The following is a 112,083-nucleotide window of genomic DNA, read 5'->3' as shown; positions in this document are numbered from 1 at the left end:
GATATGCGACGCCCGCGACCGCCAGTCGGTGATCCAGGTACTGCTGGCCCTGGTCAAGCAGGCCCTCGTCGCCCAGCCGGAGTAGCAGTCTTCCGGCGGAGTCGTGGGGACGCCCGCCGGACGCATCCCAGCCGCACCGTACGAGAGAGCATGCCGCCTTGCGCAAGATACTGATCGTGGGAGCCGGCCAGTCCGGGCTCCAACTGGCCCTGGGCCTGCAGTCCCGGGGATACGAGGTCACCGTCATGTCCAACCGCACGGCGGACGAGATACGCCAGGGGCGTGTCATGTCCACCCAGTGCATGTTCGGCACGGCGCTGGGCCACGAGCGCGACCTCGGCCTCGGCTTCTGGGAGGACCAGACCCCCCGGATCGAAGGCCTGGGGGTCTCCGTCGCCGCCCCCGACGGATCACGGCCCATCGACTGGGTGGGACGGCTCGACGCGTACGCGCAGTCCGTCGACCAGCGGGTGAAGATGGCCGGCTGGCTGGAGACCTTCGTCGAGCGCGGCGGCAAGCTGGTCGTGCACGGCGTGACCGTCGGCGACCTGGACTACTTCTCCCGCGCCTACGACCTGGTGATGGTCGCGGCCGGCAAGGGCGAGCTGGTCTCCATGTTCGGCCGGGACGCCGAGCGTTCCCCGTACGACAGCCCGCAGCGTGCGCTGGCCGTCGCCTATGTGCACGGCCTCGGCCCGCGCCCGGAGCACCCCGACTTCCACGCGGTGCGGCTCAACATGGTGCCCGGCGCCGGCGAACTGATCGTGATCCCGGCGTTCACCACCTCCGGCCCCTGCGACATCCTCTTCTGGGAGGGGCTCCCGGGCGGTCCGCTCGACGTCTTCGGCGGTGTCAAGGACCCGCAGGAACACCTGCGCATCACCCTTGAACTGATGGAGCGTCATCTGCCGTGGGAGTACGACCGCGCCCGTGACGTGGAGCTGACGGACGCCGGCGGCACCCTGGCCGGGCGTTTCGCGCCGGTGGTCCGGCGCCCCGTCGCGGAACTGCCCTCCGGCGGGCTGGTGCTGGGCGTCGCCGACGTCGTCGTGGCCAACGACCCGATCACCGGGCAGGGCTCCAACAGCGCCTCCAAGTGCGCGGCCGCCTACCTCGACGCCATCGTCGAGCAGGGCGACAAGCCCTTCGACCGGGACTGGATGGAGTCCGCCTTCGCCCGCTTCTGGGCCACCGCCGAGCCGGTGACCAAGTGGACCAACGCCCTCCTCGGCCCGCCGCCGGAGCACATCCTGGGCCTGATCGGTGCCGCCGGGCAGTTGCCGTCGGTCGCCGACCGCTTCGCCAACGGCTTCGACGACCCGTCGGACTACGAGTCGTACTTCTACGACCCCGGGGCGACCTCCGCCTACCTGGCCTCGGCCGCCGGGGCCTGACGGCCCCGCGGCGCCGGCGGTGCACGCCGCCGGCGCCGGACGGCCCGCCGCCCTCAGCCGCGCAGGCGCGTCCGCTGCATCGCGGCGAGCCGCAGCACCACGGCGATGCACAGCGCCCCCGCCAGGACGTAGAGCGCGGCACCGGCCGTCTCCGCCGCAGGCGGGCCCGTGGTGGCGGAGGGGGAGGCGAGGAGCTGCGCCGCCACGAAGAGCAGCCACCACGAGGTCAGCAGCACACTGGTGCGCCGTGGGCGTCCGGGCGGCGAGCTGGCGGCCCAGATGTCGTTGATGATCCGCTTGGGCAGGACGAAGCCGGCCAGCGGTATCAGCCACGCGCCCGTGGTCCAGCCGCGCCGCATCCGGTGGCCGCCGGGCGCCAGCGCCTCGGCGTTCACCCGCATCTGCCACAGCCAGCGCAGGAACACGACCCCGGTGAGCACGAAGGCGAGATGGCTCAGACCGGTGAGGGTGACGACCTCGTCGCCGCGCGCGAGGGCGGCGGCCGAGCCGCCGGCGGCGCGGTCGAGGAAGAGCCGGGCGACGAGCAGCGCGGCGTTCACCAGCACGCAGACCCCGAGCGCGGCCACGACGAGGACGGTCGTCGCCTTGGGGACGAAGACCGGCTCGCCCTCGGCCGGCCGCACGGGCGGGGACATGACGCCGGCGTCGTCGTGGATCACGAAGCCGCAACCTAGCGCCGGCCCCGCCATCCGGTCCAGTGCCGCCCGCGTCCCGGCAACCGGGTCCGGCGCGGGGCGGGCCGTCCGGGCGCCCGGGGTCCCGCCTTGGCACCTCCCCGGGGCTGTGAAACGCTCGTCGTACGGGACATCTGTCCGGCGTCCGCACACAGATCCCGCACGGCCGGGCCCGGTCGTCCGCCGCAAGGCCCCTGGTCCGGGCTCCCGTACGGGAGAGGGAACAGCCATGACGACGACCGAGCACGACCGCGACGGCCACCGTGACCCCACCCTGTACCGCACCCCGGCGGACGCCGTCGCCGCGCCCGCCGAGAAGCTCGCCTACGTCGTCGGGTTCGACCCGGCCGGAGAGCGCCCGGACGCACTGTTCACCGTCGTCACCGATCCGGGATCCCCGTTGAACGGCCAGGTGGCCGCCCGTGCCGAGATGCCCGACCGGGGCAACGAACTGCACCACTTCGGCTGGAACGCCTGCTCGAGCGCGCTGGCCCACGCCGGCCACCACCACGCCGCGCGGCGCTACCTCATCGTCCCGGGCCTGCGTTCCTCCCGGCTGCACGTCCTCGACACCGGCCCCGATCCCACCCGTCCGAGCCTGGTCAAGGTGGTCGAGGCCGGGGAGCTCGCCGCCAGGGCCGGTTACTCGCGGCCGCACACCCTCCACTGCGGCCCCGACGGGGTGTTCCTGTCCTGCCTCGGCGGCGCGGACGGCGCGGACGGGCCCGGCGGCGTCGCGCTGCTGGACCACGAGACCTTCGACGTGCTGCGGGCCTGGGAGAGCGAGCGCGGACCGCAGTCGCTCGCCTACGACGTCTGGTGGCACTTGCGCCAGAACATCGCCGTGACCAGCGAGTGGGGCAGCCCCTCGATGATCGAGGACGGGCTCGTGCCCGAACTGCTGCTGGACCGCCGCTACGGGCACGCGGTGCACTTCTGGGACCTGGACACGGGCCGGCACCTGCAGCGCGTCGACCTGGGGGACGAGAACCAGATGGTGCTGGAGCTGCGTCCCTCGCACGACCCCGAGGCCACCTGGGGGTTCGTGAACACCGTCGTCGACGTCGAGGACCTGTCGGCGTCGGTGTGGCTGTGGACCCGGGAGGGCGGCGACTTCACGGTCCGCAAGGTGATCACCCTGCCCGCCGAGCCCGCCCGGGCGGAGGACCTGCCCCCCGCGCTGCGGCCGTTCGGCGCCGTGCCCCCGTTGATCACCGACATCGACCTGTCGGTGGACGACCGGTGGCTGTACGTCTCCGCGTGGGGGACCGGTGACCTCCACCAGTACGACGTGGGCGACCCGCTCCGGCCGAGGCGGACCGCGTCCGTGCGGCTGGGCGGCATCACCGGCCGGCAGACGCACCCCGCGGAGCCGGACGTCCCGCTGACCGGCGGAGCGCAGATGGTCGAGCTCAGCCGCGACGGACGGCGGGTGTACGTGACGAACTCCCTGTACGCCGCCTGGGACGCGCAGTTCTACCCCGAGGGCATCGACCCGTGGATGGTCAAGCTCGACGCCGACACCTCACGCGGCGGGCTCCGCGTCGACAGCGGCTTCTTCCCGCACGGCCCGGACTTCCGGGGACTGCGGGTGCACCAGACGCGCCTGGAAGGCGGCGACGCCTCCTCGGACTCGTACTGCTACCGCCGCTGACCACCGGGCACCGTCACCCGGCGACGTCCACGACGACCTTGCCCCGGCCCTCGCCGCGCTCGACCACGCCGTGCGCCTCGGCGGCCGTGGCCAGGGTGAAGCGGCGCGGGTCGACCAGCGGCCGCAGCGCGCCGGCCTGCGCGAGGGCGGCGGCCTCGCGCAGGATCGCGCCGTGGTGCTCGCGCCCGCGGCCGGTGAGCATCGGCAGCAGTGTGAAGACCCCGGAGTAGCTGGCACCGCGGAAGGACAGCGGCGCGAGGCTGTGGCTGCCCCAGCCGAGGGCGCTCACCACATGGCCGGTGTAGGTGCGCACCGCGGTGAAGGAGGCGTCGAGCGTCTCCCCGCCGACGGTGTCGACGACGACGTCGAAGCCCTCGCCGCCGGTGTGCTCGGCGACGTAGGCGTCGACCGGGGTGGCGGTGCGGTCGATCGGGGTCGCCCCGAGAGCGGCGATGGTCTCCAGGCTGCGCGGCGAGCCGGTGGCGAAGACCTCGGCACCGCGGGCCCGGGCGAGCTGGACGGCCACGTGCCCGATGCCGCCGGCACCGCCGTGGACGAGCACCTTCTGCCCCCCGTGCACGCCCGCCCGGTCCACCAGGCCCTCCCAGGCGGTGATGAAGACCAGCGGGAGCGCCGCCGCCTGACGCATCGTCAGCGCGGCGGGCTTGCGGGCCAGCAGCCGGGCGTCCACGGCCGCGTACTCGGCCAGCGACCCCTGGAGGTTGCCGACCCCGCCGGTCATGCCGAAGACCTCGTCCCCGGGTGCGAAGCCGGTGACGTCCGCCCCGACCTCCTCGACGACGCCGGCCAGGTCGAGGCCGAGCACGGCGGGCGGCCGGGTGCGGGCGTGGGTGGCCTTCCCGGCGCTGATCTTGGTGTCCAGGGGGTTCACCCCGGAGGCCGCGATCCGGACCAGCACCTGGCCGGGGCCGGGTACGGGGGTGCGGATCGTGCCGAGGACGAGGGGGCTGCCGAACTCTTCCAGCAGGACCGCGCGCATGGTGGTGGCCACCGGGGGGCGGGAGGAGGTCATCGGATGTCCTTTCGAACAGACAGGTCTGTTTGATTCGGGTCGAAGGAACGCCCTCGTCCCCATGGCGCGGACGAGGGCGCGGCCGGGATCAGACGGCGGGCGGGCAGGCCCGCTCGACCGCGGCCCGCGCCGCGGCCTTGGCGGCGGCCGGCATCGCCGGGTCCTGTTCGAGCTTGCCCGCGGCCAGGGTGCCGTCGACGAGCAGGGTCAGCTGCAGTGCCAGCTCGTCGGGGTCCGCGGCGCCGGCCGCCTCGGCCAGCCCGCGCACCCATGCCCGCACGGCCCGCTTGTGCGCCAGGGTCACCTCGTGCGGCAGGCTGCCCGGCTCGCTCTCCGCGGCGGCGTTGATGAAGGGGCAGCCGTGGAAGCCGTGGCGCGCGTACGAGGCCGAGACGGCGTCGAACAGGCCCACCAGCTGCTCGCGGGGATCGTCCCCGGCCGCCAGTGCGGCGGCGCGCAGCCTGCCCCGCCAGGAGTCGTCGACCCTGCGCAGGTACGCGGCGGCCAGTTCGTCCTTGGAGGGGAAGTGGACGTAGAGCGTGGACTTGGCCACGCCCGACTCGGCGATGATCCGGTCGACCCCCACGCCGCGCAGGCCGTGCGCGGCGAACAGCGCCTCGGCCGTGGTCAGTATGCGCTCGCGCGCCGGGGGCCGCTTCGCGGTCGTGGGCATGGTGCTCACCGTGGTCCTCGCCGGGGCCCGGCGGGCCCCTCACGGCAAAACTAACAGACAGGTCTGTCCGATGCCGGTGAGTCCCCGGTCACACCGCGGCCTCAGGAGTTCGAGGTGCCGCCGAGCGGGGTCGGGTCGTGGGCCGACTTGGGGGCGACGGGGGAGACGTAGTGCTTCATCGACGGGTCGTCGGAGTCCGCCCGGACGGCGCCGAGGACCGGGTTGGCGGCGATCGGGGAGATCTTGACGACGCCGCCCGGGCGCGGGGCCTGGATGACCATGCCGTTGCCGATGTACATCGCCACGTGGGTGGCGCCGGGGAAGTAGACCACCAGGTCGCCGGGGCGCAGCAGGTTCAGCGGGACGTGCGGCAGCTGCTTCCACTGCTCCTGGCTGGTGCGCGGGATGGTGGTGCCCGCGTGCTCCCAGGCCTGTGAGGTCAGGCCCGAGCAGTCGTACGCCTTCGGGCCCTCGGCACCCCAGACGTAGGGCTTGCCGAGCTGGGCGTAGGCGAAGCTCAGCGCCCTGTTGCCGGCCTTCGACGGCGCGAGTGCCGTGCTGCCGAGCCGGCCGGACCGCAGGAAGGCCGCCTGCGCCTGGTCGATGCCCTGCTGCTCCAGTTCCTGGAGGTCCTCGATCTGGGTGCCGGTCAGTCCGGCGAGGATCCGTTCGACGTCGGCCAGCTGCCGCTCGATGTCCTCCTTGGCCTCGCGCTGCTTCTTCTCCAGCTGCTCCGAGCCGTCCAGCGCGTGCTGCTGGGCCTGGTTGAGCGCGGCGATCCGCTTCTCGCCGTTCTCCAGCTGGGCGACGAGCTCGGCCTGGCTGCCGGCGGCGCGGTCGAGCATGTGCCCCTGGGTGAAGGCGTCCTGCGGGTCGTTGCTGAGCAGCAGGTTGAGGTACGGGGAGACGCCACCGGACTTGTACTGTTCCCGCGCCAGCTGCCCGGCCAGGGCGCGGGCGTCACTGAGCGCGGTGCGCTCCTCGGCGAGCTGGTGGTCGAGGCGGTCGGCCTTGCTCTGGTTCTCATCGAGCTCGACCTTGGCCTGGTCGTAGGTCTCGGTGGCCTGCTCGGCCTTGTGGTAGAGGTCCTGCAGCTGCTCCAGCAGCACGACGAGCGTCCGGTTGTCCGGCGCCGGATCGTCGGGAGCGGCGTAGGCCTGGGCGGGGATCCCGAGCGCCGCGGCGGCCAGCAGCGTCCCGCAGACGAGTGCCCTGCGCACCCACTCCTTGGGCCGGTGTGCTGCTGACATCCCGTCACCTCCGCCTGTTCCACCGATACGTGCGGGTAGATCCTTACATGATCGGGTCGGCTAGGACAGAGGGACGGGCCGGAACGGGCGGCTCCGCCGGTCGCTGAGCCACCCGTTCGTCCGGCGTCATCCGAAATAGGTGTCGAAGTTCCGCTGGAATTCCCAGTTGCTGTACTTGTCCCAGTTCACCGACCAGGTCATCAGACCGCGCAGCGCGGGCCAGGTGCCGTGGGTGGCGTAGCCGCCGCAGTTGACCTTCCGGGTAAGGCAGTCGAGCGCCTTGTCCACCTCGGCCGGGGTGGTCCAGCCGTTGCCCGCGTTGCTGCTGGCGGGCAGGCCGACGGCCACCTGCGACGGGGAGAGCGGGGGGAACACCCGGGAGGTGTTGCCCGCGACCGGGAAGCCGGTGAGCAGCATGTCGGTCATGGCGATGTGGAAGTCGGCGCCGCCCATCTGGTGGTACTGGTTGTCCAGTCCCATGATCGGCCCGGAGTTGTAGTCCTGGACGTGAAGGAGCGTCAGATCCCCGCGCAGGGCGTGGATCACCGGCAGGTACGCGCCCGCCCGCGGGTCCTGGGCGCCGTTCGGGCCCGGGCCGTAGAACTGGTACCCGAGCTGGACGAAGAAGGTCTCGGGGGCCATGGTCAGCACGAAGGCGGCACCGTACCTGGCCTTGAGGGTCTTCAGTGCGGAGATCAGGTTGACCACGACCGGGGTGGTCGGGTTCCGGAAGTCGGTGTCACCGGCGCTGAGGGAGAGCGAGTGGCCCTCGAAGTCGATGTCGAGGCCGTCCAGTCCCCAGGTGTCGATGATCTTGCCGACGGAGCTGACGAAGGCGTCGCGGGCGGCGGTGGTGGTGAGCTGGACCTGGCCGTTCTGGCCGCCGATGGAGATCAGCACCTTCTTGCCCTGCGCCTGCTTGGCCTTGATCGCGGCCTTGAACTCCGCGTCGGACTCCACGTTCGGGCACTCGGCGACCGGGCAGCGGTTGAAGCGGATGTCGCCGGAGGTGGTGGAGGTGGGCTCGCCGAAGGCGAGGTCGATGTAGTCCCAGCTCGCGGGGACGTCGGCCATGCGGACGTAGCCGGAGCCGTTGGCGAAGCTGGAGTGCAGGTAGCCCACGAGGGCGTGGGAGGACGGCGCCGGATCGGTCGGTGTGGGGGTCGGCGTGGGGGTGGGAGTGGGGGTCGGTGTCGGCGTCGGGTCGGTGGGGGTCGGGCTGGGCGTCGGGCCGCCGGGCCCGGTCAGCGACAGGTCGTCGGCGTAGTACGTGGGCTGCGCGTACCAGCCGTGGACGTAGACCGTCGCGCTGGTCTGGTTCGGGCCGGTCGTGAAGCTGACGTTCAGCTGCTGGTAGGCGCCGCCGGTGCCCGGGGTCCAGGTGCTGGTGCCGCCGTCCACGCCGATGTAGACGTAACTCCCCTTGACCTGCGCCGAGAAGGTGTACGCCGTGTTGGGGGCGACGCCCACCGTCTGCCGGCACTGCGCGGTCGCGGTGCCGCTCGGGGTGCCGGCGAGGGCGCGACTGCCGCTCTTCGCCTGCCCGGTCACCACCTGGGTGGTGCCGGAGTCGCAGCTCCAGCCGGACAGGTTGCCCGACTCGAAGCCTCCGTTGACCAGGAACTCACCGGCGTGCGCCGTGGGGGCGAGGGCGACCAGCCCGCCGAGGACGGCGGTGCAGGCGAGGGTCGCCGTCGCGGCGACGAGGTGTCTCATGGGGGCCGCTCCTTCGGGGGCGAGAAGAAGTGTGCATGACAACTCGCAGCAAACAGGTCTGGACCAATCCTGTCAATGGTCCGGACCATTCCCGTGGCCGGTCACCCGGATCACCCGTCCGGCGGCGGTCCGCCCGCGCGACCGCCCCGGCGGCTCACGTCCGCGGTTTCGACCAGGGCCAGCGCGGCTTCTCCGGCCGGTTCCCCTCCGGGTCGTAGACGAAGACCCAGCGCGTACGGCGCTGCGCGCGCGGCCCGGGACTGGGCTCGCGATGATAGACGTGCACGACGGGCGGTGCGCCGTCCTCCTGCGGCACCGGTACCTCGTACACCTTCGGGGGCTGCCCGGTGATGCCGGTCAGCACCCCCAGCACCCGGCCGTCCAGCGGCCCTCCGACGAATTCCGTGTCCTCATGCCTCACGGGGTCAGGGTAGGCCCTGCGGCGGGGGCCACGTTCAGGAAACGGCAGGTGGGAGCAGATGTGCGACTGCCTGGGCCAGCGGGGTCACCCGGCGGGCCAGGTCGCCGGCGGGGCTGCCCGCGGTCTCCCGTTCCAGGGCGGCCAGCGCGACCGCGGCGGTCTCCTGGTCGGTGGTGGAGCTGACCAGCAGCAGCGCGATGAAGTGGTCCACCAGCCACCGCCGCAGCTCCTGGGCGGGGGGCTGCTTGCCCTCGTCCAGCCAGGTCAGCGAGACGGCTTCGACGCTGGCGATCCAGGAGCGCACCATCATCGCCAGCCGCGGTCCGGGGTGCGGCGCTCCCAGGTGCATCAGGATCTGCTCGGCCGCGCCCCGCCGCACGCCGTCCACGATGGCGTCGGTCCGGCTGGTCTCCGCGACGCTGCCGCCGCGCAGCAGGGCGGAGTACGCCGCGTCGTGCTCGTCCACGTAGGAGAGGTAGCGGTCCAGCGCGTTGGACAGGCGCTGGGTCATCTCGCCCTCCGCGGGCTCCACGAAGCAGGCCCGCAGCTCCTCGGCGGCGTTGCGCATGGCGGCCTCGTACAGCTGCTGCTTCCCGCCGGGGAAGTAGCGGTAGACCAGGGGGCGCGAGACCCCGGCGGCCGCGGCCACGTCGTCGACCGAGACGTCCTCGGGCCTGCGGTGCCCGAACAGGTCCACGGCGGCGGCGAGCAACTGGGTACGGCGCTGCTCGACGCTCAGCCGGCGGTAGGCGGGAGCGGCGGCGGGCGCCGGCGTCGAACTGCCGTTCATGGACGCCAGCGTATCCGCCCGCGCGCCGTGCTACCCGAGAAGTCCCGAGCTGCGCCACATGCGCCGTACGCCCGGACCCTCGAACATGCCGATCTCCTCCAGGAAGTCCATCAGCTTCCGCGCCGCCTGCCGCATCACGTCGCGGCGGTGCGGGCTGGTGCGGGCCAGCTCGGCGGCGTACCGGGGGTCGAGCCCGACCGATGCGTACACCTGGGGGCTGATCAGCGACCGGGCGATCACTCGTGCGGCCTCGGCGGAGGAGATCCGGGTGAAGGCGATCTCCCAGCGCGGAGCCGAGCTCATCTGGCGGCGCAGCTCCTCGCGGGCGTAGCGGATGTGCCGGGCCTCCTCGACCACGTGGATGCGGGTGACGCCACGGGTCAGCGGCTGCACGCGCTCGTCCGGGAAGGTCAGCCGCTGCATCCAGTCGAGGATCTCCTCTGCGAGCAGGGTGCCGGTGAAGGAACCGGGTGTGGTGGAGACGGTCTTCAGCACCCGGCCGAGGTTGTGGTCCGTGCGCGACGGCTTGTAGACGGGCGTGCCGAGCCGGGTCACCAGCCGCGCGAACATCTTCGAGTGGCGGCACTCGTCGGCGATCTCGGTGAGCGCGTAGCGGACGTGCCCGCTGGTGGGGTCCAGGTCGTAGGAGTGCCGCAGCAGCAGCTGCATGAGGATGATCTCGAACCAGATGCCGATCGAGGCCAGCGACGCCGCCTCGTGCCGGCTCAGCTCGATCCGCTGTTCCTGCGACATGTGCTTCCACAGCGGGGTGTCGTACAGGGAGCACAGCTCCGGCGGCCAGAACCACGCGCCGTCCTCGAACGGGGCCTCCCAGTCCAGCTCGGTGTCGGGGTCGAAGGAGTGCTTCGCGGAGGCGTCGAGCAGCCGCTCCGCCACTTTTTCACGCGTTGCAAGAGGGGTGCCAGCGGTCATGCTCTTATGAGACTGTGTGTCAGCAAGCTCGTCAAGAGTCGAGGAGACGCCAATGCCGTCGCAGGACAACCTGTGGGAGATCCCGGCTTCCGGAGCCGCCCGCTTCTCCTGGGAGTACGACGACGGGCGCGACCGGCTGCTCGCCCTCTACCAGAAGGGCAAGGACAAGCAGTGGGACGCGGTCACCCGCATCGACTGGGACATCGAGGTCGACCCGTACGACCCGCTCGGCGTGCCGGACCAGAACATGACCGTCTACGGCACCCCCTACTGGGACAAGATGTCCGAGCGGAACAAGCGCGACATGCGCCGCGCCTACGCGTCCTGGCAGTTCAGCCAGTTCCTCCACGGGGAGCAGGGCGCCATGGTCTGCGCCGCCCGCATCGTGGAGTCGGTGCCCGACCTCGACGCCAAGTTCTACTCCGCGACCCAGACCATGGACGAGGCCCGGCACGCCGAGATCTACTCCCGCTTCCTGCGCGAGAAGGTCGGCATGGTCTACCCGATCAACGACTCGCTGCAGGCCCTGCTCGGCGACACCCTGCGCGACTCCCGCTGGGACATGCCGTACCTGGGGATGCAGGTGCTCATCGAGGGGCTGGCGCTGGCCGCCTTCGGCATGCTGCGCGACACCACCGACAAGCCGCTGCCCAAGCAGATCCTCGCCTACGTCATGCAGGACGAGGCCCGGCACGTCGCCTTCGGGCGGATGGCGCTGCGCGACCACTACAAGCAGCTGTCCGACGCCGAACTGCGCGAGCGCGAGGAGTTCGTCATCGAGGGCTGCTACCTCATGCGCGACCGGCTGCGCGGCGCCGAGGTGCTGGAGGACTTCGGCATACCGCGGCAGGAGGCCGAGGAGCTGAGCGAGCGCTCGGAGTACCTGCAGCTCTTCCGCAAGCTGCTGTTCAGCCGCATCGTGCCGTGCGTGAAGGACATCGGGCTGTGGGGCGAGCGGCTGCAGCGCGCCTACGTCGACATGGGCGTCCTGGAGATGGGCGACTCCAACCTCGACCTGCTGATGGCGCAGGACGAGGAGATCGCCGAGAAGCTCGACGCCGAGCGCTTCGCCCAGGAGGAGACCGAGCGGGCCGCCGAGGTCCATCAGGCCATCGCGCTGGGCGCCCAGGACTGACCGCGACCGGGCAAGCGGTCAGCGTTCCAGCGCCGCCCGCATCACGGCGCGGGCGACCGGGGCCGCCTTGCCGCCGCCGCTGATGTCGGCGCGGTCGGCGGCGGCGTCCTCCACGACGACGGCGACGGCGACCTTCGCCGGGGCTCCCCGGCTCTGTTTCGCCCAGGCGATGAACCAGGCGAACGGGTTCCCGCGGTTGTCCTCACCGTGCTGCGCCGTGCCCGTCTTGCCGCCCACCACCACGCCGGGCAGGGCGGCGTTGCGGCCGGTGCCCTGCCGCACCACGGCGACCATCATGTCCTGCATCACGAAGGCCACGGTCGCGTCCATCACCTGCCGGTAGGCCCGCTCACCGGTGATCTCCAGCGGGAGGCCGGCGCCGTCGGTGATCCGGTCCACCAGGTGCGGGTACATCAGCGTGCCGTCGTTGGCCACGGCCGCCGCGACCATCGCCATCTGCAGCGGGGTGGCCCGGGTGTCGTACTGCCCGATGGACGACAGCGCCAGCTGCGCACGGTCCATGCGGCGGTCGAAGACGCTGACCGCGGGGTGCGAGGGGACCCCGATGGAGGGGTCGTTGAAGCCGAAGGCCTCCGCCGTCTCGCGCATCGCCCGCAGCCCCACGTCGTCGCCGAGCTTGCCGAAGACGGTGTTGCAGGAGACGACGTACGCGTAGAACAGCGGCGCGTCCTCACAGCCCGCGGACGCCGACTCGTTGCCCAGCGTCGTCATCGTGCCCGGCAGGCGATAGGGGTCCGGGGAGTCGGTGGGCTTCCCGACGTCGGTGACCACCCCGGAGGCGAGCGCCGCGACCGCCGTCACCGTCTTGAAGGTCGAACCCGGCGGGTACGTCTGGCGCAGCGCCCGGTTGAGCATCGGCTGGTCCTCGGCGGTGACGAGCCGGTGCCAGGCGCCGAGCGCCTCCGGGCCGGTGCCGGCGATCGTCGCAGGGTCGTAGGAGGGCGTGCTGACCAGCGCCAGGATCCGGCCGGTCGCCGGGTCGAGGGCGGCGACCGCGCCCTTCTTGCCGCCCAGCGCCTTGTACGCGGCCTGCTGGGCGGCCGGGTCGATGGTGGTGCGGACGTCGCCCGGGCGCTGCGGCGCCCTGCTGACCGCGTTCCACAGCGGGAGCGCCGACAGCCCGGGGGAGGAACCGGACAGGACGTCGTCCGCGGCGGCCTCCAGCAGGGCCGTGCCGTAGGTCTGGGAGGAGAAGCCGGTCACGGGCGCGTAGAGCGGGCCGTCGGCGTAGGTGCGGACCCAGTCCAGCTGGGCGCCGGTGGACCGGGAGCCGGTCACGGGCCGGCTGCCGACGAGGATGTCGCCGCGCGGCTGCGCGTAACGGTCGATCGGCACCCGCCGGTTGGCGGGGTTGGCGTCGTACGCGGGGGCCCGCACCACCTGGACCCGGATGGCGTTCACCAGCAGGGCGACGAGGAGCAGCAGGCACAGCGCCGCGGCCCGGCGGGCGTACGGGGTCACGCCGCGGCCGCCCCGCCGCCGGTGGCCCGCCCGGCCCGGCCGGTGTCCGGGCCGGGCGGCGGGCGGCGGGCGGTGTCGCTGAGCAGGATCAGCAGCGCGACGATCACCCAGTTGGTGACGACCGACGAACCGCCCTGCGCCAGGAACGGCATCGCCATCCCGGTCAGCGGGATCAGGTCCGTCACCCCGCCGGCGATCACGAAGACCTGCAGCGCGACGATCGACGCCAGCCCTACGGCCAGCAGCCTGCCGAACGGCTCGCGGATCGACAGCCCCGCCCGGTAGCCCCGGGCCACCAGCAGTCCGTACAGCAGGAACAGCGCGGTCAGCCCCGTCAGTCCCAGCTCCTCGCCCGCCGTGGCCAGGATGAAGTCGGACTTGGCCGCGAAGCCGATCAGGATCGAGTGCCCCTCGCCCAGGCCCGTGCCCAGCAGCCCTCCGGCGGAGAACGCGAACAGCGACTGCGCCAGCTGGCCCGGCCCCTGCCCGGCCTCGATGCTGGCGAAGGGATGCAGCCAGTCCGCCACCCGGGAGTGCACGTGCGGTTCGAGCGTGCCGACGAGGAAGGCGCCGGCCGCCGACAGAAGCAGCCCGATCGCGATCCAGCCGGTGCGTCCGGAGGCGACGTAGAGCAGGATCACGAAGAGGCCGAAGAACAACAGCGAGGTCCCCAGGTCGCGTTCCACCACCAGCACGCCAAGGCTGATCGTCCAGACCGCCAGCACCGGGCCCAGCACCCGGCCGGTCGGCAGCTGCAGCCGGCGGAACCGCCGGACCTGCCGGCCGGCGTACGCGAGCGCGGCGCGGTTGTCCGCGAGGTACGCCGCGAAGAAGACCGCCAGCAGCACCTTCGCGAACTCGCCGGGCTGGAAGGAGAAGCCCGCGACCCGGATCCAGATCCTGGCGCCGTTCACGGCGGGGAAGAGGCTCGGCACGATCATCAGCACCAGGGCCGCCACGACGCCCAGGTACGCGTACCCGGCCAGGGCACGGTAGTCGCGCAGCAGCAGGACGACCGCGATGAACAGGGCGACGCCCAGCCCGGACCAGATCAGCTGCGCCGGGGCGGCGGCGTCGGGGGTCTCCAGGTCGAGGCGGTAGATCAGGACCAGGCCGAGGCCGTTGAGCAGCACCCCGATCGGCAGCAGCAGCGGGTCCGCGTACGGGGCGCGCAGGCGCACCGCCAGATGGGCCACCAGCGCCAGGCCGCCGAGCGCCGCGCCGTAGCCGGCCGCCCCCTGCGGTACGGCGCCGTCGTGCGCGAGGCCCACGGCGCAGTAGCCGTACACCGGGATCAGCACCGCGCCGACCAGCAGCGCCAGCTCGACGCCCCGGCGCCGGGGCAGCCGGACGGCGGGCACGGCGAGGGCCGGTGGCGAGGTCCCGGGGGCGGGGGCGGTCATGGGACGCAACGTAGCAAGACATCCCGGACAAATCGCTCATATTCATGGAGGGTGGTGTTGTCACAGGGGGCCACTAGCGTGGCGCCATGACCTTCAAGGCACCGCAGTCCCTGTCCGAGCTGCCGTACGCGGAGGCGCTGGAGCCGTTCGACGAGCCCGGACTGGGCGTCGAGGAGCGGTACGACACCGTCCACTTCGACGGACTCACCTTCGGCGAACAGGACGCCGGCGGCGCCGTCTTCCTGGAGTGTGCGGTCACCGACACCGTCTTCGAGGGCGGCAGCCTGCGCCGGGCGCGCTTCAACGAGGTCTGGCTGCAGGGCGACCGCTTCGTCGGCACCTCGGCGGCCGAGACGAACTGGATGGACGCCACCGCCGACTCCTGCGTGCTCGCCGGGGTCGAGGCCTTCGGCGCGGTGCTGCGGCGGGTGGCCTTCCGGCGCTGCAAGTTCGACTCCGTCAACCTGCGCTCGGCCCGGCTGCACGAGGTCGTCTTCGAGGACTGCGTGCTGCGCGACGTCGACCTCGGCGGCGCCCGCCTGAAGGACGTCTCCTTCCCCGGCACCGCCCTGGAACGCCTGCGGCTCGGCCGTGCCGAACTCGACGCCACGGACCTGCGCGGCGCCACCCGCCTCGACCTCGCCGACGGGCACGACTCGCTGCGCGGCGCCGTCATCGGCAGCGCCCAGCTGCTCGACCTGGCCCCGGCCCTGGCCGCCGCGCTGGGCATCGTCGTCCGGGACGGAGCGGACGACGGCCCCCGCCGTCCCCGGCGGCGCTGACCCGCCCACCGCCGAAAAGGTGCGGCGGAAGCCGGGCCGCCGCCGCAGAATCACAGGCATGGGAAAGACGTACGAACACATCGACGGGCGCCTGCGCGCGTTCATCGAGGAGCAGAAGGTCTTCTTCACCGCCACCGCGCCCCTGTCCGGCGACGGGCACGTCAACGTGTCGCCCAAGGGTCTCGACGGTTCCTTCGCCCTCCTCGACGACCGCACCTTCGCCTACGCCGACCTCGGCGGCAGTGGCGCCGAGACCATCGCCCACCTGCGGGAGAACGGACGCATCACGCTGATGTGGTGCGCCTTCACCGGGCCGCCGACCATCGTGCGGGTGCACGGACGCGGCGAGCCCGTCTTCCGCGACGACCCGCGCTGGGACGAACTGCTCCCGCACTTCTCCGAGGACATCCGGGCGCGCACCGACCTGCGCGCCGTCATCGTCGTCACCGCCGAACGCATCAGCGACAGCTGCGGATTCGCCGTCCCCTTCCTGGACTTCCGGGAGGAACGGCCCCTGCACACCCAGCGCTTCTCCCGCGAGACCGAGGAGTCCTTCAGCGACTACTGCGTGGGCAAGCCGCACGTCGCGGTCAGCCTCGACGGCCTGCCGGGCCTGCCGCTCCCGCTGCCGCCCCGCACGTCCTGACGGGGGAGCCACCGCGCCAACCCGGTTCCGGGCCGCACGGTTTGGGACGACAGAGTCTCAAAAGCACCCTTGCGGCGACAAGATCCCTCTGTCGTACTTGTACGGCCGTGTGTCCGGAGCCGAGAGGTGGTCCCCCCATGCCCGTACGGCCCGTGCGCGGTCGGCACCGCAGACCCCAGCCGCCGAGCCGGCTCTCGCCGGTGTCGGTCGCCGTCACCGCCGCCTCCGGCGCGGGACTCGCGCTGCCGCTGGTCGCGGCCACGGGCGCGGGCGCGGCCACGACCGGCACGTGGGACAAGGTCGCCGAGTGCGAGAGCAGCGGCCGTTGGCACATCAACACAGGCAACGGCTACTACGGCGGGCTGCAGTTCGCCCAGTCGACGTGGAAGGCCTACGGCGGTGGGAAGTTCGCCGCCCGGGCCGACCTGGCGACCAGGTCGGAGCAGATGGCGATAGCCGAACGGGTCCTGGACGGGCAGGGTCCCGGGGCGTGGCCCGTCTGCTCGCGGCGCGCCGGGCTCTCCGGGGGCGGACCGCAGGCGCAGGACCCGCCGCGACGTGCGGCGGCCCCGGCGAAGAAGACCGAACGCAAGGAGAAGTCCGGGACGGACCGTCACCCCGCGGCGCGGGACGACTCCTACACGGTCGTCAGCGGGGACACGCTCTCCGGGATCGCCGACGAGCAGGACGTCCACGGCGGCTGGCAGCGGCTCTACGCCGTGAACCGCCGGGTCGTCGGAGCCGACCCCGACCTCATCCTCCCCGGACAGGAACTGTCCGTGCCGGGAGCGGAGCCCGCGAAGGACCCCAAGCCGGCGAAGGCCTCCAAGCCCGCCAAGTCCGGCAAGCCGGCCACGTCGGCCAAGCCCGCGAAGACCTCTAGGACCTCTAAGACCGCGAGGACCGCCGAGCGGCAGGCCGCACCGGCCTCCGCCGCGCAGACGTTCGTCGCGCCGGTCGGTGGAGCGCTCGGCACCCCGTACCACCGCAGCGGATCCCACTGGGCCGGCGGCTACCACACCGGCCAGGACTTCGCCGTGCCCACCGGCACCTCCGTCAAGGCCGTCGCCGCGGGCACCGTCGTCGAGGCCGGCTGGGGCGGCGCCTACGGCTACCAGGTCGTGATCCGGCACCACGACGGCATGTACACCCAGTACGGCCACCTGTCCTCGCTGACCGTACGGACCGGCCAGACCGTGGCCGCGGGCCGCCAGGTCGGGCGCTCGGGCTCCACGGGCAACACCACCGGCCCGCACCTGCACTTCGAGGTGCGCACGGGCGAGGGCTACGGCTCCGACGTCGACCCTGTCGCCTACCTGCGGCGGCACGGGGTCCGGCTCTAGCGGCACGCCCCCGTCGCGGTCCGTGCGAACCGCACGGACCGCGCGAAGTGCCGGCTAGTGCTCGCGCTCGACGAGGTCCTTGAAGCGCTCGAGGTCGTCACGGACCGTGCGCTCGATCGCGCTGACCTGGGCGAAGCCCTTGGGGCCGCCGAAGGCGTCGCGGATCTCGGCGGGGTCGTACTCCATGCGTACCTGGACGCGGCTGTGCTGCTCGTCGATCGGGAGGACCGAGCACGTCCCGGTGATCTCGGCACCACCGCTGGTGCGCCAGGTCATCTCCCGGGTGTCGCTCCGGGCCTTGGTGCGGTCGGAGAACTCCGCGTCGAGCAAGCCGCCACCGGTCCCCGACACGCCGAGCCGGGCCTTGCCGTCCCCGGTGGCGCCGGCCTCCCGGACACCCGCGACGAACTGCGGGTACTCCTCCAGGCGGTGCAGGTGCTGCCACGCCACCTCGGTCGGCACGTTCAGGTCGATCTGCTCTTCGAGTCTGCTCATGAACTGCCACCTGCCTTCCTCCCTCCAGCGTGCCCCCCGGCCCCGGCTCACGCCACGTTGACCTCCGGGACGTCAGGGAGGCGTGGGACGTCCGGGACCTCGGTGACCGCTTCCGTCACGGCGACGCGGCCGCCGAGGCGGGGGGCGGTGCGGAGCCCGGCGTCACCCTGGGTGAGCAGGCGCACGGCGGCCCAGGGCAGGTTCACGCCGGTGAAGGCGGTCTGGAAGATCCCGGCGGAGGGGCGCGGGTTCGCCTCCAGGAGCACGGGGGCGCCCTTGCGGTGGCGCAGCTGCACATTGGAGAGGTAGGCGAGACCGAAGTGCCCGACGAGGCGGCGGGCGATCTCCGTGATGGCGGGGTCGTCCAGCAGGAGCCGGTAGCGGCCCTCCTTGGCCCTGGGGATCGCGGCGAGCAGTTCCCCGCCCGGGGCGGACAGGCAGTCGACGCTGACCTCGGGGCCTTCCAGGTACGGCATGACGATCATGCTGGGCACGTGCTCGCCCTCGTCGGCGGCCCGCTTCATCGCCTGGGCGACCGCATCGACCGAGGCCATCGGCCTGGCGGGGGCGAGCAGGTCACGGATGTCCATCGGCCGGTCTTCCAGGATGCGGAAGCCGAAGGCCGAGTACTCGCCGGCGGGCTTGATGCAGAGGGTCTCGCCGGTCGCGGCGAGCTCGTCCACCGCGTCCCGCAAGCCGTCGGCGTCCCGCACCACCCGCCACGGCGGCACGGGGATGCCGGCGGCGAGCGCCTCCTGGTACGTACGGCTCTTGCTGGTCAGCACCTTGATCGAGGCCGGTGGCGAGCACATCAGCCGGGTCCCCGCGGCGGCGAAGTCGCCGGCCCGCCCGGCGAGCGCGGTCAGCCGGCGCGGCGGGACGAGGACGTCGATGCCGTGCCTGCGGCAGAAGTCGAGGGCGAATTCCGCGTACGCGTCGTCGCCGACGTGGCGGGGCTCCACCTCGGCCACGTCGCAGGCGGCCAGGGCGGGTGCCGAGGGATCGACATTGCTCCCGTAGACGCGGACGTCCACGGAGTCGGGGTTGCCGCGCAGCATCCGCATCACCTGGGTGGTGGCCACCCCCGCGCTGCTGAGCCATATTCGGAGGGCTATCGGACGCTCCCCTCATGCATGCGGCGCGGCAGGAAGGCATGCGGGAGCGCACTGTTTCCGGCCGTCCGGGATCTTGTGTGAGGCGGATCATATCCGTGTTCGATGACGCCGGTGTTTCACGTCCGCGGAGCGCACGCGAAGAGCGGACGACCCGCCGTCACTCGTCCGTCCCCCGGGAACGAGCGGGACGGCGGCGGCGGGCCAAGGCTGGGAGGCGACAGCAGCCCCTCCGGCCGGAAGAGAGAACAGCATGGCTGGGCCGTCCTCCCCCGCTCCGCTGAACCGACGTCGCATAGCCCGCGCGGGAGCGCTCGTCGCGGCGCTCGCCTCGACGGCGCTCGCCGCCGCCCCCGCCCTCGCCTCGTCGGCCGCCGACGGCGCCTCCGCGGGCGGCGGGGGCCGGCCGACTGTGGTGCTGGTGCACGGCGCCTTCGCCGACGCGTCGAGCTGGACCCCGGTCGTCGAGCGCCTCGAGAACGCCGGCTACACGGTCGTCGCCCCCGCCAACCCGCTGCGGGGGCTGGCCGGCGACTCCACCTACGTGGCCAGCGTGCTGAAGAGCATCGACGGCCCGATCGTGCTCGCGGGCCACTCCTACGGCGGCGCGGTGATCAGCGGCGCCGCGGCGGGGAACCCGAACGTCAAGGCACTGGTCTACGTCTCGGCGTTCATGCCGGACGCGGGGGAGACCCTGGGCGCGCTCTCGGCCAGGTTCGCGCCGAGCGACCTCGCCTCGGCGCAGCGCACCGTGCCGTACCGGGACGGGTCGGGCAGCGGCACGGACATCTACATCCGCGACTCCGTCTTCCGCAAGGTCTTCGCCGCGGACCTGCCCGTGGCGGCGACCCGGCTGATGTCCGCCGAGCAACGGCCGATCGCACTGCGGGCGTTCACCGACAAGGCGCCCGGCGCGGCGTGGCGGACCATCCCCTCGTGGGCGCTGGTCGCCTCCGCCGACCACGCCATCAACCCGGCGCTGGAACGCTTCGAGGCCAAGCGGGCGGGCTCGCACACCGTCGAGGTCGACTCCTCGCACGTGGCGATGCTCTCCCACCCCGACGCCGTCGTGCGGATGATCCGCGAGGCCGCAGACAGCACCGCGTCCGGATCCGAAGGCGGTCCCGCGCTCGCCGACACCGGCCCCCGGGACGAGGTCCTCACCAGCGTGGGCGGCGTCGCGAGCGTCGCCCTCGTGTCCGGCGCGGTCCTCGTCGCGGCGGTGCGGCGCTTCCGCCGCTGAGCGTGTGCGGCGGGGGTCGCCGCCCCCACCGCGCCGCGGTGTCGTCCCGGGGGCCCACGTCCGCGCTGCGCCGCGGCCGGCCTGCGGGCCGGGAACACCGCGGCCGGCACGGCCGTCGCGAAGGACACCCCGGCGACGACCCACAGGCCGGTGCGGATGCCGACCGTGAAGGACGCGCCGATCGCATCCGTCACCGCGGGTGCGGCGCGGCCGCAGGTGTGGAGCGGCCGCTGCCGTTTGGACGGCGCCGAGCACCGAGGTCGCCGGCACCGAACCGATCTGCCGGAACGCGGTCACGGCCTTCGACCAGACCATGCGCTTCCTCGCCGAGGAGCACGCACACCAGGTCCGGTCGTCGAGGACGAGGACGAGGCTGGGAGCGGGGCGGGGCGGGCGGCGCCTCAGCCCAGGCGTACGGCGACGGCCGCGCGGTGGCCCTCCCCGACGGCGACGTCGGAGAGCGACCAGCCCTCGGGGCCCGCGGCGGGGGCGGGTCCGGAGCCCACGTAGTCCTCGGACGGGTCCCTGGCCAGGCCCGTCCCCAGGCCCTTCAGGTACGCCTCCTTGCGTGCCCACGCCCGCGCGAAGGCCTCGCGGCGCTCCACCGCCGGCAGCCCGCCCAGCTCGTCCACCTCCGCCGGGTGCAGCGAGCGCCACACGCCGTCGACGGCCTCCTGGCCGGGCAGCGCCTCCACGTCCACCCCCACCGGGGTCGCGGCGAAGGCGAGCAGCGTCAGCTCCCGGGAGTGCGAGAGCGAGAAGTGCGGCGCGCCGCCCTCGACCGCGGGCCGGCCGTGCGGGCCGCCGCAGGCCGGGCAGGTCTCCCGGGTCAGCGGCACCCTGCCGGGCGGGGTCCCCAGGTACGCCGCCAGCAGCAGGCGCAGCGCCACGTGCGCGGTGACGTAGCTGGTGCGGTCGCGGTCGAAGTGGAAGGCCGTGGCCCGCTCGCGCTCCTCCCGGTCCAGCAGCCCGGGCGCGAGGTGGACGGCGGCGGCCGCGTTCGCCGCCGTGTCCACCAGGCACAGCCGCGGCGGTTCGCCGGGCCCCGGCGGGGGCAGGCGCCGGGCCGCCGCCGCCACGCTGAACCGCTCCGGGACCAGCGTCACGGCCGGGCCGCCGGGGCGGTGGACGCGGCCGGGATGATCGCGAACGCCTCGACCTCCAGCAGCAGTTCGGGCCGGATGAGCGCGGCCACCTGCACCGCCGAGCTGGCCGGGGGCCGCTCGGTGTCGACGTACGCGTCGCGCGCCTCGCGGACCGCGGGCAGGAAGGCGACGTCGGTGACGAAGAAGGTCAGCTTGACCACGTCCCCCCAGCCCGCCCCCGCGGCCGTGAGGCAGCGGTCGAGGTTGCCGAAGACCTGGCGCGCCTGCGCCGCCGGGTCGCCCGGCCCGACGAGCTCACCCCGCTCGTCCACCGCGATCTGGCCCGAGACGGCGACGAACCGGCCCTCGCCCCACACGACGTGGCTGTAACCGGTGCCCGGCGGGACACCCTCCGGAGCGGTGACGTGGGTGAGGTGCGCCATGCGTTCCCCCTTGATGATCGACACCGCTCCATGCTCTCCCAGGGGGTCGACCCGGCGCCACAGCGGACGTCATGACCGGTGTCATTGGCCAGGGATTCTCTGGGCATAAATCGTCATATGGGCGGAGACAGGAGGTTCCCCTCATGAGTCATGCCGAAACCTACGATCTGACCTTCCCCGTCTCCGGCGACACCGTGGTCGTCAAGCGCACCGAGCGCAAGGGTGCCGGGGGGCACCCGGTGTACAGCGACGACACCGGCATCGTCCAGGCGGAGATCAGCGACCGGGGGGAGGTCCGCATGCTCGCGACGGGCGGGCACCAGCACCACGACGTCCCCTCGCGGGCGACGCCGCACTGAACACCGCGTCGCCACCGACGTCCCGGAACGGGCAACGTGACCGCCGCCGGACGCCGCTGTGGGCCACCCACCCCTGGTCGCCGTCCGTGACCGTGCGGACCGCCCCCGTCACACCGTCGGGATTCCTGTGGAGTTGATTTGAATATCCAACTCACTGGATTATCGTGGACCGGACAGCGAACCCACATTCCCAGGGGGACGTCATGCCCGCCTCGATCACGGACACGGACACGGACGCGGACACCGAGGACACCACCGGCACCGTCCGCATCGACCGCTCCTGGTGGTCCTGGAACGGGGCGCAGGGAGGCTACGTCGCCGCCCTCGCGCTGACCGCCATGCGCGACGACCTGGCCGCGCGGACGGGGGAGCGCCTCCCGGTCCGCACGCTGGGCGCGCACTTCCTGGCCCCCGTCGACGAGCGCCCGCTGCGCCTGGCGGCGACCACCTTGCGCGAGGGGCGCCGTACGTCCGTGTCCTCGGTCACCGCCCTGCAGGACGGTGCCGCCGCGCTCACCGGGACCGCCGTGTTCGGACGGAGCGAACCCGGCCCCGCCCACACCGGCACGCCCGCGCCCGACGTCCCCGCGCCCGGCGCCTGCCCGCCGCTCACCCTGCCGCGCTCGCTGGCGGCGTTCGCCGCCCACCTGGAGATCCGCCCGGCCGGCGACGCGCGCCCCCTGGCCGGCGGGGAGCGCGCCGAACTCCTCGCCTGGATGCGGTTCGCCGACGGGCGGCCGCTGGACCCGCAGGCGCTGGTCGTCCTCGCCGACGCCCTGCCCCCCGCGCTGTTCGCGGTGTGGACCGAGCCCCGCCCCGTGCCGACGGCCGAACTGACCGTGCACTTCACCGACGTCCTGGACACCGCGCCCGCGCAGGGCTGGGTCCTGGTCCGCAGCCGCACCGAACACGCGGGCGGCGGCTGGGCCGTGGAGGACAGCGCCGTGTGGAACGAGGGCGGCCTGCTGCTCGCGCTCGCCCGTCAGGCGCGCGCCGTACGCGAGTTCCGCCCCGGCCGGCAGGGCTGACCGGCCCGTTCCCGCCCCGTTCCCGCCCGTCCCCACGCGGACGGCGGCGGCGCCGGACCCCCTCCCGGTCCCGGGGAGGGGTGTCCGGCGCCGCCGCCGCGCCGTGGCGCCGCGAGGGGTCAGCCGATCTCGGCCCCGTACACCTCGAGCGCGTCCGTCACCGGCTGGAAGAACGTCTCCCCGCCGCCGGTGCAGTCGCCGCTGCCGCCGGAGGTCAGGCCGAGCGCGGTGCTGCCGGAGAACAGGGCCCCGCCGCTGTCGCCGGGCTCGGCGCAGACGTCGGTCTGGATCAGCCCGGAGACCGAGCCCTCCCGGTAGTTGACGGTCGCGTCGAGCCCGGTGACCGTGCCGTCGTGCACCTGGGTGGTGCTGCCGCTGCGCCGCACGGCCTGGCCGACGTTCGGCGTGGCCGCCGAGGTGATCTCCTGCGTCGAGCCGTTGTAGAGGTCGACCGCGCTGGGGTGGTCGACACCCGTACCGGTGTACTTCACCAGCGCGTAGTCGTGGCCGGGGAACGTCGCGGCCTCGACCGAGCCGATCTCCTGTCCGCCGGAGCTGTCCGACCAGCTCTTGATGTCCACGCCGCAGTGACCCGCGGTGAGGAAGTACGGCTGCCCGTCCTTGACGACGTTGAAGCCGAGCGAACAGCGCGCGCCGGAGCCGAAGATGGCGTCGCCGCCGGCGATGAAGGGCTTGAACGCGCCCTTCGACTTGTGAATCCGGGCGGTGCCGGCGCCGAGTCCGTCCACCGCCTTGCCGAGTCGTGCCATCCCGGCCGCCGACACGGTCCGGTCGGCCGTCACGACCACCTGGTTGGTCCGCGGGTCGACGGACCAGGCCGTGCCGGGGATGCGGGCCTCCAGGCCCAAGGTGCGCGTGGCGGAGCGTAGTTCGGCCATGGTGTTGGCGACCGTCTTCGGCACGGCGCCCGCCGCGCGGACGGTGCCGGCGGCCGCGGCGTCGAGCACGTTGACGACGAGCCGGTCGCTCGCGGCGTCGTAGTACGACCCCGCGGTGTCCTCGGTGCCGAGCTGCGAGGTGAGGTGCGCGGCGAGGGTCACCGCGGCCGCGGGCGTGAGGCTCTTGGGGGCGGGCGCCGGGCTCGGCGCCGCGTTGGCCTGCGGCAGCACGATCAGTGCCGCCAGCACGGCCGTGGCCCCGCCGCCCGCGAGCACGGCCTTCCGCCCGGATATTCGACGATGCTTCAAGTCCTGTACCTCCACGTGGGGGGATGGGTCGGCTCAACTGCCGCCAACCCGGAGGAATTTTCGGTCCAAGGCGTCACATCCCGAAAAGAATGCGTGTCCACGCCAAGCAACGCCGTCGAGTATTCCGAGGCCGTTCCGTGACCGGCAAGGCGGCATTCCGGTCTCCACAGCCGTCTCACAAGACATCCCGATCCCCGGTGTGGAACCTTTCATTCCGCTGTGCGGGAGGGCTCCCACCGCGCTGCGCGACGGGCCGGGCACGTCCGGTGAGGACTACACCTGTCCGGTAACCGCCCCCGCGAACGCCGACAGGCGCCCCCGCGGGGGCGCCTGCCGTGCCGTCGGTTCCGGTCCGCTACGTGCCCGGCGGGACGGCGGGGATCGCCTCCTGCGGCGTACGCGTCGTCGACTGCGTCCCCGCGGCGGTGGCCGCCGGGTTGAGGTCCCGGTGGACGACGCGGGCGACCGCCTCGATCGTGGCGACCCCGGTGTTCATGGTGCGGTTGTCCTGCGTCAGCACCGTGAGGGAGTAGTCGTGCCCCGAGCCGGTGAACGCGCCGAGGCTGTGCACCCGCCAGCCGTGGGTGGCGCGCGGCAGCCAGCCGTTCTTCACATGGACCGTCACCCCGCGCGGGGCGCCGGCGGGGGTGCCCCAGCGCTGCGTGCCGACCACCTTGTTCATCAGCTTCAGGATGTACGCCCGGGAGTTGTCGCTCAGCACCGCGTTCTTCGCCGTCACCAGGTCGAGCAGCCGCTGCTCGTCCTTCGCCGTGATCTGCGTGAGCCCCCAGTAGCCGTTGCTCCCCGGCACGGTGCGGGTCATCCCCGCGGCCTTCAGGAAGCCCTTCACCTTGGCCACCCCCAGCTGCCGCCACAGCTGCGTGGTCGCGGCGTTGTCCGACTTGGTGATCATCGCCGTGGCCAGCTTCACCTCACGCGCCGTCAGGTAGCGGTTGTGCTTCTTGTTGTCCCACAGCAGGGTGGCCAGCACCGTCACCTTCACGGTGCTCGCCGAGTCGAACCGCTGGTCCGCGCGGAGCGTGCACACCGTCTTCGTCTTACGGTCCCGCAGCGACAGGGCCACCGTCGCCGTCCTGCCGCGCAGCGCGCCGGTGATGTCGGTGCGCAGCTTCGCCGCGAGCCCCGCCTTGCCCGAGGTGCACACCACCGCCGGTGCCGCTGCTGCTGCGCTCCCCGCACCCGTCCCCACGACGGCCGTCGGCACGACCGCGCCCATCACGACCGCGGTTGCCACCGCTCTCCCGGCGCGCCGCGCCGTCCGTCCCCGCCCCATGGCCCCTCCCCGTCATCCCCCGGACCCGCTCCCGGGCCTCGCAGACGTTGACTCACGGCCGTGGGCGAAAGGTTGTACGGATACGGCACCGGGTGCGGCGGGGGTCAGCGGACGCCGCGCGTGCGGAACTGGACGCTGATCCGCGGCCCCATGGCGCGCGTGCTCTTGGGGATCGCGTGCTCCCACGTCCGCTGGCAGGAGCCGCCCATCACCACGAGGTCGCCGTGCCCGAGCGGCAGCCGCATCGAGGCCGCGCCCCCGCCGCGGGGCCGCAGCGCCAGGTCGCGCGGGTCGCCGACGGACAGGATCGCCACCATCGTGTCCTGGGTCGCCGACCGTCCGGTCCGGTCCCCGTGCCAGGCGACGCTGTCCCGGCCGTCCCGGTAGAAGCAGAGCCCCGCCGTGACGAAGGGCTCGCCGAGCTCGTCGGCGTAATGGGCGTCGAGCGCGGCCTGGGCCTCGTCGAGGACGGGGTGCGGCAGGCGCTCGCCCTCCCCGTAGAAGGCCAGCAGCCGGGGTACGTCGACCTCCCGCTCGTACATCTGCCGCCGTTCGGCCCGCCACGGGACCGAGCCGGCCAGCTCCTCGAACAGGGCGTCGGCCCCCTGCAGCCACCCGGGCAGCAGGTCGAGCCACGCGCCGCTGCCGAGCCCGGTCCGCCGGAGGCCGTCCAGCGGACCGAGCAGCAACTCGTCGGTCTGGTCGAAGAGCGATCCCTGGAGCGGTGCGGTCATGCGTCCAGGGTAACCCCTCAATCGAACAAATGAGCTATTCGCCGAACGCGGCCAGGTCGAGCCCGGCCAGCCGCTCGGGATCGGCCAGGATGTCCAGCTCGACGACGAGCCCGTCCACGATCGTGAAGCCCATGACCGACACCACCCGGCCCTGAAGGGAGGTGACCACCCCGGGCGCCCCGTTGACCAGTGCCGGCCGTGCGTGGAGGGCCGTCCGCCGGAAGGAGAGCGCCTGGCTCGCGACCGTCCGCGCGCCGCGCACCTCCCGGGTCGCCCCCGGGAAGGCGGCGCCGGTGTCCGCGCGCAGCACGACGTCCGGGTGCAGCACCGCCACCAGGGCCTCGAAGTCACCCGCGCGCGACGCCGTCAGGAACGCGCCGACCACCTCCCGCTGCCGGCCCAGGTCGGCGTCCGGCACCGGCGCGGCCCCCTGCACCCGGCGCCGTGCCCGGCTGGCCAGCTGCCGCGCCGCCGCCGGCGTGCGCCCGACCATCGGGGCGATCTCCTCGAAGGGCACCGCGAACATGTCGTGCAGCACGAAGGCGAGCCGCTCGGCGGGCGACAGCGTCTCCAGCACGACCAGCAGCGCCAGCCCCACCGAGTCCGCCAGCAGCGCCGCCTGCTCCGGGTCGCCGGCCGCGTCCTCCCGGCTCACCACCGGATCGGGCACCCGTACGTCGTCCAGCGACGACTCGCCCCGGGAGGTCCGCGAGCGCAGCATGTCCAGGCACACCCGGCCCACCACGGTCGTCAGCCAGCCGCCCAGGTTCCCGATCCCGTCCGCCCCGGCCCGGTTCAGCCGCAGCCACGCCTCCTGCACGGCGTCGTCCGCCTCGGCCAGCGACCCCAGCATGCGGTACGCCACCGACCGCAGGTGCGCCCGGTTCTCCTCGAACCGCTCCGCCAGGAACTCCTTGTCGTCCATCGGTCCCATTCCCTCGTCGCGTTCCCCCGGCTTCCCTCGGCGCACTGACGAACCGGTCACGTCCAATGTGACAGAGGGGTGTGACAGGGGGCCGGGGCCACGGAGGGGCGGCGTCCGCGGCCCTGGTCACCAGCCGGCGAACAGCCGTCCCCGGTGCGACGCGCGGCGGGCGCTGTTGAGCAGCGCCTGGATCTGGCTCCCCGCCTGGTCCGCGTTCTCCAGGCGGGACGGGAAGGGCAGCCGGGCGTCGGTGTGGCCGTTCGCGTACTCCACGCGCAGCGTGATCCCGTAACGGTCCACGGCCACGGGCAGGACCTGCCGCGCGCCGGGGGCGGGGGCCGGCTGCACCAGCCGCAGGAGCAGCGGCACCAGCTCCGCGTGGTCGTCCACCAGGTGCGTCAGCATCCCCGCCTCGGCCGTCGCCAGCGGGTCGGCCTCCGCCGTCGTCAGCTCGGCCAGGCCCACGGAGGCGGTGCCCTCCGCCGTCTCCAGCCTCGCGTGCACGAACTGCACGCACTGGCTGTCCGGGGCGTCCGCCCGGTACGGCGCGGCCGTCCAGCCGGTGACCGTCACGCGGGCCCGCACCCGGTCCCGTACCGGGGTGGGGGCGACGTCGGTGAACTCCAGCGAGATCGGGGTGCTCTCGGGGCCGAAGGCCGTCTCGAGGGGGTGCAGATGGACGTGACCGGCGAGCGCCTGCGCGGTCAGCCGGGTCACCTCCGTGCGCTCCCGGTCGGTGACCACGGTCATGGAGTGGGCCGAGGCGAGGACGGACCGGATGCGTTCGGCGTGCGTCGGCCGGGCCGGAGCGAGGGGGGCGGTGGTCTTGCTGCGCATCCGGATCTCCGCGGGAGTTGAGTTAGGTTTGCCTAACCTAACCATATGTGTCCGGGCGCCGCCATCCCCCGGGGGGGCCGCGGGCCCGCACGTTCGCGGGGCGGCACGCGGGCGCGCTCGTCGCGGACCACGGCGCGGCCGACCGGGCGGCCGGGCGTGAGACCGCCCCGCTCCCACGCACAGCGCCACGAGGCCCGGCAACACCGGTGTGGTCAGCCGCCCTCACGGGCCTGGCCGGGTGGTCGCGGGCGCGGGGGACGGCGCCGAGCCCGTGGTCGACGCGGCCGAAGCCGAGCCCCGACAGCGGTGCCGCACCCGGCGCGAAGGCGCCGACGCCAACCGCCACCAGCGCGTACGGCAACGCCGGCGGCCTGCGGCTGCTCAGCCCAGCCCTCGTACCGCGTCCCGCACCTTCGCGGCGAGTGCCGCCGGCAGCCGGGCGTGGCCCTGGCGCTCGGCGGCGGTCTGCCCCGGACCGCTGACCGCGTACAGCAGGAACGCCTTCAGCGTCAGCAAGGAGGCGGCGGGCTCGTTCCCCTTGTCGCAGACCACGGCGTAGCCGACCCGGGTGATCGGGTAGGCGCCGGGGGCCGCGTCCGTGCCGTCCAGGTCCAGTGCCAGGCCGCCGCCGCTCCCCGCCGTCCGCGCGGTGGCCAGGGCGCGCGTGGCGGTGGTGACGGCGGCCGCCACCGGCTCGGCCGCCCCGGTGTCCAGCCGCACCGCGTCGAGCCCTCCGACCGAGGCGAAGTCCAGATAGGCGATCGCCCCCGGTTCCTGCGCGACCCGCGCGGCCACAGCGTCCGCGCGGGCCACGCCCTCCCCGCCGCTCCCCGGCCAGTCGGACGTCGCCTCGTACGGCCACGCGTCCGGCGCCGCCTCCCGCAGGTACCCGGCGAACGTCCTCGTGCTGGTGGTGGCGTCGGCCCGGTGGACGGCCGTGATCGCCCGGGACGGCAGGGCGACGTCCGGGTTGAGCGCGGCGATCGCGGGGTCGTTCCAGCGGGTGATCCGCCCGTCGAAGACCTTCGCCAGCGTCGGCGGGTCCAGCACCAGCCCGTCCACCCGCGGCAGGTGGTAGACGACCGCCACGGGCGTGGCCAGCAGCGGCAGGTCGACGGCCCGGCCGCCGCCCGTGCAGCGCTTCCCGGACCGCAGGACCTCCCCGGTCGCCAGCGGCGCGTCGGAGAGCGCGAAGTCCGCCGTTCCCTGCAGGAACGCCATCGTTCCCGCGCCCGAGCCCGTCGGCCGGTACGAGACCGTGGAGCCGGGGCAGGCCGCCTGGAAGCCGGCGGTCCACGCGTCCACGGCCTCCCTCACGGCGCTCGCCCCGCCGCCCACGAGGGCGCCCCGGGCCACCGGGCAGGAGAAGGACGCCTCCGCGGAGGACGCTCCCCGCTTCCCCGAGGGGCCCTGCGCCGCCGCGCCGTCCCCGTCCTTCCCGCCCGAGCCGTCGCGGTCGACGAGGAGGGGGATGCCCACCGCGAGCGACGCGGCGACCAGCACGGCGCCGGCCGCCAGGGCCACCCGTCTGCCGCGGGCCCGCCCGCGCCGTGCCGGAACCGCACCGGTGGGCCCCGCCCGGTCCACCGGCGGCGGCCCGGATGCCCCGGGGCGCGGGACCGGGCGGATGACCCGTGTGACGGTGTCCCGGGGGCGGTCGGCCAGGGTGGGGGAGTGCTCCTGTCCGGCCCCGGACCCGGGTTCTTCGGCCTCCGGCTCCTCGGGCTCCGGCTCCTCCGGCTCCGGCGGGGCGGGTTCGGGGTCCGGCGCGGATCCCCCGGCGCGCGCCAGCGTCAGGAAGGCCAGCAGCTCCTCCACCGAGGGGCGCTCCTGCGCGTCCTTGGCCAGACACGGCGCCACGAACGCGTGCAGTTCCTCCGGCAGCCCGGCCAGGTCCGGCTCCTCGTACACCACACGGAACCCGATCGCGTGCGAGCTGTCGCCGTCGAACGGGCCGTGGCCGGTCGCCGCGTACACCAGGACGGAACCCAGCGCGAAGACGTCGCACGCCGGGCCGACGGCGCCCGCGCGGAACTGCTCGGGGGCCATGAAGGCGGGCGTGCCGACCACCGTCCCGGTCCTGGTCAGCCGCTCGGTGCCGGCGGCCCGGGCGATCCCGAAGTCGATGACGCGCGGCCCGTCCGCCGCCAGCAGCACATTGCCCGGCTTCAGGTCGCGGTGGACCAGCCCGGCCCGGTGGATGTCGCGCAGCGCCTCGACCAGACCCGCGCTCAGCCGCAGGACCTCCTCCGCCGGCAGCGGCCCCCGCTCCGCGACCCGCCGGGACAGCGCCGGCCCCGGTACGAACAGCGTGGCCAGCCACGGCTGTTCCGCGTCGGCGTCGGCGTCGACCACGGGCGCCGTGAACGCCCCGCTGACCCGCCGCGCGGCCGCCACCTCGCGCCGGAACCGGTCCCGGAAGCCGGCGTCCTCGGCGAACTCGGGACGGATCACCTTGACCGCCAGCGCCCTCCCCGACACCGACCTGGCCAGGTAGACGACCCCCATCCCGCCCGTGCCCAGCCTGCCCTCCAGCAGGTACCCGCCGACGGACCGCGGATCCCCCTCCACCAGCGTCACCCGGTCGCTCCCTCCCCCGCGCCCAGCAGCAGCACACAGCATAGGGAGCGGTCCCTCACCAGGGGCCCGCACCGGGCAGCCCGGACCTCACCGTCCGGCCGCCCACCGCCGCAGCCGTGCGACCGCGAACTCCTTGCGCCCCCGCGCGATCACCCGCGTGCGTACGTACCCGCGGATCGTCACGCGCCCGGGGAGCCCGTACCCCCGTACCGCGAGGACCGCCGGGACGACGGCGAGGACGCAGGCGACGAGGCGGGCGGACGGCGCCCCCGCCTGCGCGGCGTACGCGACGCGGCCGCCCGCGGGCAGGGCGCCGGGGCAGCCGTTCGCGAGGCGGTCCGGCCCCGTCGGCGACGGCTCCATGATCCTTCGAGCCTGTCCACGGGCCGCGGGCTGCGGCAGGATGTGCGCGGTTCCCAGGAGGAAGGCGAGACCCAAGTGGACGCTGCGGAGGGCACATTGACGGAACAGAGCGACATCGTGGCACGGACGGTCCTGGACAGCGTCATACCGATGTTCCCGGCCCTCTCCCCGGACGGCCGCACGGTCGTCCACACGGCGCGGCCCCTCGCCGTCGCGGACCGCCTGGCCAGTGCCCTGTGGGCGGTGCCCGCCGACGGCGGCGCCCCGGCGCGGCAGCTGACCGACGGCACGACCTGGATCGGCGCCCCGCGCTGGACCCCGGACTCGGCGGCGGTCCTGTTCACCACCGGCGGTCAACTGCACCGCGTACGCCTCGCCGCCGATGGCGGACCGGACGGCCCCGCCGAGGCCCTCACCGCCTGGCCCGGCGGCATCGCGAACCACCTGCCGCTCGCCGACGGCCGCACCGTCGCCCTGATCGCCGCCGACGAACCCGACGAGGCCGAGGACGACGACGTGATGGTGTGGACCGAGCGGACGGGCCCCGAGCCCTCCGGCCGCCTGCGCCTCCTCGACCTCGACAGCGGCGCCGTCCGCACCGTCGGCACCCTCGGCGACCGGCACGTCGTCGAGGTGGCCGAGCGCCCCGACGGCGGCATGCTGGCCGTGCTCACCTGGGAGTGCGCGGAGGAGGACCCCGGCTCGCTCACCGCGGAGCTCCACCTCGTCGACACCGCCACCTTCACCGTCCACGACCTCGGCCCGGCCGGGCACGCGGCGCAGCGCCCCGTCTGGTGGCGGGCCGAGGACGGCTGGCACCTCGCCCACCTGGCCACCACCCCGCCCGGCCTGGTCGGCTCCCCGGCCGTCCTGGACCGTACGGTGCCGGCCGACCCGGAGCGGCGGCCCCGGCCGGAGGCACGCGACCTGACCGCCGGCATGACCGTCTGCCCCACCGAACTCCTCCAGGTCGCCGACGGCCCGCCCCTGGCCGTCTTCGCCGACGGCCTGGACACCGCGCTGTTCCGGCTGGACCCCGCCGAGCGGCGCTTCCGCCGTCTGCACACCCGCCCGGGCATCGTCCACGCGCTCACCGCGAGCCGTACGGGCGGCACGGTCGCCGTGCTCGCGGGCACCGCGTACGAGCCCAAGGACGTCCACGCCGGACCGCCCGACGGCCCGCTCACCCGGATCAGCGACACCCGCCCCGAGATCCGCGACATCCCGTGGGGCAGCCAGGAACGCCTCTCCTACAAGGCCTCCGACGGGCTCGCCCTCGACGGCCTGCTCCTCCTGCCGCCCGGCCGCACCCGCGAGGACGGCCCCTTCCCGTTGATCACCCTCGCGCACGGCGGCCCGTACGGGCGCTACAGCGACTCATGGCAGTTCCACATCGACCTGCCCCCGGGCCAGCTCCTCGCCACCGCCGGCTACGCCGTCTTCCTCCCCAACCCCCGCGGCGGCGAGGGCCACGGCCACGCCTTCGCGGCCACCGCGACGGACGGCGCCGTCGGCGGTGCGGAATGGACCGACATCACCGAGGGCATCGACCTCCTCGTCGCCCAGGGCGTCGCCGACCCCGACCGCCTCGGCATCGGCGGCTGGAGCCACGGCGGCTACCTGGCCGCGTGGGCCGTCACGCAGACCGACCGCTTCAAGGCCGCGATCGTGGGCGCCGGCATCAGCGACTGGGGCATGCTGGCCGCGACCGGCGAACAGGGCGCCGTCCGTGAGTCGGCGGGCAGCGGAAGCATCGGCTGGGAGGGCCCCGGCCCCCACCGCCACGACCGCGTCAGCCCCGTCTCGTACGTCTCCCGCGTCCGCACCCCGGTCCTGATCCTCCACGGCGAGGACGACACCAATGTGCCGGTCAGCCAGGGCCTCTTCCTCCACCGCGCCCTGCGCCACCACGGCGTCCCCCACGAGTTCGTCGTCTACCCCGGCGAGGGCCACATGATCGGCGGACGCGGCCACCTGCTGGACCTGCTGCGCCGCAGCGTGGCCTGGTACGACCGCTGGCTCACCACCCCGCGGCAGACCTGACCCGCACCCGCGCCGCTACCGCCCTGCCCCGTACTCCTCGGGGCAGGGCGGCAGCACGTCGAGGAACTCCTCCGTGGTGAGGATGGCGTGCGCGTAGACCGGCGCGTTCACCTCGAAGGTCGCCTCCATCTCCGCCGGGCTGAAGGCGGCGATCGCGTCCCGCACCAGGGTGACGTGGTAGCCCAGCTCCTGACCGAAGCGTGCCGTGGTGTCGACGCAGGTGTTGGCCCGCATCCCGATCAGCACGATGCGCGACAGCCGGTGCTGCTTCAGCTGGAAGTCCAGGTCCGTGTTGGCGAAGCCGCTCGACGACCAGTGCTCGTGCACCCGGATCTCACCGTCGACGGGCTGGAAGTCGTGGTGGAACTCGCCGCCCCAGGAGCCCTGGGCGAAGACCTGCCCCTTGACGGTCGCCTCCTGGGCGGGGGAGAGGTGCTCCCACTCCTGGTAGTCCCCGGGGGTGGTGCGGCGGTGCGCGACGAAGAACGTCCGGATTCCGCGGGCCCGGGTGGCCGCGAGCACCTCACGCATGTGGTCGAGCAGCCCCACCTGCTCGGCCACCGCCTTCGCGCGGGGCCACAGTTTCCCGCCGTCGGACAGGAAGTCGTTGTACGGGTCGATCAGCAAGAGACCGGTGTTCGCGCTGGTGTATCCCACTGCTTCCATGTACCGATTCTCGTCCCCGGCCCGCAGGGCCACCTGCGCAGCAGGTCACGCCACGGAAGCCGGTGCATCGGGAACCGCTTCGCGGATGCCCCACTGCCGAAATTCCCGTGAAACGTCACGCTTTCCGGAAGGGCGCACATAATGGAATTGGAGGGCGCACGGGAATCGACCTCAATTCCCGACGCCCCACGTCTGGGGAGAGTGCCGTGAGTTCCATACCTCCTCCGCCCGAACGCCCCACCGGCCCTCCGTCCGGACCGCTGTCCGGCCGGCCGTCGGGTGAGCACCCACCGGTGACACCGGGCCCCCCGCCCCCACCGGCGGCGCCACCCCCCGGCCCGCCGCCACCCCCCGGCCCGCCGCCACCACCGGGACCACCGGGCCCACCGGGTCCACCGGGTCCACCGGGCGGAGAACCCGGCCGCCACCGCGGACCCCCCGCCCCGTGGTGGCGGGCCCGCCGGACCCTCGTCACCGCGGGCACCGCGATGGTCGTGGCGGTCGCGGTGATCTTCGCCTTCTCGTTCCTGGGCGGCACCAAGGGCGGCGGCGAGATCTTCCTCCAGAACGCCTCCGCGGCCGGCCCGGACCCCTTCACCCCCTCCACGGCGGGCGAATCGGGGACCGCGGTCACCCCCACCATCACCCCCAACGAGTCCTCGGCCCCGGGCGGCACCCTCAAGGTCAGCGGCGCCCACCCGGGGCTTTACAGCGGCAAGCAGAACGAGGCCGCCTGCGACGTCGAGAAGCAGATCACGTACCTCACCAAGGACCCGGCCCGCACCGCGGCCTTCGCCGACACCCTCAAGGTCGAGCCGCAGGACCTCCCCTCCCATCTGCGCGCGCTGACGCCCGTTCAGCTCAACTGGGACACCCGCGTCACCAGCCACGGCTTCAAGGACGGCAAGGCCACCGACTACCAGGCGATCCTCCAGGCCGGCACCCCGGTCATGGTCGACGACCACGGCGTGCCGGTGGTCCGCTGCACCTGCGGCAACCCGCTGAGTTCGCCCGACGCCGTCAACGGCACGCCGACGTACAGCGGCCGCCAGTGGGACACCTTCCGCGCGGCCGGCCTGGTGGCGGTCGTCCCGTCCGACAAGCCGATGAAGACGCTCACGCTCTACGACCAGGACAGCAAGCGCTGGTTCGAGCGCCCCAGCGGCAAGGTCGAGGGCAAGAAGGACCACAAGGTCGAACCCCCCAAGGGCCAGCCGTCCGACTCCCCGGTGCCGGTCCTGCCGTCGCCGTCCACGGGCTCGCAGCTGGAACCGCCGGGGAAGACGGCGCCGCCGCCGAGCGAGGAGAAGAAGCAGGAGGAGCCCAAGTCGCCCGGCACGGAGGAGCAGTCGCCGGAGAAGGGCAAGGAGGAGTCGCCCAAGGAAGAGTCGCCCAAGCAGGAGTCCCCGAAGGGCGAGGAACAGAAGAAGGAGGAAGGGGAATCCCCGAAGAAGGAAGAATCCCCGAAGAGCGAGGAGCAGTCGCCGAAGGAGGAGCCGAAGTCCCCGGAGTCCCCGGGCACGCAGGAGCAACCCAAGCCCCCGGCCACGCCCAACACCCCGGAACAGCCCCAGAAGCCCCCCTCCGAGCCCCAGCAGCCCGAACAGCCCCCGGCCCCGCCCAAGTCCTCCGGCGGAGGCGGCGGCACGGGCGACCAACCCCGGCAACACCAACCCCCCACCCAGCCCAAGTCCCCCGTCGAACCCAGCTGACGCATCGGCGCATCGAGGACCGATGGGGTCGCGGTCATGCTGCTCCGCGCGCAGACGAGCACCGCACGGGTCACTGGCTCGCGGACGCAGTGACGTGAACGCCGTCGACCGGCTCGACGCATGACCGATGCCCCTCGTATGGCGATGCCCGACGGTCAGGCCCCCACAAGCGGACGTACCAGCCCGAGGCGTTCTCGGTCGCGGTGGGCCAGAAGGGGTAATACGCTCACAAAGTGAGGCCGCACCGGAGCCGGGAACCGTCGCACGGAGGCGTTCGCACCTCGCACACCCTGCGTACCGCGTATGCCTTGATCAGCGCGCTGGCAATGCTGTGCTGGCTGGTCCTGCCCGCCGCAAGCGCCCGCGCTGACGATCCGATCGTGCTGTCGAGGACCGGCCAGATCACCGACAAGGTGGACGCGCTCGGCGACCGCAAGGGCGCCGTCGGGACGGCACTGAGGAATCTCGACGACGTGCACCGCGTCCAGCTCTACGTCGCCTACGTACGTGACTTCTCCGGCCGCTCCGCCCAGAACTGGGCCGACGCGACCGCCGAGCGCAACGGCCTCGGCCTGAACGACGTACTGCTGGCCGTCGCCACGCACGACCGGCAGTACGCGTATTCCGTGGACCAGGACTCGCAGCTGACCGACGCCCAGCTGCGAGACGTCGCGCAGACCGCGGTCGAACCGGCGCTGCGGCAGAACGACTGGGCGGGGGCGGCCATCGGCGCGGCGGACGGCATCGGCGCGGTCCTCGCGGGCATGCCCGTGCCCACTCCGGCGATCACCCCGGGCGAGGCCGACCCCGGTGGCGCCGGCGGCCCCAGCGGCGCGGGTGATCTCGTTCTGCCGGTCGTGGTGCTCGGAGCCGCGCTCGCCTTCGCCTGGTACGTGTACGCCCGGCGCAGGAAGCGCTCCGGGCCCCGTACCACCCAGGGCTGGGGGTCCCCCGGCCCGAGCGGAACCGGGAGCGTGCCCCTGCCCCTGCCCGAACTCGACCAGCGGGCCAGGGAGCTGCTCGTCGAGACGGACGACGCGGTACGCACCAGCACCGAGGAACTCGGTTTCGCCACCGCCCAGTTCGGCGAAGAGGCGGCCGCACCCTATAGCGAGGCGCTCGGGTCTGCGCAGTCGCAGCTCACGGCGGCCTTTCGGCTGCGGCAGCAGCTCGACGACGCGATGCCGGAGGACGATGCGGCCAGGCGCCGCATGCTGGACGAGATCATCGCGCGCTGTACCGAGGCCAATCGCCGGCTCGACGCGGAGGCCGAGGGCTTCGACCGGCTGCGCGCCCTGGAGCAGAACGCGCCCCAGGCGCTGGAGCACGCCGAGGCGAAGCTGCGGGACATCACCGGCCGCACCGACACCGCGCAGGCCACGCTCACCGCGCTCGGCACGCGGTACGCACCCACCGCGGTCCAGCCCGTCACGGGCCACGTCGAGCAGGCCAGGGACCGGCTCGCGTTCGCCGCGACCCAGCTCGGCCAGGCTCGCGAGGCCATCGCGGCAGGCGCGGGCGGCACGGCCGCGGTGCATCTGCGGGCCGCCGAGGGCGCCATCGACCAGGCGGGCACGTTCGCGGACGCCGTCGGCCGACTGGCGAAGGAGCTCGCGGAGGCGGCGGGCAAGCTGCCCGGCGCGCTGACGGAGACCGAGACCGACCTCGCGGAGGCGCGGGGCATGCTCGCCGGCACTCCCGAGGGCACCTCCACAGCCGACCTGCACGGTCGCATCGCCCGCGCCGAATCGGTCGTCGGCGAGGTTCGGACGCGGATCGCCGCGGGATCGTACGACCCGATCGACGTGCTGCGCCGCGTGGAGGAGGCCGACGCGGCCCTCGAGGAGGCCCTTACGGGAGCGCGCACACACGAGGCCGGCAACCGAAGGGCCCGCTCCCTGCTCGACCAGGCCCTGCTCACCGCGCGCAGCGCCGTGGGCGCCGCTTCGGACTTCATCACGACCCACCGTGCAGCGGTGGGCAGCGAGGCCAGGACGCGTCTCGCCGAGGCACAGCGGCACCTCGAACTGGCACAGGACTCCGCAGCCGGGGCGCCCACCGATCCCGCCGCCGCGCTCGCCGAGGCCCAGCGGGCGGATGCGCTGGCCCGCGCGGCGCAGCAGCGGGCCGAGGGGGACGTGCGCATGTACGGCAGTCCGTACGGCGATGCCATGGGCGGCCGCCGCGGGGGCGGCGGCATGGGCGGCGCGGTGCTCGGCGGCATCCTGCTCGGGGAGATCTTCGGCGGCATGGGCCGGGGGACCGGCGGGGGCATGTTCGGCGGCGGGTTCGGTGGGGGCGGCCCCGGCAGCTTCGGCGGCGGAGGGACGCGCGGGCGGAGGGGCGGTGGCGGCAGGTTCTGAGCCAAGGCGTACGCAGACGGCAACCCAAGGAAGGCTCGGTCCCATGACCAAGCAGACGATCTTCGGCCGCGTCGCACAGCTGGCGAAGGCGAACATCAACGCCCTGCTGGACCAGGCGGAAGACCCGCAGAAGATGCTCGACCAGCTGATCCGCGACTACGGCAACAACATCGACGAGGCCAAGCAGGCGGTCGCCACCACCATCGGCAATCTGCGCCTTTTGGAGCAGGACCACCAGGAAGACGTGGAGGCGGCCACCGAGTGGGGCACCAAGGCGCTGGCCGCCAGCCGAAAGGCGGACGAGCTGCGGGCCGCCGGGTCCGAAGCCGAGGCCGACGCGTTCGACCGCCTCGCCAAGGTGGCGCTGCAGCGGCAGCTCCAAGCCGGACGCGAGGCGAAGGACGCCGAGCCGACGATCGCCATGCAGCGGGAGGTCGTCGACAAACTGAAGTCCGGCCTCGCCCAAATGGAGGTCAAGCTGACGGAGCTCCACTCCAAGCGCGACCAGTTGGTGGCCCGCGCCAAGACCGCCCACGCGCAGAGCCAGATGCTGGACGCCGCCGAGAACATCAATGTGCTTGATCCCACCTCCGAGTTGAGCCGCTTCGAGGAGATAGTCCGCCGCGAAGAGGCGAGGGCACTCGGCCAGCAGGAACTCGCCGACTCCTCTCTGGACGCCCAGTTCGAGCGCCTCGACAGCATGGGCGACGCAGCGGAGATCGAGGCCCGCCTGGCCGCCCTCAAATCCCACGCCTGACCGCGCGGCCCAGGTTCGGTCACCTATAGGTGGTGGCAGCCGTTGCCCGAAACGTCGCCCCGGGGCTGCCGTGGGGCCCATCGTGCCGAAGGCGCTTCTTCAAACGTGAACGGTGTGGCGTAATTGTTATGTCGGACCTATGGGGCGGATGTGACGTAGCCCGACTAATGAGGTCAACCATTCCTTGACGTGCAGGTCGGCGAGGTGAAACCTGGCCGCCTCCCCCCGCACTCCGTTTCACACCCCACAGGTGGTACGCCCATGCGCGCCCTTTCTACGGCAGGCGCGGCGACGGCGGCCCTGGCAGCATCCCTGCTGTTTGCGCCCGCCGCCCTCGCCCACAACGCCCCCGGCGACAACGGCAATGTGAAGATCCACGACGCGAAGACCGGCGAGGAACTGCACAACAACGAGCCGCACGTCTGCACCTTCTACCTCGACGGCTTCCAGTTCGACGGTGCCCAGAAGGCCGACTGGTCCATCGAGCGGTGGTCGCCGACCGACGGTCAGAAGGGCGAGACGGTGAAGTCCGGCTCGCTCACCCTCGACGGCTCAGGCCACGAGCGCACCGAAAACCTCGCGCTCGCGGACGGCCACTACAAGCTCTTCTGGAACTTCGACGGAGAGCACGGCCGCGCCAAGCACAAGGTCTTCTGGGTCGACTGCAAGGACGAGGGCAACGGCGGCGGGACGCCCTCCGGCTCCGCGTCGCCGTCCGCCTCCGCTCCGGAAGGCGGTGAGCAGCCGAGCGGCTCGCCCTCGGGCTCCGCGTCGCCGTCGGACTCCGGCCCGGCGGGCGGTGAGCAGCCGAACGGCTCGCCCTCCGCGACCGTCGCCCCGTCCGCTTCCGACTCCTCCGGCACGGAAAGCGGCGGGCTCGCCGAGACCGGCGCCCAGGTCGGTGGCATCGCCTTCGCCGCGCTGCTGCTGCTGGGTGCGGGTGCCGCGCTGGTGCTGCGCCGCCGCAAGGGCGCCGCACAGCACTGATCGACCGCACATTGCCGTCACGCGGCGCCGGCCCCGGGTAGGGTCCGGCGCCGCCGTCGTCTCAGGATGCCTTGGGCTCTTGGAACTTGAGGTGGTTGCCGAAGGGGTACTCGGGTAGAACCGGCGGTCCTGGCTGCCGACGGCAATCTCTAGCCGAATTCGCCGTCACGCACGCCCAGTCGAAACGCGGCCCACTCCTCTGCGGTGAATCGGAGCGGCGGCAGCTCCCTGTTCTGCGAATCGCGGACCGCAACCGCGCCGCCGCCGAGGTCTGCGACCTCCACACACGTCTTGTCCCACCTGTTGCTGTAGCTGCTCGTAACCCACGCCGCATCAGTCAGGTCTATTGCGTACAGCTCAGTCTTGGCTGCGTCCATCATGGGATCTCCTGTTGCAATCGGATGGACGTTCTGCTTTCAGCATCACCCTGATGGTCCTGCTGCGCATCTTGCCTGAAGGCGCGGGCGGCACGAACGACCTGCGGCACTAGGGCCCGTCTTCAAACCGATCTTGCGTAGAGCAAGAACGACGCGAGGGTGACTGCTGCCTCGTAGGAGGTGGCGGTCTTCTCGTATCGGGTGGCGATCCCAAGGAAGCCTTTGAGCCGGTTGAAGCACCGTTCGACGGTGTTGCGGCGGCGGTAGGTTTCCGGGTCGAACATCGGGGGTCTGCCGCCGTGGGGACCACGGGCTTGGCGGTGCCGTTGTTGGCCGATCTTCTCGGGGATGGTGTGGACGATCCCGCGTTTGCGCCCAGGCGCGCCGATCGCGCACCCGCTCAGTTCGTCACATGTGGGTGAAGATCTTGTCGGCGTCGAAGCGCGAGACCGGCTGGCGAGAGACGCGCGTCTCGTCCGGGTACCCGAGCACGACGAGCAGCGTCGTGGTGAAGTCGGTGTCGGTGAGGCCGAACGCTTCGTCGATCGTCGCGCGGTCGAACCCTTCCAGCGGGGTGGCGTCGACTCCAAGAGAAGCGGCGGCCATCATGGTCGCGCCGACCACGAGGTACGTGTTCTTCTCCAGCCAGTGGAGCACGTCGCCGCCATAGTTCTCCGACTGGATCTCCACGAAGTTGGACGCTCCAGCCTCCCATCCCTTCTGGATCTCCGGGTCCGCGAAGCGACCGTCCGCGCGCTCCTTCGCGAAGATCTCCTGCAAGTGCTCGTCGGGAATCGTTTTGCGGGTCGTGAACACGATCGCGTGCGACGCGTTCCGCACCTTCTCCGCGTTGTCCCCGAAGCGGCCGACGAGAGCGTCCGCAAGCTTGTCCTTGCCGGCCTGCGACTCCAGCACATGGAAGTGGTTCGGCTGGATGTTGATCGTCGTCGGCGAGCTGCGCAGGTAGCGCAGCAGGAGCTGGAAGGTCTCCTCCGGGATCTTCTTGTTCGGGTCGAAGTAGCGGGTGAGGTGCTTGGTGATCAGATTGTCGAGATCCATGATGCTTTCGTTTCCTTGTCGGAGAGATCGGGTCAGGAGGCGGTTTCTGGGCGTTGGAGTCACGTCAGCACGTGGTGAACATGGCTTTCATTGGAGGGCCTCCGTGCCAGTCGACGAAGTCGCCACGTCGCTGGTTACGCGCCCGCACCGGGGATGTCGACGACGGTGTCGTTGACGTTGTTGAGGTAGTTCGTGAGCAGCGTGACGACCACGACGGTGACGATCGCCTGGATCTCGGGGTCCGTGTACCCGGCCTCGCGAACCGCGGCGAGGGCCTCGTCGCCCACCTGACCACGGGTCTCGATCACCTGCTGGGAGAAGCGAGCGACGGCGGCACGCTTGGGATCGGTGGAGCCGCCGGTGCGGGCCAGCTCGATCTCCTCGGTGGACATGCCTCCGAGGTTCGCGGAGATGTATCCGTGTAGCGCCGAGCAGTAGTCGCAGTTGTTGGAGTGGGACGTGGCCAGCGCGATCGTGTGGCGGGTTTTCGCGTCGAGGAGCTTCGCGATGCTGCCCTGCAGGCCCATCACGATCTCGAGGACGGTCGGGTTGCCGGCGAGCGTGGTGAACATGCCCGGAGTGAAGCCGAACTGCTTGGCGATGGCGTCGAGCGTGCCCTGCGTCTTGACGTCGATGTCGGTGAGCTCGGGCGTGGTGAGACGAGACATGGTGGTGGCCCTCCGGGCGGTATCAGTCTGGGCTGCTCAGCCCACTCAGAGTCAACCCGACGCAGAATGGGCTGTCAAGCCCAATCCGCATCGCGTTGGGCCGCCGAGCCCAATCTGCGGGATAGGCTGGTGACATGCAGATGAACGATGGATCGCGTGATCTTCGCGGGCGCACCGGCAAGGGGCTGGCGACGCGAGGTCGCATCCTCGAGCACGCCGCGGACTTGATCTACAAGCGGGGGGTCCACGCGACGAACAACGAGCTGGTGCGAAGAGCAGCGGGGGTCAGTGGCTCGCAGCTGAGCCACTACTTCCCGAACAAGGAAAGCCTGGTGCGCGCCGTCATCGACTGGCAGGCCGAGAGCGTGCTCGGCTTCCACCGAAGCGAACGGTTCGCCGGGTTCGACACGATCGAGGCGTACCAGGAGTGGGCGGACTTCTACGTCGTCTCCGGTCGCCCGTTCGAGAACGGCTGCAGCCTCGGATCCCTCGCGAGCGAGATCGTCAAGACCGATCTGGATGTCCGCGACGACCTCACCCGCGTCTTCGCCGAATGGCAAGACATCTTCCGGGCGGGACTCGAGCGGATGCAATATGAGGGACGACTCGACGCGTCGGCGGATCCGGCGCGACTCGCACACATGCTGATCGTCGCCTACCAGGGAGGTAGCCTGCTCGCGCAGATCGCCCGCGACGTGGCGCCATTGCGTGACGCGCTGTATGCCGCGGTCGAGCATCTTCGGACGTACACAACGTCAGACGACGTCGCGTGAACCTGATACGAAGCCCGAGCCTCTTGTTCCAGAGTGTGAACGCGAAATCGGTAAGACCGTGGCGTCGGTAGACGCTAACCAACTTGCGGGGCAGCGTAGCGGCCTGGCGACCCGTCATGCGTGGTGAGTTGACCCAGGGCCTTCTGCTGCTTTCTGCGAGCGTCGGGGCCGGCGCGGCCAGTACTTCGACTACCTCGGTGATGTAGCGGTAGGCGTTGGTCGTGCCGACCCCGAACGCGGCCGCGAGCTGGATAGAGTCGCCGGCGTGGGACTTTGGCTACTCAACAACCTGGACACGGCCAGCCTTGCGATCCTCATCGTTGGCGGCGTTGTTGTTTTGTCGCTCGCCGCTTGCTTGGTGGCGCGCCGGGTTTTTCCTGAGTTGAGCAATGGCGTGACCAATGATGTGTCGCGCACGGTGCTTGAACTGTTCGGAGCCATCTACGGAATTGTCCTTGCTTTCGTCATCGTGACCTTGTGGACCGATCTTGAGCAAGTTCAAGCAGTGGTGACCTCGGAGGCAACAGATCTCGCTGTGATCTCCCGCAACGCCCACGGTTTTCCAGACGATGTGCAGCAAAAATTGGACCGTGCGATCGGGAACTACGTCCACGCCATCGTGGAGGACGCATGGCCGCTGATGCGCGAGGGAAAGAATAGCCTCAGCGCGACATCAGGTAAGGTTGAGGCGTTGTATACAGCCCTCCAGGATTACGATCCTAAAAACGCATCCGAAGAGGCCTTCTACAGCGCATCGGTGGAGCGACTGAACGATGTGACCGCACAACGCAGAACCCGCATCCTGGCCGCAACGCAACATCTGCCCCCACTCCTGGAGATTCTCACCTACGGGGGAGCGCTGATCGTCATGCTGATCACCTTGCTTTACGGGGTGGAGAACCTCAAGGTGCAGCTGCTTTTCGTAGGGTCGATCGCGTTGCTGGTAGGCCTGAGCCTCACCCTCGTCCTCGTACTTGAACACCCCTTCGCCGGCGAAGTGAGTGCGAGTCCCCATCCATTCATGGAAGGTCAGCTGAGCAAGTACTGGGGCAAGTGACGTGGTGAAGTCCGGCGAGGGATCCGCCGGGCCCCCTGCAAGGGGCCGATGACCTGTGCGCAGGCAGCTCTCAGATCAAGGTCACGGGAGACGATATGAGGCTGGAGCTGCGTAGAGCCGACGGCGGCGTGATATCGGTCGAGGTGGTGGGGGAGCCGGACGCGCCCGCGGTGCTGTTCTGCCACGGGTTGGCCGACTCCGGGTTGACCGTGTACGCCTTGGCGGACGCGGCCCGCGCGCTCGGTCTGCGCCTCATCGCCCCGGATCGCCCCGGCATCGGCGGCACCGACGCCCTTCGCCTGCCGCAGGTCGTGGACTGGGCTGCGGAAGCCGCCTCGGTGCTGGACGCTTTGGAAGTCGGCTCGGTGGCGCTGCTCGGCGTCTCGGGCGGCGGAGCGTTCGCGGCGGCCTGCGCGTCCGAGCTGCCAGACCGCGTCCGCAGCCTGCTGCTCATCGCGCCACTTGGGCCGCCCAACTGGCCCACCCGCGGTATGGCTGCCGGGCAGCGCGCGTCCTTGCCGATCGCCCAGTACGCTCCGGCCTTCGGCGGCTGGTTTCTGGGCCGCCTGGCGACGCTGGCGCGCCGGACACCAGGGCTCTTCCTTCGCCTGGCGACCAGCGAGATGCCCGCCGGCGACCGGCGTGCCCTCGCCCACCCGGACGCGCGCGAGGCTTTCCTGGCCAACTACTTGCGGGCGTTCCACCGCGGCAGTTGGGGGGTCGCACAGGATCTGCGCCTGCTGACCCGGCCCTGGGGTTTTGACCTCGAATCGATCAGGGTGCCCACGTTGATCCACCACGGGGATGCCGATACCACCGTCCCGCTCCAGCACGCCCGCCGCTTCGCCGAGGCGATTCCGGGGGCACGCCTCCACATCCATCCCGGCCAGGGACACTTCTCGATCCTTGCTGCACCCGAGCGGACGCTGGCGACACTGGCCGCTTGACCGGGCCGTAAAGGGCCCACTGCTTGCTCGGCTATCAGGGACGCTGCCTTCTGGCAAGTCCCGAGTTCTCCTGCCACGCGATGTCGGAACATGACGCGATCCGACCCTCGAGGCTTGACTGGAACCTGGGTTCACGCAGAGCAGGTGGACGCCCGCATCATCCGGAAATGAGTCTGGCGGTGCGACGGGGGGCCCGCCGCGACAAGGTCCGCGAATTGCCAGGGCCGCCCGACACACACTGTTCCCCATTTCTCGCAAGGAGTGATTCTCATGGCTCGCCTCTCGCCGACACAGCGCTTTCTGATGCTTGCCGGTTCGACTTCCCTGGCCGCAGGAGGTGTGCTGATTCCCACCAGTGCCTTCGCCGCCCCGGCGCCCGCCGCCAGCACCGGGACAGTGACGGTGGCCGAGCAGGGGGATCACGGTCAGGCCGATGCCACGAAATGGGTGAAGACCACCGATGCCCCCAGTGGCATCACCTTCAAACTTCCCGGAGAAGTCACCTTCGACAAGTTCGCCAAAGACGCCACTATCTACGCCGGTCGCACGTATTCGGTGACTACCGCTGACGAGTCCAACCGCATCACCGTGAATGACGGGCCTAGCTCAGCGAAGGATCTCGACGCGCAGCTCAAATTCACCCTTGGCACTGACAATGCGGACGCCAGCGATGACCTCAAGGCCACCGACATCAAGAAGACCACGGTTGATGGCCGCCCCGCCCTCGACGCTCGTCTCTCAGATCCCGCCGACGCAAGCTGGGTCGGTTTCATTCGCATCATCGGTGGTGACACCTACGTCGTTAAGGTCGTAACCGTTGCTCCCGCGGCAGACGAGCAGGCAGCGAGCCAGACGCATCAGGAGGCCCGCGACAGCGTTCGCTTCCCCACGTCTTGACCCAGGGACCAGCGTCAGCGAAGCCCTGCACCATCCAGGGGAGCGGAGCGGCCGGCGCCCGGAGGACGCGGGTAACGGTCCGTCGAATCTGGCGGCTGACCTTGGCGAACGCCTCAAGATCCTGCCCACGTACTGTCCACAGACCCCGTCCTACGGCCACTCCGGGCGGCATACGCCTGCGCATACGCAAAGACCCCGCACTCAGCGTCTTGGCTGGTGGCGGGGTCTTTTGGCACCTCGTGCGAGGTGCCCCCGGCAGGATTCGAACCTGCGCACACGGCTCCCGAGCGCGTAGCTGATTGACCGGAGACGCACCCTCTGAGCTGGGCATTCCTTGATCGACCCTTTTGCTTGGGCGCCCGCGTATCGCGGATAGCGCGTGCAGGGAGCGCGAGGGCCCTCGACGCGGGACGCTCGCCGTATCGCGGTGGGCTGCAACATGAGGTTGGACGTCCGGTGCCCCAGTGCGGGGTCGTCTGGTTTCACCAGCGTCTGCTGAGGCATCGGTCGGGACAGCCCGAGCGGGTAGGGCCTCCGGTGAGGATGCGAGGTGGGGAGGTGGGACACCCTCCTTTGAGCGCTGTCCCACCGGTTTTCGCAGGTCAGCACGCCTAGTGAGGCGATGAGACAGGGTGGATGCGTCCCGCGAGGAGGCTGCCGTGACGTAGGGACTCACCGGCAGGCCTCGCATACGCTCGAACAGCTGATCATTCCACCGGCTGGCCAGCCTCAACGCGGCATCGCGCCGGAGGCGACTTCCGATTTGTCTCCCCTCGCGAGAGGCATATCCAATGGTGCGGGACCCCTGCTTTGATCATGGCGCCCTCGCCTGCAAGCCCAGGCACCACATGGTCGGCCATCGGACCGAAGCCCACGCGATCTTGACCAAACCGGCTGGATCGTCCCCATCGCGCCGTCTTGGGTGGGGTTGGCAGCACCTCTGTATGTCCTTGCGGCGCCCCAGCTGATGTCGCACGTTTGAAGTGTCAACCAGGCATCGGCGCTCCCAGGTGGCACCTGTGCCGCTCGATTCAGGAAAGCCTTCCGACCTGCGAGAGGTCGACTCGGGGTCGAGGGCGTGGTCGCGATGCGGCGCGACTGTCCCGCCGGGTGCGAGTAGAGGTATGTCCGAAATCCGTCACCTACTTGATGGGTGACGAAGCTGCCGAGTGTCCGCTGCCTCCCTCGCCTTGCTTCTCGCGCGCCCCGGTGCACCCGGGCGACCCGAACCGAAAGGAATGAAGACCATGAACACGACCCTCTCGAGGCGGTGGAGCTGGCGAGTCCCGCTGGCAACCCTTGGCGCGGGCCTTACCGCGCTGACCCTTGCGGCAGCCGGTGCTACCGCCGCCGACGCCAGCCCCGGCACCACGGCATCGCACACCGGCGGCGGCCCGGTCGTCACCACCCAGGACGGCACGGTGCGCGGTAAGGCGGTGCCCGGTGGGTACGCCTTCCGCGGGCTGCCGTACGCCGCCGCGCCCAGCGGCGAACTGCGATGGCGCGCCCCACGCCCTCCGGCCGCATGGAAGGGGGTGCGAGACGCGACCGACTACGGACCCAACTGCTTTCAGCCGGCCCCCACCCCCACTGTCGGGGCACAGAGCGAGGACTGTCTGTACCTGAACGTCTCCACGCCGAAGCAGCCCAGGCGGCACGCCGCAGCCCGGCCGGTGCTGGTGTTGATCCACGGCGGCGGTTTGACGCTGGGCGCTGGCCGGGACTACGACCCAGCCAAGCTGGCGGCTGAGGGCACCGTGGTTGTCACCGCCAACTACCGGCTCGGCGCCTTGGGCTTCCTCGCGCACCCCGCACTCGCCTCACGGCCTGGGGGCCCAGCAGGCAACTACGGCCTGATGGACCAGCAAGCCGCCCTGCGCTGGATACGCCACAACATCGGCCGCTTCGGTGGCAACCCGCACAACGTCACCATTGCCGGCGAGTCCGCCGGCGGCCTGTCTGTGCTGAGCCACCTCACTTCCCCTGGCTCCCGCGGACTCTTCCAGCGAGCCATCGTCCAAAGCGGCACTTTCGCCCTGAACCAGCAGTCGCTGGCCACTGCCAAGGCCGCCGGCATGGCCATCGCGAACAAGGCGGGCTGTGCCGACCAGAGCGCCACGTGCTTGCGCGCTCTGCCGGCTGCCGCCTTGGTCAACGCGTACCCGCGCGCTGCGATCCCCGGTGTCGTCGATGGCGCGGTCCTCAAGGAGTCCGTCGGCACTGCTCTGGCCGCCGGCCGTTTCGCCCGTGTACCGATCCTCAATGGAAGCAACCACGACGAGGAGCGGCTGTTCCTCGCCACTGGAGCGGTCCTCCACAACGGCACCTACGCAGCGGCCCCCAAGGACGTCACCGCCGAGAACTACCGTCAGACCATTGCCTCGGTCCTCGGCGTGTCCGGCGCCCGGTCTCGGGCCATCGCGCGCGAGTACCCGCTTGGCTCCTACACCTCGCCGAGGCTGGCCCTCAGCGCGCTGCTCGGCGACGCCAACTTCGCCTGCACCGCACTCCAGGTCGGCAACTGGACCTCCAAGCGGGTGCCTACGTTTGCCTATGAGTTCAACGACGATGCCGCGCCTGCCCGTTATCAGCGACTCGACCCGCCCGTGGCGACCCACGCCTCCGAACTCCCCTACCTCGTCGACCTGCCCGATGCGCGATTCCAGGATCCTCTCAACCGTGGTCAGCGCACCCTCGCCTCCCACATGCGCGCCGCCTGGGCCCATTTCGCTGCAAGCGGCAACCCCTCCACGTCGGCCGTGCACTGGCCGTCCTTCCACGGCAGCACCCATGTGCTGTCACTCCAGCCCCCCAAGCCCCGGGTCGAGCAGGACTTCGCCACTCGGCACCACTGCTCGTTCTGGGTCACGCACTGACCCCCTGACCCCACATCGCCATGCCGGGCACCGGCCCCAGGCCGCTGCCCGGCACCGTTCGGCACCATCACAACTCGCCATCTGAGAAAGGCTGCCCCATGAGTGCGCACACCCCGACGGTCCGCATGTCCCTCGTCCCCGAAGGCCGCTCCTCCCTGCTGAGGCTGTACCTGGGCCGTGGCGTCCTGGCCGTGGCATGGGCTGCGGCGTTTGCCGTGAACCGCGGCTCCCTCGACGGCACGGCGGTCACCCTGCTGGTCGTCTATCCACTGATCGACGCGGTGTCGTCACTGATCGACTTCCGTGCCCGTACGGAGGGATCGGAGCGTCGGCTTACGTTGTTCAACGGGGTGCTCAGCACCCTTGTTGCCCTCGCCCTCGGCCTCGCAGGAACCGTCGGGCTGGAGGCCGTGCTGCACGTGTTCGGTGCCTGGGCAGTCATCTCCGGTGTAGCCCAGATACTGGTTGGATTCCGTCGGCGCAGCCCCGAACTCGGCAAACAGTGGCCGATGTTGATCGCGGGAGGTCTGTCTGTCCTCGCGGGCACCTCCTGGAACTTCCAGGCCCTCGCCGATGACCCTTCGCTCAACGTGCTGCCCGTCTACGCCGCGGCCGGCGGCGCGTTCTTCATACTCCAGGCCGGTCTCCTGGCCCGGAAGGCTCGCCGGGTGCGAACCCGGACGGCTTGAGGCCACACCGTGGAGCGGGGTGAGCCGTCGCAGTCGCTTTCGGCCGCTGTCCGTGATCCCCGCCCGGCCATTCCGCTGGCTCGTCTGCGCGCGGACTATCCGTGGGACGTTGCCTCACCTCCTCCGGGAGGCCGGCAGGCTCATCGTCGGGGATATGGCACGCTCAGGACTTCGAGGGCTCGCCAGAGCGACCCCGCCCCGATGTCGGCACAGCACGCACGAAGCGAACTTGTTCGGTGGATATCGGCTATCTATAGTCTTTAGAAGGGGAAATTTTCGCTAAGCAATAAAAAGAGCATCCACATGGACAACGCGGTTCGCTGTCATTGTTCGCTCCCGGTTGGCGGCTAGCGTGTCTCCGTCCAGCCAAGGCGTGCCCGAGACGAGTTTCCCGGGTTTTCTGCGCTCGCGCCGGGCGCGTATGACGCCTGAGCAGGCAGGCCTTTCGCCGCAGTCTGGAATGCGGCGGGTTCCCGGTCTCCGGCGTGAGGAGGTCGCCCGCCTCGCCGGAGTGAGTATTGACTACTACATACAGCTGGAACGTGGAGGCGGCGCTGGTGTCTCGGCGTCCGTCCTCGAAGCTCTCGCTCGCGCACTGCAACTCAACGACACTGAGCGTGGCCACTTGTTTGCGCTCGCCCACTCCGCTCAGCAGCGACCGCGCCCGCGGGCGCCGCAGCGCCCCCGACCCGGGCTGCTTCGCGTGGTGGAAACCCTCACCGACGTCCCCGCTTTCCTGCTGGGCTACCGCCTGGACATCTTGGCCACCAACCGTCTCGCACAGGCTCTGCATGTCGGACTCGACGAGTTGCCTGCCGACGAGCGGAACATGGTGCGCTACGTGTTCCTCCATGATGCCGCTCGCACCCTCTATGCCGACTGGGCCGAAACCGCCCGCGAAGTCGTTGGAGCGCTCCGCCTGCACGCCAGCCACCATCCCCATGACCCGCAGCTCGCCCAGCTGGTCGGCGAACTTTCCGAAGTCGACCGGGACTTTCGCCGCTGGTGGGCGGAACACGATGTGTACCGACCTCAGTGCGGCTCCACTCGCTACAACCACCCACTGGTCGGTGAACTGACCCTCGACTACGAAGCCCTGAACGCACCGGATGACCCCCATCAGGCGCTCGTTCTGTCCACCGCCAACCCTGGATCACCGTCCGAGAAAGCCCTCCGCCTACTCGCCGAATTGCGTCCTTGACGTCGGATGCCCGGCACGCCACGACGTACTTCGGGGCCGGCGCCCAGCCGATCGGCCTTGTCGCCGTGGTTGAACGCGGTTGTGGACGCGACCGAGGCTGTCGAGTGGGCGGGCAACAGCGAGGAGGTGTTGGTTAGCCGGTTCGCGAAGTGCAGCGACGGCCGGCAGGAGGTCGCAAAGCGCCGGATCGAGGATTTCGGGGCTGAGCAGGGAAGACGCCTCAAGATCCCGTCCACGGATAGTCCACAGACCCCGTCCCAGACCCGCTTCCGGCGGCATAGGCCTGCGCATACGCGAAGACCCCGCATCCAGCGTTCTGGCTGGTGGCGGGGTCTTTTGGCACCTCGTACAAGGTGCCCCCGGCAGGATTCGAACCTGCGCACACGGCTCCGGAGCGCGTAGCCGATTAGCGTGTCACATGTGCTGTGACCTGCATGTTCCGCGATCGGATCTCTCGGCGTGGCGCCTGTGTATCGCAAATAGTGCGTGACTGGGCGGAAAGTGCCCGTCGACGGGGGAGCGTGCTGTCGTGGGGTGGGCTGCAACATGATCAGATGCGGGCGGCCCGTGATCCGGCACAGGGCTGTCGGCCCCACCCAGGAGAACCCCAACGAGAGCACCGCGACGGCCGCCGGTTCGGTCACCTCATCAGCGATAGCGAGGCGGGACAGTGGGACTCCACCCCTGAGCCGTGTCCCACCCCCTTTCGCAGGTCAGCGCGCCTAGTGGGACAGCGGGACAGCAGAGACAGATCCTGGCCAGGGTGCAGCCAACCGTGCCCTCAGGGATTGGAGGTTGTACCCCAGTGTTTAGAAGAGAGACGGGCGCTTGCGGGCACGTGTGCCGATGGCCTGTGAATTTGCCAGGGTGGACTTTATCCAGGGGGCGGCTTCGCCACTTAATCGCCGGAGGGGAAGATTCTGGCCGTCCTGCCTGGGTGCCACTGAACGTGCCAGGCTGCAACATGGCGCCCTGCATGTTGCAGCGAGCTCGACAGGCGGTGGAGGGCGTTGCCCCTGGAGACCTGGAGTCGCCTGCCGTACGGCCCATCTCGGACTGCGGAGACAACCCGGGGAAGTGACACCTGGGGAGCAGCCACGAGCTGGGGCCGGCGGGCTGGTGCGCGTACCTTCCTGCTGGCGCCCCCGACGCTAGCAAAAGCCCCGGGGAATTGGCCGCGGGGTCAGCGGTGGCGGAAAGCGCTGTACCGCCTCCGCTCTTGCCGATCGCCGCCCATGATGGGCGCATGGATCTCACGGCTGTCGCGGCGGTAGTTGGGCTCACCGGCATCCCAGTAAGCCTGCTCGTCGCGCAATGGCAGAAGCGCGCCGCCCTGGCGCAGGCGGCGGCGGCGTACCGCGCAGCCCTGGATTCGGCCGAGACCAACCACAGGGCGGCCCTGGATGTAGTTACGAAACAGGCTGAAGCTGACCGGGAGCGGTGGCTCCAGGAGGCCCGACGTGCGGTGTATCCGGTGTTCCAGAACGCTTTGGGTCGCTTCCGCCGCGCTATCACGGAGGGCGGGGACGTCAGGGCTGCGGGCAACGACATCCACGATCTGGTTCACGAGGTCGGGACACTCGGGCCGACGGAGGTCACGCGTCTCGCCCACGACATTTCCAAGCGGTGCACGCCAATCACCATGCAGGCAGAGTGGCGCCCGCTATCCCCTGAAGAAGGGAGGGAAATCGCGGGGTGAAGCGCTGGCATGCCGGGCTACACGGCCCGGAGGCCGGGGACCATGCCCGCCGGCCACTGCCGCTGGGCCTCGACCAGGCATGAGACGCACAGGGGATTGCCGCCGGTGCCCGTACCTGTGGCACGGCCCTGGGGCGCCGGGTCTTCGGCAACGAGCGGCGGAAGCCGATCGGCGCCAGCACCTATAGCCGGGTATGGGAGGAGACGCGAGCACTGGCCCTGACCCCAGCGCAGGTGCAGTCACCCCTCGGGGGGCGTCCGTACGACCTGCGGCACTCCTGCCTAACTGGTTGGCTCAATGCTGGTGTGCCGCCAGCCGAGGTGGCTCGGAGGGCTGGGAACTCGGTGGAGGTGCTGTATCGGAGATACGCGGGCTGTCTGGACGGTCAAGAGGACGTTCTGAACAAGAAAATCCAGGCAACTCTCGAATGAGCTCGCTGGGGTGATTAGTAGTAGCGGCCGGGACACCGTGAGGCGTCCCGGCCGTAGCTACGTCTGTGAGCGATCCGAGTCATCCAGGAGCCGACCAAGTCGTTCCACGTAGCTGGGAGCGGGGATATTCCTAGCCTTAGACGGATTCGGGCTCGGGAGCACAGGGAGGGACTGCGCAGGAGGCTGGATCAAAACTCGGAGAGGCAGCGGTGGCGTCAGCCAAGTCCCAGGCTCGGCGCACCCGGTCGATCAGCTCACGCGCGCTGAATGGGGAGATTGCCAGCTCTAGCCGCATGTCTGCGAGACGCTGGGACACACCGTCCAGTACGCGGGCTGCGGTCTCGGCGCTGCGCTGATCGAAGTTTGGTGGCGTGAAAATTTGGAGCAAGGTGAGCCCGTACACGGTGTAGGCCCGAGCTTCCGCGATCAGCTGGCGGGTGGCCTCCTGCAGCCCCTCTTCATTGCCGGACGCGGAGCCTTGGGCTCCATGTGCTGGTGCCGTCGGCCATGCGAACGCTAGTAGGGCATGGACGAGCGCCTCCCTGCGGTGGGGACAGGAGACGTCCAGCGTCTCCGTAAGAGTCCGATAGCCAGTCAGGACATGGGCAGTGTTGGCCGTCCACGGCTGACTTGCGAGCAACGTACGGAATCCGGCAAGGGTGTCGGAGAGTTCCTCGGTCAGTATGAGGTGGGCGATGTCACGTAGTTCGACATACGGTGTGCTCTGACGCAGTTCGACCAGCCTAAGCGCGTACCGAATGAGGTCACGAGGGATGCCTCCGGACAGGGCATGCGAGAGGACTACATAGGGGTAAGGAAGACGCGGGACCCGCTGCTCTAGGACGGCCATGGACTCTGCTAGCGCCAGGGGCCGCACGTGGACGACGTCGTCGAAGGAGCTGTCCGTGGCGTCGCGGTGCGGCAGTCCCCGCCGCACGAATGCCGCGCTCACGTCCTCTGCGACGGTGACGAGGTAATAGACATGCGGAACGCCAAGAAGTGCCTTGACCTCGCTGAGGAACTCGCGAGCCTTGTCGGTGGTTCCCATGCGGTCGAGTTCATCGATGCACAGGAATACGCGGCCGTGGCTCGACTTTCTCAGGTCCTCCGCGATCGCCTCCAATAGTTCCCGGAGTGTTGCTACGAGTTGCGGGAAGGCCAGCGGCACACTGGAAAGGGAGGAACCGTGCGCTGTTCCGAATATCGGTGCCGGGGCAAGGTTGAAGGAGGCGGAGGTGCTCTGGGCCGTGCGAAGTTGGTAGAGCTTGTCCAGGCAGCGTCGGGCCAGGGGACTCTGGACCGGGCGGGACCTTCGCCATTTCCCGGAGGCGGCGACGACCTCAATACCGAGCACGAACAGGCCAAGACGGGCAGGATTTTCAGGGTCAGAAATATAGGCGTGGCCTATGGGGAATGCATTGAAGGTGCCGAGGCTGGTCATGACAGCTACGGCAAAGGCGATCAGCATCCGGTCCTGGCGGGTCAGGCGGCGCGGCCTGCTCGGCAATTGTAGCCCGACGAACACGAAGAGTAGCATCGCCATGGCTACGCCGAAGGGGACCAGCAAGTCCGTTATCGCTTTGGTGACCTCGTCCCATGGGCGGATGCCCGAGGCGAGGAGGAAGTCCCGGAGGACGTCTACGGCTGGGATGGCGACAAGGCACCAGCCGAAGACCCACAGGAGGCCCTGGCCAATCCTGTCCTGTGGCCCAACACCCAGAAACCGGCGTAGCCGACCGGGTGTGCGCAGCCTCCACAAGACCACGCTCGCAAATACGATCGCGAGACAGGCGACGATGTATTGCCCCTGCCACACGAGGGTGATGCCGCGGACCGCTTCCCGAACCGCTCCAAGGCCCCAGGACTGCACGCCCAAACGGTGGCCACCCCACCAACCGCGCGCGGCTGCGCTGATACCGAGAACAAGCAGGGCGGCCGCCAGAATGGCAAACAGCAACCGCCGGGCACTGCGGCGGACTAGTTCGTCCATGCGCCGGTGCAGCCGCACAAATCCTGACAGCCGCGTAAAGTCGGGCACGGCTTGGCCGTTGCGCTTGAGAAACTGCTCGCACACGCCGACCAGGCAGGACAACACGAAGTCGTATGGGGTGTAGGCAGCGGGCACCGCGACCTCGACCACGAAGTCCGGACCGTCCCCGTTGCCGGGGGTGCTCGTACGCAGAAGACCAGGTGCGGCGCGCAGCAGCGTGGTCTTCCCCGCCCCCCGGGGGCCGCTGAGCGCGATGGTCCCACCATCGATCAGGGACAGCTTGCGTGCTAGTTGTCCTCCGCACGCGGTGGGTACCAAGAACTCAGAGTCACCACGAGCCCGCAGCCCCTGGTAACTGTCGTATGCCAACACAGAGTGCGGGTCCTCGCCGAGAAGCGCCACGATGACTTCCAGCAGGACCTGGCGCGCGCTGTGTGTGGTGAACTCCGCTTCCAGCTTCTTCAGGGCGTCAGCGGCTTTATCCCGGTCCAGCCACAGCTCCAACATGTACGGGCCGAGAACGGCAAAAGACCGCAAATGACGCCGGGCACGCGGGCGAAACAACAGCCAGCCGACCACCACGACGCCAACCAGTGCAAAGATGACTTGCTCAACGATTGAGGGCGCGCCCACCAGGTCTTGCCCGAAAAGCAGCACGCCCAGGTACAGCAGAGTTGCCAGCGACGCGGGTTCCAGGCCGGCCTCCGCTTCGGCTCGCGCCAGCTTGCGGCGGGTCTTGGTCCGTTCGTCTAAGGAATCACGCGTGGAGGCGAGAGTCTCGCGGCTTAGCTCAAGCGTTCGCATGATGGCGGCAGGGGCTGCCATGGCCCCACGTACCGCATTGGCGGTCACTTCTGGACGGCTCTGCAACCGGTTGGCGACGGACTGTTCGGCCAAGATCGCCTCAACACTGCGCCGATAGGCTGCAGCCTCCGCCGCGTATCGCCAGCCCGTTGCCAATGGCTGCTGCGCCGTTGCGTCCGGCGTGTCCAGCTGGGCGTTCCCCACTGGCGCTGCGGTCTGGGTCATACGCATCTTCCTTCCCGCCTGTGGCACGAGTCGAGAGAGCGTAGAACGCCGTGCAGTGCTTCTGCAGACAGACACCGTAGTCTTCTCCTGTCTGGAGAATCGCCTACACGCTCGCGCCCGGCAGTCTCCACTGTCCCGCTGTCCTACTAGGCGCTCCGACCTGGGGAAAAGGGTGGGACTGCGCTAAGGGGGCGGTGTCTCGCTGTCCCATATTGCAGCTGGTGATGATGAGGCCGGCGCAACGGTCACGGTGCCGCCGCCACGTGGACCTACTGACTTGTAATGCGTGATGTCGTGGGGTGCTGACAGGTCGTGATCGTCGCGGTACACCACGGTCATGAGGTACGCGCAGGGTGGTGGGCTGACCGCCGAGCGGAGGGCGTTTCGCGAGCAGATCCGTCTGGACGCGGGCGAGATGTTCGCGGCTGGTTGCGGCAACGCCGAGGTGGCGAGGGTGCTGCGGGTTCATGTGCGCTCGGTACAGCGCTGGCGGCGCGAGTGGGCCGAGCGGGGTGAAGCGGGCCTGGTCTCGAAGGGGCCGGCGTCGTTGCCCAAGGTCAGCGACGAGTTGTTCGTGAAGCTAGAGGCGGCCTTGGAGTTGGGGGCGGTGGCGCACGGCTGGTCTGACGAGCGCTGGACGCTCGCACGGATCCGGACACTGATCGGGCGGATGTTCCACAAGAGCTACACCGTGCCCGGGGTGTGCCTGTTGCTGCACCGGCACGGCTGGTCGCCCCAGGTGCCGGCTCGCAGGGCCGTGCAGCGCGACGACGAGGCAGTGGCAACGTGGGTGAAGGAGACATGGCCGGCCGTGGAACCACCGCGGCGGCGCTCGGGGCCTGGACCGTCTTCGCCGACGAGGCCGGGTTCTCGATGACGCCGCACACTGCCCGCACCTGGTCCCGCACAGGCCTCACCCCGGTGATCCGAGTCAACGGCGGCAGCAGACGGCACCTGTCAGTGGCCGCTCTGTGCTGCTACAAGCCCGGCGAGCGGCCGCGGTTGGTCTTCCGGCACACCGGTGACCGGCGGGCCGACGGCCGCAAAGGCTTCTCCTGGAAGGACTTACGAGACCTGCTCACCGCCGCCCACACCAAGCTCGGCGGACCGATCGTGCTGGTCTGGGACAACGTCGGCCTGCACCTCAGCCGTGCGATGCGCGCCTGGACCACGGCCCGGGACTGGCTCACCGTGTTCCAGCTGCCGGCCTATGCGCCGGACCTCAACCCCGTGGAAGGGATCTGGTCCAGCCTGCGACGCACCAGCCTGGCCAACATCGCCTTCACCGACTACACGCACCTGGTCACCGCTGTCCGCCGAGGCCTACGCCAGATCCAGTACCGGTCCACCATCATCACCGGCTGCCTCATCGGCACCGGCCTCGCCACAAGCCCCGGCGACATCACGCATTAATCCTCAGTAGACGGTGACGCGCTGGTAGCACCCACCGCGGCACCCGTAGCTGTTGCAGCTGTCGCGCAGGTGTACCGCAGATAGTGCGTGATCAATGAGTGGGAACGAGAAAGAGCGGGACTCAGTGAGACTGAGCCCCGCTCTTTCTGCCGACATCCACGCAGGTCAGTGAAGTGATTCCGCTGGTTCCCGGTGAGTGCCCCCGGCAGGATTCGAACCTGCGCACACGGCTCCGGAGGCCGTTGCTCTATCCCCTGAGCTACGGGGGCGTGTCGGCCGCTGTGGCGGCGACGGGTGAAACCTTACCAGCCTGGGAGGGGTGTCCGTGTACAGGGTTTCCAGGGAGGCGGGTTGCGGGTGGGGAGGGGGTGTCGGGCGTGCCTCGCGCCGTGTGCCGGTGGCATAGCCCATGGCGGCGGCGCGTGTCCGGTGCACCGGGGCGGGGTCGCCCGGTCGGGGAAGGAATGGGGAAAACGCGGACGCATCCGATCCGGCGCGCCTAGGCTCTTCATGTGCCGGGCGAGTCCGGCCGGGTGCTTGTCGTCGACGACAACAAGGTCATCCGGCAGCTGATCAGGGTCAACCTCGAGCTGGAGGGCTTCGAGGTCGTGACCGCGGCCGATGGTGCCGAATGCCTGGACGTGGTGCAGCAGGTGCGCCCCGATGTGGTGACGCTGGACGTCGTCATGCCGCGGCTGGACGGGATACGGACGGCGGCCCGCCTCCGCTCGGACCCGCGCACCCGTGACGTGCGGATCGTCGTGGTCAGTGCCTGCACCCAGGCCGAGGTGGAGCGCGGCGTCGCCGCCGGGGTGGACGCCTTCCTCAGCAAGCCCTTCGAGCCCGGCGAGCTGCTCAACGTGGTGCGCAGGCTCGTCAACAAGGACATCGACGTACCCCAGCAAGGCGCGCCGGCGGCCACGCCGGGCACTGCCTGACCGCGGGTGACCAGGGGTGACCAAAGGGTGAAACCCGTTCGCGTCGGTACCCCCCTCCTCGCCTACGCTTGCGTCTGTGACCCCCGCTGAGCTCTCCCGCACCGTGCTCGCCACGGTCCGTCGTGCCGTGGAGGCCGATGAGCTCAGCCTCGCGGGCCCGCTGCCCGAGCGGGTCGTCGTGCGCAGGCCGCCGCGGCCCGGGTGCGGGGACTACGCCACGAACGTGGCCCTGCAGCTCGCCCCCCTGACCGGTGTCGCGCCGCTCGCCGTCGCGGACGTCATCGGCCGCCGGCTCGCCGCCGCCCCCGGCATCGCCCGGGTGGACGTCGCCGCACCGGGGTTCCTCAACATCACCCTCCAGGGGGAGTCCCACGAGGCCCTCGTCGATCTCGTACGCGAGCGGGGCCACCGCTACGGGGTCGGGGAGTACGCGGCCGCGGCCCTCCCCGCACCCGCCGGCGAGGCCCGTGCCGACGCCTACGCCGCCGCCCTCCGCAGGCTCCACGCGGCCACCGGCATCGAGCCGCCCGCGCGGCGGCCGCACCCCGTACGGGAGACGCCGGACGAGCTGCGCCGCAGCCTCGGCGCCGACGCCACCGCCTGGGCGCTGCTGCGCCCGCCCGCCGAGGACGCCCCCCGCACCGACCCCGCGGAGCACCTGGCGCAGCGCGAGGACAACCCCCTGTTCCGGGTCCGGTACGCTCACGCCCGGAGCCGGGCCCTGTTGCGCAATGCCCACGACCTGGGCCTGGAACCCGGCGCCGAATCCGGCCGCCGGGATCCCGCGGAGACCGAACTGCTCGGCCTGATCGCCGACTTCCCCCGCACCGTGGAGGCCGCTGCCCGGCACGGCGCACCCGACCGGGTGGCGCGGCTGCTGGAGCGCACCGCCGATGCCTTCCTCCGCTTCCACGACGAGTGCCCGGCGCTGCCGAAGGGCGAGGAGAAACCCTCGGCCGTTCACGGGGCCCGCCTGGCGCTCGCCGACGCCGCCGGGACCGTGCTCGCCAACGGCCTGACCCTGCTCGGCATCAGCGCCCCCCGACACCTGTGAGAGCAGAGAGCACGAGACGATGAGCCGTTCCGCACACCCCGCCGGGCCCCGTTACGCCGACGTCCTCCCCGAGGGTCACTACGCGGCGCCGCCCGCCGACCTGAACACCCTGGACCCCCGGGTCTGGGCCCGTACCGTCACCCGGGACGCCGAGGGCGTCGCCACCGTCGGCGGACTGGACGTCCGCGGCCTCGCGGAGGAGTTCGGCACCCCCGCCTACATCCTGGACGAGGCCGACTTCCGGGCCCGCTGCCGTGCCTGGCGCGAGGCCTTCGGCGCGGACGCCGACGTCTTCTACGCGGGCAAGGCGTTCCTGTCCCGTGCCGTGGTGCGCTGGCTGCACGAGGAGGGGCTCAACCTCGACGTGTGCTCCGGCGGGGAACTGGCCGTGGCGCTGTCCGCGGGGATGCCGGCCGACCGGATCGCGCTGCACGGCAACAACAAGACCACCGAGGAGATCCGCCAGGCCGTCGAGGCCGGGGTGGGGCGGATCGTGGTGGACTCGTTCCAGGAGATCGTCCGGGTGGCGGACGCCGCGCAGAAGCTGGGCAGGCGGCAGCGGGTGCAGGTCCGCGTCACGGTCGGCGTCGAGGCGCACACCCACGAGTTCATCGCCACCGCGCACGAGGACCAGAAGTTCGGTTTCTCCCTGGGCGGCGGGGACGCGGCCGAGGCGGTGCGCCGGGTGCTGCGCCTGGACTCGCTCGAACTGGCCGGCATCCACTCGCACATCGGCTCGCAGATCTTCGACACCTCCGGCTTCGAGGTGGCGGCGCACCGGGTGATCGGCCTGCTGCGGCAGATCCGCGACGAGCACGGGGTGGAGCTGCCCGAGATCGACCTCGGCGGCGGCCTCGGCATCGCGTACACCCCGGACGACGACCCGCGCGAGCCGCACGAGATCGCCAAGTCGCTGGGGGAGATCGTCTCCCGCGAGTGCCGGGGCGCGGAGCTCGCCGTCCCGCGGCTGTCGGTCGAGCCGGGCCGGGCGATCGTGGGCCCGACGGCCTTCACCTTGTACGAGGTGGGGACGATCAAGCCGCTGGAGGGCCTGCGGACGTACGTGAGCGTGGACGGCGGCATGTCGGACAACATCCGCACCGCGCTGTACGACGCCGAGTACAGCGTCGCGCTGGTGTCGCGGTCGAGCGACGCCGAGCCGATGCTGAGCCGGGTCGTCGGCAAGCACTGCGAGTCGGGCGACATCGTGGTGCGCGACGCCTTCCTCCCCGCCGACCTGGCGCCCGGCGACCTGCTGGCGGTGCCGGCGACGGGTGCGTACTGCCGCTCGATGGCCAGCAACTACAACCACGCCCTGCGCCCCCCGGTGGTCGCCGTCAAGGACGGCGAGGCCCGGGTGATCGTCCGGCGCGAGACGGAAGAAGATCTCCTGCGTCTCGACGTCGGCTGACGTGAAATCTCACATAGAAGGAGACCGGTCTCGCGATCCGGACAGCACGTGGAAACTTCCGTCCGGTGCGTGAGACTGGGACCGTCCAAGAGGCTTGAAAAGCCGTAAACCGCGAAGCGAGGTCGGATGATGCGTACGCGTCCGCTGAAGGTGGCGCTGCTGGGCTGTGGTGTTGTCGGCTCAGAGGTGGCGCGCATCATGACGACGCACGCGGACGACCTCGCCGCGCGGATCGGCGCACCGGTGGAGCTCGCCGGCATCGCGGTGCGGCGGCCCAACCGGGTGCGCGCGGGCGTGCCCGCCGAGCTGCTCACCACGGACGCGACCGCCCTGGTCAAACGCGGGGACATCGACGTGGTCGTCGAGGTGATCGGCGGCATCGAGCCCGCCCGCTCCCTGATCACCACCTCCTTCGAGCACGGCGCCAGCGTGGTGTCCGCCAACAAGGCGCTGCTGGCCGCCGACGGCGCCGCGCTGCACGCCGCGGCCGTCGAGCACGGGGTGGACCTCTACTACGAGGCCGCGGTCGCCGGCGCCATCCCGCTGATCCGCCCGCTGCGCGAGTCGCTGGCCGGCGACAAGGTCAACCGGGTGCTGGGCATCGTCAACGGCACGACCAACTTCATCCTCGACAAGATGGACACCACCGGCGCCGGCTACTCCGAGGCGCTGGACGAGGCCACCGCGCTGGGCTACGCCGAGGCCGACCCCACCGCCGACGTGGAGGGCTTCGACGCCGCCGCCAAGGCCGCGATCCTGGCCGGCATCGCCTTCCACACCCGGGTGACCATCGACGACGTGCACCGCGAGGGGATCACCGAGGTCACCGCGTCCGACATCGCCTCGGCCAAGAAGATGGGCTGCACGGTGAAGCTGCTGGCGATCTGCGAGCGCAGCGCCGACGGCCGTTCGGTCACCGCCCGCGTCCACCCGGCGATGATCCCCCTGACCCACCCGCTGGCCAGCGTGCGCGAGGCGTACAACGCGGTCTTCGTGGAGGCCGCGGCCGCCGGCCAGCTGATGTTCTACGGCCCCGGGGCGGGCGGCTCGCCGACGGCCTCCGCGGTGCTGGGCGACCTGGTGGCGACCTGCCGCAACAAGCTGGCCGCCACCACCGGGCCGGGGGAGTCGGCGTACGCGCAGCTCACCGTCAGCCCGATGGGTGACGTGGTGACGCGGTACCACATCAGCCTGGACGTGGCGGACAAACCGGGTGTCCTGGCCCAGGTGGCCACGGTCTTCGCCGAGCATCAGGTGTCGATCGACACCGTTCGTCAGCAGGGAAGGAATCCGGGCAGCGGCGACGGAGCCGCCGTCGAGCAGGGTGGCGGCGGGCGACGGGAGGGCGGGGAGGCGTCGCTCGTCGTCGTCACCCACCGGGCGCCGGACGCGGCGCTCGCGGCGACCGTCGAGGCGCTGCGCAAGCTCGACACCGTCCGGGGCGTCGCCAGCATCATGCGTGTGGAAGGGGAGTAATCCAGCGATGAACGCAGTGTCTGCCGGCCGTGTGCCGGCCACCCACCAGTGGCGCGGCCTCATCGAGGAGTACCGGGAGCGGCTCCCGGTCGGCGCGGCGACCCCCGTGGTCACGCTGCTGGAGGGCGGGACCCCGCTGGTCCCCGCCCAGGTGCTGTCCGAGCGCACGGGCTGCGACGTGTACCTGAAGGTGGAGGGCGCCAACCCCACCGGCTCCTTCAAGGACCGCGGCATGACCATGGCGATCTCCAAGGCGAAGGAGGAGGGTGCGCAGGCGGTCATCTGCGCCTCCACCGGCAACACCTCCGCCTCGGCCGCCGCGTACGCGGTGCGGGCCGGGATGGTGTGCGCCGTCCTGGTGCCGCAGGGCAAGATCGCGCTGGGCAAGATGGGCCAGGCGCTGGTGCACGGGGCGCGCATCCTGCAGGTGGACGGCAACTTCGACGACTGCCTGGACCTCGCCCGCGGCCTGTCCGACAAGTACCCGGTGGCGCTGGTCAATTCGGTGAACCCGGCCCGCATCGAGGGTCAGAAGACCGCCGCCTTCGAGATCGTGGACGCGCTCGGCGACGCGCCGGACATCCATGTGCTGCCGGTCGGCAACGCCGGGAACATCACCGCGTACTGGAAGGGCTACCGCGAGTACCGCACGGACGGCGTGTCGACGCGCAATCCGCGCATGTGGGGCTTCCAGGCCTCCGGCGCCGCGCCGATCGTGCTGGGCCATCCGGTGCGCCGGCCGCAGACGATCGCCACCGCGATCCGGATCGGCAATCCGGCGTCGTGGCAGTTCGCCGAGGAGGCGCGGGACGAATCCGGGGGGTTGATCGACTCGGTGACGGATCGTCAGATCCTGGCGGCGTACCGGCTGCTCGCCGCGCAGGAGGGCGTCTTCGTCGAGCCGGCCTCCGCCGCGAGCGTCGCCGGGCTGCTGAAGGCCGCCGAGCAGGGCGCGGTCGACCCGGGTCAGCGGATCGTCTGCACCGTGACCGGCAACGGCCTGAAGGACCCCGACTGGGCGGTCGCCGGCGCGCCGCAGCCCATCACCGTCCCGGTGGACGCCGACACGGCCGCGGACCGGCTCGGGCTGCTCTGATCCCGCGGGACGACAGGGGCGCACGGAACCGCACGCGACACGCATCACGCGCTGTCCGTGCGCCCTATGTCGCAGGAGAACCTTCCTTCGATAGGCTTGCCTCATACCGGCGCCGCCGCACGCCGTTCTGGCCCATGCCATTGGCATCCCCCTCGCGGGATCCCCTTGGTACGGTCCCCCAAGTCCTCGCCGCCGTACGGCAACGATGCCGCGGCATCGCGAGGCAGAAACGCCCTTGAAACAAGGAGAGTCATCGAACGATGGCCGGACCAGCCTTCCGCGCCGCCGCCGTCCGAGTGCGCGTCCCCGCGACCAGCGCCAACCTCGGACCGGGCTTCGACGCCTTCGGCCTGGCGCTCGGACTCTACGACGACGTCGTGGTCCGGGTGGCCGACTCCGGTCTGCACGTCGACATCGCCGGCGAAGGCGCCGACTCGCTCTCCCGCGACGAGGACCACCTCGTCGTACGGTCCCTGCGCACCGCCTTCGACCTGCTCGGCGGTCAGCCGCGCGGCCTGGAGGTCGTGTGCGCCAACCGCATCCCGCACGGCCGCGGCCTCGGCTCCTCCTCCGCCGCCATCTGCGCGGGCATCATGGCCGCCCGCGCGGTGACGATAGGCGGGCAGGAGAAGCTCGACGACGCCGCGCTGCTGGAACTGGCCAACGAGATCGAGGGCCACCCGGACAACGTCGCCGCCTGTCTGCTCGGCGGCTTCACACTGGCCTGGACCGAGGGCGGGGCCGCCCACGCGGTCCGTATGGACCCCTCCGAGTCGGTCGTTCCGGTGGTCTTCGTGCCGGGCAGGCCGGTGCTGACCGAGACCGCCCGGGGGTTGCTGCCGCGCACCGTCCCGCACGTGGACGCCGCGGTCAACGCGGGACGCGCCGCACTCCTGGTCGAGGCCCTCACCCGGCGCCCCGACCTGCTGCTCCCCGCCACCGAGGACCGGCTGCACCAGGAGTACCGGGCGCCCGCGATGCCGGAGAGCACGGCACTGGTGAACCGACTGCGCGCCGAGGGCGTCCCCGCTGTCATCTCGGGTGCGGGACCCACGGTGCTGGCGCTGGCGGACGAGGACACCGCCGACAAGGTCTCCCGGCTGGCGGCCGAGGGGTGGGCGGCGAACCGCCTGGCCCTCGACGCGGCGGGGGCGAGTGTGCTGCCGCTCGCTGTGGGGCAGTGACACGATTGCCGGTCGTAGAGAGGGGGAATGTTTGTTGGATCCGGTAGTGTTAATCTCATTGCTGCACCCGTGGACTCAGGCGCCCGCATGCTGGACCTGTTGTCCCGGTGCCTTGTGTCCCGCATCGGGACCGCCCATTCTTCCGGGAGCCTCCCACACCGCATAGGCAGCCTGCCTGGGCAGTGCCGAGCACGCTCCGGAGACGGCGCGGGTGACGTTTCACCCGAGAGTGAACTCTCACCTCGCCGGTAATTGTGTTTCTTTGCTCCACATCATTTCCTCCGCCATCAGGCGGACCACCGCCCCGGGTCCGGCGTAAGTGATAAGGACCGGATCCGGACAGCACGACCGGTCGCCGAGCCAGACAGGCCGACGTCCGCTCCAGGGAAGGACCCTTCGTGAGCGACACCACCGATCTGATGGGCGTACGCGCAGACAGCCCTGTCGCCGCGTCCGATGCTGCCGCGCCTGCCACCGGTGCTGCCACTGCCCCCGCCGCGCGGCGCCGCCGCGCCGGTACCGGTCTTGACGGCATGGTCCTGGCCGAGCTGCAGCAGCTCGCCTCCGGTCTCGGCATCAAGGGCACCGCGCGGATGCGCAAGAGCCAGCTCATCGAGACCATCAAGGCCGCGCAGGCCGGCAGCGGCGCCAAGGCCACCGCCTCCGAGGGCGCGCCCGCCGCCGAGAAGCCGAAGCGCCGGACCACCTCGCGCACCCGTACGGGTGAATCCGCCGAGGCCGGGAACCAGGGCGCCGAGCAGCAGCCGAAGCAGATCGAGATCCCCGGCCAGCCGGCCGGCGAGAAGACCGCACCCGCGGCCAAGGCCAAGGCGGAGTCCGCCAAGGCCGAGCAGTCCGCTGAGGGCCGTGCCGAGGCCGCCGTGGACAGCGCCGAGGGCAGGTCCGGCGACGCCAAGGGCGGCGACGACCGCCGCGAGAGCCGCCGCGACCGTCAGCGGGACCGTCAGCGCGACCGCCGCAAGGGCGGCGAGGACGGCGGCCAGCAGCGTCAGCAGCAGGGCGGCGGCCCCCAGGGCCAGCAGCAGGGCGGTGGTCCGCAGGGCGGCGGCCACCAGGACGACGACGAGTTCGACGGCAGCGGCCGCCGGCGCCGGGGGCGTTACCGCGACCGCCGCGGGCGGGGCGGCAACCGCCGCGACGACTTCGCGGGTGAGCCGCAGGTCGCCGACGACGACGTCCTGATCCCGGTCGCGGGCATCCTCGACATCCTCGACAACTACGCGTTCATCCGGACCTCCGGCTACCTGCCCGGCCCGAACGACGTGTACGTCTCGCTCGCCCAGGTCCGCAAGAACGGCCTGCGCAAGGGTGACCACGTCACCGGTGCCGTCCGGCAGCCGAAGGACGGCGAGCGCCGCGAGAAGTTCAACGCCCTGGTGCGCCTGGACTCCGTCAACGGCATGGCGCCGGAGAGCGGCCGCGGCCGTCCGGAGTTCGGCAAGCTCACCCCGCTGTACCCGCAGGAGCGGCTGCGGCTGGAGAACGAGCCCGGCCAGCTGATCACCCGGATCATCGACCTGGTCGCCCCGATCGGAAAGGGCCAGCGCGGCCTGATCGTGGCCCCGCCGAAGACCGGTAAGACGATCATCATGCAGGCCATCGCCAACGCGATCACCCGCAACAACCCCGAGTGCCACCTGATGGTCGTCCTCGTCGACGAGCGTCCGGAAGAGGTCACCGACATGCAGCGGTCGGTGAAGGGCGAGGTCATCTCCTCGACCTTCGACCGTCCCGCCGAGGACCACACCACCGTCGCCGAGCTCGCCATCGAGCGTGCCAAGCGGCTGGTGGAGCTGGGCCACGACGTCGTCGTCCTGCTGGACTCCATCACCCGTCTGGGCCGCGCGTACAACCTCGCGGCGCCCGCCTCCGGCCGCATCCTGTCCGGTGGTGTCGACTCGACCGCGCTGTACCCGCCGAAGCGCTTCTTCGGTGCCGCGCGCAACATCGAGGACGGCGGCTCGCTGACCATCCTGGCCACCGCGCTGGTCGAGACCGGCTCGCGCATGGACGAGGTGATCTTCGAGGAGTTCAAGGGCACCGGCAACATGGAGCTCAAGCTCGACCGGAAGCTCGCCGACAAGCGGATCTTCCCCGCGGTGGACGTCGACCCGTCCGGCACCCGCAAGGAGGAGATCCTGCTGGCTCCGGACGAGCTCAACATCACCTGGAAGCTGCGCCGGGTGCTGCACGCGCTCGACTCGCAGCAGGCGATCGAGCTGCTGCTGGACAAGATGAAGCAGACCAAGTCCAACGCCGAGTTCCTGATGCAGATCGCCAAGACCACCCCGGGCGGCAACAACGACTGACGCCCCGGCGTCGGCACGGCCCAGGAGGCCGGTCCCGTCACTTCGGTGACGGGACCGGCCTTCGTCGTCCCCGGCCGCTCGTCCCCGGCAGCTCGTGCACGGCCGCTCGTGCCCGCCCGCGGCACCGACCGGATGGCTCTCACCTGCGGCGGATCCGGCGCGTCCCGAGGCGGGGCGCTCCCGGACCCGCTGTCATTGCCCTGTGCGGGCACCCCTCCCGTGCCTGATCGGGCGCGGGAACGGGTACCCCAACCAAGAGGAGCCGATCAGGACAGAGGAGCCGATGGCCGATCACGCGGACGACGGACGAGCCGCCCGGCGACGCCGGCGCAGCCCCCGCCGACGGGCCCTGCGGATCACCGCCTGGGTCGTGGCGACGTTCCTCCTGCTGGCCACCACCGCCGTCGGATGCCTCTACCTCAAGCTCAACGGCAACATCAGGGGCATCGACATCAACGCCCTCCTCGGACGCGACCGGCCGGCCGACGTCGACAACGGCTCGATGGACATCCTGGTCCTCGGCTCCGACTCCCGCTCGGGCAGCAACCAGAAGGCCGGCGGCGGCCAGGACGACGGCACCGCCCGCTCCGACACCGCGATGATCGTCCACGTCTACCAGGGGCACCACCGGGCGAGCGTGGTGAGCATCCCCCGCGACACCCTCGTCGACCGCCCGGCCTGCGCCGAGCCCGGCGGCGGCACGGCCCCGCCCCGCCAGGGCGAGATGTTCAACGAGGCGTACTCGATCGGCGGCCCGGCCTGCGCGGTGAAGACGGCCGAGACGATGACCGGCATCCGCATGGACCACTACATCGAGGTCGACTTCGCCGGCTTCCAGCACCTCATCGACGCCTTCGGCGGGGTCACCGTCACCACCAGCCAGGCCATCAGCGACAACCGGAGCCATCTGCACCTGCCGGCCGGCACGCACCACCTCGACGGCAAGCAGGCCCTCGGTCTGGTCCGCACCCGCCACGGGGTGGGGGACGGCAGCGACCTGGGCCGGATAAGGCTGCAGCAGGCCTTCCTCAGCGCCCTGGTGGACCGGGTGAACAGCATCGGGCTGCTGAGCTCGCCGACCCGGCTCTACGAGATCGCCGACACCGCCACCGGCGCCATCACCACCGACTCGGAGCTGGCGTCCGTGAAGAAGCTGGTCGGCCTGGGGGAGAGCCTGAAGGACCTGGGCTCCAAGGACATCAACATGGTCACCATGCCGGTGCGCTACGACCCCGCCGACCCCAACCGCGTCCTGCCGATCCCCGACCAGGCCGAGCAGGTCTGGGCCGCGCTACGGGCCGACAAGCCGATCCCCAGGTCCGCCACCAAGGGCTCGGCGGGTGACGACGTCGACACGAACGGTGTGGTCAGGAGCTCCTCGCAGCCGTCCGCGACGGGATCGGAATAGATCGCCGCGGGCCCCGGTTTGGGCAGATGCGGCCAGTGCTGGCAGACTGGTACGTCGGCCCCGGTTCACGTGACGCAAGCCCGCAGCACGACCCGGGACCCTCCCGAACACTAGGAGAATCCCTTGAAGCGCGACATCCACCCGGAGTACGTGGAGACGCAGGTCAGCTGCACCTGCGGCAACTCGTTCACCACCCGCAGCACCGTCACCGAGGGCGTCATCCGCGCCGACGTGTGCTCCGCGTGCCACCCGTTCTACACGGGCAAGCAGAAGATCCTCGACACCGGTGGCCGCGTGGCCCGCTTCGAGGCCCGCTTCGGCAAGGCGGCCGGGTCCGCCAAGAAGTAGCGACCCGAAAGCGCCGGTCCACGGCTGCCCGGATATCCTCCGGCGGCCGGACCGGCGCTTTGTCGTCCCAGGCTGGTTCACCGGCGTTCACCCCTTCCAGAAGCAGGGATCCTGATGTTCGAGGCGGTCGAGGAACTGATCGGCGAGTACGCCGACCTCGAGAAGAAGCTTGCCGACCCGGCGGTCTTCGCCGACCAGGCCAACGCGCGCAAGCTCAACAAGCGCTACGCGGAGCTGACCCCCATCATCGGCACGTACCGCGGCTGGAAGCAGACCGGCGAGGACATCGGCACCGCGCGCGAACTGGCCGCGGACGACCCCGACTTCGCCGCCGAGGTGAAGGAGCTGGAGAAGCAGCGCGAGGAGCTCACCGAGCGCCTGCGGCTGCTGCTCGTCCCGCGTGACCCCAGCGACGACAAGGACGTGATCCTGGAGGTCAAGGCGGGCGAGGGCGGCGAGGAGTCCGCGCTGTTCGCCGGCGACCTCCTGCGCATGTACCTGCGCTACGCCGAGCGCCAGGGCTGGAAGACCGAGATCATCGACGCCAACGCCTCCGACCTCGGCGGCTACAAGGACGTCCAGGTCGCGGTGAAGACCAAGGGCGGCAACGGTGCCACCGAGCCCGGCCAGGGCGTCTGGGCCCGGCTGAAGTACGAGGGGGGCGTGCACCGCGTCCAGCGCGTGCCGGCCACCGAGTCGCAGGGCCGGATCCACACCTCCGCCGCCGGTGTGCTGGTGACCCCCGAGGCCGACGAGGTCGAGGTCGAGGTCAACGCCAACGACCTGCGGATCGACGTCTACCGCTCCTCGGGCCCCGGCGGCCAGTCGGTCAACACCACCGACTCCGCGGTGCGCATCACCCACCTGCCCTCCGGGCTGGTCGTCTCCTGCCAGAACGAGAAGAGCCAGCTGCAGAACAAGGAGTCGGCGATGCGCATCCTGCGCTCCCGGCTGCTGGCCGCCGCGCAGGAGGAGGCCGAGCGCGAGGCCTCCGACGCCCGCCGCAGCCAGGTGCGGACGGTGGACCGCAGCGAGCGCATCCGCACCTACAACTTCCCGGAGAACCGCATCTCCGACCACCGCGTCGGCTTCAAGGCGTACAACTTGGACCAGGTCCTCGACGGGGAACTGGACGCGGTGATCCAGGCGTGTGTCGACGCCGACTCGGCGGCCAAGCTGGCCGCCGCGGGCGACGGAAGCTGAACCGGAGGCGGAGAACGTGAACCTGCTGCTCGCCGAGGTCGCCCAGGCGACCCAGCGGCTGGCCGACGCCGGCGTTCCCTCGCCGCGGTTCGACGCCGAGGAGCTCGCGGCGTACGTGCACGGGGTGAAGCGCGGCGCGCTGCACACCGTCGCCGACGCGGACTTCGACGCGCGCTACTGGGAGGCCGTGGCCCGCCGTGAGGCCCGCGAGCCGCTGCAGCACATCACGGGCCGCGCGTTCTTCCGGTACCTGGAGCTCCAGGTGGGCCCCGGGGTCTTCGTGCCCCGCCCGGAGACCGAGTCGGTCGTCGGGTGGGCCATAGACGCCGTGCGCGCCATGGACGTCGCCGAGCCGCTCATCGTCGACCTGTGCACCGGTTCGGGCGCCATCGCGCTCGCCCTGGCGCAGGAGGTGCCGCGCAGCCGGGTGCACGCGGTGGAGCTGTCCGACGAGGCGCTGGTGTGGGCGCGCAAGAACGTCGAGGGCAGCAAGGTCGACCTGCGGCAGGGCAACGCCCTGGAGGCCTTCCAGGACCTCAACGGCCAGGTGGACCTGGTGATCTCCAACCCGCCCTACATCCCGCTCACCGAATGGGAGCATGTGGCGCCGGAGGCCCGCGACCACGACCCCGAGATGGCGTTGTTCTCCGGTGAGGACGGCCTGGACACCATCCGCGGCATCGAGCGCACCGCGCACCGGCTGCTGCGGCCGGGCGGGGTCGTCGTCATCGAGCACGCCGACACCCAGGGCGGCCAGGTGCCCTGGATCTTCACCGAGGAGGCCGGCTGGGCGGACGCCGCCGACCACCCCGACCTCAACAACCGTCCCCGGTTCACCACTGCCCGCAAGGCGACGCCGTGACCACGGCGCCACACGTCATGGAGGTCTGCTGATGGCACGGCGTTACGACTGCTCGGACGCGACGGACCGGGTTGCCGGACTGCGCGAGGCCGCGTCCGCCGTACGCCGCGGCGAGCTCGTGGTGCTGCCCACCGACACCGTCTACGGGATCGGCGCGGACGCGTTCAACACCGAGGCCGTCGGCGACCTGCTGGAGGCCAAGGGCCGGGGCCGCAACATGCCCTCGCCCGTCCTGGTCGGCTCCCCGAACACCCTGCACGGCCTGGTCACCGACTTCAGCGAGCAGGCTTGGGAGCTGGTCGACGCCTTCTGGCCGGGCGCCCTCACCCTCGTCGCCCGTCACCAGCCGTCGCTCCAGTGGGACCTGGGGGACACCCGCGGCACCGTGGCCGTCCGCATGCCGCTGCACCCGGTCGCCATCGAGCTGCTGACGGAGACCGGCCCGATGGCCGTCTCCAGCGCCAACCTGACCGGTCACCCCTCCCCGCAGGACTGCGACGCGGCGCAGGAGATGCTCGGCGACTCCGTCGCGATCTACCTCGACGGCGGCCCGACGCCCGCGGCCGTGCCGTCCTCGATCGTGGACGTCACCGGCAAGGTGCCCGTCCTGCTGCGGGCGGGCGCGATCAGCGCGGAGCAGCTCCGTGAGGTCGTCCCCGACCTGGAGGTCGGCAATTGACACCGCCCATACCCGGGCAGTGGGATCACGGCGAGCGCCCGTTCCGCATCCTCCACGTCTGCACCGGCAACGTCTGCCGCTCGCCCATGGCCGAGCGGCTGACCCGGCACGAGCTGACGCTGCGGCTCGGTGACGGCGCCGCGGGGATCGTCGTGGAGAGCGCCGGCACCTGGGGGCACGAGGGCTCGCCGATGGAGGCGCACGCCGCCACGGTGCTCGCCGAGTACGCCGCCGACCCCACGGGGTTCCTCGGCCGCGAACTCCTCGACGACCACGTGATCGACGCCGACCTCGTCCTGACCGCGACCCGCGACCACCGCGCCCAGGTGATCTCCATGGGGCACGCGGCGGGGCTGCGCACCTTCACGCTCAAGGAGTTCACCCGGCTGGTGAAGGCGATAGACCCGGCGACGCTGCCGGAGGGCAGCGTGACCGAGCGCGCGCGGTCCCTGGTGCGCGCCGCCGCGGCCCTGCGAGGGTGGCTCCTGGCGCCCACCCCCGACGCGGACGAGGTGTACGACCCGTACGGCGCCCCGCTGACGTTCTTCCGCAGCGTCGGCGAGGAGATACACGACGCGCTGGACCCCGTCCTGACCGCGCTCACCGGGATGCCGGCGCCCACCGCCTGACCGCCCCGGGCGGAAGGTTTCAGCACGACGCACGCGGCCCCTCGGGGCGGCTGCCGCGGCACGGCGGCGCGGCCCCTGGCGGAAACCCGGCCCCCGGTGGAGCACAAAGCGGCGCGAAATGTCCGGAAGGGTGCAACAGTGGCAGGTGAGAACCTTCCCAGCCGCCCCCGGGAGCGCCGCCATGCCCACCGCGGAAGCGTCTTCACCCCACATAGTCACCCCCACGCTCCCGGCCGGGGGCCGCGGCCTCGACGAGCTGCGCGCCCATGACCCCGAGCTGGCCGACATCCTCCTCGGGGAGGCCCAGCGGCAGGCCTCGTGCCTGCAGTTGATCGCGGGCGAGAACTTCACCTCCCCGGCCGTCCTGACGGCGCTCGGCTCGCCGCTCGCCAACAAGTACGCGGAGGGCTATCCCGGTCACCGCCACCACGCCGGGTGCGAGCTGGTGGACCTGGCCGAGCGGCTGGCCGTGGAAAGGGCCACACGGTTGTTCGGAGCCGCGCACGCGAACGTGCAGCCCTACTCCGGCTCCTCGGCCGTGCTGGCCGCCTACGCGGCCCTCCTGGTCCCCGGGGACACCGTCCTGGCGATGTCGCTGGCCCACGGCGGCCACCTCACCCACGGATCCGAGTCGAACTTCTCCGGCCGCTGGTTCCGCATCGCCGGCTACGGGGTGACGCGGGGCGGGACCTTCGAGGAGGGCGGCCTGATCGACTACGAGCAGTTGCGGGTCCTGGCCCACCGGCACCGCCCGAAGGCGATCGTCTGCGGCGGCATCGCCTACCCCCGGCACATCGACTACGCCGTCTTCCGGGAGATCGCGGACGACGTCGGCGCGTACCTGATCGTGGACGCCGCGCACACGCTCGGCCTGGTCGCCGGCGGGGCCGCCCCCAACCCGGTGCCGTACGCGGACGTGGTGTGCGCCACCACGCACAAGACGCTCCGCGGCCCGCGCGGCGGGCTGGTCCTGTGCGGCGCGGACCTGGCCCAGCGCATCGACCGGGCGGTCTTCCCGTTCTCGCAGGGCGGCCCCCACATGCACGCCGTCGCGGCGAAGGCGGTGGCCCTCGGGGAGGCGGCGCGGCCGGAGTTCGCGCTCTACGCGCACCAGGTCGTCGCCAACGCCCGCACGCTCGCCGGCGCGCTCGCCGCGCGCGGCCTGCGCATCGCGACCGGCGGCACGGACACGCACCTGATCGCCGCCGACGTGTCGGCCCTGGGGGTCACCGGGATGCGTGCCCGCGGGCTGTGCGCGGCCGCCGGGATCGTGCTGGACAAGTACACGCTGCCGTACGACACGGAGCCCTGCGCGGCCGGTTCCGGCATCCGTCTGGGCACCGCGTCGGTGACCACGCAGGGGATGGGCGAGGAGCAGATGCCGCAGGTCGCGGACCTGATCGTGCGGGCGCTGCGGGAGGAGCGGGGACTGGCGGGCGAGGTCGCGGAACTGGTCGAGGGCTTCCCCCCGTACCCCGGCTGAGACGTGCTTCACAGGGGGCGCGGGCCGCCCCCGGGAGTGGTGTGTGCAACCCTGGGTACCCGCTGTGAGTCTTCGTCTGTGTTTACAGTCGCCACCCGGACGCGAATAGGGTGTGGCCGTGCGCGAGTACCTCTTGACCCTCTGCGTGGCAGCCGCCGTGACCTACCTCCTCACGGGGCCGGTGCGGAAGTTCGCCATCGCGGCGGGCGCCATGCCCGAGATCCGTGATCGTGACGTCCACCGCGAACCCACGCCACGCCTCGGCGGCATCGCCATGTTCGGCGGTCTGTGCGCGGGCCTGCTGGTGGCGGCCCATCTGACCAACCTCAAGAGCGTCTTCGAGCTCTCCAACGAGCCGCGGGCACTGCTCTCCGGCGCCGGGCTGATCTGGCTGCTGGGCGTGCTGGACGACAAGTGGGGCGTGGACGCGCTGATCAAGCTGGGCGCGCAGATGATCGCGGCCGGCGTGATGGTGCTGCAGGGTCTGACCGTGCTGTGGCTGCCGATCCCGGGCAAGGGCATCGTCGCGCTCACACCGGTGCAGTCGACCCTGCTGACCGTGGCCCTGGTCGTGATCACGATCAACGCGGTGAACTTCGTCGACGGACTCGACGGACTCGCGTCCGGAATGGTGTGCATCGCCGCGATCGCGTTCTTCATGTACGCGTACCGCATCTGGTACGGATACGGCATCGAGGCCGCCGCCCCGGCCACCCTGTTCAGCGCGATCCTCATCGGGATGTGCCTGGGTTTCCTGCCGCACAACTTCCACCCCGCCCGGATCTTCATGGGCGACTCGGGCTCGATGCTGATCGGCCTGGTGCTGGCCTCCGGCGCCATCTCGATCACCGGCCAGACCGACCCCGACGCCATCACCAACCTCACCGGCTCGACCCGGGACACCACGCACTTCATGGTGCCGGTCTACATGCCGCTGCTGCTGCCGCTGACGCTCATCGCGATCCCGGCGGCCGACCTGGTGCTGGCCATCGTGCGCCGCACCTGGAACGGGCAGTCGCCGTTCGCCGCCGACCGCGGCCACCTCCACCACCGGCTGTTGGACATCGGCCACTCGCACAGCCGGGCCGTGTGGATCATGTACTTCTGGTCCGCGCTGATCTCCTTCGGCGCGGTCGCCTTCTCGGTCAACTCCTCCAGCCTGTGGATCGTCCTGGGCATCGTGATGCTGAGTGCCATGGGACTGATCGCCCTGCTCATGCCGCGCTTCCGGCCCCGGGCCCCGCGCTGGGCCGAGGCGTTCGTCCCGCCGCGCTACCGCCGTACCCGGGTGGAGGCCGCGCAGGCGGCGCACGCCGCCGCGGCGGCCACGATCGCCGCGGGGGAGGCCCCCGGCGTCAACGGTGCGACCGCGCTGAGCGCACGGTCCCTGGTCGACGCCGGACGGGGCACGGGCACCCGTCCGTAGGCCGGCCGCGCGATAGCACACCCGTGTTGCGGCGTCAGGCAGGCGCCACGCCTGTTACTCCTTCCGTGTGACAGGTCACACACGAACCGGGTAAAGACCTCATCAAATAGTTTGTGATACCGTTCACGAGAACCCGGAATCAAGCCGAAAGACCCTAGTGCGATGGTCTTCCGGCGTGAGGCATGTCCTCGCCGCCGGGCTACGCTCGTCCTCGACGACCCCTGTGCCCCCAACCTCGCCGGAGGAGCTGCCGCCATGCAGTCCAACGACGTCCGAACGCTCCTGAACTGCGCCGTGCCCGCCGCTGCCGCGGGGGTGATCGCGGTGGCTGTGTCCGGCATGCTCGCGGGCGGCAAGGGCGCGATCGGCGCGGGCTTCGGCGCGGTGGTGGTGATCGTGTTCATGGGAATCGGTCTGACGGTGCTTCAGCGCACCGCCCGTTCCTACCCCACGCTGTTCCAGGCGATGGGCCTGATGCTCTACACCGTGCAGCTGCTGCTCCTCGCCATCGTGCTGGCCGTGTTCAAGCACACGACGCTGTTCGACACCCAGGTGTTCGCCTTCACCCTGCTCGGTACGACCCTGGTGTGGATCGCCGCCCAGGCCCGTGCTCATATGAAGACCAAGATGCTGTACGTGGAGCCCGGATCCGCCGGAACTTCGTCGTGAACAGCAGGGCCGGTGCGGGCGAAGTTCCGCTCGTTTGCTATCGTCCGGTCTCAACTGCGGCAGAGCTGGCGCGGGTGGCAGTCATGCCTTCGCAACAGCCCTTCGGCTCAGCGCCCACCCGCCGCCCCCACATCCGTAAGACCAGTCCAGTGCCGTTCCGTGGCCACGTGCCGCGCCGACACGTAGAGGTTGCCGTACCTATGCGTCACGCTGAAGGAGCTCTCGGTGAGTGATGTAACGACGCTCGCCTTCGAGACGAACTGCCACATCTTCGACGGGTGCGGCTTCCCGGCCCCCGGCCTGCACTCCTTCCTCTTCAAGCCGTTGATCGGCGACGCGGACAGCAGCGCCTACTTCAACAAGACGATGCTGCTGGCGCTGCTGGGCAGCATCGTGATCGTCGGCTTCTTCTGGGCTGCCTTCGCCAAGCCGAAGATCGTCCCCGGCAAGCTGCAGATGGTCGCCGAGGCCGGCTACGACTTCGTGCGCCGCGGGATCGTCTACGAGACGATCGGCAAGCGTGACGGCGAGAAGTACGTGCCCTTCATGGTGGCGCTGTTCTTCTTCGTCTGGATCATGAACCTGTGGTCGATCGTGCCGATCGCCCAGTTCCCCGTCACGGCGATCATCAGCTACCCGGCCGCGCTGGCCGCGATCGTCTACGTCACGTGGATGTCGCTGACCTTCAAGAAGCACGGCTTCGTCGGTGGCTGGAAGAACATCACCGGCTACGACAAGAACCTCGGCGCGGTGCTGCCGATGGTCGTCGGCCTGGAGTTCCTCTCCAACGTGATCGTCCGGCCGTTCACGCACGCGGTGCGTCTGTTCGCCAACATGTTCGCGGGTCACGTCCTGCTGCTGCTGTTCACCATCGCCAGCTGGTACCTGCTCAACGGGATCGGCATCGCCTACGCCGGTGTCTCGTTCGTGATGGTCATCGTGATGACCGCCTTCGAGCTCTTCATCCAGGCCGTCCAGGCGTACGTCTTCGTGCTGCTGGCCTGCTCCTACGTCCAGGGCGCGCTCGCCGAGCACCACTGAGCACCCGCGCGACGCACAGCCCCCCGATTGTCCGGTGGCCAACCCCCACCGGTCCGTGAAAGAGAAGGAAGAAACAGCATGTCCGCTGTGAACCTCGCCGCCACCCAGATCCTCGGCAACCTGGGCTCCATCGGCTACGGCCTCGCGGCCATCGGCCCCGGCGTCGGCATCGGCATCATCTTCGGCAACGGTACGCAGGCCCTCGCCCGCCAGCCCGAGGCCGCCGGCCTGATCCGCGCCAACCAGATCCTCGGCTTCGCCTTCTGTGAGGCGCTCGCGCTGATCGGTCTGGTCATGCCGTTCGTCTACCCGACCTCCTGAGTCCGGGCTGACGAGACCAACCCCTTTCGACGGAAGGCATTGATGTGAACGCCCTGGCACAGCTGGCGGCCGAGGAGGCGGAGAACCCCCTCATCCCGCCGATCCCAGAGCTCGTCATCGGTCTCATCGCCTTCGCCATCGTCTTCTTCTTCCTCGCCAAGAAGCTCCTCCCGAACATCAACAAGGTTCTGGACGAGCGGCGCGAGGCCATCGAGGGCGGCATGGAGAAGGCCGAGGCCGCACAGGCCGAGGCTCAGCGGACCCTCGAGGAGTACAAGCAGTCGCTCTCCGAGGCCCGCCACGAGGCCGCGCGTCTGCGCCAGGAGGCGCAGGAGCAGGGCGCCGCGCTCATCGCCGAGATGCGTGCGGAAGGCCAGCGGCAGCGTGAGGAGATCATCGCCGCCGGTCACGCCCAGATCGAGGCCGACCGCCGGTCCGCCGCGCACGCCCTGCGCCAGGACGTCGGCAAGCTCGCCACCGACCTGGCCGGCAAGATCGTCGGTGAGTCCCTCGAGGACACCGCCCGCCAGAGCCGCGTGATCGACCGCTTCCTCGACGAGCTCGAGGAGAAGGCCGAGGCCGCGCGATGAACGGAGCGAGCCGCGAGGCACTGGCCACCGCGCGCGAGCGCCTCGACGCGCTGGCGGACAACACGTCCGTCGACGCGGCGAAGCTCGCCGAGGAGCTGGCCGCCGTCACGGGGCTGCTCGACCGCGAGGGTTCGCTGCGCCGCGCCTTGACCGACCCCGCGCAGCCGGGAGAGGCCAAGGCGGGTCTGGCGCAGGCGGTCCTCGGCGGGCAGATCGGCGGCGAGACGTCCGACCTGGTGGCGGGCATGGTCCGCAGCCGCTGGTCGCAGTCGCGTGATCTGACCGACGCGCTGGAGGAGCTGTCCTACGGCGCCGACCTGATCGCCGCGGAGCGTGCGGGAGTCCTCGACGACGTCGAGGACGAGCTGTTCCGCTTCGGCCGCATCGTCTCCGGCAGCAGCGAGCTGCGGGCGGCGCTGACCGACCGCGCCGCGGGGACCCAGCCGAAGGCGGCCCTGCTGCACTCGCTGCTGGGCGGCCGCGCCAACCCGGTCACCGAGCGGATCGTGGTCCGTCTCGTGACCCACCCGCGAGGCCGTAGCCTGGAGGCAGGGATCGACGCCCTGTCCAAGCTGGCGGCAGCGCGCCGTAACCGCACGGTTGCGGTCGTGGTCTCGGCGGTTCCGCTGAGCGACCGGCAGAAGCAGCGCCTCGGCGCCGCGCTGGCCACGATCTACGGCCGGCAGGTGCACCTGAACCTCGACGTGGACCCCGCGGTCCGCGGCGGCATCTCGGTTCGGGTCGGCGACGAGGTCATCGACGGGACCATCGCGGACCGCCTCGAAGAGGCGAGTCGGCGGATGGCCGGCTGAACCAGCCACCAACTCAAAGAGCAGTACCAGCGGCCCGAGTTGGGCCGTAGCGAATACTTCGGGCCCAACAAGGAGAGCAGGGAACCCAGATGGCGGAGCTCACGATCCGGCCGGAGGAGATCCGGGACGCGCTGGAGAACTTCGTCCAGTCGTACAAGCCGGACGCGGCCTCGCGCGAGGAGGTCGGAACGGTCAGCCTGGCCGGCGACGGTATCGCCAAGGTCGAGGGTCTGCCCTCGGTCATGGCGAACGAGCTGCTGAAGTTCGAGGACGGCACCCTCGGTCTCGCCCTCAACCTCGAGGAGCGCGAGATCGGTGCGATCGTCCTCGGCGAGTTCAGCGGCATCGAGGAGGGCCAGCCGGTGCAGCGCACCGGTGAGGTGCTCTCCGTCGCGGTCGGCGAGGGATACCTGGGTCGCGTCGTCGACCCGCTCGGCAACCCGATCGACGGCCTCGGCGAGATCGAGACCGACGGCCGCCGCGCCCTGGAGCTCCAGGCTCCCGGCGTCATGGCCCGTAAGTCCGTGCACGAGCCGATGCAGACCGGCCTCAAGGCCGTCGACGCGATGACCCCGATCGGCCGCGGTCAGCGTCAGCTGATCATCGGCGACCGCCAGACCGGCAAGACCGCCCTGGCGATCGACACGATCATCAACCAGCGTGACAACTGGCGTTCCGGCGACCCCAAGAAGCAGGTCCGCTGCATCTACGTCGCCATCGGCCAGAAGGGCTCCACCATCGCCGGCGTGCGCGCCGCGCTGGAGGAGGCCGGCGCCCTGGAGTACACCACGATCGTGGCGGCCCCGGCGTCCGACCCGGCCGGCTTCAAGTACCTCGCCCCGTACACCGGCTCGGCCATCGGCCAGCACTGGATGTACGACGGCAAGCACGTCCTGATCGTCTTCGACGACCTGTCCAAGCAGGCCGACGCCTACCGCGCCGTCTCGCTGCTGCTGCGCCGCCCGCCGGGCCGTGAGGCCTACCCGGGTGACGTCTTCTACCTGCACTCGCGCCTGCTGGAGCGCTGCGCCAAGCTCTCCGACGAGCTGGGCGCCGGCTCGATGACCGGTCTGCCGGTCGTCGAGACCAAGGCCAACGACGTCTCGGCGTTCATCCCGACCAACGTCATCTCCATCACCGACGGCCAGTGCTTCCTGGAGTCCGACCTGTTCAACGCGGGCCAGCGCCCGGCGCTGAACGTCGGTATCTCGGTCTCCCGAGTCGGTGGCTCGGCGCAGATCAAGGCCATGAAGTCGGTCGCCGGCCGACTGCGCGTGGACCTCGCCCAGTACCGCGAGCTGGAGGCGTTCGCCGCCTTCGGTTCCGACCTGGACGCGGCCTCCAAGGCGCAGCTGGAGCGCGGCAAGCGCATGGTCGAGCTGCTGAAGCAGGGCCAGTACGCCCCGTTCCCGATCGAGGACCAGGTCGTCTCCATCTGGGCCGGCACCACCGGCAAGCTGGACGACGTGCCCGTCGAGGACATCCGCCGCTTCGAGCGCGAGCTGCTGGACTACCTCCGCCGCGAGAAGAAGGACCTCCTGCTGAGCATCGCCGAGACCGGCAAGCTCGGCGACGACACGGTCGAGGCCCTGACCGACGCGGTCGTGGAGTTCAAGAAGCAGTTCGAGACCTCGGACGGCAAGCTGCTGGGTGAGGGCTGAGCATGGGCGCCCAGCTTCGGGTATACAAGCGCCGCATCAAGTCCGTCACCGCGACCAAGAAGATCACGAAGGCGATGGAGATGATCTCCGCGTCCCGGATCGTCAAGGCCCAGCGCCAGGTCCACGCCTCGTCCCCGTACGCCGACGAACTCACCCGCGCGGTGGCCGCGGTCGCGACCGGTTCGAACACGAACCACCCGCTGACCACGGAGACCGAGAACCCGACGCGCGCCGCGGTGCTGCTCATCACGAGCGACCGCGGTCTGGCCGGCGGCTACTCGTCCAACGCGATCAAGGCCGCCGACCGGCTCACCGAGCAGCTGCGCTCGGAGGGCAAGGAGGTCGTCCACTACATCGTCGGCCGCAAGGGCGTGGCGTACTACGGCTTCCGTGAGCGCGCGATCGAGGACTCGTGGACCGGGTTCACCGACAAGCCGACGTACGCGGACGCCAAGTCGGTGGCCGACCCGCTGATCGAGGTGGTCCTCAAGGACACCGCCGAGGGCGGCGTGGACGAGCTGCACATCATCTTCACGGAGTTCGTGTCGATGCTGACGCAGGCGCCGGTGGAGAAGCGGCTGCTGCCGCTCTCGCTCGTCGACGCCACCGGTGGCGAGGCCCGCAAGGAGGGGGAGATCCTCCCCCTGTACGACTTCGAGCCGTCGGCTGAGGGCGTCCTGGACGCGCTGCTGCCGCGGTACGTCGAGAGCCGGATCTACAACGCGCTGCTGCAGGGTGCCGCTTCCGAGCACGCCGCCCGCCGCCGCGCGATGAAGTCGGCGACCGACAACGCCGAGGAGCTCATCAAGACGCTCACGCGGCTTGCCAACCAGGCCCGCCAGGCCGAAATCACCCAGGAAATCAGCGAGATCGTCGGTGGCTCCAGCGCCCTGGCCGACGCGTCTGCGGGGAGTGACTAATCATGACCACCACTGTTGAGACGGCCGCTGCCACGGGCCGCGTCGCCCGGGTCATCGGCCCGGTCGTCGACGTGGAGTTCCCCGTCGACGCCATGCCGGAGATCTACAACGCCCTCACCGTCGAGGTCTCCGACCCGGCCGAGGCCGGCAAGAAGAAGACGCTGACCCTCGAGGTCGCCCAGCACCTGGGCGACGGCGTGGTCCGCGCGATCTCGATGCAGCCCACCGACGGTCTGGTCCGCCAGGCCTCGGTGACCGACACGGGCACGGGCATCACCGTCCCGGTCGGCGACTTCACCAAGGGCAAGGTGTTCAACACCCTCGGTGAGGTGCTGAACGTCCCCGAGGAGAACGCCAACGTCGGCGAGCGCTGGACGATCCACCGCAAGGCGCCGAAGTTCGAGGACCTCGAGTCCAAGACCGAGATGTTCGAGACCGGCCTGAAGGTCGTCGACCTGCTGACCCCGTACGTCAAGGGCGGCAAGATCGGTCTGTTCGGCGGCGCCGGTGTCGGCAAGACCGTCCTCATCCAGGAAATGATCATGCGTGTGGCGAAGCTGCACGAGGGCGTTTCCGTGTTCGCCGGCGTCGGCGAGCGCACCCGTGAGGGCAACGACCTGATCCAGGAGATGGAGGAGTCCGGCGTCCTGGACAAGACCGCCCTGGTCTTCGGCCAGATGGACGAGCCCCCGGGCACCCGTCTGCGCGTGGCGCTGGCCGGTCTGACCATGGCGGAGTACTTCCGCGATGTGCAGAAGCAGGACGTGCTGTTCTTCATCGACAACATCTTCCGCTTCACCCAGGCCGGTTCCGAGGTCTCCACGCTGCTCGGCCGCATGCCCTCCGCGGTGGGTTACCAGCCGAACCTCGCGGACGAGATGGGCCTCCTCCAGGAGCGCATCACCTCGACCCGTGGTCACTCGATCACCTCGATGCAGGCGATCTACGTCCCCGCGGACGACCTGACCGACCCGGCGCCGGCGACCACCTTCGCCCACCTGGACGCGACGACCGTTCTGTCCCGTCCGATCTCGGAGAAGGGCATCTACCCGGCGGTGGACCCGCTGGACTCGACGTCCCGCATCCTGGACCCCCGCTACATCGCGGCGGACCACTACGAGTGCGCCATGCGCGTCAAGGGGATCCTGCAGAAGTACAAGGACCTCCAGGACATCATCGCGATCCTCGGTATCGACGAACTGGGCGAGGAGGACAAGCTCACCGTCCACCGCGCCCGCCGCATCGAGCGCTTCCTGTCGCAGAACACCCACGCGGCGAAGCAGTTCACCGGCATCGACGGCTCCGACGTCCCGCTGGACGAGTCGATCTCCGCGTTCAACGCCATCGCCGACGGAAAGTACGACCACTTCCCTGAGCAGGCGTTCTTCATGTGCGGTGGCATCGAGGACCTCGAGCGCAACGCCCGCGAGCTCGGCGTCAGCTGACGCCCGTCGCCTGACGGCTCACCGTGGCAGGGGGCGGACCCTGTGTCCGCCCCCTTGCCGCACCCCCGTTATCCTTTGTTTTATGCACCCGCCGGACGGCGGTGGGTGCCGACCCGAGGAGCCATCTTGGCTGAGCTGCACGTCGAGCTGGTCGCAGCGGACCGCAGTGTCTGGTCCGGCGAGGCCACACTTGTCGTCGCACGCACCGAGTCCGGCGACATCGGCGTCATGCCGAACCACGAGCCGCTGCTGGGCGTGCTCCAGTCCGGTCCGGTGACGATCCGCACCGGCGAGGGCGGCACCGTCGTCGCCGCGGTGCACGGCGGTTTCATCTCCTTCGCGGACAACAAGCTGTCGGTGCTCGCGGAGATCGCCGAGCTCGCCGACGAGATCGACGTCCAGCGTGCGGAGCGGGCTCTGGAGCGTGCGAAGGCCGACGCCGACGCCGCCAGTGAGCGCCGCGCCGAGGTCCGGCTGATCGCCGCGACCAGCGGGTCGCGCTGAGCACCCGGCCCACCGGGCCATGAGCCGCGGGAGGCCCGTGAGGGTGTCCCGCGGCTGCAGTATCCCTATTCGTGACACGGAGCGAGGAGGTCGGTGGGCGTGATCCTCGCTTTTCAGGTGTGCGGGGCCCTGGTGGCGGTGGCGCTGCTGGGGCTGTTCGTCTTCGGGCTGCGGCGCCGGCTGATCCAGCGGCCCGGCGGGACGTTCGACTGCAGCCTGCGGATGCCGCCCACCGGCGCCGGTGAACCCTCCGGCAAGGGCTGGGCGTACGGCGTCGCCCGCTACAGCGGTGACCGGATCGAGTGGTTCCGGGTCTTCTCGTACGCGCCCCGGCCGCGCCGGGTGCTGGAGCGCTCCGCCATCGAGGTGCTGCACCGCCGCGTCCCGGAGGGGCAGGAGGAGCTGGCGCTCCTCTCCGACTCCGTCATCCTGGTCTGCGAGCACCGCGGCACCCGTCTGGAACTCGCCATGAGCGACGACGCCCTCACCGGCTTCCTCGCCTGGCTCGAGGCCGCCCCTCCCGGCCAGCGGGTCAACGTCGCCTGACAGTCTGTTCCCCCCCCGCTGGTTGGGGGTCCCCCCGGACGAAGTCCGGGGGAGGGTCAACGTGGCCTGACATTCTGTTCCCCCCGCTGGTTGGGGGTCCCCCCGGACGAAGTCCGGGGGAGGGTCAACGTGGCCTGACCGGCGCCGGCCCTAGGGCCGTACCGACAGCCCCCATTCCTGTGCGAGCACCGCGGCCTGCACGCGGCTGCGCAGCTCCAGTTTGGCCAGCATGCGGCTGACGTGCGTCTTCGCCGTGGCCTCCGCCATCTCCAGCCGCGCCGCGATCTCCGCGTTGGACAGGCCCTCGCCCACGCAGACCAGCACCTCCCGCTCCCGTGGCGTCAGCGCGCCGAGGACGGCGTGGTCGGCCGCCGGCCGCGGCCGCGGGCGGGCGAACTCGCCGATCAGCCGGCGGGTCACCGCGGGCGCGATCATCCCCTCGCCGCGGGCCACCAGCCGTACGCCCTCGATCAGCCGGTCCGCCTCGGTGTCCTTCAGGAGGAATCCCGCGGCTCCCGCCCGCAGCGCCCCGAAGACGTACTCGTCCAGGTCGAAGGTGGTGAGGACGAGCACGTCCGCCAGCCGCTCCGCGACGATCTCCCGGGTCGCGGCGACCCCGTCCAGCCGGGGCATCTGGAGGTCCATGAGGATCACGTCCGGGCGCAGCTCACGGGCGACGCGGACCGCGGCCTCCCCGTCGGCCGCCTCGCCGACCACATCGATGTCCGGGACCGAGCCCAGGATCAGCACCAGCCCCGCCCGTACCGCGGCCTGGTCCTCGGCGACGACCACACGGATCATGCGTTCCCCTCCATGGGCAGTACCGCCCTCACCCGCCATGTCGTGCCCTCCCGGCCCGCCTCGAAGGTGCCGCCCAGCAGCTCGGCGCGTTCCCGCATCCCGATCAGGCCGCTGCCTGAGCCGGGGGCCCGGGGGTCCGGCCGGTGCCCCGGGCCGCCGGTCCGGCAGGGGCTCGCCACGGTCACCGTCAGCGCCTCGCCCTCCTGCTCCAGCATGACGGGCACCTCGCCGGGCGCCGCGTGCTTCAGGACGTTGGTCAAGGACTCCTGCGCGATCCGGTAGGCCGCCAGCTCCACCGGCGCGGGCAGCGAGGCGGCACCCTCGGGGCGCCCGTCGCGCAGTACGAAGGCCGAGTGCGGGGCCGCCGCGCGCATCTGTTCCAGGAGCGCGTCCAGGCCGGCCAGCCGCGGGACGGGGGCCGGCTCCCCGTCCTCGCCCGCCGAGTCGCGCAGCAGCCCGATGAGCCGGCGCATCTCGGACAGGCCCTCGACGCTGTTCTCGCGGATCACCGCCAGCGCCTCGCGGGCCGGGCCCTCGTGGCGGTCCAGGGACAGCGCGGCGGTGGAGTGGATGGCGATCGCGGAGAGGTGTCCCGCCACCATGTCGTGCAGTTCGCGGGCCATCCGGGCCCGCTCGCGGCCCACCGCCTCCCTGCGGTCCAGCTCCGCGAGGAGCGCGGTCTGCTCCGCGCGCAGCCGTTCGTGGGCGGCCTCGTCGCGGTGCCGTCGCACCACCACGCCCGTCCAGGCGGGGGCGACCGAGACCAGGGCACCGATCACACCGATCAGCAGGGACTCGGCGACCGGGTGCACCGCCACGGCGGTGACGGTGAGCGCGGCCGTGCCGAGCACGCTGACGACCGGCACGACCCGGGTCAGCCGCTTCGGCCCGTACAGGACGGCGGCGTACACGAGGTCGGTGAACATCAGCACGGTCACCAGCAGCGAGCCGATCACGAAGTCCGTGCAGAAGGTGAGCGCGCCGAGGACGATCGCGACGCGGGGCGCGGTCCGCCGCAGCAGTTCGCATCCGGCCATGATCACCAGCGGGAGCAGCGGCAGCCAGCGGTGGTCGCCCGCCGGATGGTTCCCGGAGCGGGTGTACAGCCCGAACGCCCACATCGCGAGGCCGCCCGCGGACCCCGACACGGCGATCAGCACGTCGTCGCGGTGCGGGCGCCGGGCGGCGGTGGTCGTCATGGGCCCATCCCAGCACGCGGCGCGGACGGTGCGCGTCGGCCGGTGGTCGGACCCGGCGCGTACACCGAAGGATGCAGCCGGGTCTCATCAGCACCGACGACGCGCCCCGCGGCGGCCGCGGGGGAGCCTTGCGGCATGTTGGTGACCCTGATCGTCGGGTGCGAGATCGCCTTCTGGGTGCTGCTCGGCGCCGGGCTCGCGGTGCGCTACCTGCTGCGCCGGCCCCGGGCGGGCGCCGCGCTGCTGGTGTGCGTGCCCCTGGTGGACCTGGTGCTGCCGGCCGCGGCGGCGGCCGACCTGCGCGACGGTGGCACGGCCGCCGCCCGGCACGGTCTCGCCGCCGCGTACGTCGGCTTCTGCGCCGGCTACGGCCACTGCGTCGTCCGCTGGGCCGACGCCCGCTTCGCGCACCGCTTCGCGGGGGGTCCCAAGCCGCCGCGGGCGCCGGAGTACGGCAGGGCCCGAGCCCTGCACGAGTGGCGGCTGCTCGGCCGTACCGCGGTGTCCGCCGCGGTCGCGGCCGCCCTGCTGCAACTGGCCGTCCGGCTCGTCGCGGACGCCGGACGCACGGCCGCCCTGGGGGAGTGGCAGGTGCGGATGGCGGCGACGACGGGGATCCACGCGGTCGTCGCGGCGAGCTACACGCTGTGGCCCAAGAGGGAGCCGGCCGGCTCGCCGCGCGCGTGAGCGGGCGGGGTCAGCGGTTCTCGCCGGGCACCCACAGCACGTCGCCGACCTCCTTGTTGGCCGTACGGGCCAGGATGAACAGCAGGTCGGACAACCGGTTGAGGTAGGTGGCGGTGAGCGGGTTCATCGTCCCGCCGTGCTCCTCCAGCGCGGCCCACGTGGACCGCTCGGCGCGGCGGACGACCGTGCACGCCTGGTGGAGCAGCGCGGCGCCCGGGGTGCCGCCCGGCAGGATGAAGCTGCGCAGCTTCTCCAGTTCCTCCAGGAAGCGGTCGCAGTCCGCCTCCAGCCGGTCCACGTAGGTCTGCTCGACGCGCAGCGGCGGGTACTTGGGGTCGGGGACGACGGGCGTCGCGAGGTCGGCGCCGACGTCGAAGAGGTCGTTCTGTACCCGTACGAGGACGGTTACGACCTCCTGCGGGAGCGCGCCGACGGCGATCGCCACGCCGATCGCCGCGTTCGCCTCATTGGCGTCCGCGTAGGCCGAGATGCGGCTGTCGGTCTTGGCCGTACGGCTCATGTCGCCGAGGGCGGTGGTGCCGTCGTCCCCGGTCCGCGTGTAGATGCGCGTCAGATTGACCATGTGTCGAGCGTAGTCAGGCCGCGCCCGGCGCGCGCTCCGCGACGGGCCCGCGGCGGGGGAGGCGGATGCGGACTCCGGGGGCGGTCCCGGTCAAACTGGACGCGGTGCGCCAGCAACTGGGCGCCGGGGCCCTCAACTGTGCGACGAAGGACACAGGGTGACCCGCCTCTCTTCCTGCTGCGCTCCGCTGTGAAGCGACGTTAAGGTCCCGGCAACAGCATCGAGAAGATAGGTGTGTGCCGTGGCGAAGAAGCTCGCCGTCATCGGAGCCGGCCTGATGGGCTCCGGCATCGCGCAGGTGTCCGCACAGGCGGGTTACGAGGTCGTCCTGCGTGACATCACGGACGAGGCGCTGGCCAGGGGCAAGGGCGGGATCGAGGCGTCCTACGAGAAGTTCGTCGCCAAGGGCAAGCTCGCTGCGCAGGACGCGGCCGCCGCGCTCGCGCGCATCACCACCACCACCGACCTGGACGCGGCCGCCGACGCCGACATCGTCGTCGAGGCCGTCTTCGAGAAGATCGAGGTCAAGCAGGAGATCTTCCGCGCGCTGGACAAGATCGCCAAGGCGGACGCGGTGCTGGCCTCCAACACCTCCGCCATCCCGATCACCAAGATCGCGGCGGTGACGGAGCGCCCGGAGAGCGTGGTCGGCACCCACTTCTTCTCGCCGGTCCCGCTCATGCAGCTGTGCGAGCTGGTCCGCGGCTACAAGACCGGCGACGCGACCCTGGCGCGCGCCAAGGCCTTCGCCGAGGAGATCGGCAAGACGACCATCGTCGTCAACCGGGACGTGGCCGGCTTCGTCACCACCCGGCTGATCGCGGCGCTGGTCGTCGAGGCCACCAAGCTCTACGAGTCGGGCGTCGCCACGGCCGAGGACATCGACATCGCCTGCAAGCTCGGTTTCGGCCACGCGATGGGCCCGCTGGCGACCGCCGACCTCACCGGCGTCGACATCCTGCTGCACGCCGCCGACAACATCTACACCGAGTCCCAGGACGAGAAGTTCGCCCCGCCGGAGCTCATGCGGCGCATGGTCGACGCGGGCGCGCTCGGCCGCAAGAGCGGCGAGGGCTTCTACCGGTACTGACGGAGCGTCAACCGGAAGGGCCCAGTCCGGTGCGGATGGCCGGAGGACTGGGCCCCTCGGACCTTTCCTGTCACTCGCAAGGGTGAATTCGGTATCGGTTCGCTCACAGACGGCAACCTCTTCGTACGACGGACCGTCAGTTACGTAGAACCACGGCAGTTCCACCCATTCACTCCACGGGGAGGCGTAATGCACATCAGGGGCGATCACGCCGAGCTGGTCGTCGGGGGCCGCCTCGACGTCCGCACCGCGGCGGACGCCCGCAAGGTCCTGCACAGCGCCGTGGACGGCGGCCACGGCGACCTCGTGCTCGACCTGACCGAACTCGACTCGTGGGACGCGACGGGTCTGGGGGTCATCATGGGGGCGCACCGCCGCTGCGGCCGGGCCGACCGGCGCCTGGTCCTGCGGGGCGTGCCCGCGCAGATGCAGCGCCTGCTGGTCGCCACGCGGCTGCACCGCATCCTGGTCATCGAGGGGGGAATCGCGGCAGAAGCACTGCCGCGGACCTAGCGCACCCACCGGGCGCGCCGATACGGAAGCGGCAAGCCCGGACAGATTCGGACGCAAGGGCGGCATGGCCGCCCTGGGCTTCGCACAGACTGCGGGAAGGTTTAGGGTTCGGTTCCGGCGTGCCTCAACCCCGTACGCCGAGGACGGGAGCCGGACCGGTCCCACGGCGCAACCGCGGGCCCGGTGGGGCCTCGCCGCGACGCATATGGGGGGCGGAGACTAATGGACCCACACGGACCCGACATGACCGGTGACGAGTACGGCGCACAACAGGACTCCACGGGCTTTGCCGACGCGACATCGGCCGGCGGCGCGGAGGACGGCACCGCGCCGACCCCGCGCGTCAGCCGGCCGCCGCGCGACCCGCTCGCCCTCGAGGTCGGGGCGGGCACGGGGGACAGCGACGCGCCACGCGTCGTCGAACTCCTCGTGGGCGACTGCAGGCTGACCCTCAACCCCGTCGACGGCAGCGAGGTCAGCTCCCTCGCCCCCGGCGACCTGCCCGCACCCGTACGGCGCACGGCGGACGAGCGCGCCGCGCTGACCGCCGCCGCCCGGCCGGCGGTGCCGCCGGGGCCACGCGCCCCCGAGCTCCCGCTGCTGGAGCGCGAGGAGGAGCGCAAGCGCCTGGTGCGGCTGCTCTCCCGGGGCCGTTCGGTGCGCGTCACCGGGCCCTCCGGCGCCGGCCGCAGCGTGCTGCTCGACGCGGTGGCCCGGGCCTGCGAGGACCTCGCCCCCGACGGCGTGATCCGGCTCTCCGGCTACCGGCGGACCCCCAGCGACCTGCTGCAGGAGCTCTTCGCCACCGTCTACGACACCGAGGACTACCGCCCCGACCGTAGCCGCCTGCTGGAGCTGCTGCGCGACATCGGCGGGGTCGTGGTCCTGGACGACCTGGAGTTCGGCGGCGCTTCCCTGGAGGAACTGCTCGCGGCGGCGCCCGAGTGCGCCTTCCTGTTGTCCACGACGCCCGACGTGCCGGCCCCCGCCGGCGACTCCCTGGTCGAGGAGGTCTTCCTCCCCGGACTGCCCCGGGTCGCCTGCCTGGAACTGCTGGAGCTCTCCGCGGGCCGCCCCCTGGTGGAGGAGGAGACCGCCTGGGCGGCCGACCTGTGGTTCGAGTCCGAGGGCCTGCCGCTGCGCTTCGTCCAGGCCGGTGCGTTGCTGCGGCAGCGCGACGCGCTCGGGGCGGAGATCCTCGCGGCCGACGAGTCCGTGTGGGGCGACGTGGAGGCGGCGGACGAACTCCCCGTCGAGGCGCCCTTCGACACCGAGCCGGGCGCGTCGGCCTCGCACGTGCCGCTGCCCTCGCTCGCCGAGAGCGCCGCGCCCGCCGCCCTGCTCGCCTCCCGCCTCGGCGCCTCCGCGCAGGAGGCGCTGCGCTTCGCGGTGGCCCTGGGCGGCGAGTGCCCGCACCAGGCGCACCTGCCGGCGCTCGTCGGCGACACCCACGGAGACGCCGCGCTCGGCGAGATCGTGGCCGTCGGGCTCGCCGTCCCCGTCGCGGCGCACCACCGCCTGGCGGCCGGTGTGAGCCGCCAACTGGCCCTGGTGGACGGACTGGCCGCGGAGGCCGCCGCCGAGGGCTCACCGCAGGCGCTGGCCGCCGCCCAGCACTACGCCTGGTGGGCCGGGCACCCCTCCGTCACCCCGAGGCGCGTCGCCGCCGAGGCGGAGGCCATCCTGGCCGCCCTGAGCGCCGCCCGGGACGGCGGGCACACCAGCGCGGCCGTGCTCCTGGCCCGTACGGTGGCGCCCGTCCTGGCGGCCGCCATGCACTGGAGTGCGTGGGAGCGCGCGCTGCGCGTCGGCCAGGAGGCCGCCCGGCTCGCCGGGGAGGTGGCCGAGGAGGCGTACTTCCTCCACGAACTCGGCGTCCTGGCGCTGTGCCTCGGCAACCTGGACCGGGCCCGCAGCGAACTGGAGGCCTCGATAGCCCTGCGCGGTGCCCTCGCGGACCGCCAGGGCACCACGGTGGGGCGCCGCACCCTCGCGCTCGTCGTGGACCGCGCGGGCGGCCCTGTGCCCGGCACGGGCCTCGCGGGCGTCGAGACCCCGGCGACGGGCACCGACATATCCGAGGCGCCCACGACGATCATCGGCAAGCGCCTGGCCGCGGCGGCCGCCGTCCCGCGCCGGATCGCCCTCACCGGCTCCCGCCGCAACCTCGTCGCCGTCGGCGCGGGCGCCCTGCTGGCCGCCGTCCTCGGCACCGTCGTCACCCTCGGCACGACGGCCTCCGGCGGTGACCAGAACACACCCATGAACGTCAAGCCGGTCGAGTCCGCCCAGGAGGACGACGCGGACGACGGCTTCCCGGCCGAGGACGCCCCGAGCCCCGGCTCCAGCCGGCGGCCCAGCCCCTCCGCGAGCGGCACCACGCCGGGGTCCACCGGCGCGCCGGGCGGTGCGGTCGACCCGGGTACGGGCGGCGGGGAGACCGAGCAGCCGGGCGGCGGGGAGACGTCACCGACGAAGAAGCCGGGCGGTGGGACCCCCGGAAAGCCGACGCCGTCGAAGACGCCGACCAAGTCGCCGACACAGCCCTCGACCCCGCCGAGCAGCGAGCCCCCGACGTCTCCCCCGACGTCGCCGGATCCCACCGAGACGACTGAGCCCAGCGACACCACCAGCGCCAGCGGGCCGTCCGAGACCGCGGTCGCCACCACGGATCCCGGCACCCCGGTGGACGAGTCCTCCACGTCCGGAACGATCGCCTGACCGGCGCCCGGCACGGCGCGGCCGCGGTGGTCTGCCGACCGCCGGGCCGCGCCGTGGTGCTTCCCGCGGCCGTGCGGGGACCTGGCGTCAGAAGAGGCGGAGCTTGTCGTCCTCGATGCCGCGCAGCGCGTCGTAGTCGAGGACGACGCAGTCGATACCGCGGTCCGTGGCGAGGACGCGCGCCTGCGGCTTGATCTCCTGGGCCGCGAAGACGCCCTTCACGGGCGACAGCAGGGGGTCCCGGTTGAGGAGTTCGAGGTAGCGGGTGAGCTGCTCGACGCCGTCGATCTCGCCGCGGCGCTTGATCTCGACGGCGACGGTGGTGCCGGACGCGTCCCGGCCCAGGATGTCCACCGGGCCGATGGCCGTGGGGTACTCGCGGCGGACGAGGCTCCAGCCCTCCCCGAGCACCTCCATGCGGTCGGCCAGGAGCTCCTGGAGGTGGGCCTCGACGCCGTCCTTGATCAAGCCCGGGTCGACCCCGAGTTCGTGCGTGGAGTCGTGCAGCACGTCCTCGATGGTGATGATCAGCTGCTCGCCGGCCTTGTTGGTGACCGTCCAGACCCCGTCCTCACCCTCCTTGAGCGTGCAGGGCGGCGACATCCAGTTCAGCGGCTTGTAGGCACGGTCGTCGGCGTGGACGGAGACGCTGCCGTCGGCCTTGACCAGGAGCAGCCTGGTGGCCGACGGCAGATGGGCGGAGAGCCGGCCCGCGTAGTCCACGGAGCAACGGGCGATGACGAGACGCATGGTCGGCAACGTTACTCGCTACCGGGCGCGGTCGGAAAATGGCCTGTTGTGAGCGCTCCCGCCTAGTGTCATGGGACCTCTCCGCCTACGGTTGTGGGTGGAGGCCGTCGCGCGGGAGAACTCTGGGCGGCTTCTCTCCGTAGTCCGTCTGACTCCTCGGACAGGGGGGTCACGAGAGGAGTACTCATGTCGCTCGACGTCTCACCGGCCCTCCTCGAACAGGCCGAGCGAGGCGAGGTCGACGAACGGGAATTCGTCGACTGCGTCCGGACTTCCCTGCCTTACGCATGGGACATGATCAGCTCTCTGGCGGCACAACTCAAGGTGGACGGCGGCGAGTTCGCCGACAACCAGGTACCTCCGCCGGACGAGCACGCGCGCGGGCAGCTGCTCCGCGCCCTGGCGAGTGACGCGATACGGGGGGCCCTGCAGCGGCACTTCGGGGTCCGGCTGGCGTTCCAGAACTGCCACCGGGTCGCGGTGTTCCCGCTGGACCCGGCGGTCGACGGGCGTTACGCCACCTTCACCTCCGTACGCGCACAGCTGCTGAACCAGTCCCCGGAACTGCGGGACTGCTGAACCGGGCAGGGTGCTCCCGCCGTTGGTCGCACCACTGCTCTTTGATGTTTCAATCAGGCCAATTGCGGGAGCACTTCGCTGCCGAGCCGCGCCACGTTCTCCTCGGTGGCCGCGAGATCGCCGGAGCCTTCGACGAGCAGGGCGAAGCGGCTGATGCCGGTCCGCTCGGCGGTGGCGGCCAGTCGGTCGGCGCACAGCGCGGGCGGGCCCACGGGGTGGAGGTCGCAGAGGAGTTCGGTGTAGGCGAGCGGATCGCGCATCGTCCGGGGCCGGCCGTCGACCGTGCGGTGCGCGGCGAGGCCCCGCTGGAGCCAGCCGGGCATCGCCTTGGTGAGGGTCTCCACGGCGTCCGCGCGGCGGTCCGCGATCTGTACGACGCCCGCGGAGACATGTTCCGCCGTCGCCACCATTTCGGGTGAAAGCCCCGCATCGCGCGCCTCGGCCTGCCACATTGCGACCATGGCAGCTTTGTCCTCGTCGCCACAGTGCATGCCGAGCAGCATCGGCAGACCCCTGCGTGCCGCGAGCCGGACGCTGCCCGGCGAGGTGCAGGCGACGACGACCGGCGGTCCGCCGGGCTCCTCGAACTCGTCCGCCCGCGGCACGACGTCGACCTCGCGGAAGGCGAATCGTTCACCCGAGGCCCCCACGCGCGGCTCCCGGAGCCAGCGCAGCAGCAGGTCCAGCGACTCGGGGAAACCCTTCTCGAAGGCGGCGATTCCGGCGCCGAAGACCTCCAGGTCCACCCAGGGGCCGCCGCGGCCCACGCCCAGCGTGAAACGGCCGCCCGAGGTGATGTGCAGCAGCGCCGCCTGCTCGCCGAGCGCCACGGGGTGCGCGGTCGGCAGGACGCTCACCGCCGTACCGATCCCGATCCGGTGCGTCCTGCCCAGCAGCAGTGCGGCGAGCGTCACGGCCGACGGACACACGCCGTACGGCACGAAGTGGTGCTCCGCCAGCCATACGGAGTCCAGCCCGGCCTTCTCCGCCGCCTCAGCGGACCGCACCGCGCGGTGCAGCGCCTCCCCCGGTCCCTGCCCCGGGAACTGGGCGGCGAGGACGAAAGTACCGACACGCATCGTGCTTCACACCTTCCTCGGTGGCCGACACGGCTCCCCTATTGGCATTAACGCCTGACACGTGCCAAAGGCACGGTCCGCGCACCGCGATTTCATGATTTTCGCGGCGATGGCCGGAATGAGCGGTTCCCAGACCGCGTACCCGGCACCGTCCGCGCTACGCGTACGCTGGTTGGCGGCCCGAGTCCCCCGAACCGCATGAGGTGTGTGCCCGTGTCCCCGCGCCGAAACCGCCCCCGAGGCGCCGCCGGCAGAGCCGAGGAGCGTCCCGAGGCCGGACCGGCCAGGGGCCCGGAGCGTGTGGAGAGCTGGCAGGGCGAGCAGTGGACCGTCCGCCAGCTGAGCGGGAGTCCGGGCGGCAAGCACTACCGCTGCCCCGGTTGCGACCAGGAGATCCCGCCGGGCGTCGGGCACCTGGTGGCCTGGCCGGAGCACGGCGGCGTGGAGGACCGGCGCCACTGGCACACCGCCTGCTGGAACGCCAGGGACCGCCGGAGCGCACGGCTCCAGCGGTCCCGAAACGCCCCCCGGTACTGACCGCGGGGCGGACGCCCGGTGACCCGGGTCAGACGTCGCGCTTGGTGAGCGCCGCGTAGGCCGCGCCCAGGGCGACGGCCGTGATGATCGCGAGCCCGATCAACTGGCGCACGCCGTCGGCGTCGCCGTTCTCCAGCATCGGCATCTGGTAGAGCGATGCGATGGCGTTGGGGGAGGAGTACTCGATCAGCTTCTCCTGCACCTTGCGCAGGCTGTCCGACTGCATGAAGATCGCGATGATCAGCGGCAGCAGGACCACGCCCATCATCGTGGTGATCGCGCCCGCGGAGTGCCGCAGCAGCGCGCCCACGGCCAGCGAGAGCAGCCCGAGCAGCGCCACGTACAGGCCGACGCCTACGGTGGCGCCCAGCCACTGGGTGCCGCTGGCGGTGGTGAGGCCGTCCTCGATGACCAGCCGGGCGCCCACAAAGGTGTCGTCGCCCACGGATCTGCCGCCGAAGGTGGCGTAGTTCATCAGCGCGGTGAGCGCGCAGGCCACCGTGGTGACGGTGAAGGTCAGCGCGAAGAAGACGATCGCCTTCGCGGTGAGCACCCGGCCGCGCTGCGGGCACGCGGTGAGGGTCGTGCGGATCATGCCCGTGCCGTACTCGGAGCTGATCACCAGCACGCCGAGGGTCATGACGCAGAGCTGGCCGAGGAGCACCCCGAACAGGCCGAAGCCGAGCACCGGGTCGGAGACGTTCTCGGTCGAGCCCAGAGCGACGACGAGCAGATTGATGCCGAGGATCAGCAGCAGCATGACGCCGAGCGTCCACAGCGTGGAGCGCACCGTACGGATCTTGGTCCACTCGGACTTCAGCGCGTGGCCGAGGTGGGTCCTCTGCACCGGGACGGTGGAGGAGAACTGCGGAGCCGGGCTGTAGACGGGGGCGGTCATCGGGCGTCCTCGACGGGCTGGGTCGGCTGCGGGGCGGGCGGGGCGACGGGAGCGACGGGAGCGGGGGGCACGGCCGGCGGCACCGGCACGCCGGGCGGCACGGGCGGCTGCGCGTACGGGTTCACGGGCGCGGTCGGCGCCGCGCCGGGAGCCGGCGGCACCGGCGCCGCGTACGGCTGCACCGGGGGCTGCGGCTGCGGGTGCCCGTAGCCGTATCCGTACGGCTGCTGCTGCGGCACGGACTGCGGGTACGGCGCCTGCGGCGGCATGCCCCAGCCGCCGGGCGCCGGCGCACCGCCGGGCTGCTGCAGGCCCTGCCGCGGGTCGGCGGTGGAGCGGTAGTCGACGGCGCTGTTGGTGAGGCGCATGTAGGCCTCCTCGAGCGAGGCCTGGTGGGGCGAGAGTTCCCACAGCCGCACCTCGGACTCGTGGGCGACGTCGCTGATCCGCGGCAGCTCGAGACCGGTCACGCGCAGCGCGCCGTCGTGTTCCTGCTGCACCTGCGCACCCGCGTCGGTCAGCGCCTTCGTGAGCTTCTCGCGGTCCGCGGCCACGTCCGGGGTGCGGACCGTGGCGAAGCCGGTGGAGTTGCGGGCGATGAAGTCCTTGACGCTCATGTCGGCCAGCAGCTGCCCGCGGCCGATCACGATCAGGTGGTCCGCGGTGAGCGCCATCTCGCTCATCAGGTGCGAGGAGACGAAGACCGTACGGCCCTCCGAGGCGAGCTTGCGCATCAGATGGCGCACCCAGTGGATGCCCTCCGGGTCCAGACCGTTGACCGGCTCGTCGAAGAGCAGCACCTCGGGGTCGCCCAGCAGCGCCGCCGCGATGCCGAGGCGCTGCCCCATGCCGAGCGAGAAGCCCTTGGAGCGCCTGCGCGCGACCTCCTGCAGGCCCACCACGCCCAGCACCTCGTCCACCCGGCGGGCCGGGATCCCGGACAACTGCGCCAGGCACAGCAGGTGCTGGCGCGCGCTGCGCCCGCCGTGCACCGCCTTGGCGTCCAGCAGCGCGCCCACCCGGCGCGGGGCGTTGGGCAGCTGCCGGAAGGGCTGTCCGCCGACGGTCACGCGTCCGGCCGTGGGGGTGTCCAGGCCCAGGATCATCCGCATCGTGGTCGACTTCCCGGAGCCGTTGGGCCCCAGGAAGCCGGTCACCATGCCGGGCCGCACCTGGAACGACAGGTTGTACACGGCCGTCTTGCTGCCGTAGGTCTTGGTGAGGCCCACTGCCTCGATCATGCTCCGCCCCTCGACGAACAGTCCGCGGGGCGGCGCTCGCCCCCATGAGGACTAGGAGGCTAGCGGGGTGGGATCGGTTCCCGCCCCGTGAGGCCGGAATTGCCCGGGAGCGGTCAGGCGTCCCGCTTCTTCAGCAGCGCGTAGCCGCCGATCAGCGCGACGACCACCCACAGCGCCATGATGCCGAGTCCGCCCCACGCGCCGTACGGGGCGGGGTCGTCCGGGGCGATCGTGGCCCGCATGATCTTGCTGCCGGCCTGGTCCGGGAAGTACCGGGCCACCTCCTTGGCGCCCGGCACCGCCGAGAGGATCCCGGAGATCAGGAAGAAGAAGGGGATGAGGATGCCCAGCGAGACCAGCGGGCTGCGCAGCATCGTCGCGACGCCGACCGCGAAGAGCACCATCAGCGTCATGTAGAGGCCGGCCCCGAAGACCGCGCGCAGCACCCCCGGATCGCTGATCGAGGTGGCGAGGTCACCGCCGAGGATGGCCTGCCCGATGAAGAAGGAGACGAAGCTGACGACCACCCCGAGGACGAAGGTGATGCCGGCGGCGACGGCGACCTTGGAGAGGTAGAAGCTCGCACGCTGCGGCACCGCCGAGAGCGAGGCCCTGATCATGCCCGTGCTGTACTCGCTGGAGATGATCAGCACGCCGAAGGTGATCAGCGCGAGCTGACCGAGGAAGAGACCGGACAGGCTCTGGCTGGTGGCGTCGAACTGGGCGCGGGCGCCCTCTTCGATGGTGTCCCACTGGGTGCGGAAGAGCAGGCAGAACAGACCGCTGATGACGATGGTCAGGACGGCGGCGGACGCCAGCGTCCACACGGTCGACCGGACGGTCCTGACCTTGGTCCACTCCGACTGCAGAACAGCGGTGGTCGCTGCCATGTCAGGCTTCCTTTCCGGTGTTCGTGTTCCAGGCGGCGCCCCACTGGGGCGCGGGAGCCGCGGCCTCACCGGCCTCCGCCGCCGCCCCACCGGCGTGGTACTCCACCGACTCGGCGGTGAGTTGCATGAAGGCCTGCTCCAGGGAGGCCTGCTGGGGGCTGAGCTCGTGCAGCACCAGTTGGTGCCGGGCGGCGAGTTCACCGATCTTGGCGGACTCGGTGCCCTCGATCTCGAAGGCCCCGGCCTCGCCGACCACCGCGGTGATCGACGCGGCCGCCAGGGCGTCCTTGAGCTTCTCCGGCTCGGGGGTGCGGACGCGCACGTAGGAGCGGGAGTTCTCGGCGATGAAGTCCGCCATCGTCGTGTCCGCCATCAGCTTGCCGCGGCCGATCACGATCAGGTGCTCGGCGGTCAGCGCCATCTCGCTCATGAGATGGCTGGAGACGAAGATCGTGCGGCCCTGCGCGGCCAGCCCCTTCATCAGGTTGCGGATCCAGTGGATGCCCTCCGGGTCCAGTCCGTTGACCGGCTCGTCGAACATCAGGATCTCGGGGTCGCCGAGCAGCGCCGCCGCGATGCCGAGCCGCTGTCCCATGCCGAGGGAGAACCCCTTGGAACGCTTCTTGGCGACGGGCGCGAGACCGACGGTCTCCAGCACCTCGTCGACCCGGCGGGCCGGGATGCGGTTGGACTGGGCCAGGCACAGCAGGTGGTTGTACGCCGTGCGGCCGCCGTGGATGGCCTTCGCCTCGAGCAACGCCCCGATGTGTTTGAGCGGTTCGTGGAGCTCGCGGTAGTGCTTGCCGTCGATGCGGATGCTGCCGCTGGTCGGATTGTCCAGGTCCAGCATCATGCGCATCGTCGTCGACTTGCCCGCCCCGTTGGGGCCGAGGAAGCCGGTGACCACCCCCGGCCGCACCGTGAAGGTGAGGTCGTCCACCGCGGTCTTGTCGCCGTACCGCTTGGTCAGCCCCTGCAGCTCGATCATGCCGCATACACTATTTGGCCGCGGCGCGCGATGCACGCGGAATTCCCGCCCCCGTTTGCGCTCCCGCACACGACCGAGCCCCCTGCCGAGGGGACAGGGGGCTCGACGTGCTCCGGAAGACCCGTGGGACGTCAGCGCTGGGCCGGGACGCCGCGCGAGACGGGCTCGTCGTCGGCGGGGGCGCCGGCCGCGGCGACCGCCGCACCGGTCAGCGTGGCCAGCATCTCGCGGACGTTGGTCAGCTGGGCGTTGATGCTGTCGCGGCGGTTGGTGAGCGCCGCCAGCTCGCGCTCGGATTCGCTGCGGATGCGGTCCGCCTTGGCGTTCGCGTCGGCCACGATGTCCTCGGCCTGGCGCTGGGCGGTCTCCACCGTCTGGCGGGCGCGGCGCTCGGCGTCGGTGCGCAGCTTCTCGGCCTCCAGGCGGAGCTGCTCGGCGCGGTGCTCGATCTCGGCGAGGCGCTTCTCGGCCTTGGCCTGACGGGACGCCAGGTCACGCTCGGACTGCTCGCGGCGCTTGGCCAGGTTGGTCTCGAAGTCGGCCGCGGCCTGGGCCGCCTTGGCGCGGGTCTCCTCGAAGAGGGCGTCCGCCTCCTCGCGCTTGGCCTGCGCGTCCTTCTGCGCGTCGGCGCGCAGCTGGCCGGCCTCACCCTTGGCCTTCTCGACGATGCGCTCGCCCTCGTCCTCGGCCTTGGTCTTGCGCTCGGCGGCGTAGGACTCGGCGTCGTTGCGCACCTGGGTGGCGGCGGACTCGGCCAGCTCACGGTGCTGCTCGGCGGCGCGGCGGGCCTCCTCGCGCAGGTCCTTCGCCTCCTCCTCGGCGAGGCGGAGGATCTTCTCGACCCGCGCGCCGAGACCGGCGTACGACGGCTCGGCGTCGTTGACCTGCGCCTGCGCGTTCTGGGTCTCGAGGTGGAGTTCCTCGATGCGCTTCTCCAGCGCATTGATCCGGGCCAGTGCACTGTCACGGTCGGCGACGAGCTTGGTGATGCGGTCGTCCACCTGCCCGCGGTCGTATCCGCGCCGCACGAGCTCGAAGCCGAAGGGGGAGGAAGTGTCGCTCATGGGGTTCCTGTCAATTCAGACCGGGTGGGGTGATAGGGGGAATCCTAGGGGCCCAAGCGGCGTGTCTTACAGTCACTGTCCAGTAACTGTGCACAATGACCGCTCAATCGAGTGGCGCATCGTCGGACCGCTTGCTCCCTGTCCGGGTCGTGCCGGCCGCTGCACCTGCAGTGACCGTGTTCTTACCGTTCTGCGTGACGTTCTGACTGTTGCTCTTTCCCCCGTCGATCGGCTGCTGGAATGACTCCAGTGCCTCAAGGACATCCTGCACGCGGGTGATCTCCGCGTTGATGTCCTGGCGGCGCCGGCTCAGCACCTCGAGCTCCTTCTTGCCTTCGGTCACGATGCGCTCGGCCTCGACGCGGGCCTCGCTCCGCACCCGCTCCGCCTCGCGCTCCGTGTCGTTCTTCTTCTGCTCGGCCCCCTTGAGCAGCTCCTCGGCCTTCTTCACCGCGGCGATGCGGACCTTGCTGGCCTCGGCGCTCGCGGTGGACCGGGTCTCCTCGGCCCTGGCCTCCGCGTCCGTGACCAGCTCGCGGGCCTTGGCCTCGGCCTTCTCCAGCTGCTCGGTGGCGGCCTCGACCAGCTTGTCGACCCGCTCGCCCGCCGACTTCATCGTGGCGGCCGACTCGCCACGGGCCCGCTCGTGCAGTTCCTCGACCTCGGCCTCGACGCGCTGCCGCAGCTCCTCCGCGCGCTCGCGGATGGCGGTGGCGTCCCTGCGGGCCTCCTCCAGCAGCGTGTCGGCGTCCGTACGGGACCGCTCCACCATGCCGTTGCTCTCGGAGGTGGCCTCGCCGACGATCCGGTCGGCCTCCTTGCGGGCGGCGCCGACCATCGTGTCGGCCTGCTCCTCCGCGGTGGTGCCGATCTTGAGCGCCTCGCCCTGCGCCTGGGAGATGAGTTCGTCCGCCTGCCCGGCGGCCTCGGCCCGGCGCTTGTTGGCGTCCTCGCGCGCCTCGTCCCGGATCCGGTCGGACTCCGAGCGGGCCGCCTCGGCGTCGCGCTCGGCGGAGTCGAGGGCGTCCTTGGCGAGGATGCCGAGCCGCTCGGCCTCGGCGCGGGCCCTGGTGATCAGCTGGTCGGCCTGCTGGGCCGCCTCCGTACGGCGCTTGTTGGCCTCGTCGCGCGCCTCGTCGAGGATGCGGCGGGCCTCCGCCTCGGCGGTGCCCAGCGACTCCTCGGCCGCACGGCGGCGCTCCTCGGCGTCGCGCTCGGCGGAGTCGAGGGCGTCCTTGGCCAGGATGCCCAGCCGCTCGGCGTCGCGCTGCGCCTTGCTCACGGTCTCCTCGGCCCGGGCGGCGGCGTCGGCGCGGAGCCGGTCGGCCTCCTCGATCGCCTCGGTGAGCAGCCGGTCGGCCTGTTCGGCGGCCTCCACCCGCTGCCGGTTGGACTCGTCGCGGGTCTCCACCCGCAGCCGGTCGGCCTCTTCGATCGCCTCGCCGACCGTGCGGTCGGCGAGCTGCCGGGCCTCCTCGGCCTCCTCCTGCGACTCGCGCCGCAGCCGCTGGGCGTCCTCGGTGGCGCGCTCGCGCTCGGCGTTGGCGTCCGCGTGCAGCCGGTCCGCGGCCTCCTGGGCCTCGGACTGCAGGCGTTCCGCGGCGTGCTCGGCCGCCGAGCGCAGCCCGGCGATCTCCTCCTCGGCCTGCTCGTGCAGCCCGTTGACCGAGTCCCGTACCTGCTGGGCGGTCTGCTCGGCCGCGCCGACCAGCTCGGCGGCGTGCCGCTCGGCCTCGGCGACCAGCCGTTCCGCCTCGGCGCCGGCCTCCTCCACCCGCTTGCGGGCGGCCGCCAGCAGCTCCTCGCCCTCGCGACCGGCCTGGGCGCGCTCCTGCTCCGCCTCGCCGCGGGCCGCGGCCAGCAGCTCCTCGGCCTCCCGGCGGCGGCGTGCGGCCTCCTCCTGGGCGGCGGACAGCGCCTCGGCCGCCTCGGCCCGCAACCGTCCCGCGGTCTCCTGCGCCTCCGAGCGGAGGCGGTCGGCGGTCTCCTGCGCCTCGGTGCGCAGCTGCTCGGCCTCGGCGGCGGCGTCGCCCCGCAGCCGGACGGCGAGCTGCTCGGCCTCGGCCCGGGTCTGCGACGCGTCGGCCGCGGCCTCGTCCCGCAGCCGCAGCGTCTCCTGCTCGGCCTGCTCCTGCAGCGCCCTGACGCGCTCGGCGACCTCCGTGCGCAGCGTGGCCGCCTCCTCGGCGGTCTCGCGGCGCAGCCGCTCCGCTTCGGTGCGGGCCTCGCGCAGCGCCTCCTCGGCCGCGGCGATGCGGTGCTCGGCCTCCTCGCGCAGCCGGACCAGATCGGCCTCGGCGTCGTCGCGCAGCCGCTGGGCGGCCCGTTCGGCCTCCTCGCGCAGCACCTGGCCGGCGCCCTCGGCGTCCTCCCGTACCTGTTCGGCCTGCTGCTCGGCCTCGGTGCGCACCTGCTCGGCCTCGCCACGGGCGCGCTCCAGCAGCTCGTCGGCCTGCCTGCGCAGCCCCGCGGCGCGCTCGATCGCCTCGGTACGGGCCTTCTCGGAGTCGACGGTCGCCTTCTGCCGGTGCTCCGCGGCCTCGGCCTTCGCCTTGGTCAGCAGCTCCTCGGCGGACCGGGCCGCCTCCTCGATCTGCTGCACGGCCTCGCGTCGCGCCTCGCCGCGGATGCGCTCGCCCTCGGCGACCGCCTCGGCGCGCAGCTGCTCGGCCTCGCCGCGCAGCCTGCGGGCCTCCTCCTGCAGCTCGACCGTCTTGGCGCGGTACTCCTTGGTGTCGTCCTTGGCGGTGCCGAGCAGCTCCTCGGCCGACTCCTCGGCCTGGCCGCGCAGCCGGTCCGCCTCGGTCTCCGCCTCGCGGCGGATGCGCTCGGCCTCCTCGCTCGCCGCGCGGGTGGTGGCACGGGCGTCCTCGGTGGCCTTGTTGAGGACGTCCTCGGCGGTGCGGGCCGCCTTGGCGAGGGCCGCCGCCGCGTCCTCGGCCGCCTCGGACTTGGCGGTCTCCTGGGCCTGGCTGTGCAGCCGTTCGGCCTCGGTCTTGGCGTCGGCGAGGATCTGCTCGGCCTCGGCCTTGGCGGCCTCCGCCTCCTTGGTGGCCTCGGCGACCAGCCGGGCCACCTCGGCCCTGGCCGTACGGGTGCGCTGCTCGTTGTCGGCGTCGACGGTGGCCAGCCGCTTGGCGGCGTTGGCCGCGGCCTCCTCGCGCAGCCGGTCGGACTCGCTCTGCGCCTCGCGCAGCTTCTCCTGGGCCTCGCGCAGCTTCTCCTCGGCGGAGCGGGAGAGCTCGCCGGCCTGGGTGCGGGCGTTGTCGGCGTCGCTCTGGGTCGAGGCGCGCAGCTGCTCGGCCTGGCTGGTGGCCTCCTGGGCCTGGCTGGCCGCGGCGTTCAGCAGCCGCTCGGCGTCCGCGCGGGCGCGGCGCAGCAATTGCTCGGCCTCGGCGCGGGCGGTCGTGGACTCCGACTCCAGCCGGTCGCGGGCGCCCTCGGCGATCCGCTGGGCCTCGGCGCGGGCGGCGGCCAGCGCGGACTCCGACTCCGTGCGGGTCTCCTCCATGAGCCGGCGCGCCTGCGACTCGGCGCGGGCGCGCAGCTGCTCGGCCCAGGCCACGTTCTCGTTGACGTGGCTCTCGACGTTGGTGCGGCGATCCGCCAGCTCCTCGTCCAGCCGCCGGCGCCGGGCGACGGCCTCGGCGTGCCACTCGGCCTCCACCCGGGCCTGGTGCTCGGCCTGCTCCTGGAGCAGCCGCTGGGTGGCCGCGCGCGCCTCGCGCAGCTCCCGCTCGGCGTCGGCGCGCAGCTGGTCGGCCTGGATCTGGGCGTTGCGCAGCAACTGGTCGGCCTGGTGGCCGAGGTTGTCGTAGGCAGGACGCGTCGCGAGGTTGCGGCGCGCCTCGTGCAGCTTGGCGCGCAGCACCTCGACCTGGTAGCCGAGGTCGTCGGCATGCTGGACGACCTTGTCCCGCTCCTTACGAAGCCGCTCCATCTCGGCCTCGAACTGCGAGAGGTGGTCGTCCTCAACCTCGTAGCGGTCGTAGCCCCGCACTCCGCGGTCCCATCCGTCTCCTGGTGTACCCACCCGCCAACCGAGTGAGATTCCCCGGGGCCCCGTTTACCGCGGAGCCTTACGGCGAATTGTGTCCGATCCCACGCCGAAGCGCGGGCAGGTACCCCAGCCCACCCCGGGGTCGCCAGGCCACTCTACCGGGGCGAGTCGTCTCCGGTCAGTGGTCCTTGGCCGAGGTGACGAGCTCGGTGAGCACACCATGGCAGTCCTTGGGGTGCAGGAAGGTGATCCGCGACCCCATGGAACCCGTGCGCGGGCTGTCGTAGAGCACCCGCACGCCCTTGTCGCGGACGGCCGCCGCGTCCGCGTCGACGTCCTCGGTCCCGAAGGCGATGTGGTGCACCCCCTCTCCGTTCTTGGCCAGCCACTTGGCGACGGTGGAGTCCTCGCGGGTGGGCTCCAGCAGCTGGAGGTAGGAGGCCCCGCCGTCGGAGGTCTCGTTGATCTTGAGCATGGCCTCGCGCACGCCCTGTTCCTCGTTCACCTCGGTGTGGAACACCTCGAAGCCGTAGGTGGCACGGTAGAACTCGACGGTCTTGTCGAGGTCGAAGCAGGCGATGCCGATGTGGTCGATTCGCGTCAGCATGACTCCAGTGGACCGCCGGTCGGCATGGTCACGCAACGTGCGCGCGATCACACCGTCTGCCGGGTGACCGCCGGCTCCACCCCTCAGTACATTGACAGCACCCTCGAAAACCATCGTTAACCTTCCCTCCGTGCAAAGGGGCCGCGTCATGACCAGCCAGGCACGAACGTCCGTGATCGTCGCGGGTGCGCGCACTCCCATGGGCCGGCTGCTCGGCTCGCTGCGCACCTTCTCCGGTGCCGAACTCGGCGCCGTCGCCATCAAGGCCGCCCTGGACCGGGCCGGCATCGGCGGCGACCAGGTGCAGTACGTGATCATGGGCCAGGTGCTCCAGGCGGGTGCCGGGCAGATCCCGGCCCGTCAGGCCGCGGTCAAGGCCGGCATTCCGATGAGCGTGCCGGCGCTGACGGTCAACAAGGTCTGCCTGTCCGGACTGGACGCCATCGCCCTCGCCGACCAGTTGATCCGGGCGGGTGAGTTCGACGTCGTCGTGGCCGGCGGCCAGGAGTCGATGACCAACGCCCCGCACCTGCTGCCGAAGTCCCGCGAGGGCTTCAAGTACGGCGCCGTCCAGATGCTGGACGCCATGGCGTACGACGGTCTCACCGACGCCTTCGAGGACATCGCCATGGGCGAGTCCACGGAGAAGCACAACACGCGCCTGGGTATCGGCCGCGCCGAGCAGGACGAGATCGCCGCGCTGTCCCACCAGCGGGCGGCCGCCGCGCAGAAGAACGGCCTGTTCGAGGCGGAGATCACCCCGGTGGAGATCCCGCAGCGCAAGGGCGAGCCGGTGGTCTTCGCCAAGGACGAGGGCATCCGCGCGGAGACCACGGCCGAGTCGCTGGCCAAGCTGCGTCCCGCCTTCAGCAAGGAGGGCACGATCACCGCGGGCACCTCCTCACAGATCTCCGACGGCGCCGCCGCGGTGGTCGTGATGAGCAAGGCCAAGGCCGAGGAACTGGGCCTGGAGTGGATCGCCGAGATCGGCGCCCACGGCAACGTGGCCGGCCCGGACAACTCGCTGCAGTCGCAGCCGTCCAACGCCATCGCGCACGCCCTGAAGAAGGAGGGGCTGTCCGTCGGCGACCTGGACCTGATCGAGATCAACGAGGCCTTCGCGGCGGTGTCCGTGCAGTCCATGAAGGACCTGGGCGTGACACCTGAAAAGGTGAACGTCAACGGCGGCGCCATCGCCCTCGGTCACCCGATCGGCATGTCCGGCGCCCGTATCGTCCTGCACCTGGCCCTGGAGCTGAAGCGCCGCGGCGGCGGCGTGGGCGCGGCGGCCCTGTGCGGCGGCGGAGGCCAGGGCGACGCCCTGATCATCCGCGTGCCGGGCAAGTAACACGACCTGTGGGCGAGTGAGCCGAAGGGGCGCGGCACCCGCCGAAAAGGAGAACACGCGGAGGTCCCGAGGAACGAGGGACCGAGCATGATCGACTGTCGGCGGGTGCTCCGAGCGCCCCGGAGGCGAACCGAGCCCTGGAACAAGAGGAGCGTAGCGATGGACGTCCCCACGCTGGTGGAGCAGGCACGGCAGGGCCGCCCCAGGGCGGTCGCCCGGCTGATCTCGCTGGTGGAGGGGGCGTCCCCGCAGCTGCGGGAGGTGATGGCCGCGCTCGCGCCGCTGACCGGTGGCGCGTACGTGGTCGGCCTGACCGGCTCGCCGGGCGTCGGCAAGTCCACGTCGACGTCCGCGCTGGTCTCGGCGTACCGGCGGGCCGGGAAGCGGGTCGGGGTGCTGGCGGTGGACCCCTCCTCGCCGTTCAGCGGGGGAGCCCTGCTCGGCGACCGGGTCCGGATGAGCGACCACGCCTCCGACCCCGGCGTCTACATCCGCTCCATGGCCACCCGCGGCCATCTGGGCGGTCTGGCCTGGGCGGCGCCGCAGGCGATCCGCGTGCTCGACGCGGCCGGCTGCGACGTGATCCTGGTGGAGACCGTCGGTGTCGGCCAGTCCGAGGTGGAGATCGCCGCCCAGGCCGACACCTGCGTGGTGCTGCTCGCGCCGGGTATGGGCGACGGCATCCAGGCGGCGAAGGCCGGCATCCTCGAGATCGGCGACGTGTACGTCGTCAACAAGGCCGACCGGGACGGTGCCGAGGCGACCGCCCGCGAGCTCAACCACATGCTGGGCCTGGGCGAGGCCCGCGGGCCGGGCGACTGGCGCCCCCCGATCGTCAAGACGGTCGCCGCCCGCGGCGAGGGCATCGACGAGGTGGTCGAGTCCCTGGAGAAGCACCGCGCCTGGATGGAGGAGCACGGCGTGCTCGCGGAGCGCCGGCTGCGCCGCGCCGCCCTGGAGGTCGAGCACATCGCCGTCACCAGGCTGCGCGAGCGCATCGGCGACCTCCACGGCGACCGCCGCCTCGGCACGCTCGCCGAGCGCATCGTCGCCGGCGAGCTGGACCCGTACGCCGCCGCCGACGAACTGGTCGCGGGCCTCACCGAGCAGGCCTGAGGCCCGCGCCCTGGGGCGCGGGCGAACAGGCCGCCGGGGTGGGTCAGGCCTTGCCGCGCACCGCGCGCAGGTGGTCCGCGACGGGGTGGAGGGCCTTGCGCAGCGCAGCCAGGTCCTCGGCCGGGAGCAGGTCGATGAAGTGCTCCCGGACGGCGACGACGTGGTGCGGGGCGACCTTGCGCATGGTCTCCCAGCCGTCCTCGGTGAGGACGGCGAACAGCCCGCGCCGGTCGGACTCGCAGTTCTCGCGGCGGACCAGGCCCGCGGTCTCCATCCGGCTGATCTGGTGGGACAGCCGGCTCTTGGACTGCAGGGTGGCACGGGCCAGGTCGCTCATCCGCATGCGGTGCTCGGGCGACTCCGAGAGGTTCACCAGGATCTCGTAGTCGTTGTACGTCAGACCGAACGGCTGCAGGTCCCGTTCGAGCTGGTGGGTCAGCAACTTGCTGACCTCCAGGTGGATGCGCCAGGTGCGCTGCTCGTCGGCGGTCAGCCAAAGGGTGCCGGTCTCTGTCTCCATGATGGAATCATACCCAGAAAGTTGAAATCCGGATTATTTGGGGTCCCGATACGTGTCGGTAGGTTCACAGACCGAAGCGGCGCTGCAGGTCCCCGAGCTGTCCCGGGAGCCTCGGCACACCCTGCGGCATGCCCGGGGCGCCCGCTCCGCCGCCCGGGACGCCGGCCTCGTGCGGGACCGCGCCCGTGGCCTGCTCGGGCATGAGCACCTCGCTCGACTGGAGCAGCACCTGCCCCGCGCCGACGAACTCGAACTGGTGCTCCTCGCCCGAGGTGCCGCCGACGCCGGTCAGCGCCCGCAGGCCGCCCAGTACGCCGCGCATGTACCCGTGGTCGTAATGGTGGCAGGGGGAGGGGCAGTCCGCCCATCCCACCAGGGCCTGCGGGTCGACGCGGACCGGGGGCTCGACGAAGTGCACGGCGCCGTTGGAGGCCGCCACGAACTTCCCCGTGCCGATCAGGGTGAGGAAGCCCGGGATGATCGACTGCTTGAGCGACAGGCCCGGCTGGAAGGCCAGCAGGTTGCCCGACCGGATGGTCAGGTTGCCGTCCTCCAGGTCGAAGGAGTTCACGTCGAACGCCCGGTCGGCGAGGATCATCTTGCCCTGGCCCTCGGCGACCACCCAGTCCGAGGCGTGCAGCGGGGAGTGGAAGTTGCTGCGGATCAGGCCGTCCAGGGCGCCGTGGCCGATGCCGTGGAAGCTGATCTGCCCGTAGTAGGCGATCATCTTCCCCTTCTGCAGGAACCACTGGCCCTTCAGGTCGACGCTGAAGGCGTAGGGGTTGACGTTGTCGTCGACCGGCAGGGTGTACGGGTCGTGGACGACGGGTCCGGTGCTCACAGCTTCTCCTCACTCGCCTGCACGTAGACCGTGCCCTGCCCCGACAGCTCCAGCTGGAACGCCTCACCGGAACCGCGGCCCACCATGTCGCGCCAGCCGAGCGCGGTGGACAGCTTGTTGCGTACGTCGCCGCGGTGGGCGACGTACGCCTGGGGGTCGACGTGCACCGGGCGCTGCGGGGTGATCGGCAGCTCGATGACGCCGCCGTGGGCCATCACCGCGACCGCGCCGTGCCCCTGCAGGGTCGTGGTGAACAGGCCCTGGCCGGTGACCTGACCGCGGATGACGCCCATGACGCCGCCCTGGGACCCCATGAACATCGTGCCCTGCCGCAGCGAGCCGTCGAAGGCCAGCAGCCGGTCCGCCTCGACGTACAGGGTGTCGCCGGTCAGGTCGACGCAGTGCACGTGGTGGCCACCGTGGCCGAACATCACCGAGCCGTGGCCCTCGACGGTCATCAGCGGGGTCGCCTCGTTGGCGAGCCGGCGGCCGATCATCGAGCCGATGCCGCCCTGGCCGCCCTGCACGTTGGGGGTGAAGCTCACGTTCCCCCGGTAGGCCAGCATCGCGCCGCGCTGGCTGAACAGCCGCTGGCCCGGCAGCACCTGGGCCTCGACCATCTTGGAGTTGACGCGGGTGAACGGCATCAGACCTGCCCCCCGATGGTGTTGCGCTCGCTGGGCTGGACGTACACCAGGCCGTCGCCCTCGAAGCGGATCTGGAAGGACTCGCCGCCCGACTCGCCGATCACCGACCGCCAGCTGATGCCGGCCTGGAAGTGCTGCTGGAGGTTGCCGGTGTGCGCCACGTACGCGCCCGGGTCCACCTGCAGCGGCAGGCCGGGGGCGACGCGCAGCACCACGGCCGGGCCGTCGGAGGTGATCGCCGCCTGGCCGACGCCCTCCACCGTGGTGGTGAACAGGCCGTTGCCCTGCGAGGCACCGCGCAGGCCGGTGAAGGTGGTGCCGGTGCGCAGCGCCGCCTCGGTGGCGAGCAGGTTGCTGGCCTCGACGTACAGCTTCTCCCCGTTCAGGCGGACGAGGTTGATCTCGCTCGCGCGGTCGGCGAAGTAACAGGTGCCCTGCCCGCGCACCTCCATGACCTCCATCGACTCCCCGGTCAGCCGCCGGGTGACCATGCCGCGCAGGCCCTCACCGCCCCCGGACATCTTCTTGAAGCTCATCTGGCCGTCGTACGCGACCATCGAGCCGTTCTTCGCCTTGACGGCGTCGCCGGCCATGTCCACGGCGAGCACCTTGCTGCCCTGCAATCGAAACTGAGCCACGGGTCAGACCGTATCCGTCCGGGAGGAACCCGTCACCAGGGTCCTCGTCACTTGGGGTGCAGTGGTTCCGTGCGGCGCTCCCGCCGCCTCCTCGACCTCCAGCAGCGAGGCGCCGCGGCGCTCGGCCTCGAAGGCCGCGTGGCCGCCGCGCAGCCCGAACAGCCGCTTGGAGAGCAGGATGTAGAGGACGGCGAGGACGTTGAGGACCAGCGTGCCGATCTTGAGGTAGCTCACCTTCTCGGTGAGCTCCCAGACCTCCAGCGGCAGGAAGGCCGCGGTCGCCACCACCGTCAGGTACTCCGCCCACCGCTTGGCCGCCCACAGGCCGACGGCCTCGACGATCTCGATCACCGCGTACGCGAGCAGCGCGCCCGCCACGATCAGCAGCGTCGAGTGCCGGTACTCGAAGGTGCGGCGGATGGTGTCCACGACGGGGGAGTGGTCGAGGTCGTAGTGGAAGTGCCGGAAGACCGGGCGGAAGACGGCGAGGTTCTCCTCGAAGAACCGGCGCACCGAGTCCTGCGAGTTGCTGAACCGCCACACCGCCCAGGCCGCGACGACGATGAACACCCCCCGCAGCAGCCGCTCGACCGCCAGGAAGCGCAGGATGAACAGGTCGCGCAGCGCCCGGCCGCGCGGCACCTCGGGCGCCCGGTCGGCCGGACCCGAGCCGTGCGGCGCACCCAGGGCGAAGTCGCCGCAGCGCAGGCAGCGCCACACCTCTCCCAGTGCGGTGTCGGCGCGCAGCCGCTCCCGCAGGTGCGCCTCGTCGGGCGCGTACGTGATGTGCCCGCGCCGGGCGCAGTGCCGGCGGTCCCAGTCCAGCTTCATCCCGCTTCTTCCTCGAGAGGGCGGTTCGTCTTCCGTCGTGGAGGGGGACGCGTCCCGCGCGCCGTTGGTTCACCTGTTCCCCCGGGGGCCCCGGGGGCGGGGCGGCGGGAGGGCCGGGTGATAATGGACCGAACACTTGTGATCGCATTCACAAACACTCCGATCGCAGTGCCCGTGCCCGCCGCAGTCCCTGTCCCGATAGTGAGGTCCCGTGGACATCAAGACCGCCTCCGCCCTGAACCGGCTCCGCCTGGTCTCCGCCCCAGAGGCGGTCTCCTTCCTGCTCCTGCTGGTCTGCTCGGTGCTCAAGCGCACCACGGACTTCAACGCGGTCCCCGTCATGGGCATGATCCACGGCATCCTCTTCGTGCTCTACGTCGTGTTCTGGCTGGACGCCTGGAACCGCGCCAAGTGGCCGCTCGGCCGCGCCGCGCTGTACTTCGTGCTCTCCGTCCTCCCCACCGGCGGCTTCTTCGCCGAGCGCAGGCTCCGCCGCGAGGCCGAGGCCGGCGTCATCGCCTCCCGCGCGCGCAAGGAGCTCAAGGACGGCGTGGTCGAGGCATGATCGTCGCCTTCTCCGTCACCCCGCTCGGCGTCGGCGAGGACGTCGGCGCGTACGTGGCCGACGCGGTCCGTGTGGTCCGCGAGTCGGGTCTGCCCAACCACACCGACGCGATGTTCACCTCCATCGAGGGCGACTGGGACGAGGTCATGGACGTGGTCAAGCGCGCCGTGGCAGCCGTCGAGGCCCGGGCACCGCGCGTCTCGGTGGTGCTCAAGGCCGACATCCGGCCCGGCGTCACCGACGGGCTCACCTCCAAGGTGGAGACCGTCGAACGGCACCTCGCGCAGTAGCCCACCGCACCCCGCGGCGTCATGCGTCCCGGCGGTCAGTCACCGGCCAGCGCGCTGCCCAGCGGGGTGCGCTCGTACAGCACCTGGTGGCCGTAGCGGCGCGAGGTGAGCAACCCTGCGTCCCGCAGGACCGACAGGTGCGCCGACACCGACGACACCGCGAGGCCGTGCCGGTGGGCGAGCGCGGTCGTGGTCGCCGGCTCGCCCAGACCGCCGAGGATGGCCGCGCGGTTGGCGCCGAGCAGCCGTACCAGGGCCTCGGAGGCGGCCTGCGGGGTCTGCCACAGGCCGCCGATGCCGCGCGCCGGATAGACGACGGTGCCCTGCCAGGGCGGGTCGAAGCCCGCCGCGAGGTCCGGCCACACGAAGACGCTGGGCGCCAGGACGAGGCCGTCGCCGCCCAGGTCCCGGTCGTGCTCCGTCGGCTTGTGCAGCGTGAGGGTGCCGTCCGCCCAGCTCAGCGAGGGATGGAGGTCGGCGAAGAGGCCCGTCAGCCCGCCGTCCGCCAGCCGGCGCGCGCGGAAGGCGATGTCGGCCTCCAGCACGGCACGCAACCGGGGCCAGTACGGGGCCACCAGCGTCTCCCAGGCCCGCTCGTACAGATCCGCCAGTTCCCGCACCGCGCGCACCGGGTCGGCCAGCATCGCCCGGCCGCGCGGGCTGTCGGCGGCGCCCGGGGTGTCCGCCAGCGAACGGGCCATGTCCTGCCGGGCGACCTCCGGATCGGTGGCCCGCACCCGGGCGAGCTCGTCCTCGATGGCCGCCGACGGGCCCACCGGGGGCGGGCAGAGGAAGTCCGGGCTGTGGCCGGGGCGGGGCATCAGCAGCCACAGCGGGGTGAGGTCGAGTGCCAGGGCCGCCTCACGGGTCTGCCGCAGCCACGGCACGTGGTAGGTCTGCAGCCCGGGCTCCTTCAGGGTGCGGACGGCCCCCTCGGTCTCCCACAGCGGGGAGATCGCGAACCGGCAGCGCAGCAGGTCGTCCGGTCCGAAGCGCATGCGGAACGGCACGGCAGACCCCTGCTCCTCGACTTTCGGCTGGAGCCGAAACACTACGGCGTGCCCCGTCCCGGCCGCCAGGCTGCGCCCATGACGCTGAACACCGACTCCACCGCGGCGGGCCCGGCCGCCGGGCGCGGCTACCGCGCGGTCTTCGCCGTACGGGAGTTCCGGGCCGTCTTCGCGGCACACGTACTGTCGCTCCAGGGCACCGTGGTCGCCGAGATCGCGCTGTCCGTGCTGGTGTTCCGGCTCACCGGGTCGCCGCTGCTGACCGCGCTCACCTTCGCGCTCGGCTTCGTGCCGTACGCGCTCAGCGGCACCCTGCTCGCCGGGATCTCCGACCGCTTCCCGCCGCGCCGGGTGCTCGTCGTGTGCGACCTGCTGTGCGCGGCGTGCGCGGCCGGGATGGTGCTGCCCGGGACGCCGATCGCGGTCCTGCTCGGCCTGCGGTGCGTGATGGCGATGATCGCCCCGGTGTTCACCGGCACCCGGGCCGCGAGCCTGGCCGACATCCTGCCCGGCGACACCTTCGTGCTGGGCCGGTCCCTGATCCGCATGGTCGCCCAGGGCGCGCAGATCGTGGGCTTCGGCGTCGGCGGGTTCCTGCTGGTCCTCCTGCCGCCCCGGGCCGCGCTGGCGATCACCGTGGCGGCCTTCCTGGGCTCCGCCCTGCTGCTGCGCCTCGGCACCGCGCGGCGCCCCGCGCGCGGCGGCGGCGCGGCGCGCTCCGCCGGCGGCAGCGGCCGTCTGCTGCGGGACCCCCGGGTGCGGTCCCTGCTGCTGCTCTGCTGGATCCAGCCGTTCTTCGTGGTCTTCCCGGAGGCGCTCGCGGCCCCGTACACCGACTCCATCGGCGCCGGCACCCCGGGCCTCGGCCTCTTCATGGCCGCGATGCCCGTCGGCACCGTCCTCGGCGAACTCCTCGCGGGCGCCTTCCTGCCCCCGGCCGCCCGCGCCCGCCTCACCGTCCCCCTCGCCGCGTGCTCCCTCCTCCCGTACGCACTCTTCGCCCTGCGCCCCTCGCTGCCCCTGGCCGTCGCCGCGATGTTCACCACGGGCCTGACGGCCGCCTACACCCTCGGCCTCGATCAATGGTTCGTGGCGGCGGTGCCGGAGGGGTTGCGGGGGCGGGCGATGACGTTGCAGTCGGCGGGGTTGATGACGATCCAGGGTCTGGGGATGGCGGTGGCGGGTGCGGCGGCGGAGTTCGTCCGGCCGTACGCGGTGACGGCGGTGGTGGGGGGTGTGGGGACGGTGTGCGTCCTGCTGGTGCTGGCGCGGGTGCGGGGGACTGCCGTCGGCGGCGCGTGAGGGGGCCGGGCGGAGCCCGGCG

At 71.5% G+C, this 112,083-nt stretch carries 105 protein-coding genes, 1 tRNA gene and 2 pseudogenes (1 of these 108 only partly in view); 61 read left to right on the top strand and 47 right to left on the bottom strand.

The annotated features are described in order from the left end of the window. Both ACFV3E_RS26195 and ACFV3E_RS26190 read left to right on the top strand, forming a co-directional pair. Nucleotides 1–85, top strand: partial view of a GTP-binding protein gene (locus tag ACFV3E_RS26195; protein WP_500536856.1) — the 3' portion only. 518 nt of this gene lie to the left of the window's left edge; only the last 85 of its 603 coding nucleotides appear in the window; its start codon lies off the left edge, out of view; the stop codon is at nt 83–85. Between the two features lie 73 nt (nt 86–158). After that, the gene (locus tag ACFV3E_RS26190; protein ID WP_500536855.1) at nt 159–1,394 is read left to right on the top strand and encodes a styrene monooxygenase/indole monooxygenase family protein; all 1,236 of its coding nucleotides are present in this window, start codon (nt 159–161) and stop codon (nt 1,392–1,394) included. Nucleotides 1,395–1,447: 53 nt separating this feature from the next. Here the strand turns inward: ACFV3E_RS26190 and ACFV3E_RS26185 are convergent, their stop codons facing one another. After that, nucleotides 1,448–2,074 (bottom strand): DUF4328 domain-containing protein, encoded by a 627-nt coding sequence (locus ACFV3E_RS26185; RefSeq protein ID WP_500536854.1) that lies wholly within the window; start codon nt 2,072–2,074, stop codon nt 1,448–1,450. 244 nt (nt 2,075–2,318) lie between these two features. Between ACFV3E_RS26185 and ACFV3E_RS26180 the strand changes: the two genes are divergently transcribed. Beyond that, complete coding sequence (locus tag ACFV3E_RS26180; RefSeq protein WP_500536853.1) at nt 2,319–3,743, top strand: selenium-binding protein SBP56-related protein; 1,425 nt, start codon at nt 2,319–2,321, stop codon at nt 3,741–3,743. 13 nt (nt 3,744–3,756) lie between these two features. Here ACFV3E_RS26180 and ACFV3E_RS26175 read toward each other — a convergent pair whose 3' ends face one another. The 7 genes from ACFV3E_RS26175 to ACFV3E_RS26145 form a co-directional block, all read right to left on the bottom strand. Beyond that, nucleotides 3,757–4,776 (bottom strand): zinc-dependent alcohol dehydrogenase family protein, encoded by a 1,020-nt coding sequence (locus ACFV3E_RS26175; protein ID WP_500536852.1) that lies wholly within the window; start codon nt 4,774–4,776, stop codon nt 3,757–3,759. Between the two features lie 88 nt (nt 4,777–4,864). Beyond that, the gene (locus ACFV3E_RS26170) at nt 4,865–5,449 is read right to left on the bottom strand and encodes a TetR/AcrR family transcriptional regulator (protein ID WP_500536851.1); all 585 of its coding nucleotides are present in this window, start codon (nt 5,447–5,449) and stop codon (nt 4,865–4,867) included. 101 nt (nt 5,450–5,550) lie between these two features. Further along, entirely contained in the window at nt 5,551–6,699 is a 1,149-nt protein-coding gene (locus tag ACFV3E_RS26165; RefSeq protein WP_500536850.1) for a C40 family peptidase, read from the bottom strand. Nucleotides 6,700–6,825: 126 nt separating this feature from the next. After that, nucleotides 6,826–8,415, bottom strand: coding sequence for a chitinase (locus ACFV3E_RS26160; protein ID WP_500536849.1), 1,590 nt, complete (start codon nt 8,413–8,415; stop codon nt 6,826–6,828). 154 nt (nt 8,416–8,569) lie between these two features. Continuing rightward, the gene (locus ACFV3E_RS26155) at nt 8,570–8,836 is read right to left on the bottom strand and encodes a DUF8847 domain-containing protein (protein ID WP_499513943.1); all 267 of its coding nucleotides are present in this window, start codon (nt 8,834–8,836) and stop codon (nt 8,570–8,572) included. A 34-nt stretch (nt 8,837–8,870) separates the two neighbouring features. Then, nucleotides 8,871–9,626: a TetR/AcrR family transcriptional regulator gene (locus ACFV3E_RS26150; protein ID WP_500536848.1), complete on the bottom strand. Its 756-nt coding sequence runs from the start codon at nt 9,624–9,626 to the stop codon at nt 8,871–8,873. A gap of 30 nt (nt 9,627–9,656) precedes the next feature. Then, nucleotides 9,657–10,559, bottom strand: coding sequence for an AurF N-oxygenase family protein (locus ACFV3E_RS26145; protein WP_500536847.1), 903 nt, complete (start codon nt 10,557–10,559; stop codon nt 9,657–9,659). Between the two features lie 52 nt (nt 10,560–10,611). Here ACFV3E_RS26145 and ACFV3E_RS26140 point away from each other — a divergent pair, with 52 nt between their 5' ends. Further along, nucleotides 10,612–11,694, top strand: coding sequence for a ferritin-like domain-containing protein (locus ACFV3E_RS26140; protein WP_500536846.1), 1,083 nt, complete (start codon nt 10,612–10,614; stop codon nt 11,692–11,694). 18 nt (nt 11,695–11,712) lie between these two features. Here the strand turns inward: ACFV3E_RS26140 and ACFV3E_RS26135 are convergent, their stop codons facing one another. Both ACFV3E_RS26135 and ACFV3E_RS26130 read right to left on the bottom strand, forming a co-directional pair. Continuing rightward, nucleotides 11,713–13,176: a penicillin-binding transpeptidase domain-containing protein gene (locus tag ACFV3E_RS26135; RefSeq protein WP_500536845.1), complete on the bottom strand. Its 1,464-nt coding sequence runs from the start codon at nt 13,174–13,176 to the stop codon at nt 11,713–11,715. Further along, nucleotides 13,173–14,579 carry an FtsW/RodA/SpoVE family cell cycle protein gene (locus ACFV3E_RS26130; RefSeq protein WP_500536844.1) on the bottom strand — a complete coding sequence of 469 codons (1,407 nt, stop codon included), beginning with the start codon at nt 14,577–14,579 and terminating at the stop codon, nt 13,173–13,175. Before ACFV3E_RS26130 ends, ACFV3E_RS26135 begins: the two co-directional genes overlap by 4 nt. A gap of 86 nt (nt 14,580–14,665) precedes the next feature. Here ACFV3E_RS26130 and ACFV3E_RS26125 point away from each other — a divergent pair, with 86 nt between their 5' ends. The 3 genes from ACFV3E_RS26125 to ACFV3E_RS26115 all read left to right on the top strand — a co-directional run bounded on the left by ACFV3E_RS26125 (nt 14,666) and on the right by ACFV3E_RS26115 (nt 17,350). Continuing rightward, nucleotides 14,666–15,361 carry a pentapeptide repeat-containing protein gene (locus ACFV3E_RS26125; RefSeq protein ID WP_500536843.1) on the top strand — a complete coding sequence of 232 codons (696 nt, stop codon included), beginning with the start codon at nt 14,666–14,668 and terminating at the stop codon, nt 15,359–15,361. A gap of 58 nt (nt 15,362–15,419) precedes the next feature. Continuing rightward, the gene (locus ACFV3E_RS26120) at nt 15,420–16,007 is read left to right on the top strand and encodes a pyridoxamine 5'-phosphate oxidase family protein (protein ID WP_500536842.1); all 588 of its coding nucleotides are present in this window, start codon (nt 15,420–15,422) and stop codon (nt 16,005–16,007) included. Nucleotides 16,008–16,144: 137 nt separating this feature from the next. Next, nucleotides 16,145–17,350 (top strand): transglycosylase family protein, encoded by a 1,206-nt coding sequence (locus tag ACFV3E_RS26115; protein ID WP_500536841.1) that lies wholly within the window; start codon nt 16,145–16,147, stop codon nt 17,348–17,350. A 54-nt stretch (nt 17,351–17,404) separates the two neighbouring features. Here the strand turns inward: ACFV3E_RS26115 and ACFV3E_RS26110 are convergent, their stop codons facing one another. After that, nucleotides 17,405–17,845: an SRPBCC family protein gene (locus ACFV3E_RS26110; protein ID WP_499513952.1), complete on the bottom strand. Its 441-nt coding sequence runs from the start codon at nt 17,843–17,845 to the stop codon at nt 17,405–17,407. Nucleotides 17,846–17,892: 47 nt separating this feature from the next. Next, complete coding sequence (locus tag ACFV3E_RS26105; protein WP_500536840.1) at nt 17,893–18,927, bottom strand: ATP-grasp domain-containing protein; 1,035 nt, start codon at nt 18,925–18,927, stop codon at nt 17,893–17,895. A 283-nt stretch (nt 18,928–19,210) separates the two neighbouring features. On the opposite strand from ACFV3E_RS26105, the gene ACFV3E_RS26100 reads away from it, so the two are divergent. Continuing rightward, nucleotides 19,211–20,200 carry an alpha/beta fold hydrolase gene (locus ACFV3E_RS26100; protein WP_500536839.1) on the top strand — a complete coding sequence of 330 codons (990 nt, stop codon included), beginning with the start codon at nt 19,211–19,213 and terminating at the stop codon, nt 20,198–20,200. Nucleotides 20,201–20,601: 401 nt separating this feature from the next. On the opposite strand, the gene ACFV3E_RS26095 is transcribed toward ACFV3E_RS26100, so the two are convergent. Together ACFV3E_RS26095 and ACFV3E_RS26090 are read right to left on the bottom strand one after the other, a co-directional pair. Further along, nucleotides 20,602–21,306 (bottom strand): 4'-phosphopantetheinyl transferase family protein, encoded by a 705-nt coding sequence (locus ACFV3E_RS26095; protein WP_500536838.1) that lies wholly within the window; start codon nt 21,304–21,306, stop codon nt 20,602–20,604. Then, a complete protein-coding gene (locus ACFV3E_RS26090) occupies nt 21,303–21,728 on the bottom strand; it encodes a RidA family protein (protein WP_500536885.1) in 426 nt (141 codons plus the stop codon). The genes ACFV3E_RS26095 and ACFV3E_RS26090 overlap by 4 nt, the downstream gene beginning before the upstream one ends. A gap of 143 nt (nt 21,729–21,871) precedes the next feature. Here ACFV3E_RS26090 and ACFV3E_RS26085 point away from each other — a divergent pair, with 143 nt between their 5' ends. Together ACFV3E_RS26085 and ACFV3E_RS26080 are read left to right on the top strand one after the other, a co-directional pair. Then, on the top strand, nt 21,872–22,087 hold the full coding sequence (locus ACFV3E_RS26085) for a DUF6296 family protein (RefSeq protein WP_499514004.1): 216 nt from the start codon (nt 21,872–21,874) through the stop codon (nt 22,085–22,087). A gap of 203 nt (nt 22,088–22,290) precedes the next feature. Further along, the gene (locus tag ACFV3E_RS26080; RefSeq protein WP_500536837.1) at nt 22,291–23,115 is read left to right on the top strand and encodes an acyl-CoA thioesterase; all 825 of its coding nucleotides are present in this window, start codon (nt 22,291–22,293) and stop codon (nt 23,113–23,115) included. A 119-nt stretch (nt 23,116–23,234) separates the two neighbouring features. Here the strand turns inward: ACFV3E_RS26080 and ACFV3E_RS26075 are convergent, their stop codons facing one another. From ACFV3E_RS26075 to ACFV3E_RS26045, 7 genes are all read right to left on the bottom strand, one after another. Beyond that, the gene (locus ACFV3E_RS26075) at nt 23,235–24,323 is read right to left on the bottom strand and encodes a S1 family peptidase (RefSeq protein WP_500536836.1); all 1,089 of its coding nucleotides are present in this window, start codon (nt 24,321–24,323) and stop codon (nt 23,235–23,237) included. 355 nt (nt 24,324–24,678) lie between these two features. Continuing rightward, a complete protein-coding gene (locus ACFV3E_RS26070) occupies nt 24,679–25,560 on the bottom strand; it encodes a serine hydrolase (RefSeq protein ID WP_500536884.1) in 882 nt (293 codons plus the stop codon). Between the two features lie 161 nt (nt 25,561–25,721). Continuing rightward, entirely contained in the window at nt 25,722–26,351 is a 630-nt protein-coding gene (locus ACFV3E_RS26065; protein WP_500536835.1) for an alpha-ketoglutarate-dependent dioxygenase AlkB, read from the bottom strand. Nucleotides 26,352–26,385: 34 nt separating this feature from the next. Beyond that, nucleotides 26,386–27,276: an RNA polymerase sigma factor SigJ gene (sigJ, locus tag ACFV3E_RS26060; RefSeq protein WP_500536834.1), complete on the bottom strand. Its 891-nt coding sequence runs from the start codon at nt 27,274–27,276 to the stop codon at nt 26,386–26,388. 126 nt (nt 27,277–27,402) lie between these two features. Continuing rightward, entirely contained in the window at nt 27,403–28,113 is a 711-nt protein-coding gene (locus ACFV3E_RS26055; RefSeq protein ID WP_500536833.1) for a DUF2470 domain-containing protein, read from the bottom strand. Between the two features lie 381 nt (nt 28,114–28,494). Next, nucleotides 28,495–30,693 (bottom strand): substrate-binding domain-containing protein, encoded by a 2,199-nt coding sequence (locus tag ACFV3E_RS26050; RefSeq protein ID WP_500536832.1) that lies wholly within the window; start codon nt 30,691–30,693, stop codon nt 28,495–28,497. 87 nt (nt 30,694–30,780) lie between these two features. Beyond that, entirely contained in the window at nt 30,781–31,056 is a 276-nt protein-coding gene (locus tag ACFV3E_RS26045; protein WP_500536831.1) for a hypothetical protein, read from the bottom strand. Nucleotides 31,057–31,131: 75 nt separating this feature from the next. On the opposite strand from ACFV3E_RS26045, the gene ACFV3E_RS26040 reads away from it, so the two are divergent. Then, entirely contained in the window at nt 31,132–33,099 is a 1,968-nt protein-coding gene (locus ACFV3E_RS26040; RefSeq protein ID WP_500536830.1) for a S9 family peptidase, read from the top strand. 15 nt (nt 33,100–33,114) lie between these two features. On the opposite strand, the gene ACFV3E_RS26035 is transcribed toward ACFV3E_RS26040, so the two are convergent. After that, the gene (locus tag ACFV3E_RS26035; protein WP_500536829.1) at nt 33,115–33,765 is read right to left on the bottom strand and encodes a cysteine hydrolase family protein; all 651 of its coding nucleotides are present in this window, start codon (nt 33,763–33,765) and stop codon (nt 33,115–33,117) included. Nucleotides 33,766–34,259: 494 nt separating this feature from the next. On the opposite strand from ACFV3E_RS26035, the gene ACFV3E_RS26030 reads away from it, so the two are divergent. From ACFV3E_RS26030 to ACFV3E_RS26015, 4 genes are all read left to right on the top strand, one after another. Then, nucleotides 34,260–35,477: a DUF6777 domain-containing protein gene (locus ACFV3E_RS26030; RefSeq protein ID WP_500536828.1), complete on the top strand. Its 1,218-nt coding sequence runs from the start codon at nt 34,260–34,262 to the stop codon at nt 35,475–35,477. A gap of 326 nt (nt 35,478–35,803) precedes the next feature. Next, a complete protein-coding gene (locus tag ACFV3E_RS26025; protein ID WP_500536883.1) occupies nt 35,804–37,840 on the top strand; it encodes a TPM domain-containing protein in 2,037 nt (678 codons plus the stop codon). Between the two features lie 43 nt (nt 37,841–37,883). After that, nucleotides 37,884–38,597, top strand: coding sequence for a PspA/IM30 family protein (locus ACFV3E_RS26020; RefSeq protein WP_500536827.1), 714 nt, complete (start codon nt 37,884–37,886; stop codon nt 38,595–38,597). A 261-nt stretch (nt 38,598–38,858) separates the two neighbouring features. Further along, entirely contained in the window at nt 38,859–39,584 is a 726-nt protein-coding gene (locus tag ACFV3E_RS26015; protein ID WP_500536826.1) for an LAVTG motif-containing sortase-dependent surface protein, read from the top strand. 149 nt (nt 39,585–39,733) lie between these two features. Here ACFV3E_RS26015 and ACFV3E_RS26010 read toward each other — a convergent pair whose 3' ends face one another. The 4 genes from ACFV3E_RS26010 to ACFV3E_RS25995 all read right to left on the bottom strand — a co-directional run bounded on the left by ACFV3E_RS26010 (nt 39,734) and on the right by ACFV3E_RS25995 (nt 41,688). Further along, entirely contained in the window at nt 39,734–39,964 is a 231-nt protein-coding gene (locus tag ACFV3E_RS26010; RefSeq protein ID WP_499514017.1) for a DUF397 domain-containing protein, read from the bottom strand. Nucleotides 39,965–40,083: 119 nt separating this feature from the next. Continuing rightward, on the bottom strand, nt 40,084–40,245 hold the full coding sequence (locus ACFV3E_RS26005) for a hypothetical protein (protein ID WP_500536825.1): 162 nt from the start codon (nt 40,243–40,245) through the stop codon (nt 40,084–40,086). A gap of 124 nt (nt 40,246–40,369) precedes the next feature. Beyond that, nucleotides 40,370–41,020 carry a nitroreductase family protein gene (locus tag ACFV3E_RS26000; RefSeq protein ID WP_500536824.1) on the bottom strand — a complete coding sequence of 217 codons (651 nt, stop codon included), beginning with the start codon at nt 41,018–41,020 and terminating at the stop codon, nt 40,370–40,372. A gap of 134 nt (nt 41,021–41,154) precedes the next feature. After that, nucleotides 41,155–41,688 carry a carboxymuconolactone decarboxylase family protein gene (locus tag ACFV3E_RS25995; protein WP_500536823.1) on the bottom strand — a complete coding sequence of 178 codons (534 nt, stop codon included), beginning with the start codon at nt 41,686–41,688 and terminating at the stop codon, nt 41,155–41,157. A gap of 134 nt (nt 41,689–41,822) precedes the next feature. On the opposite strand from ACFV3E_RS25995, the gene ACFV3E_RS25990 reads away from it, so the two are divergent. After that, complete coding sequence (locus tag ACFV3E_RS25990; RefSeq protein WP_500536822.1) at nt 41,823–42,461, top strand: TetR/AcrR family transcriptional regulator; 639 nt, start codon at nt 41,823–41,825, stop codon at nt 42,459–42,461. A gap of 142 nt (nt 42,462–42,603) precedes the next feature. Here ACFV3E_RS25990 and ACFV3E_RS25985 read toward each other — a convergent pair. Then, nucleotides 42,604–42,714: pseudogene (locus tag ACFV3E_RS25985) on the bottom strand (helix-turn-helix domain-containing protein); the annotation flags it as partial. 12 nt (nt 42,715–42,726) lie between these two features. On the opposite strand from ACFV3E_RS25985, the gene ACFV3E_RS25980 reads away from it, so the two are divergent. The 8 genes and pseudogenes from ACFV3E_RS25980 to ACFV3E_RS25945 form a co-directional block, all read left to right on the top strand. Next, complete coding sequence (locus ACFV3E_RS25980) at nt 42,727–43,518, top strand: bestrophin-like domain (RefSeq protein ID WP_500536821.1); 792 nt, start codon at nt 42,727–42,729, stop codon at nt 43,516–43,518. 95 nt (nt 43,519–43,613) lie between these two features. Next, nucleotides 43,614–44,465, top strand: coding sequence for an alpha/beta fold hydrolase (locus ACFV3E_RS25975; protein WP_500536820.1), 852 nt, complete (start codon nt 43,614–43,616; stop codon nt 44,463–44,465). 270 nt (nt 44,466–44,735) lie between these two features. After that, a complete protein-coding gene (locus ACFV3E_RS25970) occupies nt 44,736–45,362 on the top strand; it encodes a hypothetical protein (RefSeq protein WP_500536819.1) in 627 nt (208 codons plus the stop codon). A 1,247-nt stretch (nt 45,363–46,609) separates the two neighbouring features. After that, complete coding sequence (locus ACFV3E_RS25965; RefSeq protein WP_500536818.1) at nt 46,610–48,238, top strand: carboxylesterase/lipase family protein; 1,629 nt, start codon at nt 46,610–46,612, stop codon at nt 48,236–48,238. Nucleotides 48,239–48,336: 98 nt separating this feature from the next. Continuing rightward, on the top strand, nt 48,337–48,927 hold the full coding sequence (locus tag ACFV3E_RS25960; RefSeq protein ID WP_500536817.1) for a DUF308 domain-containing protein: 591 nt from the start codon (nt 48,337–48,339) through the stop codon (nt 48,925–48,927). 352 nt (nt 48,928–49,279) lie between these two features. Then, nucleotides 49,280–50,128, top strand: coding sequence for a helix-turn-helix transcriptional regulator (locus ACFV3E_RS25955; protein WP_500536816.1), 849 nt, complete (start codon nt 49,280–49,282; stop codon nt 50,126–50,128). A gap of 1,246 nt (nt 50,129–51,374) precedes the next feature. Then, nucleotides 51,375–51,827, top strand: a complete 453-nt coding sequence (locus tag ACFV3E_RS25950; protein WP_500536815.1) for a hypothetical protein — start codon at nt 51,375–51,377, stop codon at nt 51,825–51,827. A 113-nt stretch (nt 51,828–51,940) separates the two neighbouring features. After that, nucleotides 51,941–52,258: pseudogene (locus ACFV3E_RS25945) on the top strand (tyrosine-type recombinase/integrase); the annotation flags it as partial. Nucleotides 52,259–52,394: 136 nt separating this feature from the next. On the opposite strand, the gene ACFV3E_RS25940 reads toward ACFV3E_RS25945, so the two are convergent. Next, nucleotides 52,395–55,277, bottom strand: a complete 2,883-nt coding sequence (locus ACFV3E_RS25940; RefSeq protein WP_500536814.1) for a hypothetical protein — start codon at nt 55,275–55,277, stop codon at nt 52,395–52,397. 337 nt (nt 55,278–55,614) lie between these two features. Between ACFV3E_RS25940 and ACFV3E_RS25935 the strand changes: the two genes are divergently transcribed. After that, nucleotides 55,615–56,690 (top strand): IS630 family transposase gene (locus tag ACFV3E_RS25935; RefSeq protein WP_500536813.1). Its coding sequence is split into 2 segments (ribosomal slippage): nt 55,615–56,058 and nt 56,061–56,690, totalling 1,074 coding nucleotides; the frame shifts between segments, so codons are not numbered across the junction. 197 nt (nt 56,691–56,887) lie between these two features. On the opposite strand, the gene ACFV3E_RS25930 is transcribed toward ACFV3E_RS25935, so the two are convergent. Beyond that, a tRNA-Arg gene (locus ACFV3E_RS25930) sits at nt 56,888–56,959 on the bottom strand. Nucleotides 56,960–57,202: 243 nt separating this feature from the next. On the opposite strand from ACFV3E_RS25930, the gene ACFV3E_RS25925 reads away from it, so the two are divergent. The 25 genes from ACFV3E_RS25925 to ACFV3E_RS25805 all read left to right on the top strand — a co-directional run bounded on the left by ACFV3E_RS25925 (nt 57,203) and on the right by ACFV3E_RS25805 (nt 82,726). Further along, a complete protein-coding gene (locus ACFV3E_RS25925; RefSeq protein ID WP_500536812.1) occupies nt 57,203–57,628 on the top strand; it encodes a response regulator in 426 nt (141 codons plus the stop codon). Nucleotides 57,629–57,704: 76 nt separating this feature from the next. Further along, nucleotides 57,705–58,682, top strand: coding sequence for an ArgS-related anticodon-binding protein NrtL (gene nrtL, locus ACFV3E_RS25920; RefSeq protein ID WP_500536811.1), 978 nt, complete (start codon nt 57,705–57,707; stop codon nt 58,680–58,682). A 19-nt stretch (nt 58,683–58,701) separates the two neighbouring features. After that, nucleotides 58,702–60,093, top strand: coding sequence for a diaminopimelate decarboxylase (gene lysA, locus ACFV3E_RS25915; protein WP_500536810.1), 1,392 nt, complete (start codon nt 58,702–58,704; stop codon nt 60,091–60,093). 126 nt (nt 60,094–60,219) lie between these two features. Next, nucleotides 60,220–61,569, top strand: coding sequence for a homoserine dehydrogenase (locus ACFV3E_RS25910; RefSeq protein ID WP_500536809.1), 1,350 nt, complete (start codon nt 60,220–60,222; stop codon nt 61,567–61,569). A 7-nt stretch (nt 61,570–61,576) separates the two neighbouring features. After that, nucleotides 61,577–62,665, top strand: coding sequence for a threonine synthase (gene thrC, locus ACFV3E_RS25905; protein ID WP_500536808.1), 1,089 nt, complete (start codon nt 61,577–61,579; stop codon nt 62,663–62,665). Between the two features lie 260 nt (nt 62,666–62,925). After that, nucleotides 62,926–63,849 (top strand): homoserine kinase, encoded by a 924-nt coding sequence (thrB, locus tag ACFV3E_RS25900; protein WP_500536807.1) that lies wholly within the window; start codon nt 62,926–62,928, stop codon nt 63,847–63,849. 398 nt (nt 63,850–64,247) lie between these two features. Next, a complete protein-coding gene (rho, locus tag ACFV3E_RS25895; RefSeq protein ID WP_500536806.1) occupies nt 64,248–66,179 on the top strand; it encodes a transcription termination factor Rho in 1,932 nt (643 codons plus the stop codon). 283 nt (nt 66,180–66,462) lie between these two features. After that, on the top strand, nt 66,463–67,587 hold the full coding sequence (locus ACFV3E_RS25890; protein WP_500536805.1) for an LCP family protein: 1,125 nt from the start codon (nt 66,463–66,465) through the stop codon (nt 67,585–67,587). A gap of 123 nt (nt 67,588–67,710) precedes the next feature. Then, nucleotides 67,711–67,935, top strand: a complete 225-nt coding sequence (rpmE, locus tag ACFV3E_RS25885) for a 50S ribosomal protein L31 (protein WP_431965655.1) — start codon at nt 67,711–67,713, stop codon at nt 67,933–67,935. A 114-nt stretch (nt 67,936–68,049) separates the two neighbouring features. After that, nucleotides 68,050–69,138: a peptide chain release factor 1 gene (gene prfA, locus ACFV3E_RS25880; protein WP_499514030.1), complete on the top strand. Its 1,089-nt coding sequence runs from the start codon at nt 68,050–68,052 to the stop codon at nt 69,136–69,138. A 16-nt stretch (nt 69,139–69,154) separates the two neighbouring features. Next, nucleotides 69,155–70,000 (top strand): N5-glutamine methyltransferase family protein, encoded by an 846-nt coding sequence (gene prmC / locus ACFV3E_RS25875; RefSeq protein ID WP_499514031.1) that lies wholly within the window; start codon nt 69,155–69,157, stop codon nt 69,998–70,000. A gap of 31 nt (nt 70,001–70,031) precedes the next feature. Beyond that, a complete protein-coding gene (locus ACFV3E_RS25870; RefSeq protein WP_500325356.1) occupies nt 70,032–70,679 on the top strand; it encodes an L-threonylcarbamoyladenylate synthase in 648 nt (215 codons plus the stop codon). Further along, nucleotides 70,676–71,308, top strand: a complete 633-nt coding sequence (locus ACFV3E_RS25865) for an arsenate reductase/protein-tyrosine-phosphatase family protein (RefSeq protein WP_500366289.1) — start codon at nt 70,676–70,678, stop codon at nt 71,306–71,308. Before ACFV3E_RS25870 ends, ACFV3E_RS25865 begins: the two co-directional genes overlap by 4 nt. Nucleotides 71,309–71,489: 181 nt before the next feature. Continuing rightward, nucleotides 71,490–72,791: a serine hydroxymethyltransferase gene (gene glyA / locus ACFV3E_RS25860; protein ID WP_500536804.1), complete on the top strand. Its 1,302-nt coding sequence runs from the start codon at nt 71,490–71,492 to the stop codon at nt 72,789–72,791. Nucleotides 72,792–72,909: 118 nt separating this feature from the next. After that, on the top strand, nt 72,910–74,217 hold the full coding sequence (locus tag ACFV3E_RS25855) for an MraY family glycosyltransferase (protein WP_500536803.1): 1,308 nt from the start codon (nt 72,910–72,912) through the stop codon (nt 74,215–74,217). Between the two features lie 255 nt (nt 74,218–74,472). Continuing rightward, nucleotides 74,473–74,886 carry a Cg1360 family ATP-synthase-associated protein gene (locus ACFV3E_RS25850; protein ID WP_500536802.1) on the top strand — a complete coding sequence of 138 codons (414 nt, stop codon included), beginning with the start codon at nt 74,473–74,475 and terminating at the stop codon, nt 74,884–74,886. Between the two features lie 210 nt (nt 74,887–75,096). Further along, the gene (atpB, locus tag ACFV3E_RS25845; RefSeq protein ID WP_431965728.1) at nt 75,097–75,927 is read left to right on the top strand and encodes a F0F1 ATP synthase subunit A; all 831 of its coding nucleotides are present in this window, start codon (nt 75,097–75,099) and stop codon (nt 75,925–75,927) included. A gap of 78 nt (nt 75,928–76,005) precedes the next feature. Continuing rightward, nucleotides 76,006–76,248: an ATP synthase F0 subunit C gene (gene atpE, locus ACFV3E_RS25840; RefSeq protein ID WP_018563527.1), complete on the top strand. Its 243-nt coding sequence runs from the start codon at nt 76,006–76,008 to the stop codon at nt 76,246–76,248. A 44-nt stretch (nt 76,249–76,292) separates the two neighbouring features. Next, nucleotides 76,293–76,838, top strand: coding sequence for a F0F1 ATP synthase subunit B (locus tag ACFV3E_RS25835; protein WP_018563526.1), 546 nt, complete (start codon nt 76,293–76,295; stop codon nt 76,836–76,838). Beyond that, entirely contained in the window at nt 76,835–77,650 is an 816-nt protein-coding gene (locus ACFV3E_RS25830) for a F0F1 ATP synthase subunit delta (protein ID WP_500536801.1), read from the top strand. The genes ACFV3E_RS25835 and ACFV3E_RS25830 overlap by 4 nt, the downstream gene beginning before the upstream one ends. A gap of 89 nt (nt 77,651–77,739) precedes the next feature. Then, entirely contained in the window at nt 77,740–79,311 is a 1,572-nt protein-coding gene (atpA, locus tag ACFV3E_RS25825) for a F0F1 ATP synthase subunit alpha (protein WP_499514038.1), read from the top strand. Nucleotides 79,312–79,313: 2 nt separating this feature from the next. After that, a complete protein-coding gene (locus tag ACFV3E_RS25820; RefSeq protein WP_499514039.1) occupies nt 79,314–80,231 on the top strand; it encodes a F0F1 ATP synthase subunit gamma in 918 nt (305 codons plus the stop codon). 2 nt (nt 80,232–80,233) lie between these two features. Next, nucleotides 80,234–81,676, top strand: a complete 1,443-nt coding sequence (gene atpD / locus ACFV3E_RS25815) for a F0F1 ATP synthase subunit beta (RefSeq protein ID WP_500366280.1) — start codon at nt 80,234–80,236, stop codon at nt 81,674–81,676. Nucleotides 81,677–81,799: 123 nt separating this feature from the next. Then, complete coding sequence (locus ACFV3E_RS25810; RefSeq protein WP_500536882.1) at nt 81,800–82,180, top strand: F0F1 ATP synthase subunit epsilon; 381 nt, start codon at nt 81,800–81,802, stop codon at nt 82,178–82,180. A 99-nt stretch (nt 82,181–82,279) separates the two neighbouring features. Beyond that, nucleotides 82,280–82,726 (top strand): DUF2550 domain-containing protein, encoded by a 447-nt coding sequence (locus tag ACFV3E_RS25805; protein WP_499514041.1) that lies wholly within the window; start codon nt 82,280–82,282, stop codon nt 82,724–82,726. A gap of 150 nt (nt 82,727–82,876) precedes the next feature. On the opposite strand, the gene ACFV3E_RS25800 is transcribed toward ACFV3E_RS25805, so the two are convergent. Together ACFV3E_RS25800 and ACFV3E_RS25795 are read right to left on the bottom strand one after the other, a co-directional pair. Further along, nucleotides 82,877–83,527: a response regulator gene (locus tag ACFV3E_RS25800; protein WP_500536800.1), complete on the bottom strand. Its 651-nt coding sequence runs from the start codon at nt 83,525–83,527 to the stop codon at nt 82,877–82,879. After that, nucleotides 83,524–84,726, bottom strand: coding sequence for a sensor histidine kinase (locus tag ACFV3E_RS25795; protein ID WP_500536799.1), 1,203 nt, complete (start codon nt 84,724–84,726; stop codon nt 83,524–83,526). Before ACFV3E_RS25795 ends, ACFV3E_RS25800 begins: the two co-directional genes overlap by 4 nt. A 135-nt stretch (nt 84,727–84,861) precedes the next feature. Between ACFV3E_RS25795 and ACFV3E_RS25790 the strand changes: the two genes are divergently transcribed. Then, nucleotides 84,862–85,413: a hypothetical protein gene (locus ACFV3E_RS25790; protein WP_500536798.1), complete on the top strand. Its 552-nt coding sequence runs from the start codon at nt 84,862–84,864 to the stop codon at nt 85,411–85,413. 10 nt (nt 85,414–85,423) lie between these two features. Here ACFV3E_RS25790 and ACFV3E_RS25785 read toward each other — a convergent pair whose 3' ends face one another. Next, nucleotides 85,424–85,996 carry a cob(I)yrinic acid a,c-diamide adenosyltransferase gene (locus ACFV3E_RS25785; protein ID WP_500366273.1) on the bottom strand — a complete coding sequence of 191 codons (573 nt, stop codon included), beginning with the start codon at nt 85,994–85,996 and terminating at the stop codon, nt 85,424–85,426. A gap of 241 nt (nt 85,997–86,237) precedes the next feature. On the opposite strand from ACFV3E_RS25785, the gene ACFV3E_RS25780 reads away from it, so the two are divergent. The 3 genes from ACFV3E_RS25780 (at nt 86,238) to ACFV3E_RS25770 (ending at nt 90,320) form a co-directional block, all read left to right on the top strand. Further along, complete coding sequence (locus tag ACFV3E_RS25780; RefSeq protein WP_500536797.1) at nt 86,238–87,086, top strand: 3-hydroxyacyl-CoA dehydrogenase family protein; 849 nt, start codon at nt 86,238–86,240, stop codon at nt 87,084–87,086. 189 nt (nt 87,087–87,275) lie between these two features. Then, nucleotides 87,276–87,599, top strand: coding sequence for an STAS domain-containing protein (locus ACFV3E_RS25775; RefSeq protein ID WP_018563514.1), 324 nt, complete (start codon nt 87,276–87,278; stop codon nt 87,597–87,599). Nucleotides 87,600–87,821: 222 nt separating this feature from the next. After that, nucleotides 87,822–90,320, top strand: a complete 2,499-nt coding sequence (locus ACFV3E_RS25770; protein WP_500536796.1) for an ATP-binding protein — start codon at nt 87,822–87,824, stop codon at nt 90,318–90,320. Between the two features lie 87 nt (nt 90,321–90,407). On the opposite strand, the gene nucS is transcribed toward ACFV3E_RS25770, so the two are convergent. After that, a complete protein-coding gene (gene nucS, locus ACFV3E_RS25765; protein WP_500536795.1) occupies nt 90,408–91,070 on the bottom strand; it encodes an endonuclease NucS in 663 nt (220 codons plus the stop codon). A gap of 186 nt (nt 91,071–91,256) precedes the next feature. Between nucS and ACFV3E_RS25760 the strand changes: the two genes are divergently transcribed. Next, complete coding sequence (locus tag ACFV3E_RS25760) at nt 91,257–91,649, top strand: SCO5389 family protein (RefSeq protein ID WP_018563511.1); 393 nt, start codon at nt 91,257–91,259, stop codon at nt 91,647–91,649. 53 nt (nt 91,650–91,702) lie between these two features. Here the strand turns inward: ACFV3E_RS25760 and ACFV3E_RS25755 are convergent, their stop codons facing one another. Beyond that, entirely contained in the window at nt 91,703–92,728 is a 1,026-nt protein-coding gene (locus ACFV3E_RS25755; protein ID WP_500536794.1) for an LLM class flavin-dependent oxidoreductase, read from the bottom strand. 213 nt (nt 92,729–92,941) lie between these two features. Here ACFV3E_RS25755 and ACFV3E_RS25750 point away from each other — a divergent pair, with 213 nt between their 5' ends. Further along, a complete protein-coding gene (locus ACFV3E_RS25750; protein ID WP_499514050.1) occupies nt 92,942–93,265 on the top strand; it encodes an Rv1322 family protein in 324 nt (107 codons plus the stop codon). Between the two features lie 28 nt (nt 93,266–93,293). Here the strand turns inward: ACFV3E_RS25750 and ACFV3E_RS25745 are convergent, their stop codons facing one another. From ACFV3E_RS25745 to mce, 7 genes are all read right to left on the bottom strand, one after another. Next, nucleotides 93,294–94,163: an ABC transporter permease gene (locus ACFV3E_RS25745; protein WP_500366265.1), complete on the bottom strand. Its 870-nt coding sequence runs from the start codon at nt 94,161–94,163 to the stop codon at nt 93,294–93,296. Beyond that, nucleotides 94,160–95,404, bottom strand: a complete 1,245-nt coding sequence (locus tag ACFV3E_RS25740) for an ABC transporter ATP-binding protein (RefSeq protein WP_500536793.1) — start codon at nt 95,402–95,404, stop codon at nt 94,160–94,162. Before ACFV3E_RS25740 ends, ACFV3E_RS25745 begins: the two co-directional genes overlap by 4 nt. Nucleotides 95,405–95,517: 113 nt before the next feature. After that, nucleotides 95,518–96,294, bottom strand: a complete 777-nt coding sequence (locus ACFV3E_RS25735; protein WP_500536792.1) for an ABC transporter permease — start codon at nt 96,292–96,294, stop codon at nt 95,518–95,520. 1 nt (nt 96,295) lies between these two features. Continuing rightward, entirely contained in the window at nt 96,296–97,282 is a 987-nt protein-coding gene (locus tag ACFV3E_RS25730) for an ABC transporter ATP-binding protein (protein WP_500536791.1), read from the bottom strand. A gap of 131 nt (nt 97,283–97,413) precedes the next feature. Continuing rightward, nucleotides 97,414–98,346: a coiled-coil domain-containing protein gene (locus tag ACFV3E_RS25725; protein ID WP_018563504.1), complete on the bottom strand. Its 933-nt coding sequence runs from the start codon at nt 98,344–98,346 to the stop codon at nt 97,414–97,416. Nucleotides 98,347–98,449: 103 nt separating this feature from the next. Next, on the bottom strand, nt 98,450–102,346 hold the full coding sequence (gene scy, locus ACFV3E_RS25720; RefSeq protein ID WP_500536881.1) for a polarized growth protein Scy: 3,897 nt from the start codon (nt 102,344–102,346) through the stop codon (nt 98,450–98,452). Between the two features lie 178 nt (nt 102,347–102,524). Further along, on the bottom strand, nt 102,525–102,953 hold the full coding sequence (mce, locus tag ACFV3E_RS25715) for a methylmalonyl-CoA epimerase (RefSeq protein WP_500536790.1): 429 nt from the start codon (nt 102,951–102,953) through the stop codon (nt 102,525–102,527). Nucleotides 102,954–103,125: 172 nt separating this feature from the next. Here mce and ACFV3E_RS25710 point away from each other — a divergent pair, with 172 nt between their 5' ends. Both ACFV3E_RS25710 and meaB read left to right on the top strand, forming a co-directional pair. After that, nucleotides 103,126–104,301: an acetyl-CoA C-acetyltransferase gene (locus tag ACFV3E_RS25710; protein ID WP_500536880.1), complete on the top strand. Its 1,176-nt coding sequence runs from the start codon at nt 103,126–103,128 to the stop codon at nt 104,299–104,301. 159 nt (nt 104,302–104,460) lie between these two features. Next, nucleotides 104,461–105,417 carry a methylmalonyl Co-A mutase-associated GTPase MeaB gene (meaB, locus tag ACFV3E_RS25705; RefSeq protein ID WP_500536789.1) on the top strand — a complete coding sequence of 319 codons (957 nt, stop codon included), beginning with the start codon at nt 104,461–104,463 and terminating at the stop codon, nt 105,415–105,417. A gap of 43 nt (nt 105,418–105,460) precedes the next feature. Here the strand turns inward: meaB and ACFV3E_RS25700 are convergent, their stop codons facing one another. The 5 genes from ACFV3E_RS25700 to ACFV3E_RS25680 form a co-directional block, all read right to left on the bottom strand. After that, nucleotides 105,461–105,937 (bottom strand): MarR family winged helix-turn-helix transcriptional regulator, encoded by a 477-nt coding sequence (locus tag ACFV3E_RS25700; RefSeq protein WP_500536788.1) that lies wholly within the window; start codon nt 105,935–105,937, stop codon nt 105,461–105,463. A 64-nt stretch (nt 105,938–106,001) separates the two neighbouring features. After that, nucleotides 106,002–106,778 (bottom strand): AIM24 family protein, encoded by a 777-nt coding sequence (locus ACFV3E_RS25695; protein ID WP_500325318.1) that lies wholly within the window; start codon nt 106,776–106,778, stop codon nt 106,002–106,004. Next, nucleotides 106,775–107,425 (bottom strand): AIM24 family protein, encoded by a 651-nt coding sequence (locus ACFV3E_RS25690; protein WP_499514059.1) that lies wholly within the window; start codon nt 107,423–107,425, stop codon nt 106,775–106,777. Before ACFV3E_RS25690 ends, ACFV3E_RS25695 begins: the two co-directional genes overlap by 4 nt. After that, entirely contained in the window at nt 107,425–108,063 is a 639-nt protein-coding gene (locus ACFV3E_RS25685; protein ID WP_500325314.1) for an AIM24 family protein, read from the bottom strand. Before ACFV3E_RS25685 ends, ACFV3E_RS25690 begins: the two co-directional genes overlap by 1 nt. A 3-nt stretch (nt 108,064–108,066) precedes the next feature. Beyond that, nucleotides 108,067–108,894, bottom strand: coding sequence for a DUF2127 domain-containing protein (locus tag ACFV3E_RS25680; RefSeq protein ID WP_500536787.1), 828 nt, complete (start codon nt 108,892–108,894; stop codon nt 108,067–108,069). 211 nt (nt 108,895–109,105) lie between these two features. Between ACFV3E_RS25680 and ACFV3E_RS25675 the strand changes: the two genes are divergently transcribed. Both ACFV3E_RS25675 and ACFV3E_RS25670 read left to right on the top strand, forming a co-directional pair. Further along, nucleotides 109,106–109,459 carry a DUF3817 domain-containing protein gene (locus tag ACFV3E_RS25675; protein ID WP_500536786.1) on the top strand — a complete coding sequence of 118 codons (354 nt, stop codon included), beginning with the start codon at nt 109,106–109,108 and terminating at the stop codon, nt 109,457–109,459. Further along, nucleotides 109,456–109,749: an MTH1187 family thiamine-binding protein gene (locus tag ACFV3E_RS25670; RefSeq protein ID WP_500536785.1), complete on the top strand. Its 294-nt coding sequence runs from the start codon at nt 109,456–109,458 to the stop codon at nt 109,747–109,749. Before ACFV3E_RS25675 ends, ACFV3E_RS25670 begins: the two co-directional genes overlap by 4 nt. 35 nt (nt 109,750–109,784) lie before the next feature. Here the strand turns inward: ACFV3E_RS25670 and ACFV3E_RS25665 are convergent, their stop codons facing one another. Further along, nucleotides 109,785–110,759, bottom strand: coding sequence for an ArsR/SmtB family transcription factor (locus ACFV3E_RS25665; RefSeq protein WP_500536784.1), 975 nt, complete (start codon nt 110,757–110,759; stop codon nt 109,785–109,787). Nucleotides 110,760–110,837: 78 nt separating this feature from the next. On the opposite strand from ACFV3E_RS25665, the gene ACFV3E_RS25660 reads away from it, so the two are divergent. Then, nucleotides 110,838–112,061 carry an MFS transporter gene (locus ACFV3E_RS25660; RefSeq protein WP_500536783.1) on the top strand — a complete coding sequence of 408 codons (1,224 nt, stop codon included), beginning with the start codon at nt 110,838–110,840 and terminating at the stop codon, nt 112,059–112,061. Nucleotides 112,062–112,083: the final 22 nt, after the last annotated feature.

This window comes from Streptomyces sp. NPDC059718 (genome assembly GCF_042733315.1).
GTDB lineage: Bacteria > Actinomycetota > Actinomycetes > Streptomycetales > Streptomycetaceae > Actinacidiphila.
The sequence above is the reverse complement of the archived record's forward strand: the minus strand, read 5'-3'. Positions and strand labels throughout refer to the sequence as shown.

What these genes read in the sequence shown, in the direction of transcription:
- ACFV3E_RS26180 (WP_500536853.1), top strand. Translation starts at nt 2,319, where the DNA reads ATGACGACGACCGAGCACGACCGCGACGGCCACCGTGACCCCACCCTG.
- ACFV3E_RS26175 (WP_500536852.1), bottom strand. Translation starts at nt 4,776, where the DNA reads ATGACCTCCTCCCGCCCCCCGGTGGCCACCACCATGCGCGCGGTCCTG.
- ACFV3E_RS26170 (WP_500536851.1), bottom strand. Translation starts at nt 5,449, where the DNA reads ATGCCCACGACCGCGAAGCGGCCCCCGGCGCGCGAGCGCATACTGACC.
- ACFV3E_RS26165 (WP_500536850.1), bottom strand. Translation starts at nt 6,699, where the DNA reads ATGTCAGCAGCACACCGGCCCAAGGAGTGGGTGCGCAGGGCACTCGTC.
- ACFV3E_RS26160 (WP_500536849.1), bottom strand. Translation starts at nt 8,415, where the DNA reads ATGAGACACCTCGTCGCCGCGACGGCGACCCTCGCCTGCACCGCCGTC.
- ACFV3E_RS26150 (WP_500536848.1), bottom strand. Translation starts at nt 9,626, where the DNA reads ATGAACGGCAGTTCGACGCCGGCGCCCGCCGCCGCTCCCGCCTACCGC.
- ACFV3E_RS26145 (WP_500536847.1), bottom strand. Translation starts at nt 10,559, where the DNA reads ATGACCGCTGGCACCCCTCTTGCAACGCGTGAAAAAGTGGCGGAGCGG.
- ACFV3E_RS26140 (WP_500536846.1), top strand. Translation starts at nt 10,612, where the DNA reads ATGCCGTCGCAGGACAACCTGTGGGAGATCCCGGCTTCCGGAGCCGCC.
- ACFV3E_RS26130 (WP_500536844.1), bottom strand. Translation starts at nt 14,579, where the DNA reads ATGACCGCCCCCGCCCCCGGGACCTCGCCACCGGCCCTCGCCGTGCCC.
- ACFV3E_RS26125 (WP_500536843.1), top strand. Translation starts at nt 14,666, where the DNA reads ATGACCTTCAAGGCACCGCAGTCCCTGTCCGAGCTGCCGTACGCGGAG.
- ACFV3E_RS26120 (WP_500536842.1), top strand. Translation starts at nt 15,420, where the DNA reads ATGGGAAAGACGTACGAACACATCGACGGGCGCCTGCGCGCGTTCATC.
- ACFV3E_RS26115 (WP_500536841.1), top strand. Translation starts at nt 16,145, where the DNA reads ATGCCCGTACGGCCCGTGCGCGGTCGGCACCGCAGACCCCAGCCGCCG.
- ACFV3E_RS26110 (WP_499513952.1), bottom strand. Translation starts at nt 17,845, where the DNA reads ATGAGCAGACTCGAAGAGCAGATCGACCTGAACGTGCCGACCGAGGTG.
- ACFV3E_RS26100 (WP_500536839.1), top strand. Translation starts at nt 19,211, where the DNA reads ATGGCTGGGCCGTCCTCCCCCGCTCCGCTGAACCGACGTCGCATAGCC.
- ACFV3E_RS26090 (WP_500536885.1), bottom strand. Translation starts at nt 21,728, where the DNA reads ATGGCGCACCTCACCCACGTCACCGCTCCGGAGGGTGTCCCGCCGGGC.
- ACFV3E_RS26085 (WP_499514004.1), top strand. Translation starts at nt 21,872, where the DNA reads ATGAGTCATGCCGAAACCTACGATCTGACCTTCCCCGTCTCCGGCGAC.
- ACFV3E_RS26080 (WP_500536837.1), top strand. Translation starts at nt 22,291, where the DNA reads ATGCCCGCCTCGATCACGGACACGGACACGGACGCGGACACCGAGGAC.
- ACFV3E_RS26070 (WP_500536884.1), bottom strand. Translation starts at nt 25,560, where the DNA reads ATGGGCGCGGTCGTGCCGACGGCCGTCGTGGGGACGGGTGCGGGGAGC.
- ACFV3E_RS26065 (WP_500536835.1), bottom strand. Translation starts at nt 26,351, where the DNA reads ATGACCGCACCGCTCCAGGGATCGCTCTTCGACCAGACCGACGAGTTG.
- sigJ (WP_500536834.1), bottom strand. Translation starts at nt 27,276, where the DNA reads ATGGACGACAAGGAGTTCCTGGCGGAGCGGTTCGAGGAGAACCGGGCG.
- ACFV3E_RS26055 (WP_500536833.1), bottom strand. Translation starts at nt 28,113, where the DNA reads ATGCGCAGCAAGACCACCGCCCCCCTCGCTCCGGCCCGGCCGACGCAC.
- ACFV3E_RS26045 (WP_500536831.1), bottom strand. Translation starts at nt 31,056, where the DNA reads ATGGAGCCGTCGCCGACGGGGCCGGACCGCCTCGCGAACGGCTGCCCC.
- ACFV3E_RS26035 (WP_500536829.1), bottom strand. Translation starts at nt 33,765, where the DNA reads ATGGAAGCAGTGGGATACACCAGCGCGAACACCGGTCTCTTGCTGATC.
- ACFV3E_RS26025 (WP_500536883.1), top strand. Translation starts at nt 35,804, where the DNA reads ATGCTGTGCTGGCTGGTCCTGCCCGCCGCAAGCGCCCGCGCTGACGAT.
- ACFV3E_RS26020 (WP_500536827.1), top strand. Translation starts at nt 37,884, where the DNA reads ATGACCAAGCAGACGATCTTCGGCCGCGTCGCACAGCTGGCGAAGGCG.
- ACFV3E_RS26015 (WP_500536826.1), top strand. Translation starts at nt 38,859, where the DNA reads ATGCGCGCCCTTTCTACGGCAGGCGCGGCGACGGCGGCCCTGGCAGCA.
- ACFV3E_RS26010 (WP_499514017.1), bottom strand. Translation starts at nt 39,964, where the DNA reads ATGATGGACGCAGCCAAGACTGAGCTGTACGCAATAGACCTGACTGAT.
- ACFV3E_RS26005 (WP_500536825.1), bottom strand. Translation starts at nt 40,245, where the DNA reads ATGTTCGACCCGGAAACCTACCGCCGCCGCAACACCGTCGAACGGTGC.
- ACFV3E_RS26000 (WP_500536824.1), bottom strand. Translation starts at nt 41,020, where the DNA reads ATGGATCTCGACAATCTGATCACCAAGCACCTCACCCGCTACTTCGAC.
- ACFV3E_RS25995 (WP_500536823.1), bottom strand. Translation starts at nt 41,688, where the DNA reads ATGTCTCGTCTCACCACGCCCGAGCTCACCGACATCGACGTCAAGACG.
- ACFV3E_RS25990 (WP_500536822.1), top strand. Translation starts at nt 41,823, where the DNA reads ATGCAGATGAACGATGGATCGCGTGATCTTCGCGGGCGCACCGGCAAG.
- ACFV3E_RS25975 (WP_500536820.1), top strand. Translation starts at nt 43,614, where the DNA reads ATGAGGCTGGAGCTGCGTAGAGCCGACGGCGGCGTGATATCGGTCGAG.
- ACFV3E_RS25970 (WP_500536819.1), top strand. Translation starts at nt 44,736, where the DNA reads ATGGCTCGCCTCTCGCCGACACAGCGCTTTCTGATGCTTGCCGGTTCG.
- ACFV3E_RS25965 (WP_500536818.1), top strand. Translation starts at nt 46,610, where the DNA reads ATGAACACGACCCTCTCGAGGCGGTGGAGCTGGCGAGTCCCGCTGGCA.
- ACFV3E_RS25960 (WP_500536817.1), top strand. Translation starts at nt 48,337, where the DNA reads ATGAGTGCGCACACCCCGACGGTCCGCATGTCCCTCGTCCCCGAAGGC.
- ACFV3E_RS25950 (WP_500536815.1), top strand. Translation starts at nt 51,375, where the DNA reads ATGGATCTCACGGCTGTCGCGGCGGTAGTTGGGCTCACCGGCATCCCA.
- ACFV3E_RS25940 (WP_500536814.1), bottom strand. Translation starts at nt 55,277, where the DNA reads ATGACCCAGACCGCAGCGCCAGTGGGGAACGCCCAGCTGGACACGCCG.
- lysA (WP_500536810.1), top strand. Translation starts at nt 58,702, where the DNA reads ATGAGCCGTTCCGCACACCCCGCCGGGCCCCGTTACGCCGACGTCCTC.
- ACFV3E_RS25910 (WP_500536809.1), top strand. Translation starts at nt 60,220, where the DNA reads ATGATGCGTACGCGTCCGCTGAAGGTGGCGCTGCTGGGCTGTGGTGTT.
- thrC (WP_500536808.1), top strand. Translation starts at nt 61,577, where the DNA reads ATGAACGCAGTGTCTGCCGGCCGTGTGCCGGCCACCCACCAGTGGCGC.
- thrB (WP_500536807.1), top strand. Translation starts at nt 62,926, where the DNA reads ATGGCCGGACCAGCCTTCCGCGCCGCCGCCGTCCGAGTGCGCGTCCCC.
- ACFV3E_RS25890 (WP_500536805.1), top strand. Translation starts at nt 66,463, where the DNA reads ATGGCCGATCACGCGGACGACGGACGAGCCGCCCGGCGACGCCGGCGC.
- prfA (WP_499514030.1), top strand. Translation starts at nt 68,050, where the DNA reads ATGTTCGAGGCGGTCGAGGAACTGATCGGCGAGTACGCCGACCTCGAG.
- ACFV3E_RS25870 (WP_500325356.1), top strand. Translation starts at nt 70,032, where the DNA reads ATGGCACGGCGTTACGACTGCTCGGACGCGACGGACCGGGTTGCCGGA.
- glyA (WP_500536804.1), top strand. Translation starts at nt 71,490, where the DNA reads ATGCCCACCGCGGAAGCGTCTTCACCCCACATAGTCACCCCCACGCTC.
- ACFV3E_RS25850 (WP_500536802.1), top strand. Translation starts at nt 74,473, where the DNA reads ATGCAGTCCAACGACGTCCGAACGCTCCTGAACTGCGCCGTGCCCGCC.
- atpE (WP_018563527.1), top strand. Translation starts at nt 76,006, where the DNA reads ATGTCCGCTGTGAACCTCGCCGCCACCCAGATCCTCGGCAACCTGGGC.
- ACFV3E_RS25830 (WP_500536801.1), top strand. Translation starts at nt 76,835, where the DNA reads ATGAACGGAGCGAGCCGCGAGGCACTGGCCACCGCGCGCGAGCGCCTC.
- atpA (WP_499514038.1), top strand. Translation starts at nt 77,740, where the DNA reads ATGGCGGAGCTCACGATCCGGCCGGAGGAGATCCGGGACGCGCTGGAG.
- ACFV3E_RS25820 (WP_499514039.1), top strand. Translation starts at nt 79,314, where the DNA reads ATGGGCGCCCAGCTTCGGGTATACAAGCGCCGCATCAAGTCCGTCACC.
- atpD (WP_500366280.1), top strand. Translation starts at nt 80,234, where the DNA reads ATGACCACCACTGTTGAGACGGCCGCTGCCACGGGCCGCGTCGCCCGG.
- ACFV3E_RS25800 (WP_500536800.1), bottom strand. Translation starts at nt 83,527, where the DNA reads ATGATCCGTGTGGTCGTCGCCGAGGACCAGGCCGCGGTACGGGCGGGG.
- ACFV3E_RS25795 (WP_500536799.1), bottom strand. Translation starts at nt 84,726, where the DNA reads ATGACGACCACCGCCGCCCGGCGCCCGCACCGCGACGACGTGCTGATC.
- ACFV3E_RS25790 (WP_500536798.1), top strand. Translation starts at nt 84,862, where the DNA reads ATGTTGGTGACCCTGATCGTCGGGTGCGAGATCGCCTTCTGGGTGCTG.
- ACFV3E_RS25785 (WP_500366273.1), bottom strand. Translation starts at nt 85,996, where the DNA reads ATGGTCAATCTGACGCGCATCTACACGCGGACCGGGGACGACGGCACC.
- ACFV3E_RS25775 (WP_018563514.1), top strand. Translation starts at nt 87,276, where the DNA reads ATGCACATCAGGGGCGATCACGCCGAGCTGGTCGTCGGGGGCCGCCTC.
- ACFV3E_RS25770 (WP_500536796.1), top strand. Translation starts at nt 87,822, where the DNA reads ATGGACCCACACGGACCCGACATGACCGGTGACGAGTACGGCGCACAA.
- nucS (WP_500536795.1), bottom strand. Translation starts at nt 91,070, where the DNA reads ATGCGTCTCGTCATCGCCCGTTGCTCCGTGGACTACGCGGGCCGGCTC.
- ACFV3E_RS25760 (WP_018563511.1), top strand. Translation starts at nt 91,257, where the DNA reads ATGTCGCTCGACGTCTCACCGGCCCTCCTCGAACAGGCCGAGCGAGGC.
- ACFV3E_RS25755 (WP_500536794.1), bottom strand. Translation starts at nt 92,728, where the DNA reads ATGCGTGTCGGTACTTTCGTCCTCGCCGCCCAGTTCCCGGGGCAGGGA.
- ACFV3E_RS25745 (WP_500366265.1), bottom strand. Translation starts at nt 94,163, where the DNA reads ATGACCGCCCCCGTCTACAGCCCGGCTCCGCAGTTCTCCTCCACCGTC.
- ACFV3E_RS25740 (WP_500536793.1), bottom strand. Translation starts at nt 95,404, where the DNA reads ATGATCGAGGCAGTGGGCCTCACCAAGACCTACGGCAGCAAGACGGCC.
- ACFV3E_RS25735 (WP_500536792.1), bottom strand. Translation starts at nt 96,294, where the DNA reads ATGGCAGCGACCACCGCTGTTCTGCAGTCGGAGTGGACCAAGGTCAGG.
- ACFV3E_RS25730 (WP_500536791.1), bottom strand. Translation starts at nt 97,282, where the DNA reads ATGATCGAGCTGCAGGGGCTGACCAAGCGGTACGGCGACAAGACCGCG.
- ACFV3E_RS25725 (WP_018563504.1), bottom strand. Translation starts at nt 98,346, where the DNA reads ATGAGCGACACTTCCTCCCCCTTCGGCTTCGAGCTCGTGCGGCGCGGA.
- mce (WP_500536790.1), bottom strand. Translation starts at nt 102,953, where the DNA reads ATGCTGACGCGAATCGACCACATCGGCATCGCCTGCTTCGACCTCGAC.
- meaB (WP_500536789.1), top strand. Translation starts at nt 104,461, where the DNA reads ATGGACGTCCCCACGCTGGTGGAGCAGGCACGGCAGGGCCGCCCCAGG.
- ACFV3E_RS25700 (WP_500536788.1), bottom strand. Translation starts at nt 105,937, where the DNA reads ATGGAGACAGAGACCGGCACCCTTTGGCTGACCGCCGACGAGCAGCGC.
- ACFV3E_RS25690 (WP_499514059.1), bottom strand. Translation starts at nt 107,425, where the DNA reads ATGCCGTTCACCCGCGTCAACTCCAAGATGGTCGAGGCCCAGGTGCTG.
- ACFV3E_RS25680 (WP_500536787.1), bottom strand. Translation starts at nt 108,894, where the DNA reads ATGAAGCTGGACTGGGACCGCCGGCACTGCGCCCGGCGCGGGCACATC.
- ACFV3E_RS25670 (WP_500536785.1), top strand. Translation starts at nt 109,456, where the DNA reads ATGATCGTCGCCTTCTCCGTCACCCCGCTCGGCGTCGGCGAGGACGTC.
- ACFV3E_RS25660 (WP_500536783.1), top strand. Translation starts at nt 110,838, where the DNA reads ATGACGCTGAACACCGACTCCACCGCGGCGGGCCCGGCCGCCGGGCGC.